Below are 115,343 nucleotides of genomic sequence, written 5' to 3'. Positions count from 1 at the left end.
AAGAAGATCATCGGTGCCTTCCTTCTGGTCACTCCGGAAGGAGGCGTCGACCGTGCGAAAGAAGAGTGGGCGACCGGCTTTCTGCCGCAGGAAGACATCACCCAACTGGTCGCGGGAATGACCGCACCACTCGACATGAAGCCAGCGACGAATCAGCCCGTTGCGATCCCCAGCGATACGGCCCTTGCTGCCCCAGGGGATGCTTTGGCCAAGAAGTGGAACGCCCGTATCGCTTCCGCCAAAGAAGCTTCGGACCATGTCGATATCGCCAAGCAACTGCTGGAAGCCGCCAAATCGCAGCCTGATGGTTCGCCAGGCCAGTTCGTGGCATTTCGCCTGGCGTTGGCCGAAGGCGCTCGCGGCGCCGACTTCGACCTTTGCAGTACGATCATCCAAGATTGGTCGGCCCGCTTTGCGATCAGTGCTGGCGAATGGCACTACAAAGCAATGCAGCTAGCAGGCAGTTCCACCGACGCCGCGAGCGTGCATGCTGCGATTACCCGCCACGCGATCTCACAGATCCCCGTGTTGCGGGCAGCCGGTGAAGACAACTTTGCCGATGCCATGCAGCGGGTTGCTCAGCAATCGGCGACCAAAGCGAACGATCAAGCGTTGATCGAAGCAGTTCAGCAGCTTTCGGGCAACTCCTGACCCCTCCCACGAACTATTTGCCTTCTATTCCGTGGAACTATTCGGGCTTGGTAGTTTAAAACGCGCAATGCGACACTTCCGATTATTCGCAACATCCGCTCAATCGGTAGGAAGCTAACTCCTTTCGTATTGCTGGACGATAACTCCTTTCATTAGGATGCGTCCCCAATCTGCATCTCATCTCTGGACATGGATCGGTATCAGAGAGTTTAAGCGCGGGAAGGAAGCCCCGAATGCCAGCAGCGAAGAAATTGACCTCCCAATTGGCGGTCTTGACCATCGGTCTAGGCTTGGTCGGGGCGTTATGGCTTGTTGGTGTCTCTCCCTCTCAGGTCGAAGCCGTTCCTCACACGATCTCGCAGCCTCACCCCTACGACCAGGATTGGCCTGACGTTTACATGATGATGACGCAGAAGTGCGTCGGCTGTCACCGTCCAGGGACCGATCGGGTTGATCTCACCAGTTACGATGCGCTGATCAATGGCAAGATTGGCGAAGATCGCTTGGTGGTGCCTGGCAGCCCGGAAGACTCGGCGCTGTTCTTATACGTTGAATGGGACGAGCACGCCGCAGTTGGCTCTGGCATTCCCCGCACTCCGGAGATGCCGACCGACAAAATGCAGTGGTTAACGCCGGGTCAGCAAGAATCGCTGAAACGCTGGATAGCCAACGGGGCACTCGAATACTGTCTGCCCGATCACTGCAACATCACACCGCTGACGGAGATGGAATTTCCTTCGGCCAAGCAATGCCAAGCGTGCCACCCCAATCAGTACGAAGAGTGGTCCCGTTCGATGCATGCGTACGCTCAGCACAGCCCGGCGTTCGAAGCGTTCAATCTGACCTTAATGGAACGAACCAGCGGTACGCAAGGTACCTTCTGCACTCGATGTCACACGCCGGTTGGGACCGCACTCGGTGAAAACGGGAACCTTCGCAACGTCCATCGATCGCGTATTTCGATGGAAGGAGTAACCTGTGTCGCTTGCCACCGTCGCAGTACGAAGCATTACAAGAACAGCGGGCGTCTTCCAGTTGAGCCGGGCAAGTTGGAAGACGTTTGTATGTACGGCCCGTTCGACAACGGAGTTGGTGGACCGGAAATCGGCGCGCACAACTCGGCCGAACTCCCATACATTAAGTCCTCGCAATTCTGCGGCGAATGTCACGACGTGATCAACCCACAAGGTGTTCGCCTGGAAGAGGCGTTCAGCGAATGGCAAAACAGCCCAGCCGCCAAGGAAGGGATCACGTGCCAGATGTGTCACATGGGCCCGGTCCAAGGACTTCCGTTTCAGGAATGCGATCGACCGCTGGGTCGCGCGGCGATCGTTCCCGGTGTTCCGGAAGAGAAGATCCCTTTGCGTCATCTCACCAACCACACGTTCGCGGGCCCCGATTACTCGATGCTGCCTGATACCGAGTTTCCCGAGAAGCTCGATTGGATGTACGAGAAAGACTATCGCGATTGGAATTCGCTCAGCAAATACGAGCAAGAGACACTCACCGAGCTACGCAAGAAGAATCGCTACAGCTTGAAGATCGCGGACGAGAAGCGTCTGGAAGTTCTCTCGCAAGCGGCCGAGGTGCACGTCACCGCACCACCTACTGCCCGACCAGGCCAGAAGGTCAATATCGATGTCACGGTCCGCAGCAAGTTGTCAGGGCACAGCTTCCCCACAGGCTTCACCGCGGAACGCCAGGCGTGGGTCTCAACAATCGTTCGCGACTGCAATGGCCACATTATCTTCGCCTCAGGCGACTTGGACAGCAACGGCGACCTGCGGGACGAACACAGTTATGCGGTAATGTCGAACAAGATTCAACGCGATCGCTATCTACTCAACTTCCAGAATAAGTTCATTGCGTTAACGTCCGAAGGGACGGAACGCTCGGTGATCTTGTCGGTGAATCGTCACTTGATGCCGATCAACATCTTGCGACCAGCCAACGGAATCTCGCAATCATACGGACGTCCTCCAACGTTTCGGCTTGCCAAGGGCAGCCTCGCACCACTCTCCCAACAAAGTCAAACCTATCCGGTTCATTTGCCCAACACACCTGGCACTTATCATGTCGAGGTCCGTCTTAACTTCCGTCATTTACCACCGACGCTGATGGACCATATCGGAGCACCTCACCTCAAACACCTATTGCAGGTGGTCGTTCTTCAAGAGTGGTGTGGAACGATCGAGGTCGCCCCATGATAACGTGCGACATTCGAACCTTCCTTCGCCGGCTCGGTCAATCGTGCTGCGTGGCGTGGCTGTATGCCTCGTCGGCTCAAGCCGAGGAGAACATCTTCGCGCCCCCTCCTCTGCCGCAGCAAACCAACCAGCCCACGCCTACCCAAACCGATCCCGAGCTTTATCGACTGCCGGCCCCTAAACCGGAAGTCATGCGACGAAAGCTTCCACGTTTGCCCAAGACGGATGATGCGTCAGCGGACATGATCCTGGCCAACGTCCCGCTCAAGAAAGAAGAGAAACCTTGGGACAACGAGCCGTTACCACCCCTTGATCAAGAACTGTGGCAGCATGGCGGGTCGTACTTATACTGCCCGGAAGGGGATCATCTCGGCTGGCCTGGCGAAGAACAACACACCGGGTACGAACTGCTGCGTCTGCCGGAAGATTACGTCGAGCCGGAACCGTTCACTCTCTTTTCCACCTTCCTCGGGGAAGAGCCGGTCAAGTCGCATCCGCTGCTGCATTGGTTCGGCCCTGGAGCTTATAACTGGGATCCTCGGTTTGTCGCGTACGGTTCGTATCAGGCCAGTGCGATTGCGTACAAGCAGAATCAAACACGCAGTGACGGGCTTGGTCACCAGCTGATCGTTGATCTTGATTTGCGTTTGACCGGGACCGAACGCTTCCACGTTCAATTCCGACCGCTGGGCGAGGGATCGACAGGCGGTTCCTACTATCGCTTTAACGACCCGGCCGGCTACATCGACAACAGCACCGGTGCACCGCAACGCTTTTGGTTTGAAGGGGAACTGCACAGCATCTTCTCAGGCTACGCCGATCCATTTGCGGTTCGCGATATCAACCTGGCCGTTGGTAAGTTTCCGTTCTTGTTGCAAAACCAACTGCTGATGAACGACGAAGTGCTCGGCCTCGCCCTGAGCAAGAATACGATCTTCGTCGGCAATACGAGCAATCTGAACGTGCAAGGCATCTACGCCCCAAGCGACGTCGATAACGTGGCCGACGCCAACTCGAGAATGTATGGCATTAGTGGGTTCCTCGACTACCAGCGGGTGTTCTACGAAACCTCGTACCTGTTCATCGAAACGCCTGACGCGCCAGGTCGCAATCAACATTTCTACGCGATCGCGCGGACAGCACTCTACGGCCAGCTGACCTGTACCGGCCGAGCCTTGTTCAAATTTGGTGACAACGCCGGCAGCGGCGGAGGCGAGTTGTACGTCCTAGAAACCAACTACACGCAGGTCTTTCCAACCCACCCACTAGGTATCGAGATGGGGGTTGGCTACTGCAATCTGTTCTACGCCACAGAAGGGTGGAACTCGGCAGCGGGTGGCGGGTTCAATCGCTTGCGTGCCGCGTTCGATGTCAATCCACTCGTCGGGATCTCGACCGGTATGACACTGGGCGAAAACTACGGTGTTTCGCTCGGTATGCAGTTCTTCCGTCATCACGAGGACGAATCGATCGCGCCCGAGTTTGCCTTCCAATCGCTTAACGGCGACGCCATCTACGGATTAGGCTTAAGGTACCAGCGCAAGACGGGCAAACGGACATTCTTCGAGGTCTTAGGCCTGGTCAACTTCTCGGAAAATGCGGCGCTCCGCCGCGATGGCGTGTTCATCTCAGAGACCATTCTGTTCTAAAGCTCGCTCTGTTCGCGAGTTAAAAAGGAATGGTAAATATTTAGCCGGAGCGTTCTGCTCCCCTATTCCATCGTTTACAATCGGGCCCAAGGTTCAGAACGCTCCCCCCGAAGAAGTTGAACGATGAAGATACGATCTACCTTGTTTGTGGCCCTGGTCGTGCTGACCACAACGGCCGCGTCGCTGCGTGCGGCAACCGTGGAAGAGCTCACCACCACGGTCAATGCGATTGGTTCGGACGGACGCGGATTCCCCGAGGCTGTCCAGGCGGTACAAGCGTTGAGTAAGCTTGACGCCAAGGCCATTCCTCAGATCTTGGCCTCATTCGACGATGAGAAGCCGATCGCCGCCAACTGGTTGCGGGGTGCCGTCGAATCGGTTGCCCAGAACGGTCGGGAAAGTGGTTCGCCTCTCCCCGACGAAACACTGGTCACGTTCATCGAAGACGACAACCAATCGAGCAAGGCCCGCACAGTAGCGTTTCATCTGCTGAAGAATCAAAACGAACCGGCCGCAAAAGAGTTAATCCCCAGCTTCGAGAACGACAGTTCGCTTGAACTTCGCTTGTTGGCTGTCGATCGCTTAATGAAACAAGCCAAGTCGGAAGCTGCCGATGAAAAGAAAGAGGAAGCGATCGCCACCTATCGACAAGCCCTCACCGCTACACGCAATGCCGCCCAGGCCAGCGAAATCGCGGATGCCTTGAAAGAGCTGGGCGAAGAGGTCGACACGACCGAGCATTTTGGCTTTGTCAAAGACTGGCACGTGATCGCCGCATTCGACTTCGCGAAGGGAAAAGGATTCGATACCGCCTACCCGCCGGAGACCGAGATCGACCTCGAAGGTAAGTACGCGGCCAAGCCAATCGAAGAGATCAAAGGCCCTGCCAAGTGGCAACCGTTGACCGTCGAAAAAGGCAAACGCCATGTCGATTTCAATCAAGCCTATTCCCCCGTTAAGGAAGTGGTGGGCTATGCGGTCACCACCTTGGAGAGTGAAAAGGCCCAAGATGTCGAACTGCGTTGGGGCTCGCCAAATGCGACTAAGGTTTGGCTTAACGGCGAGTTGGTCGCTTCCAACAAGGTGTACCACGCCGGCGATAACTTCGATCAATACATCGCCAAGGTGCAACTGCAGCCAGGTGAGAACACCATTCTGGTGAAGGTCGTACAAAACGAACAAACCCAATCGTGGACCAACGTCTGGCACTTTGACCTGCGTGTCTGCGATCACCTCGGAACTGCCATCCGCGAAGCCAAGCCGTAAGGAATCACCCATGCGTATTCTCCTGACTTTGATGTTCGTGTCGCTAATGGCCTTTCCCACACTGGCCGATTGGAACCAATTCCGCGGCAGCGAAGCGACCAGCACCAATCGCGCGTTGACCCTCCCTGAAAAATGGACTGCCGAAGGTGACAACATTGCCTGGGAGGTTGAACTCCCTGGCCGCGGTCCTTCCAGCCCGATTGTGGTGGGAGACAAGGTAATCTGTACGACCGCCAGTGGTGCGGACTCCGAGCAATTGCACGTGCTGTGTTATTCCACCGACGATGGCAAGCTGCTGTGGCGACGTAATTTCTGGGCGACCGGTCGAACATTCTGCCACTCGCAATCGACCCCAGCCGCACCAAGCCCAGTGAGCGACGGTAAGCATGTGTTCGCCTTCTTTGGCTCGAACGACTTGGCTTGCCTTGATTTGGATGGCAACCTGGTGTGGTATCGCGGGCTGGGTCACGAGCATCCGAAAGCAGGCAACGATGTAGGCATGGCGAGTTCGCCCCTGGTGGTCGATGGCACGGTTGTCGTTCAAATCGAAAACCAAGGCGATTCGTTCGCTGCCGGTATCAATGCCGAAAACGGCCAGACACGCTGGTTCCTCCCTCGTGAAGAAAAAGCGAACTGGGCCTCGCCCATCGCATTGAGTGCGAGCGACCCGGCCGAGGAAAGCGTTGTCTTGCTGCAAAGCAGTGGCGGGATCACCGCGGTGGAAGCCCAGAGCGGCGAGATCTTGTGGGAACTGGGAGGAGGCGCGTCGACCATCTCCTCGGCGGTTTCCAATGACGGCAAGACCTACGTCGCCTCGAACGGGCTGATCATGCTCGATCTGCAAAATCCACGTGTGAAGCCAGAGATCACGTGGGAGGTCAGCAAGCTCAATCCATCGTCGATGAGTCCCATCCTAAGCGACGGAAAGGTCTACATCATCAACGGAGCGGGCGTGCTGACCTGTGCCGACGCCTCGACTGGAGACATCGAGTGGCCTTTGCGACTGAAAGGCCCATTCTGGGCCTCGCCGGTAATTGCTGGCGAGAAGCTCTATGCGGCGAACTTCAACGGCACGGTCTTTGTCGTCGATATCTCCGGCAAGAAGGGGAAGATCGTCGAAGAGATCGAGATGGGCGAGAACATCCAAGCCACCCCTGCCCTGACCGCCGACGCGATGTATTTGAAGGGGGAACACCATCTGTGGAAAATCGCCGGGAAGAAGTAAACTAGGGGATTCAGCTCCTTCCCCTCTTTCCGCCTGGAAGGAGGGGCCCCGTCGTTTCCCCTTGTTCGCCGAAGTTGCATCGTGGTTTCTGAGATTGAGATTACCCCCTGTGGGCCGATTACCGGTTCGATTCGTCCTCCCGGTTCGAAAAGCCTGACCAACCGCGCGCTAATCATCGCTGCCCTGGCTGAAGGAACCTCAACGCTCACCGGGGCGCTCGAAAGCGAAGATACCGAAGTCATGATCGATAGCCTCCGCCGCATTGGCGTGAAAATCGATCACAATGCCGCACAGCACACGCTGACCGTGCAAGGTAACGGCGGTCGGTTCGCCGGCGAGAACATCGAGATGTTTATCGCCAACAGCGGGACCTCGATGCGGTTTCTCACGGCGCTGGCAACCCTGGGGAAGGGCAAGTTTCGACTCGATGGGATTGCCCGCATGCGCGAGCGACCGATTGGCGACCTGATCGAAGCCCTCAAACAGCTTGGTGCCGCGATTCGCACCGAGCAAGACAATGCCTGCCCACCGGTGCTGGTCAATGCCGAGGGGCTACCAGGGGGCAAAGCGAAGATTGCGGGCAACATTAGCAGCCAATATCTGAGCGGCCTATTGATGGCTGCCCCGTACGCTCAAGGTGAAGTGGAACTAGTGGTCGACGGCGAATTGGTGTCGCAGCCGTACGTACGGATGACAACGCAAATCATGCGTGACTTCGGGGCCACAATGGAAGAAAACGATTGCCATCGCTTCGTGATTCCCGGCCAGCAGAAGTACCAGGCCCGCCCCTATGCGATCGAGCCCGATGCTTCGGCGGCGAGTTATTTCTGGGGCGCGGCGGCCGTTTCTGGCGGCAAAGTAACCGTCGAGGGGCTTTCCAAGGATGCGTTACAAGGGGACGTCGGTTTTTGCGAAGCGCTCGCTCAGATGGGCTGCGAAGTCGATTACACGCCCAATTCGGTCACGGTCACTGGCAAGTCGCTCTCAGGGATCGAAATCGACATGGGCGAAATAAGCGATACCGTTCAAACATTAGCTGCGGTTGCGTTATTCGCCACCGGACCGACTAAGATCACTGGGGTCGCCCACAATCGCCACAAAGAAACCGACCGCATCGGCGACCTGGCGTGCGAACTACGTAAGCTCGGTGCAACCGTTGAAGAATTGCCCGACGGGATGATCATCACCCCAGGGACTCTTCAGCCGGCACGGATCGAGACCTACAACGATCACCGGATGGCGATGAGCTTGGCCCTGGTCGGTTTAAAACAGCCCGGCGTGGTGATCTTAAACCCCAGCTGCACGAGCAAGACGTATCCTCATTTCTTTGAGGACCTGGCCAAGATCTGTGGCACAGCCTAACGCGATCCATGCCAAACAGACCGGCAGCAGGTTAGATTCAACTTGCTGCCAAGAAACGATAAAAGGCCGCGTCATGCGGCCTTATCCTTGCTTGTGGTTTGCGCTTGCAAACCGAATCCTTTCCGCCTCTGAAAAGTCTCAGTTGGTACCAAATGTGGTAGGAAACTGAGTGTTTGTCAGGCCACGCCCTAAAAAGGCGTCGGCTTTGTGCAGTGCGTCGTCCACCGGGTTTGCGATCGGAGCTGGCAGGCTGGTGGGATCTTGGGAAATGAAGTTTGCGCCACAATGCTGGCATGAAACTTCCAACCCCAAGTATTCCACTTTGACCTGAAGCTTTCGACCACACGTAGGACAAGACTGCACGAAGTACGTGACTTTACACACGACGGTATCTCCTACTACCGTGATTGCCTGCCGGTTGTCATTGGGGGTGACAACCTCGAAAACGTTCTCGCAGTATAGAGAACGAGGCTCAGAAAGCAACAGAAAAATTGGGCTTAAAGTATATCACAACTTCTTAATGCCATCACTTAGGGAATCTTAAATGCAATTAATGAGATTCTACAACATCCACCGAACAGGTGGCCTATAAGCAAAAGGCCTGATATCTCGCGACTTATGAAGACCATGACCTGTGCGGTACCCCCATTTTGAACTAATCACCGCCAATCGATAGTTTGTGAGCTACCCTTATAAGAAGTGGGCAGCACGTAGATTTCGTATACCTTTGTCTTGCATGAAATGCGCGAAAGTGCGTTGGGGGAATCATGCGTCTGTTTCGTTTTCGGTCAGTCGCAGTCGTACTAAGTGTTGTCCTGGCGATGGTGCTCGGGCTGTCCACGCGACTAAACGCTGCGCCTCAACCGCCCACATTTGAAACGCTCGAAGACCTTATTCGTCAATTCTTCGCACGAACCGGCAACCCTCAAAAGCCGCGGCTGCTTACGCAAAGCCAGGTGCACGACTTACTGGAAGAGCTACGGGGGATGCATATCCAAATCCCGGGCCGCCATCAGATTGTGCGGAGCTTTCCCCACGACAAAGAATTCTTCAGTCGCTTTGTGCTCAGCGAGCTCAGCCACGAACCGGCGGAACGCTTTCCGAAAGATCCAACGTACCTGTTCCAACGCATTGATGCGATGTGTACGTCGCACAAGTCACTCCGGCACTTCATGCAGCTTGCCGGAGAAGGAAAAGCTTTTGAGCAACAGTGGATTGAGCAAGAGCGACTATTTCCACCGCTTGATAATTTGGTGACCGAGGACCTGCTTACCGAACATGGGCTTCTCAGCCCTGAACAAGCGGTCCCCCGTCGCCGCAATTACACGATCGATCATCTCTTGGAATTGTTACGCAGTTCCTACAATCCCGATCGTGTTACCACCAACAGCCCGAGCTCACTTAACGCGCTCGGCCGATAGAATCTCGATCGTCTCTTTTGGCTTGCCGTCGTTCGCGTCGACTTCTGTCATCGAAATCGAATCGACCACGTCCAGGCCCTCGACAACCTCGCCGAACACGCAATAGCCGTAGCTCGACGAATCGTCCGAACCGATATAGTCGAACGAGCTGTTGTCCGCGCAGTTAATAAAAAACTGGCAGGTCGAACTGTGGATGAAGTTCGGGTCGCGCGACATCGCGATCGTACCACGCTTGTTCTTCAGCCCATTGTTGGCCTCGTTCTGGATTTCAGCGCGGGTTGCTTTCGGGGTCATCGTCCCATCGAACAAACCGCCCAGGATCATCCCTTGCGGCTGGACGTAGTGAAAGATGGTTCCATCGTAATGGCCGGTAGCAACGTAGTTGGTCAGAAAGTTATCGACCGTGGCCGGAGCCTTCTTGGCGTCCAGCTTCAAGCGAATCGTTCCCTTGGATGTCGTCAGAATGACTTCCGGGAATTCTTCTCCACCGAATTCAGAGACGTTGTCTTCGGGACCGATGTCGGTGGAAACGGTGTGCGTTCCCCCTGCCCCATCGTCCGATCCACCGGTGCCAATGCTGGCCGCGGGGGGATTAGCGGAATCAGAACTGCCACAACCGGTGGCCAACATACTAAGACATAGGAAACCGATTGCGGTCATCCAGGTCGATGAATGCGGGAACATCATCAAGCACGCCTCCTTGCGTTACGCCTGAAGGATTAATTGAACGGGTCAGGTTCAGGGTCGGGAATTTGCCCGATATTGTCTGGATTTCGGGAAATGACGCAACAGGAGTTTTGCCAGCACCTGGGCGCTACGACGAAAGCCACCCCAGGTACCCTAAATAGTTATAGATCCATGGGTGAATCCAGGGATTCAAGGCGGAATAGCTCGCCGAGATCGCGGAAAACAAGAGCAGTAGGGCGAACACGCGTTGTCCCCACCACCAGCTTTTCCAACGATCGAGCACCGGGATCATGGCGGTTAACCACATCGGGATTAGCCAAAATGCCCAGCGGAATCCAGAAGTCATTCCCCCGTAATTCCGATCTTTCAGCGGCCGGAAGATATAAAACAGCACGCAGACCAGAGTCAGCAGCACGATAAATGCCGCCACCTGCCGAAATACGCCCTTCTCGCCCAGCCACATGCCCAGCCCCACGATCGAAAGGAACCAGACTGGTGTTAGCGATAAGATCCCATGATGGCCCAGGATCACGTGAAACGCATACCACGCGCGGGAAGTTTCCCCCTCGTCGACACCCTTCTTGACCCCTGGCTTCCAGTAGCTGGTGTCGTAGTCGTACCAGTTGTCCCAATCCCGCACTTCAATCGCGGAATCGGTTCGTTGAATCGCGTAACGGCGATCGATACCTTTGTCGAGCAGCACCCAGCGGTTGCCGGTCTCGCGCGTGATGATCTGCGCTTCGTCGCTCAACTCGACCTCTTGCTGGGCGAGTACATCACGCACTTCCGGCGGAAGTTTTCGCTGATCGAGCGGACCATGCAGCTTGCTTTCGACCGTTCCCAAGACTTCACCGTCACCACGATGGGCGTAGGGAGGCCGCCACGATTGATGGGCGATGTAGTTCGAGCCGATCGAGGCTACCAAGATCACGGCCGCCCCAGGAATGCCATACAGCAAGGTCGGTACCGGCTTCTTGATCAGCATCGCCAGCCCGAGCAAGGCGAAGAAACTGAATGCCGGCAGATCGTTCACCGCGGCACAGGCGGCAAAGAAGCCAGCCCCGAGCAAATACTTTGCCTCGCTGCGGTCGTCGCACCAGACTCGCAGACCGCAGTACAGCGCAATCGCCACGCTGGTGGCCGCCAACAGGTGATTGTTGATGGTCACGGCATAGGTGGTCAGAAATGTCCCGAAGCAAATAGTCGCCACAATTCCGACGCGGGCGAAATCGGACTTGGCGTAACGTTCGACGATCAAGATCGTGGGCCATAAAAGCCCTAGCAAAAGCAATCCGTTGGTCACGATGATGATGGCTCGACCGACATAAAATGGATGCTCGGCGATCTTCAAACCGATCGTGTTCTTGATTACCCAGTACTCCCCGGCGAGCACGACCGACATCAGAGGCGGTTTGCTGCTGTAGTAGTGGTACTTCCCATCCGGACCGAGGTGATAGACCTTGTCGATTGAATCCCAATAGTGATCCTCGATCACTTCGTCGATGGCGAACGTGTTGTGATCGACTAACGAGCGGACGGTTGCCCAGCGACTCCGATCGTTCGCGCTGAGAAACGGATGCCGACCATGATTGCCGGTGACGGCGAACGTTCGGCCAACACTGCCGCCAATACATACCGCGATCAAAAGCCAATAGATGGCCCAGCGATACTGGTCCGCCTCGGCCCAGGCATCTTTCTTGCGTGGAACTCTAGCTGGCTTCATCGGAGGCTCCCACGCGCTGCGAGACGAAATACGTCTTGGTTTGCGGCGCCATGGCCGAACGAATCATCTCGGCCAACAAGCCGACGGTTACAAACTGAGTACCCAGCAGTAACGAAACGATCGAGTAGTAGAAGATGGCGCGCTTGTGCAATTCAATCGGCTCCTCCGCTCCGAGCAGGCGATCGAGCACCCACCAACTGGAAAGCCCGAACAATCCCAGAAAACCGAGAGCGAAGAACAGCAGCCCGATCCCACCGAGCAAGTGTTGCGGCCGCTGTCCGTAACCGGTGATAAAGGCCACCGTGGTCAGGTCGAGAAAGCCTTTCAGGAAGCGGCGAACACCGTACTTCGAATGGCCGAACTGGCGAGCACGATGATTGATGACGATTTCACCCACTTTCCAACCATGAGCGGCAGCCAGCACGGGGACGAATCGATGCAGTTCGCCGTAAAGTCGCACTTCGTCAAAGATTTCCGCCCGGTAGCACTTCATACCGCAGTTATGATCGTGCAACTTGACGCCGGTTAGCTTACTGACCATCCAATTGAAAACGCGGGAAGGACCGACCTTGTGCCAAGGATCGTGTCGCACTTGCTTCCAACCGCTGATGACATCTTTGCCCGCCTCGAGCTGCTCGAGAAAACGAGGGATCTCTTGCGGATCGTCCTGCAGGTCGGCATCCATCGTGATGATGATGTCTCCCTTCGCCTCCTGAAACCCGGCATCCAGACCGGCCGCTTTACCGAAGTTGCGACGGAACTTGAAGCCACGCACCCGCGAGTCCTTCTCGGCCAGCTTGCCAATCACCTTCCACGAATCGTCTTTCGATCCGTCGTCGATGAACAAGATCTCGACATCATATCCGTTGGCATTGACCACTTCGCATATCTCAGCGTGCAGCTTGGTCAAGCTTTCGTCTTCGTTATAAACAGGGATTACCAGGGAGAGCTTCATGAGCGAGGGCTTCCAAGCATTTTCATTAGGCGGGATTTTGGGCGGGATCCTCTTCCGACGACGCGATCTCGGAAGAAGTATTGTCCGTGGTGGGAGCGGAGGCGGGAATTCCATATAGGATAATCGCCAGAGCCAATTCCGCCAAAAGCCACGATATACGCAATAGCACAGCCGAGACGACAGCCACCACCGGACCGAAGACGGGGGCCATCATTTCCATGATCACGAACTCGCGAATCCCCATCCCGCCAGGGATTGGCGTGATAAAACCAGCGACCATCGCCAGGCAAACTGTCGCCGCTAAGAGGGGAAACATCTGCATGAAGCTGGGCAAATGGGAGTCGGCGTCGGGGATACTGGCCATCACGGCAAATAAGCTGCTTCCTAGTAGGGTCCAGCCAAACAGATTCGCTCCCCACCCCCAGGCCATCACCGGGTAGTTGAGACCAGCCAGGTTGCGTTCGATCTCGGGATTGATCTTCGAGACCTTCAGCGTCAGCACAATCGTGCGAAACACCGGCGGTAACGTTACAAAGCTGGCGGCCAAGGCAATTCCGATCGCCAGCCACAAGAGAAGCTGTCGATCAGAAAACCACAGGGAAATCAGGATCGCGGCGTAGACTGCCCCGACCGAAACCATCGTCAACGTTTCCGCGAAGACCGCCGTGGCGACGACCGATCGTTTGAGATTTTCTCCCTGGACCAGGGAAGTCCGCAGCACCACGACCAGCGCCTTGCCTGGGACATACTTCCCGAGATGACCAATGAAGAACGCGCGGATCGCGCTGTAAGTGGTGGGCTTCTGATGCATCGCTCGCATCAAGCGAATCCAAAACAGGCTCATCGGAAACGAACCCAGCAGGTAAAGTAAGCCAGCGGCGAAGATCCAAGGCCAACGTAATTTCTGAAAAGAAAAATTTTGTTGCTGAACTTGATCGATCGCTTTATCGACATTGTGCCAAATCCCCCAAACCACCAAAGCAACGACAATCAGCTGAACCAACAGCATCACGCGCTTCTTCCACAGCTTCGCGCGAGGGACTTCTTGAGATTCTGGGATGTCTGGGTTTTCGGGGGAAGTCAACTTGGGGCTCGGCGGCACAAATCTTGGCTGTGGATAACTTGGCGATATAGTCTATCGCAAACCCCATGTGAACCCCAAGAGGCGTTCGTTCGTAGTGCTTTACCGACCTTGAGATAGGGAATTCTCCTCGCGGCTGTGCTTGCGGCAAGAATGCTTGCAAATGTCGCTTTCCCGTTTCCACGATAACAGTTAGGATTAGCGGCACAAGTTGCATGATGCACGTGCTGTGCGAGGAGTATGAGACTGTGTACGCCGCCTGCTTTTTAATTACATCCGCTGTTCTTGGGGTCGATCACGGCTACCAAGTGACCGAACAAGGACAGCTGGCCTATGTCGTCCAGATCGAACCGGAAGCGATCGAATCCCTGAAAGCAGGCGAGCCGTTTACGGTTGGACTGCCGCCCGGTGGCGAGCGCATCGAAGTGTTGCGCGTGCAGATCGGGAAGGACGAACTCTCGAAAGTCGTCCCGGCGTCCTACCAGAAGCCGGTCAAAGAGCTTGATCCGGAGATCAAACTTCTTCCCGCGAATAGCGCCATCTTAACCGCGCCGCCCGATCCCGACGCAATCGCAGATACGAAACCGTCGCTCGGCGAGGAAGTCGCCCAGTATCAACCGCGGTCGACGCGAGAACTTCCGTACGGAGCGACCTCTGGCTCGACAACCAGTGCCACAGGCAGCAAGCCTGCGGCAACCGGGACCAATTCCTCCAGCTATGCCGAAATTCCCGGGGCTGCGGCTCGTTACGGGGGAGGTACTTCGTCTAACTTCTCGGTGCCACCACCTCCCGGAAGTACCAGCAGCTACGGAGCCACCCAGACGAGCGCGACCGCGCCGGTCAACGGCACGTCCGCCACAGGCGGCACGCCGACAGGCACCGGCACATCGGCCGCGGGAAACAGTTCGAGCACCAGCCAGTTCAGTAATACAACCAATGGCGGCACCGGCACGCCAGCTGGCGATACCTCGACCAGTGGAAACCGGTTCTCCTCCTCCTGGAGCAACTCCCAATCGGCAACCGGGACTGGCACCCCAGCCAATGGAAATTCGTCGAATCCAGCCACCACCGGTAACGGCACGTCGACCGCCGGAAGCAATCAGTTCCGCTTCAATCAAAACGGCACCGCTGCGAACTCCAACACCGTTGAGCCATCGAACCCATCGACGGGTGGATGGCGAAATGAGGTTTCGACCGACCTCGGTGGGAATTCCAGCTACGGCAATAACACGGCACAAACGGGTGGCAATGCCCAGAACAATCAGCCCAGCAGCAACATGGCTCCACCACTGATGAACAGTGGCAGCAGCTACTCGGGCAACAATAATACCCAGCAGCCGTCCAACAATGCCCCGAACAATAGTGGCACCCCAAATAACAAAGGTACCAATGGCCAAAGTTCTTCATGGCTGACCGATACCTGGAATTACAACAACCCAGGCAACACGGCTCAGCAGCCTACCAATCAGAATCCCCCGCCGCAGAATAACCAGGGCCAGTACGCTCAGAATCCCAATCCGCCGAACTACGGTAACCAGCCGCAGCAGCCCAATTACAACAATGGTGGTTACAACAACGGCTACGTGAACAACGTTCCGTATCAGCAGCAACAACCACCGTACAACCAGGGCTACTACAACCAAAATGCTCAGGTCGGCTACAACCAGGCTCCACCTTACCTCAGCAATTCCCAGATCGAGTACGTCGCAGCCTTAGCTCGCCTCAATGGCACTCAGCCCAATTCGTCTCCTTCGGCCCCGCAAGGAAACAGCAGTTCGTCCAATAGCGATGAAGAGGATGACAAGGCAGCGAAGACACCCCCTGCCGAGACGGAAATCGTGCGTGAACCGCCCGATTGGTGGCAATTGCTGGCCGTTGGCTTCTTGATCTCGATCTGCCTGAACGGCTATATGTTCATGACATCACAAGACTTCCGCCGCAAGTATCAAGACTTACTGGAAGACGTTCGTGATCTGCGTACACTGTCGAACGACTAATGCAACACTGGCTTGCCTCTCCCTTGAAGGGAGAGAACGAGGGTGAGGGATTATTTGTGAGAATTCCCCTCACCCAATCAATTGACTTGAACGCCCCATGAGCGTTCACTTACTGCCACGTTGCTTAGCTAAGCGTTCCCCTTACCCTCTCCTCAAGGGGCGAGGGCATCCGAGGAAGCCGTTAGCCTAGAACGGTGCTTCCATGTTGTCCGCACTGTCGGTATCGGGTGCCGACTCGGTCGACTTCTTTTTGGCCGTCTTCTTGGTAGCGGCCTTTTTGGTCGACTTTTTCGCGGTCTTTTTGGTCGCCGCTTTCTTCGTGGTTTTCTTTTTGGTCGTCTTTTTCGCTGCCTTCTTGGGGGCTGCTTTTTTGGTGGTCTTCTTCTTGGCCTTCTTCTTTTTGGTACCACCCTTGGCCGCTCGTTCCGCGAGGAGCTGCAGCGCGACTTCCATCGTCACTTCGTCGGGGGAAGCCCCCTTGGGTAAGGAAGCGTTCGTTTCGCCATCGGTGACATACGGACCATACCGTCCGTCCATGATCTTGATGACTTCTTCGGTGACCGGCGACTTGTCGAGGGTCTTGAGCGGTTCCTTCGGAGCGCCGCGACGACCGCCAGCTTTCGGCTGAGCCAAGAGCTCGACCGACTTATTCAGATCGACATCAATTGGCGAGATGTCTGCCGGCAACGAACGGGTTTCGTCGTTCCACTTGATATACGGTCCGTAACGTCCGTTGTAGGCGACGATCGGCTTTTGATCGGTTGGATGCAAGCCAACTTCGCGTGGCAAAGAAAGGAGCTTAATCGCAGTTTCCAGATTCACGTCACCGACGCTCATCCCTTTCAGTAGCGAAGCATTCTTTGGCTTCTCTTCGTCATCGGTCGAGCCCATCTGCACGTATGGTCCGAAGCGACCATTCTTCAGATAGATCGGTTTGCCCGTTTCGGGGTGGGTTCCCATCGGCTCTTCCCCTTTCTCGGACTGCTCGAGGATTTCGAGTGCCTTGGCCAAGTCGATTTCATCGGGCGGGAGTTCGTCTTGGATCGAACCACGACGCTCGCCTTGTTCGACATATGGCCCATAGCGGCCGACACGTACAAAGACTTCTTCCTTGTGCTCCCCTTCTTCCGGAGCACCAAGCGGGATCGAGTTGACGGTACGGGCATCAACGTCTTTGATCCGCTCTTCAATGACTTGCTTCAGGCCGTGATTATCGACACCGAAGTAGAATTTGCTCAGGTAATCGGCGGCGTCGGCTTCACCACGGCTGATACTATCGAGATCGTCTTCCATTTTGGCAGTGAAGTCGAAGTCGATCAGTTTCGCCAGGTGAGCTTCCAACAACCCAACCACGGCGAACGAAGTCCACGTGGGAACGAGGGCGTTCCCCTTCTTGAAGACGTACTTACGCGCCAAGATCGTATCGATAATCGAGGCGTAAGTACTCGGACGACCAATCCCCATTTCTTCCAGCGTGCGGGTAAGCGATGCTTCGCTGAATCGAGCTGGCGGTTGGGTGGTGTGGCTCTTGGGGTCGAAGTCTTTGGCGTCGACCGCTTGTCCAATCGAAACGGTTGGTAACAGTGTTTCGCGGTCGGCCAGTTCCGCCTGGGGATCGTCGGAACCTTCGACGTAAGCTCGTAAGAAGCCTGGGAAATCGATCGTCTTACCACTGACGTAGAAGACGGCGTTGCCCCCGTTGATGTTGATCGAGATACGATGGCCGCGAGCATCTTCCATCTGGCAGGCAATCGTTCGCTTCCAGATCAGATCGAACAGCTTGAACTGCTCGGCGTTCATTTCATTCTTCAGCGATTCCGGCTTACGGAACTCGTTTCCGGCAGGTCGAATCGCTTCGTGAGCCTCCTGGGCGTTTTTCACCTTGGAAGCGTACGTGCGGGGCTTTTCAGGCAAGAATTCTTTGCCGTATTCGCTTTCGACCAGCTTACGCGAGGCGTCGATCGCCACTTGCGATAGGTTGGTCGAGTCGGTACGCATGTAAGTGATGTACCCGTTTTCATATAGGTATTGGGCCACCTGCATGGTCCGCCGAGCGGTGAAACCGAGCTTACGGTTGGCTTCCTGCTGGAGGGTACTGGTCGTGAACGGGGCAGCCGGCTTGGTGGTGTACGGCTTGTTCTCGAGATTACCGACCGAGAAATCAGCGTTCCGAATTCGCTCGAGCAGTTCGCCAGCGCCCGCTTCGTCCAGCAGTAAGAGGTTGTCTTTATTGACCTTACCAGTCGACGCATCGAAGTCGCGGCTGGAAGGAACTCGCTTACCGTCCGCTTCAACCAAGGTGGCCTGAAACACCTGGCCATCGGCTTCAAAGGAAGCGACCAAGTCCCAGTACGTAGCGGAGTGGAACGCCATTCGTTCCCGTTCGCGCTGTACGATCAAGCGAACCGCCACGCTCTGCACGCGGCCGGCGGACAGTTTCGGCTTAATCTTTCGCCACAGAAGCGGGGAGACCTCGTAACCGTACAGCCGATCGAGGATACGGCGGGTTTCCTGAGCGCGGACCAATCCGTCGTCGATGGTGCGGGGATTTTCGAGGGCCCCTTTGATCGCGTCTTCGGTGATTTCGTGGAACACCAGGCGATGGACCGGGACTTTCGGCTTTAAGATTTCTTGCAGGTGCCAACTGATCGCTTCCCCCTCGCGGTCTTCGTCCGTCGCGAGGTAAAGTTCGTCCGACTCCTTGAGCAGCTTTTTGAGTTTGGTGACCTGTTGCTTCTTGTCGGTCGGAATAATGTAGACCGGGTCGAACTTCTCGTTGACGTTGACACCCAGATAGGCCCAATCTTGGTCCTTATATTCTGCTGGGATCTCTTTGGCCCCTTGGGGCAAGTCGCGCACGTGGCCAATGGAGGCCTCGACTAAATAGTCTTTGCCGAGAAACTTCGAGATCGTCTTCGCCTTGGCCGGAGACTCGACAATGACTAGTGACTTCTTGTTGCTGCTCGATTCCGCCATGAATATTCCAATTCGCTGTCTGGTGCCAATCCGCCGATGTGCCGCGCGGCCGCGACGCTCTATCGTCGTCGAGCCTCTTTCTACCTGGAGGAGGGAACCACATGAGCTACCTGAGGTAATCGTGGTAACTTGTGGCCGATGCGTAGTTTTCTTATCCGCTTATTAGGTAGCCCGAATTTAATGAAGGGCCGTAAGCTTTCCACCAACTGAAAAATCGTTGCAGTCAGCGGCATTTTTTTCAAAACTTAGTCGGAGGGTCAAAAAATTGATGAAGCCTCCCACGCCTTCGCAAATTTTGCCGCAATCGGACCTAAAGGAAAGCCTCTGCTACGTTTGCGGGGCCTGATTGGGATTGTACAAACCACGATAGCCCCTACAATCGTTCGAATTGTGCATCCCCGCAAAGCATCAATAGTGCGACTTGATTCGGAATGTCAAGGGGGCGGGACATTTTAACACTCCATCGGCGGCCTCATTTTTTTCGCATTGGGCCGCTCCAATTATTCGACAGGCGACGATGGCCACTCCGTTTAAAGTCTTTCGTGATAATCAGAAAATCCTGATGGTTGTCTTTGGCGCCCTGCTGATGGTCGCCTTCATCATCTTGCCGCCTGTGCTGCAATTTGGTTTCACGAATCGTCAGGTCGAACTCGACAAGGGCGAAGTCGTCGTCACCGTCGGCAAGGAAGAACTTCGCGTCGACGACGTCCGTGAGTTATCAAACAAATATAATCTCGTGGCGCGGGTCATGACGGCGGCCATCCAGCAATGTGTTCAGCTGCAAGGTTCGCCCAATCCCCCTATGCCGCCAATTCCTGGTTTGCAGATTCAACCTCCAACCCAGCAAAGCCCAGGCGGTCCGGTTTATCAACCCGTGCCCGCTGAAGTTGCCGTCCGGTTCCATGCGTGGGCCAAGAAGGCGGACGACATGGGTTTGGTGATCGATGACGAAGCGGTCCGAGAATTCCTGAGCGAAACGGCCGGTGGTCGCCTTAGCGATTACGACTACAACGCCCTGCTGGGTTACGTGACCGGCGAGAACTCGCTGATCACTTACGACTATTTCTTCGAAATGGTCCGCGACGTTTTGAAAGCCCAGAAGATTCAAGCGCTGGTCATTCGTGACGGTCGCGTGGTTACGCCAAGTTCAGCCTGGGTTGCTTACCGCAACATGAACCGCACCATCTCGGTCGAGATGTTCCCGATTGCAGCGACCAACTTCACGAGCAAAGTGGGCGAGCCCAGCGACTCGCAAATCAAAGAACTGTTCGAGAAGTATCGCCACCAATCCCGTAACCCGATGGCCAACCAAATTGGTTTCCGCCAGTTGGACAAGATCGCCCTGGCCTACGTGAAGGGTGACATTGCCAACTTCGTAGACGCTGCCAAGTCGCAGATCACCGACGAACAGGTTGCTGCTTACTACGAAGAGAATAAAGACTCGTACCGTAAACCCACCCTTCCTTCCGCCGAACCAGAAAAGCCGGCCACCGAAGGGGAAGCGGCTCCGATGGAAACCACGGAAACCCCAGCCGAAGGCGAAAAGCCTGCCGCGGAAGGGGACAAGCCGATGGAAGAGGCGAAGCCTGAGCCGATGACCGAACCGATGGAAGAGCCCAAGACAGAAACGCCAGCGGAAGAAAAGCCGGCGACCGAGGAGCCTGCCAAGGAAGAACCAGCCCAGCCCGCCGACGAGCCAATGACCGAAGAACCAAAAACGGACGAAGCCGCGGGGGAAGAATCTGCTTCCGAAGAACCAAAAGCTGAGGACAGCTCGTTCAACCAGGCTTCGCCAAGTGGTGTCCAGCTGGTGAGCTACCTTCAAGACGAAGGTGCTGACCCAATGCCAGAACAGCCAGCCGAAGAAGTTGTGGAAGAAGAAGCGGTTGTCGTCGAAGATCCGATGGACGACAACGCTCCGGAAACCCAAACAAACGCACCGATGACCGGGACGGAAAGTCCCGCCGAAGGCACCCCAACCGAAGAAGGCCCGGTTGAATACAAGCCACTGGCCGAAGTCCAAGATCAAATCCGAACTCGGCTGGCTCAGCCAATCGCTCAGAAAGCAATGACGGATGCCTTATCCGAAATTCGCAGTGAACTGCAATTGCAGTACGAAAGCTATCGTTACTCGAAGTCGGACGAGAATTCCGACCCAACCCAATCACCATACGATTCCAATGCGTTGGAAACCATGGCAACCAAGTTGGGCCTGACCTTCGGTGCGATGCCACTGATGGACATCATCTCGGCCTCCGAGACCGAATTGGCTCGGGAAGCGATGCACATGGAAATCGTGCCTGACCCGGTTCGCTACCTGCGACAGGAGAATCGTTCGATGGTGGCGGAAGCATTCCAGTTTGGAACGCCGCTGTTCCAGTCTCGCCTGTTCCCAGGAGCACCACAGAGCCAGATGATGTTCCAGCGCGGTGAACCGGAAGTGCAGTACATCTATTGGAAGACCGAGCAGAAGGATGGCTTCGTTCCTACGCTGGACGACGTCCGCCCTGAAGTTGTTTCGACCTGGAAACAACTGGAAGCCCAGAAGCTGGCCAAGGCGGAAGCCGAAGAGGTCGCCGGTTTGGTCAAGTCGAAGGAAGGTTTGCTCGAAGCTGCCAAGACACACGACGCTGCCCCGCCAATCGTCGCCAATAACATCACCTACTTCAGCCAGCTTCCTGGTCAGCAAAGCTTGACCTTGGGAGACATCGCAGGTGTTCCTTCCGAGGAAATCTCGCAAGAGATGATGGAAGCGTTGTTCAGCACACCACTGAATGCTTCGACCGTGGCCCCTAACTTGAAGCAGACGGTTTACTACGTCGCTTTTGTCACCGGGGAAACCGAAACCAATGCCGAGCTTCGCCAGAATCTCTTGGCGGTGATCCAAGGCTCGCTGCCAGATAGCGTGCTCAACTACTCTTCGCAGGAAGAGAACATGGTGACCGGCGTGATCCTGCAAGATTACTTCGATCCTTCCCACATCGAGTGGAAGGTTGATCCGATGAACTTCGACGCCGAATCGTAGTCATCGTGGATGCTTCGAAAAGCAAAGGGCCGGCAAACATGCCGGCCCTTTTTCGTTTCTTGATTTCGCGTGCGCTTAGCGCTGAGGACGGAAGACTACCGTACCCAGGGGCGGCAGACGGAACTGGATCGAGTTCTCGCGACCATTCCAGGCAACCTGCTGCGAAGCGATTTCGTCGGTATTGATGACATCGCTGCCAGCGTAACGCGAGTTGTCCGAGTTGAAGACTTCGCGGTAGTTTCCGGCTGTCGGCACACCCATGCGGTAATTGTCACAAGCGTTGGGCGTGAAGTTGCAAGCCACCAGGACGAAGTCGTCTGGGTTCTTACCCTTACGGACATAGGTGATGACGCTGTTCTGCCAGTCGTTGCAGTCGATCCACTCGAAACCGTCGCCGGTGAAGTCGACTTCATGCAAAGCAGGTTCGTGGACCAGCATCGCATTGAGGTCGGAGATCAGTTTCTGCATCCCCTGGTGCGACTCCCATTCCAAGAGATCCCACTGCAGACCCGCTTCCAGGTTCCATTCGTTCCACTGGGCGATTTCGCCACCCATGAACAACAGCTTCTTACCTGGGTGCGTCCACATGTACGAGAACAACAATCGCAAGTTGGCGAATCGCTGCCACATGTCGCCTGGCATCTGATCCAAGAGCGATCCCTTGCCGTGCACCACTTCATCGTGCGAAAGCGGAAGCACGAAGTTTTCGGTGAACGCGTAGATCAGGCTGAAGGTCAGCTCGCCATGGTGATGTTGGCGATAGATCGGATCTTTCCGCATGTATCGCAGTGTGTCGTTCATCCAGCCCATGTTCCACTTCAGGCTGAAACCGAGACCACCATCGTAGGTCGGTCGCGAAACGCCGCCCCAAGCGGTCGATTCTTCCGCGATCGTGACGACACCCGGATGTTGCAGGTGCGACTGTTCGTTGAATTCCTTGAGGAACGAAATAGCCTCGAGATTTTCGCGACCACCGTATTGGTTCGGAATCCATTGATCATGTTCGCGGCTGTAGTCGAGATACAGCATCGAAGCGACCGCGTCGACACGTAGACCATCGATGTGGTACTTGTCGAACAGGAACAATGCGTTGGAAACCAGGAAGTTGCGAACTTCGTTACGACCGTAGTTGAAGATCAGCGTTCCCCAGTCTGGGTGTTCGCCCCGACGTGGGTCTTCGTGTTCGTACAAGGCGGTACCGTCGAAGCGACGAAGACCGTGGTCGTCTTTGGGGAAGTGAGCTGGCACCCAGTCGAGGATCACTGCCAAGTCGTTCTGATGGCAGTAATCGACGAAGTACATGAAATCTTCCGGAGTTCCGTAACGGCTGGTCGCGGCGTAGTAGCCCACCGTTTGATAGCCCCAGCTACCGGTGAACGGATGCTCGGAAATCGGCATCAATTCGATGTGGGTGTGGTTCTGCTGCTTGCAATATTTGACCAACTCGTGGGCCAGGTGGCGGTAGTTGAACCAGCCATGCTCTTCTTCGGCATTGCGTGCCCAGCTGCCCAGGTGGACTTCGTAAACCGACATCGGCTTGGACAGTTGATCTTCGTTGGCACGACGCTCCATCCACGCTTGGTCTTGCCACTGGTGAACACTGAGGTCCGCCACAACCGAGGCTGTGCGTGGTGGCATTTCGGCAGCGAAGCCGTAAGGATCGCACTTGTCGACAGCACGATCGGCCTGACGAACGCGATACTTGTACTTTTCGCCGACGGCCATATCCGGGATGAACAGTTCCCAGATACCGCTCGAGCCAACCTTGTTCATCTGGTGGCTACGAGCATCCCAGTCGTTAAAATCGCCGACGACCGATACCGAACGAGCATTAGGGGCCCAAACGGCGAAGTTGATGCCGGTGACACCATTCACGGTGCGGGGATGGGCACCCATCTTCTCGTAGGAAGTCCAGTGCTTTCCCTCACCCAGCAGATGCAGGTCAAAGCCGGTGAAGAACGAAGGAAACGCGTAGGGGTCATGCATAGTTTTCATCTGGCCGCTTCCAGAGTCGATTCGAAGTTGGTACTGGCCCTTTTCCGTTACCCCATCCATAGGACACGTCGCCTCGAACAAGCCAGCCGGATGGATCTTCTCCATCGGGGTGTTTTGTCCGTGTCCTGGATGAAACAACCAGGCCTGTTCTTTCCCGGGCAAGTAGGCTCGAACTGCCGCGGACTTCATTCCCGAGGCTTCCACTGGGTGTGGCCCCAGAAAGCGACTCGGATTGTCAGAACAACCGTCAATAATGTCGGTTATTTTACCCAAACTACCAATGGTATGCACGTCCTACTCCTTGCCAAGCCGTGGCTTGTATATCGATGTTGTGTGGGGGAGATTTTCTTGGAATTAATGGCAAAAACTTGCACCTAGGCACATGCTGCGAGGGGCCCCGCGGCCTCGGCCAATTCCACTTCACGTTGGGTTTCGTTTAAGGCATAGCGAATGTCATCTGCGATCGAAGGAGCAACAAATCCCTGCTCGCTTCGCACCGCATCCACCAAACCAGACTCGCTGTACTTGGCCGTGATGCGATGAAATTGCTGTGCCTGGGCGACCCGCGCCCATAAATCGTGGTTGCGAACCGCTACGCGTCGTCCGAGACGCTCCAACGCAAAGCCCTGATCCTCCCAGGCACAAAGCCCGTGTCGGACTCCATTCAAGATGTAGCGGGACGGTGTCAAAAGCAGCACGCGGCTTGGTTCTGGAATCGCTTCCAGGCCTCGCACCACGGCTAAAAGTGCCACACGATCACCGAAGTGGTTCGGTTCGAAGTCAGATTCAGCAATCTCGAACTGTCGGTCCGCTTTCCGCAGCACGAATTGCCATCGTCCACCTTCAATATCACTTCGAGATCCGGTAGCGAGGAGATAAAGGGGAGTACTCTCTCTCATCGGTTCTCTTCCGGGGGATGGAACAATCGTCACACTTGGGCGCCGTCGCACCAAAGTGCTAGCAAAACTGGGTCTTACGCCTTGCTTATCGGCAGCGACAACCTAGACACAACACTCTATCTAATCGTTTTCTCTTACCTTTTTTGTCTGTCTTTCGCTTATGAGCCCCACAAACCACTTAAATCAGCGGTTACGAAGGGTCGAAACCTACTTCAAGCATGTGCTAAAATCGTGCCCACCACCTCAAAACCGCTTGGTGGTCGATTGATTAGCCTGCGGGTACGTGCTTTGCAGACTATCTGGCCAGCAATCGACCAGAGCTTAATTCAGGGCGAGATCGCGCCCTACGCCTTCGCTAGAAAGGACCGGGCGCTATGCAAGATCAGGAAGTGTTTGAGTGGTTGCGATCAAAGATCGTGAAAGCTCGCCAGATTCGCCCCGAAGTTGTGCGCATGGACAGCTCGCTCTCGGAAGACTTGATTCCCGATTCATTCGAGATGATCGAGTTAGTCTGCGAGATCGAGAAACACTTCGGCTTTCGAATCGATTACGATGATTTCTCGGAGATGCAATCTGTCGGAGACGTCGTTGCATTCATCCAGCAAAATACCGCCAAGTAAGACAGCAAACGCCCGCGCAGGAGATTGACACCCATGGCAGCCAAGAAGATTTTGATGCTCGTCGGCGACTTCGTGGAAGATTACGAAGTGATGGTTCCCTTTCAAATGCTGTTGATGGTCGGCCACGAAGTATCTGCTGTCTGCCCTGACAAGAAGGCGGGCGACAAGGTCGCGACGGCGATTCACGACTTTGAAGGCCACCAAACATACAGCGAGAAGCCAGGTCATAACTTTCAGCTGAACGCCACGTTTGACGAGATCGACGCCACCACGTTTGACGCCTTGGTGATCCCTGGCGGCCGCGCCCCCGAGTACCTGCGTTTGAACGACAAGGTATTGGAAATCGTGCGGCACTTCGCCGAGGCCGACAAACCGATCGCCGCCATCTGTCACGGCCCCCAAATCCTGGCTGCCGCCGGCGTGTTGAAAGGTAAGACCGTTTGTCCTTACCCGGCCTGCGGTCCGGAAGTCGTGATCGGCGGAGGCGAAAGCATCCCACCAAGCGACACCTTCGACAACGCCCACGTCGACGGCAAACTAGTCACCGGCCCCGCCTGGCCCGCCCACCCAGCCTGGATCCGAGCATTCTTGGAAGTGCTGGGGACGAAGATTGAAGCGTAGTTTTGCAGCTCTTTACATCCACGATCTCATCATACATTCGTCCTGGACGTGTATGACTCCAGATGAATTCAGCCACTTGATCGCAAACGGCCAAGGAGCCGCTGAACTTCCCAAGTTCATTGCTGCGGGAGGTAACGTGAACTCTGTGGTTCCCAACGCGATCTGGCCCTGGCTTCACCTCGCGTGTGAGCATCAGAACATGGACGCGATCCGCGCGTTGGTCGCTGCAGGTGCAAACGTAGAGGCAAGAGACGAATTTCGGCAAACGGCAATGCATATCGCGGTCGACATTGACATCGATGCCGTTGTGCAAGCGGGCGATACGGTATCGGACATGCAGTTCGAGACGACACGCCTCCTACTCGAGCTTGGTGCCTGCCTGGATGTTCGTGACAACGCGAATCGCTCCCCACGCGACTTTGCTGCGGCATACGGACAAGAAGTCCTCGACCAATTCGATCGACGTACCCAACGATGAACGAAAGGATCCGGCGAAACAAAAGGTGGACGCATATAAGGTGTCCGAACCGAATGGCACCGTTTCCTAATCCGTTAAGAACTGTTACGGTTGAAAGTCCGCGAGCGGGCCATGGAAATCCTCGAGTTTTCTATAGAGCCTGTGCTGACACTTCTTCGTACGGAGAATTGCGATAGTGAAACACATCTTATTGGTCTGCGTCATTTCCACCATCCTACTTACGGCTACTTGCGATATTCAGCAGGTTTCAGCCCAGTCGCCACAGCACGCAAACCCGCGGGAAAAACAAGAGGATCTGGCAAAGAGGTATGGCAAGGCAATATTACTGACGAACCTCCAAGAGCAACGCAAGCTGCTTGCAGAACTCAAGAAGTCGATAGAAGAGAATGATGGACATGGTTATGTCTACTCGGCGCGGGAAGTTACCCTCGCGTTTGACGAGTTGGACAGAGTGCTTAATTCTTCCGACGAAGCGTATGCGCAGGCTAAGGAACAGCAACACGAGGAATCAACGGCAATTCAGTACCAACTGCATGGCGACCTGACCAGGGCGATCGCACACCACAAGACCGCTTTGGATATGTCATATGTGCTATATGGAAATAAGTCTTATCACTCATTGGCAATTCAAACCATAATGGCCAATGCGATATTCGACACGGGAAAAGATCTCGCATCCGGAATAGCCCTTCTTCAGAAAACACACGACGAGTTGAAATCCTTGCGAATGACAGATGGAGTTCTTTTCTGCCAAACCACCCACGGCTTGTTTGTTAGCTATTTGTCAACAAAAGACTATCCGAATGCATTTAAATATGGCATTCAGACAATCGAAGCTCACAAACGCCGCCAATCCACGGATACCGATGAGTACCTCCAATTAGTTGCCCTGCTTGCCAAAGAATTGAACAAGGCAGAGCAATTTAAAGATGCACTGACAATTACTCAATCCGTACTTGACGGAACACATCCCAAGGCTGGACTTGAAGCTCGATTTTCAGTGCTTATTTGCCGCGAGTACGCGACCGCCAAGGTTGGGCTCGGCGATTACACGAATGTTTCGAATACATACAGTCAGGCTATCGTCATCGCAAATCAGATTCCAGGTTATCCTGCTTCAATGCGTCTCGACTTACTCAAAGCATTTCTAAGCTTTGCAAAAAGTCGGGATGATCAAAGCCTCGTTCGCAACATCGAACAAATGATTGATAAAATAGAAAGCAGAACACAGCCTACTCGTAGCCGGTACTCCGATCCACCGCTCGTAGACGAAGGAGACTAGACGACGTCCACCTTAGAAAAAGAACGGGCATCGGGACTCATTTCCCCCTCGTCCTGTTCACGCGAAAAACCAGAAGAAATGGTGTCCGAACTCTTTCCCGTTCCCAACAGCCCGCCGCGTGATTCTGGACTCAAACCTCCGACCAAACGAAAGTCCGAGGAAGGCACAATTCGAGACGAACCACGCGGTCGATCCAAGAAAGCAAGCTTTTAAGCGAACAATGAGTGCGGACACCTCTTCTTGCCCTTTGTCGCGAAACAGCCGTGAGAGTCGGCGGAAATGAGCACCGATAGCACATGCGAAGTTCCGTTCTACTCCTCCATTACGGCGATTATCCATGTCGCCATACTGGTATGGGTGCTTGCGGATGCCCCCTTCTGCGATCTCCTGTTGTTTTCTCAGGCCTGCATCTTGGGAATGGCTGCAACACGGTCAAGGATGACAATAATACTGTATCTGATCATGACCATGACTGCTTATAGCATTTGGAGCAACGCACCAAAAGGCAGCGAACGCATGCTTGGATATAGTCTATCTGAGGGGGCGTGCATTGCGATGCTGTTTGCTACAACATGTGCCTTTCTAGCTAAGTTAGGTGTATGTCGTACATCATCTAATTCTGACGCGCGATTTTCTTTACATGATGCCGCATTGTGTGCTGTCTCTCTGTGTGTGTCGTGCGGTGCTGTTGCAAACCAGCTGCGAATCGACGCGGACCTTGGCATGGCAAGTCAAAGGGGACTTGGGGGCGTGTTGTTTTTTGGGGGCATTGGCATTACCAGTATCGGTGCTTACGTATTTAATGGGTTGTCACGTGGGACCAGGGACACAACCATACTTCTAATGCTATTGCCAGCGACCGGGATTCTGTGGATTTGCTTGTCCCAGCGAGTTGATTCGGATAACGGTCACCAAGAAATTGTTGGTATTATTATTTCGCAAGTAGCTTTTCTTGTGACAGTGCAGTGTCTGTTGAGTGCACCTTATTGGATACATCGCATGGCTTCCAAGGCAGGTGAGGCCGATATGTAGCACGGATGGCGGCATCACCGAGCAGCTTCTCGACGGTTCGTCGCTCGCCGAAGCGATCGAACTCGACTACATTCCGCACTATAAAAGGCTGCAATAAGCGGCCCAGCGGTTGCTTGCGTGCGAGGCGGTTCAGTCGCTATTGGACGAGACCGTGGCGACGCAGATGGGGCGACGTAAGCGAGTACCAGATGCGGCGATCGATTCGACCAGGCTCGAAGCAACATGTGCGAGCGGCTACTTCGTACGGCGGCGAAAAACGAAGGATAGCCCGTGGAAAACCGTTGTGTATCAACGTTTTCCCAAGCTCAGCCTGGTGAGCGATGTCGACAAGCACTTCATTCTCGCGATTTGCGTTGGCAACGGACCGCGGCCGGATGTGGACGAATTTCAAGGGCTGATCGATCAGGCAGCGAAACGTGTTCGGTTGCATCGTATCTTGGCCGACGCTGGCGAGGCAACTTCGTCCGAGGCAAAACGGACTCAAGCCGCCACAAAGAATTGCACCTGATGGTGCTGACTCACAATGTTATGATTCTTTGGTGGGCTTGAGTTTTCTACAGAGCCTCTCAGGACTCATTAATTCCATTCGTTCCCGCTTAACCTAGGCGAAAAACTCCGAGTACCGCCAAGACGATCGCTCCGAAGGCAATAAGGCCTGATGCTCTTGCGACATGGGATCCTTGATCGAGCCCGAAATAAGTTAACGCGTTTTTTCGTTGCAAATACAACAGAAACATAACGCTGAGAATCAAACCGAGGCCGTTTTGCAGGATGATCCCATCGGAATTGTGACCAACTGCGCCAAGTGTGAACGTGGTTGAAAACACCCAGACTAGCAGCGTCATGCTATTCGCGACGCCATACACGTAACGGATTGCTGCCAGCCACCATCCCCACTTCGTCCCCCGCCACAAACCAATCGCGGCCGCCATCCCGAGCAGCCCCAGGGCCAAGATCCCCCAAATAAGCCTCAAGGAAACCAGCAGGACGCCGGCACCTGAAACGAAAGGAATCGGACCGACAAAGAACATGAAGCCCGCCTCCAGCAAATAGATGATCCCGGAAAGCAGGCTGAGGATCGCCAGGATCGAAATCCCCAGCGGACGCTTGGCCGGAGCGGACAATGCTTGATCGGCATCTACCGTGGCGGTCGTCGCAACCGGCGACTCGAAAGGGTTTTCAGTCATAAACGGTCCTACGTCGTGAGTTGGGCTGGAAATCTTGGGCAATGGGTCGTCACTCCGTAACAAAGTAACCCGCCTCGATTCGACTTACCATGACTCTTGTTTCTCGCGCACTTCACCCTACCCAACCTTGGCCAAGCCTACTACGATAAACCATACCCCAGCACATTCCGCTTCCTTCGCTCGTTTCCTTTTTCGCAGGCCGGTTGGCTATGAATTCTTCATCGCAGCCGCAGCCATCACAGCCTGGCTCTTCGATGACGCCAGGCGAGGCGGCTTCGCGGCGGGGGGAATTCTTTATGGAACTGCAGCGGTTCGACGAGGCGCTGGTCGAGTTCCATCGGTGGGTCGCGGCAGAGCCTGAAAATCCATGGGCGCTCGCTCAACTTGGCTACTGTTATTCCCGCAAGTTCAAGTTTCGGGAAGCAATCGAGTACGCCCAGGCAGCGCTCGCGCGAAGCCCTGATTCGTTCTACATGCAGTTAAATCTAGGCCTTTGCTACTATAATACCGCCCAGCCCGAGAAGGCGATCGAGCCGCTCTTGGCCGCGTTGGCAATCGATCCAAACGACGCGCAGGTCCATTGCCTGCTGGGGCGTTGCTACTTCTCGACCGACCAATACGACACCGCGTTGCCATACGCCGAACGTGTCATTCAGATCGAGCCGCACGATCTCGACGCGTGGTACTTGAAAGGGCTCGTGCTGCTCGAAACCGATCAGATCGACGCTGCGTTGTCCGCGTTTCGAGAAGCGTTGCGGTGTGATCCGAACTACCCTGAAACGCACTATCAAATCGGTATCTGCTACCTGGTTCAGGGCAAACGCGAACAGGCCCGCCGTCAGTTCGAGGAAACGCTCCGATGGACTACAATCCAAGAACAGGGAATTGGGAACGAAGGGAACTTCACCACGTTGATCCGCAGAGGCACCAAGTTGACAACTCTCCTTTGAACCTTCGGGAACTAACGCCGGATTGGCACGCCGAAGTCGATCCATTTCGACGTGTTCCGGGAATAACGCCGAATAGAGGCATTCGATAATGGACTACGAATATCTACACGAAATCGAGTGCGTTGAACTTCGCAGTGTCGCTAAACGTCCAGTGACTGAGTTACTGCCAGAATTTCGGAGTCTCGGGTTCACTTTGCATGACGATGTCGTAAGCCTTGACCGAAAGGGGAAGATTCCGCCGTGGCAACACACATCAATCGTTGAAGTCGAGGTTCAATGCGAAGGAGATGAAGTATTTGGATTCGAGGAAGGTGAGTGGGATGTCCTCCAGCTAAAGTACCTCTTCGCTACGCTGCCGTTTGAACTGGCAGATAGGTTCATTGATGTTGTTTTCCAACTCGCAGGCAAGTTGGAAGCGTCCGTCACATACCGAGGAGTTGAAGTCGATGCCAGCGGATTGAAGGAACGCTTTGCTTTCATTTGCGATGAATTGCTTTCGGAAACAGGAGAAGATGCAGGATCAGAAGGACTAGCTATTCTCATTCACAGCACATATCCACGGTAATCGAATACTCTGTCTTTTGCTTCTGCATCACGATCTTCGCAGGCTGTGCCGGTTTGAAGGGTTGCAGCTTGGCCGGTTGAGCAGGCTTCCACGGCTTGCTGTGTTGTCTCTTGTCGGGCGGCACGCCTGACGGCGGCGGCTTGGGCTTTTTGCTCAAGCTCTTGTTGACCGCTGAATCCCGTGGCAACGACCCCCAAAGGAGACGTAACGGTCATTACCGGAATGGTGAAGGAGGGCGACGATCTTATCTTGAGAGGAATGCATATCGATGGTCCAGGAGCAGGTTCACTTGGACCGAGTACGCTTCGAGAATTGGCAAAAGACTTGGGACGACAGCAGAGTGCTAAGAGAGTCATTATTCACGGAGGGACTCGCACAACCGCAGCGAATCCCGGGCATGTCCCACGCCCGATCACCATCACAGTAGATTGAGGAGAAACCATGACAACAGTAAGAGTCACGAGTTGGCAAGAAGGGTTCAACAAAGTAGCTTTCAATCGCCTTTTGAGAGACACGACAGGTTGCGGTCTGAGCGACGCTAAGCACGCTGTTGACCGATTGCTAAACGGAGAGCCAATCTCTATCGACGTCGAGCATGCCATTAAATTCTGTAAAGATGCTGAGGCTCTTGGAGCATCGTGTTCTCTGGATGAACAGCCACCCGTTACGCCTTGATGAATGCTGGGCAGGACTTGATCATCAGGCCATCGTTTTCGCCTTGAGCGTCTTCACTGGCGATGCGGTGGGCCTGGGCTTCTCGCTCTTTGCTTTGGGCTGATCCGACGGTTTAATGTTGCTCATGCCCGGCTGTGCCAGCTTGTCATTGCCCAGCCAAAGCCCTTCCTGTTGCTGTCCCTCAGCCTCTGGCCGTAATGAAGTAATCACCCATCGGTTCTTTCGACCGGACAAGAAGTAGGAGCGGATATGGTGACCACATTTATACAGGACAATCTAGGCTTCGAAGCCAACTATGCCATTTGTAAAACATCGGCACAGCAATCGAGTGCTTTCCAACGATACATTTTTGACTGGCAAAGATCAGAGGCAAGATCGGGCGAACTACAGTTCGAGACACACTCTGGCGAGCCTCTTGCTCTTGAAGTCTATCCGGCAGTAGGCGAGCCGTGGGTTGGCATTTTTCGCAGCGGAGCTGGCGGATTAACTGGTGTCTTCGGCACCCCTTCGCCCGATATTGTCTGTGTCGTTAGCAACGGTCAGGGTTACTGGGTCCCAGTTTCCGCACAGGGCCAATTCGTGGAAATCCAAAGCTCTCCATTGCTGCAAGTCTTCGCCATCCCGAGTTGCAAACTGATCTGCTTCGTTGACTTCACGGAAATAGAAGCGTACGGCCTCGAAGGCCAACTCTGGATAACTGAGCGTTTATCATGGGATGGTTTGGAAATAATCGAAGCCACAGAAAGAGGCATTCGTGGGCGGGCGTGGGATTCACCAGCAAACAAGCATGTTGAGTTTGTGGTTGATCCGCATGACGGCACACATGTCGGCGGCTCAAGCCCTGAGTCCTACATGGGCAAATCGCAAACCTGACAATCAATCATTCAACTCCTTCTTGACGCTAGGTCTTCACTTCAATGCCCTGCCTTCGGCTTCTGCATCACGATCTTCGCAGGCTGTGCTGGGTTGAATGGTTGCAGCTTGGCCGGTTGAGCAGGCTTCCACGGCTTGCAGTGTTGTCTTTTGTCGGGTGGCACGCCTAACGGTGGCGACTTGGGTTTCTTGCTCAAGCTCTTATTCACCGCTGAATCTCTCGGCAACGGATTCGCAGGCGACATGCCCTTGAGCCTGCCGTCAGCGTTGAGCAACAAGCCTTCCTGTTGCTGCCGTTCTCTCAGCCATTCGTGAAACGTCTTCATGCTGTGAAGCAAAGGTGTCCGGACTCTTAACCGCTCCCAACAACCCGCCGCCTGATCCTGGATTCACCGCTCCGACTACTCGAAAGTCAGAGGAAGGCAAATTCCAAGACCAACAATGTTTCCTGACACCATTTCCTAATCTCCAGTGCCTTCGAAATTGACTCAGGGTGGGATTTGAATTTTCGATGGTCGCCATGTGTCGGAACGGATACAATCTTACACTTCGTCTGGCAACTTTTCATTCAGGTAGGCGATCATGGATAACATGACTTGTTATCGGAATACGGACCTCGACTTGGTTTCCCGAGATGACTTGAGCGATCTCGCAGTGGCCCTCGAAAAAGGTGGGATCTCTCCTCTTCATGTCACGCCAAGCCCCAATGGGTTTTGGTATGCGACGTTCGAGACAGACAAACAGTATACGGAACCCAATCCGAATATCTTGCAGATGCTCGATGTGATTAATTCGCTTACCGAGTCGGTGCAATCTCTTTGGGCAACGTGTATAAAACGAGAATTCAACATCGGCTACGATTGTGGAACGGATCCGTGGGCATTCAACCAAGGACTTTCAACCGAATTACTAAGACGGCTTGCGGAGGTTGGGGCTTCCATTCGCATCACCCTTTATCCCTATCGCTCAGAAAGTGTCCCTGAAGAATTAACGTAGCAAAGCGTTCAAGTGTTTCGCGAACTGGCCATCGCCTTTCATAGGCAAGGGCTCTTTCAAGTCTGAAGAAGCAAACGTGTCCGGACTCTTAACCGCTCCCAACAACCCGCCGCCTGATCCTGGATTCACCGCTCCGACTACTCGAAAGTCAGAGGAAGGCAAATTCCAAGACGAACAATGTTTCCTGACACCATTTCCTAAGTCATAAGCCAGGCACCAATTTGTCTTCGCTGGGTTACGATGACGCTAACCCAGCGTACCGCGCTGATGATCTTTAGGCTCAGAATCGGTCTTAGTAGCTAGCGTTACAAGTCTTCGCGACTCAAAACTTCGCCGCCGTTGCGAGTTGCGGCCGATCGATAGGCGCTCAAGTCAACCGTGTCCGTGACCCGCGAAACCGAGCCGTCCATGAACGCCGCGTTCACCACGCCTGGGTGATAACTTCGAGCGGTGACGGCCGCCAGGGTTGGCGAACTACTAGTAGCTCGGTGCTCTCGATTGTTGGTGAAGTCGGCCGGAGTTGGGCTACCAGCACCAATGTTGAAATCGGTATTAGGCGGGAAAAACGCGGTAAAGCCAGTCTGATGCGTCTTACCGTCAACCCACTCGGTGTGCCCAGAGTTACGCGTCGAAGTGGTCACGTTCGATTCGATGTACGAAGCCACATTCGGAAACGAATTGATCTCGGAAGCCCCGTAGGGTCCGTTGTCCCGATCGTAGTGGGTATAGGCTTTCACTTCCGAAAAGCCAATCGTGTTGCTCGTTCCGTCGGTCATGTCGGCCATACGCATGTACTTGCCAGGCACGAAGGCACCTTCACCCCCACTAGAACCATTATAGACGTACCAAACGCCCATATTGATGGCGTAGTTCAGAGGATAGTTCTCAGGACGGCCCGAGCCATCGACACGCTGCTGATCCTTAACCTCCGACGGGCAAAGCAGGGCATCAATCCGCAAAGCAGGCAGTGGAACGCCGTTGATTAGCGTCTCATGCGTACCACCGTAGTGGTATTCGTGATAGTCGACACTGTAGTCAATTTCGGTTTCGATGGCCTTTTGCTCCAAAAATGGAAGCAGGCGAGCCTGGGCCGACCACTGGTTTTCTCCAGTGCCCTGGAAACTGGTCGGAAACTTGCGGAACGTATCGTGATAGTTATGCGTGGCAAGAATCCACTGCTTGAGCTGATTGGTGCACTGCATGCGTCGTGCAGCTTCGCGAGCCTGCTGAACGGCGGGCAATAGCAAGGCAATCAGAACTCCGATAATGGCAATCACCACCAACAATTCAACGAGGGTAAAACCTTTTCTCTTCATCCGGCGGGGGGCCTTCTCTATAAGGGATCATGGAGAGTTGAGAACTCGATAGGCCAACAAAGCAGGCCTTGATGATACAAAGTCTCAGTCCACTTTCCAGGCCCCATGGGGAATTCATTCTCGAATCACTCTGAAACTATTACCGGCGGCCTTTACCGGCGACTAGCAGGACCTAAACTCCTGGCTGGCCCCTATAAGCACTAGGAATGGGACATTAAGCAAGGAATCTCGTGTGGAGGAGGCAAACGTGTGCGGACTGTTAACCGTTCGCAACAGCCCGCCGTCAGATCTTGGACTTAACCCTCCGACCAAGCGAAAGGCCGGGTAAGGCAATTTTTAAGACGAACCATGCACCCTGACATCATTTTCCAATCCATGGAAATCCTGTAGTTTTCAACAGGGCCAGATGTGACTAGGTTGATCGAAACAGGCAGAATGCCGCTGACAAATAGTATATTGTGACGTTTAAACGCGTTCCATCATGATGAAAAATCATGATGGCCGTGGCGGCCTCCGTTAATCTTTGTGTCGTACACGGACCGCCGGAGCGATCAGTGGCGATCATCGTTTCTTTATATTCACGGGGTTCTTCGTGTTGCGATTTGCAAGCGTGCTGTTAGTCGTGATGAGTGTCTTCCTGGACTGCCTGCTAACATCGCATACGGAAGGCGCTGTCACCGAATATACAGATGTCGTCTTTGCGAAAGTGGGTGGGCATTCACTGATGTTGGATATCTTCCTTCCGGAATCTACATCAAACACAGACGGTCTCACCAAGAAGCCGCAACTGTTGATGTGGATTCACGGGGGTGGATGGCGTAGCGGGTCACGGAAACGCGTGCCGCTAAAGACACTTACGGAACATGGATACGCGGTGGCGAGCATCAGCTACCGACTGACCGACGTGGACGTGTTTCCGGCTCAGATTCATGATTGCAAAGCGGCTGTCCGATGGCTGCGGGCCAATGCGGATCGATATGGATACGACGCAACTAAGATTTTCGTCGGTGGCAGTTCAGCAGGCGGTCATCTCGCGCTACTGTTAGGAGTTTCCGCTGGTGTCGATGATCTGGAAGGAAAAGTGGGTGGAAATCTCGACCAATCTTCTGCGGTGCAGGCTGTCGTTGACTTCTTTGGTCCGTCCGATTTTGAACTGCGAGGAAAGACACAGCCGGAAATCGCTTACTCCGAAAAAGCTGGAAGCTTTGCTTTGTTGGGCGGCCTGAAAAGCGGAAAGATCACACCTGAGGCCGAACGATTCGCAAGCCCTGCAACCTATGTGACCAAGAATGCTCCGCCGCTGTTAATCTTTCATGGCTCGAACGACAAGCGAGTGCTTATCGACCAGAGCAAACGCATGGAGACGCTCTATAATCAGTTGGGTCTGAGTGGCCGACTGGTGATTGTGCAAGACGCCGGACACGGAGGACCGAAGTTCTTTACGCCCGAGAGGATTAAAGTTGTACTTGACTTTTTTGATCGTCAGCTCCAACGATGATTGTCTTGCGTCGCTCGCCCCCTCTTAGATCGGAGCTTCAATTCCGGGGAAACAAAGGTCGATGGAAGCAGCGATTGCCTGGGTAAAACGCTGCCCAACGGCCGAGGACTCCGAAATCGAGATTCGCCCGCTGTTCATGTATTCCGAGGAAGAGGTCGAGCAGATCATGTCCAACGGTTGACCGGCAAGAGCAACGGCGAACTCGATCTGCGTGACTTGGGTGTGGTATCATCTGGGCGTAACAGCCTGTTGATTTTCTGCTTCGTTAGCGAGTAATTGAGATTGGGGCGAGGGCAAGGCGTGAGTCCGCAGGCATATCCACTAGATAGGTCGAGGAATTCACAACGCCGCAATCGCCCCAATCTCAATGGCGTAGCCGATCTGAGAAATTCAACAGACTGTTAACCCGTTGGCCACTTGGAGTGAGGCATGTAGGCATCGATGAGTCCGCTATCAAACGACCGAAATGGACTGCCAGAGAATCGTGACTTGCTTCGGGATCTCGAGTGGCTGGCCGAGTCGCGTGAAGTGGATGATTCCTGGCCCGGACCTGGGCCGATGCTAGTGAACCTCAACGTTTGGATGGAACAGCTTGCTTCCGTCGGGCCGTGGTATCTCGTTGCCGCGACCTATGCAGCCGCGCAACAGGCTCGCCAACACTGGGATGCCTGGCTTCGAGAGTCGCCGGAAATGGCCCTCGAATCGCTCGTTGACTCGCAACCACCTACGCAGCAATTAGAAGCGGTTGCCAAGTGGATAGCGGCTCCGTCTGATCAACATAAGCAACAGGCCCTTGATACCATCGATCTCACGAAGCAGTTACATTGGTTTCACGAAGAATACGGTGATGTATGGTTTGATGAGCCTGGCATGTGGGCCGCTGAGTCGAGTGAATTTTGCGTGCTGTCCCTTACGGGTGATCCCTATTCCCCTATTTCAACATCGACGCTCGCGACAATTTCCTTCGCTTGTGCGATTAACTCGTTTCGACGGACGATCAAGGATGATGTCCGCCAGCCGATCTCCTTGATTCTCGCAGCAGTCGGCCAACAGTTTGAACATTCGCCTAGATAAGCGAGAGGGCTCGATGGATTGGTACGAAATCACCGACAACTATCACGGATGGGCGATCGGTTCTCGAGATGACCTGTTGGCGTTACCAAGGAAGATCGAACAGTCACGAGGATTGTGAGAACCCAATGTTCCCGAAATCTTCCTCAGGAATCGAAGGGTGACGAAAACGATGGACACACGGCGATGAGCGACTCGGAATCCTCAGTAGAAACAGAAAGGGCTTCGCGATTACGCATAGGGATGGTGATCGCCACGATTGTGGTTGTGGTCGTCGAGTGGCTTCTGTTGGAACTGGTGCGAATCCCTTATAGCCCTCCGCGTGACATGCTTACGTTACTTGGGCAAGAGAAGTACGCCGTCTTTGGATTTATGTTCTTCCTCTTCGCGATGTGGTTGACATTCGTGATTCTGGTTTGGCCCTTGGCGTTTGTGACTCGACGAAATTCGATATCCTTCGTAGCGCTGTTGGCGGGTTTGGCAGTCTTGCTCGGAACGATCGTCGCATTTCCGCTTTGGACCGTCACGCCATGGAATCTCATTCTGCATTGAGACCGATCATGACCGTTTCTTACTTTCCGTAGCCAACAGCATGATTGACTCACTTCCGAAAAAGTATCAGCGCGATATCGAGGTCCTCGTAGACAGTTACGGTGCGGGCCAATCGCTTCACGACTATTTCTCGGCCAAACAGGAGATGTACTTCCCAGAACTACTTGGCGTCCACCGAATGCGAGATGTTGATTGGACCGAAGATCAGCACATCGCGCATGCGACTCAGAGCCTCATGCGTGGTTATCCGTTGCTTGAACGTGGTTACGGAAAACGCATTCTCGACGACAATCCAGAAGAACTCGCACGTTCAGCAAGCACGTTTGGTCGACTCAGCTATTGGTGGGGAACACGCGACGAATGTGATGACTTTCTTAGCGGTGCGAATGACATGTTACGCATCCTCGCATCGGGTGACATTCCCCTTTTTCAACATTACACGTCTGTCACGCCAGCTCACGCCCAACGTGGGCCACGGGCAGAGAGACTGTTACATGCCGGGATCACTGCCGTCATCAGCCGCGATCGTGAACGGCTTGCTGCGGCGATTGCTGAGTACGCGTCCTGGAGCAAACCGAAGAAGCATATCGTATGTCTGTATGCCACGCTGCAGGGAATATACGATGCCGATCCGACGCAAGTTGCGAAAGGACTCAATTCCTTCATCGACACTAGTCGTAAGATCTCGCAGCTTTACGATCTATTCAAATATATCTGCCTGGAACCACATGGCCTCTATGAGTTGTGCCGCTGGTATGCCCCGGAACTAGTCGCAGAGTTCGATCCCAATCGCGGCCTGCCATGGGACAAGGGACTTTACCAGTGGGTTCGCAGCAATGAAGGTAACCAACCGTTCTACGATGTCACTTCACTTTCGCCCACACTGCAAGAATGGTTAGAGAACATTCCGTTCCGCGACGAACTGCAACATCACTGGGTATAACTTTGACGATAATCGATTCCATAGCGTCAGCGATTGCCAACTTCGGCATCGTCTGACTTAATTCTGCTTCGCTCGCATTTCGTCTCGAAAGCTCGATTCCTCGGATGGGTATGGTACCATAGGAACCACACTCCTCGGTTCTTTGATCTTCATCTCTCCGAACGCTAACCTCGATGTCCAAATCCACAAACGTCAGCCATTGGATCGATTTGGTGAAGGCCGGGGATTCAGCGGCGGCGAACCAGATTTGGCGGTTGTATTTCGATCGGCTTGTGCGGGCCGTTCGTGGACGGTTGGTTGGGCAGAACCGGGCCGTTTCGGATGAAGAAGATATCGTGCTGAGCGTTTTCGATAGCTTCTATAACGCGGCTGAGAACGGGAATTTTCCCGATCTCGCGGACCGGGACGATCTGTGGAGGCTGCTGTTGCGAATGTCGGCCCGCAAGGTGATCGATAAGCGGCGGCATGATGCTCGGCAGCGGCGTGGGGGCAAGGTCATGCTCCATTCTTTGGACCAAGCGGCCGAGGATGGCAGCATCATCGAAGCGATCGGTGACGAGCCATCCCCCGAAATGGTGCTGATGATGCAGGAATCGGTAGAGCAATTTTTTTCTCATTTAGGTGTCGGGCAGCTCCGAGATTTGGCGGGTGCCAAGTTAGAAGGGTATTCCAACGCTGAGTTAGCCCGGCGATTTGGTTGCTCGGAGCGGACGATCGAGCGTCGTTTGCACCTGATTCGAGAAAAATGCCAGCAGGAATTAGTCGAACCCCATGAACATCCGCCAGAAGAAACTACCGATCGCCGTCCTGGAACACATTGACGATCTCTGCGCCGACTTTGAACGGCGTTGGCAAGCCAATGAAGAACCGACCATCGAATCGGTTCTGACGGACAATCTTTCCGCGATCGAACGAGACGTCCTGCTGGCCGAACTGATCGTGCTCGATGTCGATTATCGGCGGCGACGAGGGGAAGCGCCGATTGCGCAGCAGTATCTCGATCGCTTCCCCGAGAGCTCATCGGTTATTCGGGACGCCCTGAGCGAAGGCGTTTCGGCAACGGGCGGTTTTCAACCTCCAACCGTAGGACGACTGGCCGAGTTGTTCCCTGCCCTCGAGATCATGGAACTGATCGGGGCTGGCGGAATGGGCGCCGTTTACAAAGCTCGTCAGCCAGGGCTGGACCGCGTGGTCGCCTTGAAGATCTTACCAGAAGAACTGGGGCATGATGTTAAGTTCGCGCTGCGATTTACTCGAGAAGCACGAACGCTGGCTCGGCTTAGCCACCCAAACATTGTTTCGGTATTTGAGTTCGGCAATGTCGAGAATACCTATTACTTTCTAATGGAATACGTCGACGGGTCGACGCTTCGCGAAGTGGTGAAAGCAGGTCAATTGGCGCCAGCCCATGCGTTGGCGATCGTTCCCCATCTGTGCGACGCCCTGCAGTACGCGCACGACAAAGGAGTAATCCATCGCGACGTCAAGCCAGAAAACATCTTGCTGGCGATGGACGGCACCGTGAAGATCGCCGACTTTGGGCTCTCGCGTATTCTGGGCAGCGAGAGCCAGCCCGACATGCTCACGGGGACGCACCAAGTGATGGGTACGCCGCGTTACATGGCCCCAGAACACTTGGAAGGATCGCGGAATATTGACCATCGGGCCGACATCTATTCGCTGGGTGTCGTCTTCTACGAAATGCTGACCGGGGAACTCCCGATCGGGCGTTTCGCGGCTCCTTCGCAAAAAGTCGCCATTGATGTGCGACTGGATGAAGTGGTTCTACGAACGTTGGAAAAAGAACCGCAGCGTCGCTATCAACACGCCAGCCAGATTAAATCAGACGTGCAATCGATCACATCGACATCTCGTGCCACGATGGCAGAAACGGTGGCCAGAGATGTCGCGTCTTCAAGTCAGCAGTCATCCGTCAGCATGGCCGAACAGGAGTTAGCCGGCCGCTTGCTGCTGACACGTCGTCAATTGATGGAGCGCGTCGAGAATTCGCTGCGGCCACTGTTTCGCGGACAAATTGTGCAACTACTCGTCGGCATCGCACTCGTTGTACTCGGAGCGTTCTGCTGGACACAAAATACCTATGTTCCTCATCGCTTGGCATGCGGCTTGATTCTGCATGTGTACGGCGTATTGGTGATCGCCCAATCAGCGATGGTTTGCACCCGCATCCGTCGCATCGATTACTCGAAATCAGTCGTTGACATCCGTCGTAAGCTCGACAATCTGCAGGCGCGTTACCTCAATGCCGCCACGATTATTGGCTTCGTGTGGTGGCTGATGTGGATTCCGGTCGCTGTCGCTCTCGGTTTCGACATCGTGCTGCATCCGCAAGCACTTTATCTTTCCCTTGCCGTTGGCGGGTTGGGATTTCTGATCTCGGCCGGACTGTTCTGGTATGTGGTACGAACCGGCAACCCGAACTCCAATTCGTGGCGAAGAAAGCTCTCTGGTGGCAGCATCAACAACGCCTATCTTGCCTTGGAAGAAATCGAACAGGCTCAGATTCGTTGACGTTGTTGCGTGAGCAACCAATGATTTTAGGCCCGATCATGGCTCGATTGTTTGAATCAGGTGATAATCCGAACAGACAATCGATTCAGCGAAACGTGGAAAGCCTATCATGCGGGCCATCTTGAGTGATATTCATGGCAACCTCGAAGCTTTAGAAGCGGTTCTCGCCGACATGGCTTCTTTCGGCGTCCGGGAGGTGTTTTGCCTTGGTGATCTAGTTGGCTATGGGACCGATCCAATTGCTTGTGTCGAGCACGCAATGGCATGGCCGGTTGTGTTGCTCGGCAACTTCGATCTGGCCGCAATGCAAAGCGACGACCTTGAAGGCTGGACCGCTCACGCCGCCAAACGTTCGATCTTCAACTTTCGCCAACGGCTACTGAAAACGGGTAAGGAGGCAACGGTTGGTGCATTTCTTCGTGATCTCCCCTACAAGCATGTCGATGGCCAAGCATTGTACCTACATGGCAGCCCGCGTGATCCGGTGAATGAGTATCTGTTTCCTGAAGACATCTACAATCCTCGCAAGTTGGATGCTGTCGCGCAGGGATTCGAAAGGCTCTGCTTTTGCGGCCACACCCACGTGCCAGGCATTTTTTATCCCCACGACGAGCAGGAATGGGCTTTCCTTTCTCCGGAACAGTGTGATTACCAGTATCAGCTTGGCCCTGGCAAGACAATCTGCAACGTAGGGTCGGTCGGTCAGCCTCGCGATGGCGATCGGCGTCCGTCTTACGTGTTGTTGGAAGAAGACACGATTATCTTTAGCCGTGTCGATTACGATATTGAGAAATCGATTCAAAAGATAAACGACGACGATGACGACCCCGATGGACTCTCAGGAGCACGCTTAAGAGACGGTCGTTAGTTAGGAGAACGGAAGAAATACTTTGCCGACCCTCAAAGGAATCTAAACCGCTTCGCGGAGAGGCACCGTTTGATGAGAAGCAACTTCCATCTGCGTAAGTAGCCCGCGCCAGTTGGCGGGGTTGCCAGGCGTAATCCGTCCGAGCACCCGGGCGGCGGTTGCCCCCGTTAAATCGGGCAGGTTGCCACTTACCTGATCGACATGCATCGCGGCAAAGATGGCGGCAATCGAGGCTCCGGTCGCGCCGGAGATCCACCCACGGGAGACTTCCGTCGAGAGCGGTATGCCAGCGAACTTCTCCGAGAGTCGTTTGACGAGTGCCTCGCGACGGGCTCCGCGTCCTAAGATAACGATCTCCGCGAACTCAGGCGTCGTAGGAAAGTGTTCCAAGATCTGGCCATGGATAAGTTCGGCCCAGTATACTTCCATCGCTTGATTGAGCGTTACGCTCGAGGCGAGCAATTCCGGCAATTGGTTGGTGATCGACTCGATCAGGCGATTCATTTGATCGGCAGAGTCGGTCGAAACTTCGCTCGCTTTTTCCTCCTCCATGATCCGAGTTAAGGAGGCGCCCAACGATTGAGTTTGGTCGTACTTATTATCGCACAACTCTTGTAGCTTCTGCAGCAGAGCGAAGCCAGGGCCGATGTTGCGATAAGCCAGCGCCGGAACGTGCCGGTTCTTACGTCGCGCGGGCAGGTAAAACAGTTCAATCGCTTGATCAAGGCGAACGACCACCGTCGGACGAGCACTGTACGAATCAACTGCTTTGGTCAGCAGTAACCACATCGGCAACACGTCGATTCCGCGGGCCGTACCACCTTTGACAACGTCGCGTTGCTCGAAGTGATCGATAACCGTCACGCCGGTTGCTTCCGCCAAGATAGCTGGGTCGCCAATGGTGAGCGAGGCGCCCGTTTGTTTCCAGTATTCGCGCCCCACGACCGGGCCGCGCTGTCCGATGGCCGAGACCTTTTCCGCCGAGACACCGCACGAGTTGAGCAGCCGCTCGACGTTCACAACTTGTAGTTCCGCCACTAAACGCGAGGCCATGCCGGGAAGCTGAGAGCCGGCCGCGAGCCCTGCCCCGCCCTGCTCGAGGAGCGCGCGAACATCAGGAGGCGTGCGAACATTCAATTGTTGAATCAGTTCAAAGCCTGCATTCAGGCCGCGCCCGTCGACTTTCAAGATTGCCCCGCTGGTAAAGCGCAGACAAGGAGTCATCGCGGTGCCAACGAAATAGCGCCGCGCGTGATCCGCAAAACTCGAAAATCCGAGCGTATTAGGAGGCATGCAAGCCCCGAACGGTTAGAAGGGAAGTTTCCTCGAAGAATAAAAAGAGAGGGAAGCAGGAACCAATGGCCTGCGGTTCCTGCTTTCCCCTGGCTGATCGTGCGATCTGCTCCCTTGCACTAGGCAGCAGCAACGCCGACGTTGTTGGTTTTACCCGTGACAACGCCTTCGACGAACTCTTCAAAAATCCGCTGATCCAACGCCGAAGCCGACTCGGCTTCCGGATGGAATTGCGTACCGATGGCGAACCAATCATCGTGGGCCGATTCGATTGCTTCGATCACACCGTCTGGACTACGTGCCGAGACCATGAAACCTGGGGCCAATTCGTCGATCGCCATGTGATGGCTGCTGTTCACGCGAACTTCGCCATCGCCGAAGATTTTTTCCATCAGGGTGCCAGGAACCACTTCCAGTCCATGGCGGTGATGCTTGTCGATCGTGTCGTGATGCGGCAACGCACCCGGCAGGTCTTCCGGAATATGCATGAACAGATTGCCACCCATGGCAACGTTGATCAATTGCATACCGACACCAATACCGAATACCGGCAAACGCATCTGCGCGATCATTTTCATCATTGAACGGTCTGCTTCTTCTCGACGCGGTTCCATCATTCGAATGGAAGCGTGACGCATGAAGCCATCCCGATTAGGATCCAAATCCGGGCCACCGATCAACACCACCCCGTCCAGCCGCTGCAAAACAGCTTGCTGATCTTCGGCGTTGCCAACAGGAGGAAGGACCACAGGAATCCCACCCGCACGAATCACTGCATCGAAGTAACCGGCGGAAATGAAGGAGAATGCAGGCCGATCATGGGTTGCATTCCGAAAGTTAGCATTCAAACCAATAACAGGTTTTGAAAACATCTGGGGACTCCTCGGGCGCGTCATGCACCAATAAAGGAAAATCTTCCCAAGACCCAATAGATCGCCCGCTTTCGGCTTGGCCCAAAAAAGAGAATTTGCGATAGTCTGCCTGGCAAATGGCAAAGTTCGTCCAAAACTTTTACCGGTGGTATGCCGATACCTCTATGCAGTTAGTCCGACAACATAGCAGTATCGCACCAAGCGAATCGCAGATACCCGTCCTGGGTTTGGCTGAAGCGATGACCTCCCTATCATGAGCCTTGATCAGATCGCAACGTTCCGTCGCGTTCCCAGATCAATCACAAGATGTGGAGAAGTCTACTGATCCGTTAAAGCTTGCCAAGCATTTTCTATATCTTGTGCCGCTAGCAAGACGCTGTCGCCAAATCTTCCAGCTAGCGACGCCGTCATTTCTGATTTGCCATCGGTGGGGCATCGTCGAATTCAAATTCGATGTTGGTTTCGTAAGTGGCTTAAAGCCGGTATGATTAACCCTTTAAGCACGCGAGTTCTTGGTCATTTGAGTCGGCATGAAATATCAGAACGTTTGCATCGAAGGGTTGGGCTACTGTCTGCCTGACGAGATTGTCACCTCGACCGAAATCGAACAGCGGCTAGAGCCCCTCTACAAACGGCTAAGGTTGCCTGAGGGGCGATTAGAGTTGATGACGGGAATTGCCCAGCGTCGCTTCTTCCCAGAAGCAGTTCAGCCAGGGGATGTCAGCATCCACTCGGCCCGCAATGCAATGGCCGCCACGGGAATCGATCCGGCCGACATCGGCGCACTGATCCACGGCTCGGTCTGCCGCGACTTCCTCGAGCCCGCCACCGCCTGCCGCGTGCATCATGCCCTGGGTCTGCCACAAGACTGCGTGGTGTACGACGTCTCGAATGCTTGCCTTGGTATTCTCAATGGCGCGATTCAAATCGCCAACATGATCGAGCTCGGCCAGATTAAAGCAGGTATCGTCGTCGGCACCGAAAGTGGGCGTCATCTGGTCGACAACACGATTGCCACGCTCAACGAAAGTAGCAACCTCAGCCGCAACGACATCAAGCTGGCGGTCGCGTCGCTAACCATCGGCTCAGCCAGTTGCGCGATGATTCTGTGCGACAAGGAACTGAGCCGCACTGGCAATCAGCTCATTGGTGCTGGGGTTCGTGCTCATACCCAGCACCACGACCTTTGCCACAGCATTGCCGGAAAGAACGAAACGGGCGTCGGCAATCCGCTGATGCAAACCGATTCCGAAAAGCTGATGGCCGAAGGTATCGCCACCGGGGCCGCCACCTTCCAAGACTTCCTCGGTGCAACCGGCTGGAGCCCTGATCAGATCGATCGCACCATCTGTCATCAGGTTGGCCAAACGCATCGCCGTTTGGTGCTGGAAAAGTTGGGCCTGTCGATCGATAACGACTTCGCGACCGTGCAGTGGTTAGGCAACACCGGCGCCGCCGCGCTGCCGACTACGCTGGCTCTGGCCGCGCAAACGCAGTTCCTCGAAGCAGGCCAGAACGTGGCGCTGCTCGGGATTGGCTCTGGCATTAACTGCGTGATGCTGGGTGCCCAGTGGCAAACGACCTTAGTCAGCGGAACTGGCGAAATGCCGGAAGGCATGGAAAAAAGCGGCGCATTGGCAGGTACCTAAAGCCTGTCTCACGGCAGGCCATCTTCCACGATTGTTTCTTCGGTGACCTGACGAACCTGGTCATCGCGATCCGTGATGCGGGTTTTCTTCCACCCGCCTTGGGCAAACCAAGCCGCGGCCACCACGGCCATCAGCCCATGCATCACGGGGAACGACCACCAGATGCCATTCGCCTCCAACGGCGTGTGCTTCGATAAGATGTACGCCACAGGGAATTGCAGCATCCACTGCGAGACCAAGGCAATCACCATCGAAATCAGGAAATTGCCTGAAGCACGGAAGGTTGCGATCATGCAAAGCTGAATTCCCAGTCCCCCCCAGGCCAGGCTCATCACGCGAATGAACTCGGCTCCATGATCGATCACGGCTTGATCGTCTGGTACGAAGAAGCCCACGATGTTCGGTGCGAAGGCAAACGCCACGATGCCGACGGTCGTTAAAATTCCAAATCCCCAACACGCACCAAGGATCGCGACCTTCGACGCTCGGGCCGTGTTGCCTGCTCCGATGTTCTGGCCAACTAAAGTCGAGACGGCCATCGAAAGCCCCATCGCTGGGATCATCACGAACTGCAACACATTCGCCCCGACTCCGTACGAGGCAATCGTTACGGTACCGAAGCTGGCAACTAGAAACGAAAGCACGATCAGTCCAAGCGCCCGGGTCGATAGCTCGACCGAACCAGGCGCACCAAGCAGGAAAGCCCGCTTGATATACGGAAAGTCAGGTCGGAAGTCGGCCAATCGCAATTGAATCCCGTGTCGCCCCAAGAGGAACACGATCATCCCGACCATCGCGGCAATCCCTTGCGTGGTCAATGTTGCCAAAGCTGCACCACGAACTCCTTGTTCCGGGATCGGCCCCCAGCCAAAAATGAACATGGGATCGAGCACGATATTCAAGAGCACCGTTCCCAGCACAATCAGCAGCGGGATCGTGGTCTGACCGATCCCGCGCATCAAAGCCTGAAACATGGCGAATAGAAACACAAAGATAATGCCGACAAACGAGACCCGCATGAAAGCCAGCCCGTCACGGTATACATCGGCTTCGACCCCCATCCAATGCAGCAAGTAGGGGGCAAGCATGTAGCCGGTCGTTCCCAAAATGACCGACGTAATGAACACCATCAGCATCGTTTGGGCCGCCACATGATTGACCATATCTTGCCGGCCGGCGCCCATGTACTGAGCCGATAGCGTCGCGCCAGCAATCCCCAGCCCAGACCCGAGCGCGATCACCAAAAACGTTACCGGAAAGCTGACCGAAACAGCCGCCACAGCGGAAGCCCCCAATCGCCCAACCCAAAAAGCATCGGTCAACTGGTAGCCCGTTTGCAGCACATTGGCGAGAATAATCGGAACCGCCAAGCGAAAGAGAGCCACACCGATCGGCCCCTCGAGAAAAAGTTTTTGGCGGTCACGTTGCATGGGAGGTGGCTGACAGGCAATGGTTGTTTAAGACACTCCCATTATTGGTGCTCTGCCAGGCAGGTCTAGGCCAGCCAAAATTGAAAACTTCTTGTAGAATTGTTTTCCGCTTTCGGAAATCGCTGCGACCTTACGGGTCAACCGGTCATCTAAATTACCTGCGCGGCGTAGCAGTCTTGGCAGCTTGAAGGAGAAATCACGATGGATGTGCGATCGTTCTGGGACGAGCGATTTGGCCAATCGGAGTACATTTACGGTACCGAGCCCAATTCGTTTCTCAAGGCCTCCGAATTTCAATTGCCACCATCGGGCCGCGTACTTTGCCTGTGCGAAGGGGAGGGCCGCAACGCAGTTTTTCTCGCCCGTCAGGGACACCAAGTCACCGGCGTGGATGTCTCGGCCGAAGGGAAGAAGAAAGCGGAGCGATTGGCTGAACAAAACGATGTATCCATCGATTACGTCTTATCCGACTTGTGCCAGTTCGACTTCGGTGACGCCAAGTGGGACGCGATCGTCTCGATCTCGGCCCATCTCCCATCCGCCGTGCGGGCTGATGTTTATCCAAAGGTCTTCACGTCGTTAAAACCAGGCGGCGTGTTTCTGCTGGAATCCTACCATCCTCGGCAACTCGAATACGGAACAGGAGGGCCGAAGGATGTCGACATGCTCCTGACACTCAAGCTTCTTCGCGCTCATTTCCCAAATCTCGAAGTCCAGCATGAAGTCGAACTCGAACGCGAAGTCACCGAAGGGACGTACCATACCGGCAACGCCTTCGTCACGCAGTTCATCGGCCGCAAAGGTTCTAACTAATTGCCGCGATTAATTACCCTGTAAGATTTGTGGCCCGTAGTCGTAATGCGTTGCCAATAACGCTGACCGAGCTGAAGCTCATTGCGGCAGCGGCGAACATTGGATTTAACAAGGCGTTCATCCCGAAAATGGGAACCAGAATCCCGGCCGCAATCGGCACACCAATTCCGTTGTAGACCAGCGCGAAGAACAAGTTCTGCTTGATGTTTCGCATCACGCGATGGCTTAAACGGAATGCTTTCACCACGCCGTTCAGATCGCCACCCATCAAGGTAATCGCGGCACTCTCGATCGCTACGTCGGTACCGGTACCCATGGCAATTCCGACATCGGCGGCCGCGAGTGCGGGGGCATCGTTAATACCGTCACCCGCCATGGCGACCTTGGCGCCTTCGTCTCGCAGTTTCTGGATACGGTCGTGCTTGTCTTGCGGTGAGAGATCGGCCTGGTAGTCGTCGATGTTTAGTTTTTTGGCGATCGCCTCGGCAACCTTAGGGTTATCGCCGGTCATCATGATCACGCGAATCCCCATTTCATGCAGGGCTTGAATCGCACCTTGCGTTGACGACTTAAGGGGGTCGCTGACCACGAGCGAACCGGCGTACGTTCCATCGACTGCCAAGTAGACGGTTGTTCCTTCAGGTGAGCCTTCGGCATTGAATTCGACGCCATGCTCCTTGAGCAAGGAAGGCTTACCACAAACAATCTTCTTGCCATCGACCGTCGCTTGAACGCCTTGCCCGGTGGTGGAATCGAAATCGGTGGCTTCCGGAATCGCCATCTCCCGATCCTTTGCTCCGTTGACAATCGATCGCCCGATGGGATGTTCGCTGTTCTGCTCGACAGCGGCGGCGTATTTCAACAGGTCCTCTTCGCTGAACTCGTTCGCCGGTTGAAGCTGGGTGAGCTTCGGCTTGCCTTCGGTCAGCGTCCCTGTTTTGTCGACCACCACGGTATCGACCTGTTGCAACGTTTCCAAGCCGGCCGCTTCCTTGACAAGCACCCCAGCTTTGGCACCGCGACCAACGCCAACCATAATCGACATCGGCGTTGCCAGCCCTAACGCACAAGGACAGGCAACAATCAACACAGCCACTGCGTTGAGAAGTGCGTACGCCAAGCGGGGTTCAGCCGGCGACCAAATCGACCAAATGATGAATGTCAGCACGGCGATTCCAACGATGGCCGGCACAAAGTAGCCAGAGACCGTATCGGCCAATCGCTGAATCGGAGCCCGACTTCGTTGGGCCTGACCGACCATCTGCACGATCTGCGACAACACGGAGTCCTCTCCGACGTTGGTCGCTTTGATCCGCAGCGTACCACTTTGATTGACCGTTCCACCGATCACCGTATCCCCTTCTTTCTTCGCGATCGGGTTTGCTTCGCCTGTGATCATCGACTCGTCGACCGACGAGCTACCTGAGATCACTTCCCCATCGACCGGAATCTTATCGCCAGGAATGACCTTTAATTCTTGCCCGGCCGAGACTTCGCTTAGCGGGACTTCCCGTTCCTCGCCGTTTTCAACCAGCCGAGCTGTTGGTGGCGCGAGGTTGATCAGCTCTCGAATTGCACTGCCGGTTTTCTTGCGGGCTCGTAGTTCAATCACTTGGCCCAACAACACAAGGGCCACGATCATTGCGGCGGCCTCAAAATAGACAGGCACTTCGCCACCATGGCGGAAATGCTCGGGGATCGCACTAGGTACCAGGGTTGCTAACAAACTATAAAGGTATGCGGCAGCCACGCCGATCGAAATCAGCGTGAACATGTTCAGGTTCATCGTCATGATCGACTTCACGCCGCGGACGAAGAAGGGCCAGCCACACCACACGACCACAGGTGTCGATAAGACCAGCTGAATCCATCGGGCAACTTCGGGCGGGATGCCGGTCGGGATACCGACCATCGGTAACATGGCTAGTGCGAACACGGGCAATGTGAGCGCCGCCGCGACCCAGAAGCGAACTGTCATCCAAAACAATTCAGGATCGTGTTCTTCTTCGTCGGTCGTAATGGTTTCCGGTTCAAGATCCATCCCACATTTCGGGCAGCTACCAGGATGGTCTTGCCGTACTTCTGGATGCATCGGACAGGTGTAAATCGTTTTGGTTTGGCGTCCAGCGGGTTGGTTCCGTTCGAGTGCCATACCACACTTCGGGCAATCGCCTGGCGTTTCGCTTTCCACGCCTTCGCACATAGGGCAAATATATTTGGCGGTCGACTGACTGTTCTTCTTTCCGCCGTGCGTGTGGCCAGCGTGATCGTGATGATCGCCGTGACAGCAGCTCTTCTTTTCAGGTGCTTCGCCAAGGGTAACGAGTTGCTGTGGGGCGTCCTGTGTATCGCCACCAGCCTCGAATTTGTGCAGACAATGCTCGCAGCAAAAGTAGAATGTTTGCCCTTCACGAGTTGATCGCCAACGAGTCGACTCGTCTACATTCATTCCACAGATTGGATCAATGGCCATTATCTACTATCTCCCTTAACGGGGGTGCAGCTGTCGTCGGTTTGCCCTTAAACAAATGGCAAGCCGATGCACTTTAAATCTGCAAATCGTATTCCAGTCAATATTTAGTTTCGATGCCGGTAAGCGGCAAAAGGATTCACAAAGCAAGTAATTCTTCCCTGGCGTCACCTTGCGCAATTTAGCCAGTGATCTGGCCTTCTTTTCGCAACAATAGGAACCATCGTCCTCCTGACATTGATTTTGTTTCCACCGCTACTTTTTCTTTGCCTCGCGCTTTTGCGATTTGCTATGCTTGCGAGAAGAGGGGCCATGTGGAGCAGCTTGGGAGGAACATGTTTTGTCAGGTCAGCAGTTTCAGACGATGACTGCTTTCCGGTGACTTCCTTTCTCGTCTTATCGTCACCCGTTCAATGCTTCGCAAAAGCTTGACGTGGGTGGTGTGGAGGAACGTGACCCATGTTGAAGCGTTTTGGATTTTTTGAAGAGAGCAGTCCGAGTTCGGCTCTTCAAGACTTGCGGGAACTCCAGATGATGGGACCGCTGGATGAAGAGGAACTCGTCCTTCAGTACCTTAGCGAAGGTACCATGCTATTTGAAGCAGGCGGGTCGGCCTTCGATCGACTGCAAGGCGGATCGATCCCCATAGGACCGCCAGATGTCTACAGCGACGGCGAATGGTGCTGGTCGAAGGATGTCTTGTATTACATTCGTCACTATCACATCGCCGTCGAATCGCAGTTCTTCGACTGGATGATTCGCAATAACTGGAAATGTCCCAAGATCGTCAGTGCTGAGGCACTCGTGCAATCAAACTGGCTGACTTAGAGGGGCCGTTTGACTAACGCGGATTCGATCGAATCCGAAACGTCAGCCGTAGTAAGTCGCATCCGGCTTGAATGCAATCAAGCGTCCCCAATTTTGAGCCGGCAACATCGGTCCATTTCTGCAAAGGCACTTCGACGATCTGTTCGCGTCGAGGCGCCTTTTCTTCTTCCTGCGACAATCGTAGGAAGCGGTCGATCAGCTCAACGTCAAACACCCAGCGACTGGAAAATGGCTTATCAAACGCCTGGTTGAGAGAGGGCGTAACACGAAACAGCTTCGCACCGCACTGTGTATCGTAGACCGGCAAACCAATCGCCGCGGAAGCCAGCGTGGCGAAAATGCGGCCCATATAGTGACGCAAAAGCCGGCGAGAAATGTCTCTGCCAAGCAATTGCACGCGTGATCCGATCACCATCTCGACGTCCGGATGCTCTTGCATCAGATCGAGAAATCGGGGGACCTCGTCGAGCGGTGTCGAAAGGTCGGCGTCCCAGAAGCCAACGAACGCCGGCTGGCGGGCGATCGCTTCCAACAGCCCGCGACGGATTGCCTCGGCCTTGCCGCGATTTCGATCGAGCATCACCACGTCGAAACTTTCGGGGGCGGAGTGCTTCAGGGCTTCCAAGAGCGACTGGGTTCCATCGTGACTGCCGTCGTTGACGAACAGGAAATTCACGTGTGGATAGGCATGACGGAACGTTTCAAACGCCCCCGTCGGCAGGCGTTTTTCTTCGTTATAACAAGGAACAACGAGAACGCAGTTAGGGGAAACACTCGAGTTGCCGGACACCGGTTCCATGGCGTTTGTTTAATCTCCCAAGTATTGCTTAGCGATCGGATCGTAATGATCACGGCTGACGTCCGCGCCGCGGGTACGAACTTCGATATCACCTTCCAAACGTGTTAGCACGGCCAGCAAGCTGACGCCACGCGGGTAGCCCCCTGCCCCGCCCCGCTTCAAGCTGCCGACGATTCGATGCGACTCGCCAGCGAACCAATGCCGCAGGGCCGCATTGATAGGGGAAGGTGGCAGCGAGAGATCCGTCCCTCCGTGCCCAGCACTATGCCGCCGTTTTCGAGTGAGGGAACGAACCATCTTGATCGGACCATACAACCGCGAATTGAAATGCGAAAGCAAGCGGCACTCGACCGGTAACCCATCCCAAACTTGAGTCAGCCGCTTAGGCGAGTAGCGACGATAATGGCCTAACGCTTGATCATGGGGACTCCACAAATCAAGCCCGGCAGGGACCGTCACCACAAAGTGGGTGCCGGGCGAAAGATGACTCGCAAGTTGCGAGAAGACTTGAAGGTCATCCGGAACGTGCTCCAACACATCGAGCAGCGTGACCAAACGTACCGACTGACAGGTTGCGGTATCTAAGTCCCCAATCGTTCCGCATTCAAAGCGAACGCCAGGGAATCGTTTGCGAGCCAGATCGATCGCATAACGGGAGACATCGATACCAGTCGTGGGGAATCGCTCGGCAAACCAAGCCGCGTTGGCTCCAGTACCGCAACCAACGTCCAGCAAGGGAGTACCTGGCGAGGCGAGTTCTAGAAGCACCTTCCGCAGGATTTGCCTTCGTGCGACGAACCACCAGTGCGTTTGCTCGTGGGCAGCGTGGGTTTCAAACTGCGCGGCATCCATTCCCTGGGCGTATTCGGCCTCAGACGATTCGACTTGCTGGGGAGAATCAGACAGCGGAAACACTCCTGATGACAATCAATTCGAGGGGGCCACAGCGAAAAGTACTTCTGTGCTGATAGGACTTCCATCGGCGGTTTCGACAGTCATGAACCAAAGTTTAGCGTCTTCTGGCGGTTTAGGGGCGAGGACGTAGCCATCGTGAATGGTTGCTTCACGCGTTTCCCATTCATGCTGATTGACGGGCTGCGCGTCGCTGCTCCAATGAATTTCGGCTTTAGAAATCTTGGCATCGGCAAAATTGAGACGAACCGACTGTCCTTCTACCTTAGGCAAGCCGATCTCGGGTAGGGCTTCTGTTTGCCGCAAATGCTGGTCTATGAATCGTGCGATTACCGGCGACGCCCATCCAGCAGGATGACTGTGGGGCATTTTCACGGTCACGGCCAACTGCTTGTCGGTTTGATCGGGAATGGCCTGATAGCTCTTCATGTAGCTATCAAGGGGATAAGCGAAATCGTTGGTGCCGTTGACCATCAAGATTGGCATCTCGACCGCTGGCAGATACTGGGAAGGCTCCCACCAGGTGGTCCAGCGCTCGCGTTGCTCGGGTGTCATGGCATTGAACTGATTCAACCAGGCACTGTTATCAAGCAGATAACCACAGCCGTACACCGGAACCGCTGCATCGAAACGGGTATCGACCCCGGAGACAATGCAAGTTAAGTAGCCGCCCCAACTGATTCCGGTGACCGCGCTTCGCTGCTTGTCAACTTCCGGAAAACTAAGAACGAGCGAATGCGCCAAGATGGCATTGGCGACCGCATGGAATTGCCATTGGTCGGTGGCTGCTTGGTCGATGGCCAGGAACTTCTCTTTGCCAGATTGATCGGGACCGCCCTTAGGCAAACGAGTGCGATTCTTTTGATCGTGCGGATTCTGGCCTTCGTTGGGTCGACTGCCGGCAAGGTCCATGGCAATTGCGGCATATCCCCGCTTGGCCCATAACTCCGCCCATTCACGGAAGGCGGTTCCCCCGCCACCATGAATCAGCACGACCACTGGCAGATCTTTATCAAGGGACTCGTCTCCCATTACGCTTCCAGGTGTCGCATAATATGCGAAGACACTCGTAGCGTTTCCTTGATATTTCTCGCCAGTGTAGGTCAACGATCGAACTGGCGAAGTCTGATCGATCCACTCGAACTTCGGTGCAACCGACAACTTCGCTAGATCCCATGGCTGAGTTTTCGGAAGATTGCGTGAAGGTTGGATTACGTCTTGGGCCAAGACCGATGACGAAAGAAGAATTAGGCAACCGAAGACGAGTCGCATCGATCGAGTAAGATATCGCATAAGCGTTGCGGTCGAACCGAGAAGGTGTGGCAGGGTAGTGAAGCGGAGAGATGCATCCTATCTTAACACTCGCTCGTAGCGGGAACGAGGGTCTGCTAAGCGGAGTCGCAGTAGGACAAGTTAGCTGTCAGTCACGACTGGTCGCAAATCTTAATGCGAATTCAGATTCCCTTACACCTGCTCACATAATAGGCAATTGCCGGTCGCTTCGACTTTGACAAATTCGAGTTTAAAAAGCTGTAAGTATTTCAGAGAATGGAATTTATGCGTTTAGCGAGGCGCTGTAAATATTGTGCTTGGCACGCCAAATGCAATGACATCTGTGTTAGATCAGGGAGGCCTCAGGCAACCTTTCATCTCGCTTCGCCACAGCGAGAACTCCTCCCAGGCGGATTAATCTGGCCCCACTAGATTTCTCATTAGGAGAAGAATGACGTGCAAGGGCAAACACAGTCTCAAGAGTACACCTCTGAGCCAAATTTGATTGCGGACTACGATGTCGGTGAGTTCTACGACGAGATGTTCTCTCCCGGCGGCTCTCCCCGCATCAACTGCCAGCTACTTTACAAACATATCCAAGAGCTTACTTCTAACGACCTTCGTAAGCGTAAGACGGCTGCCGAACGTTCGATGATCCGCCTCGGGATCACGTTTAACGTGTACGGCGAGCAGGAAGGTACCGAGCGGATTATTCCGTTCGACATCCTGCCCCGCATTATTCAGGGGGAACAATGGTCGTGGATTTCTAAAGGTCTAAAGCAGCGTATTGTCGCGCTAAACATGTTTATCGACGACATCTATCATGATCAGAAGATCTTGAAGGATGGTGTCATCCCGGAACATGTCGTCCGCTCGGCAAGTTCATTCCGGCCGCAGTGCGTTGGCCTGAATCCGCCACACGGCATCTGGTGTCATATCACCGGGACCGACCTCGTTCGCGACGGAGATGGCCAGTTTTACGTACTGGAAGACAATCTCCGCTGCCCATCGGGCGTCTCCTACGTGCTGCAAAATCGCCAGTTGATGAAGCAGACGTTCCCAGGCCTGTTCGAGGCCCAGTTCGTACGTCCTGTGGACGATTACTGCAGCCAATTGCTGGACGCCCTGAATTACCTGGCTCCAGAACATATCGAAAAACCACAAGTCGCGGTTCTTTCGCCAGGCATTTATAACTCGGCTTACTTCGAGCATTCGTTCCTTGCCCAGCAAATGGGGGTCGAACTGGTCGAAGGGCGGGATTTAGTTGTGCGCGATCGACGGGTTTATGCCCGCACGACGAAAGGTCTTCGTAGCGTCGACGTCATTTATCGTCGAATCGACGACGACTTCATCGATCCGCAGGCATTCCGCAAGGATTCGATGTTGGGTGTTCCTGGCATTATGGATGCCTACCGAGCCGGCAATATCGCCCTCGCGAATGCCCCAGGTACGGGAATTGCCGACGACAAGGTGATTTATGCCTACGTCCCGGACATGATCAAATACTACCTGAGCGAAGACGCCATCTTGCCTAATGTGCCCACCTACGTTTGCTGGGACGACAAGCAGCGAGATCACGTGATCAAGAATATCGCCGACATGGTTGTAAAACCGGCTAATGAATCAGGCGGTTACGGCATGCTGATTGGGCCACGTGCCAGTAAGGAAGAACATGCCAAGTTTGTCGAATTGATCAAGGCAAATCCGCGAAACTACATTGCTCAGCCGACTTTGTCTCTTTCGCGAGCGCCGGTGATCATCGATGATCATTTGGAGGGGAGACATGTCGACCTGCGACCGTTTATCATCTATGGACGAGACATCTACGTTTTGCCTGGCGGACTGACGCGAGTGGCCCTGCGCAAGGGTTCGCTGGTCGTCAACTCGTCCCAGGGGGGCGGAAGCAAAGACACCTGGGTCGTGTAGGAGAGAAAGGTTCTTCATGTTAAGTCGCGTCGCCGACTCGATCTATTGGACCAGCCGATACATCGAACGGGCAGAAGCTGTCGCCCGATTTATCGCCGTCAACTTGAACATCAGTATGGATTTGTCCACTGCCGGAAATCAGCAGTGGGGCCCGTTGGTCACGACCACCGGGGATAACGAGATGTTCTCGGAGACATACGGGGAAGCTACCAAACGGAATGTCATCGAGTTTCTCACGTTTGATCGTAAGAATCCGAACTCGATTCTCACCTGTTTGATCAACGCCCGTGAAAATGCGCGGAGTATTCGTGAACGTATTTCCGCAGAGATGTGGGAACACATCAATCGTTTTTATCTCATGGTCAAGGATGAAGGGGATGCCGAGGGCATCCTCGACGACCTGCACGACTTCTACGACGCCGTCCGCAATTCAGGTCAACAGTTCGTCGGGGTGACCGACGCGACGATGACCCACGGCGAAGGCTGGCACTTCTGTCAGTTGGGCCGATTCCTGGAACGGGCCGACAAGATGTCGCGAATCCTCGACGTGAAGTACTACATCCTGCTGCCCAGTCCGCAGCATGTGGGTAGCCCTTTCGACGATTTACAGTGGGCCGCCCTGCTCCGCTCGGCGAGTGCCTATGAAATGTACCGTCAACGCTTCGGGCGGATCGCACCGCAGAATGTGGTCGACTTCCTGATGCTCGATAAAGAATTCCCGCGAGCCGTGCTTCACTGCTTGACGCGTGCTAACGAATCTTTGCATGCGATCACCGGCAGCGACATTGAAGGGTTTACCAACCTGCCTGAGCAGCGTTTGGGACAGCTTCGTGCCGAGTTCGCATTCACCAGTGCGACCGATATCATCGGCCGTGGTTTGCACGAGTTTATCGACGACTTCCAGACTCGGCTAAATTCGGTCGGTGAATCGATCGGGACAACGTTCTTTAGCTTACAACCGGTTTAACGAGTACCTCGTTATCGTAGGCTTTTCCAGTCGCCCATTGAAAACCGTCAACCCATTTCTTGGACTGGTTGATGGTTCGCGTTTGACACGAAGATTTGCATGAGCTCGCGTTCAGCCTTGTCGCTGCTGCGAAGCCTGGCTCGATGGTCCCGCTGGCGGTCCGTTTACTCCGCTCGCGTCAAGTGGCATCACGTCGACACCGACTCGCATCGTCCGCGTTCCGCCTCCCATGACGACTCCCTGAATTGGCGAGACGTCTTCGAAGTCGCGACCGTGTGCCAAGGTGATGTGGTCCGTACTAGCGACGACGTTATTCGTCGGGTCGAAGTCGATCCAACCTAGTTCTGTGCCGCAAAAGACTGAGAACCAAGCGTGGGAAGCATCCGCCCCGACCAGGCGTGGCTTGCCCGGAGGTGGCGAGGTTCGCAGATAGCCGCTTACGTAGCGTGCCGGCAAACCGAGAACGCGCAGCGTGCCAATGCCTACATGGGCGAAGTCTTGACAGACGCCGTGACGTTGGCGAACGACTTCTTCCAGCGGCGTTTGAATGCTGGTGACCGTCGAATCGTATTTGTATTCTTTGTAGATCCGCGTCGTCAGCTCCGTGACAGCCTCGACGATTGGACGTCCCTTGGTAAATGCCGTTTTGCCATATTCAGCCAAAATCGGCAGCATTCCGATGTGACGCGAAGGAAACAGAAACTGACGTACTTCTAGCGGGAAGTCATCCGACCGGCCTGCGGTCACAATCTGTTCCCAAGCAGGCGATGTCGATGGAATCACGGCCGGCTTTACCGTTACACGGCTAGTCGACGTGATTGTCATCCCTTCGTGCGGCTCGCTTAACGCGAAGTAGTGCACCTGGTTACCGAAATAGTCCGTTCGCGAGACGATCGAACGTGGCTTCGGCTCGACCAGCAGGGCGAAATCTTCCACGCTCTGGCGAAGCATCGTCGGGACGCGCAGATGCAACAGATTATGGGCCACCGAAGCAGGTTCGGAATAGGTATAGGCCGTCTTGTGCTGGACTTGATAACGCACGCTTCTGACAGTCTGAAAAGCTTAGGGGCGAATCTCGACGAGGTGAGATTGGGGCATCGAGTGAACCAAATATCTCTGCGTCACAACATCCGACAATTTCGGCAGCAGCGATTCGATTTCCTGCAGCAGTAAGTGTAGCGATTCGCCCGCGACGAGGGCATCAGGGGCACGCACCCGGGTGACATCAAACATGCGAACTTCGTGCAGCATCGACATAGCGAGTCGCTGCTCGACCGTATATCCGGCGTGCTTTCCGACGCTTGGCAGGCCGTTAACGTGATCTAACAGCTGAGCCAATTGACGGGCGATCGAACGTGGGTTCGTTTCGTCGGTGACCAGCAGATCGAGTACGGCGCCGAGGTGCATCTCTTCCAGATATCGCGATCGGTAGGTGATCAAACTGTCCGAGATTTCCAGCAGTGCTTCCAAGATCGAGGATAAATCGCCCGCGGGAAGTACCAGGCAGTTTCGCATTAGACGCGAACTTTGCGTGGCCCGCTCCATACGGCGTCCCATGTCTAGGAAGTGATATACCTGAGTACGGGTGATACTTTCGGAAATGATACCGCTGAACGCCGCCAAGTCGAGGACCAGATCGTCGAGCAATGCCAAGCAGTCGGACAAATCCCAATAGCCGGTCGTTGGTGCCTGGAATCCTTGATCGACGCGGTGCAGAATTCGCCAACTATCGGCCGAGACACGATCGCGACTTCGCGAAGTGAGACGGAATATCTGCGTTACAATCGAACGCAAGCTCATCGAGTTTTGTTCGTCGAAGATATTCGCGGCCAGATTACGTTCGATCGGCGGCAGTTGCTTTCGCATTTCCGTGACGCCATAACCTGTTTCGATCATCCCCATCTCGGCCATCGTCCGGAGCAGGATGAGCACTTCTGGCATCTCGTCAATTTGTTCTTCGCTCGTCAAACGCGAGATCGTGGTTCTCAAAACACGTGCAGTGACATCGGCTCGTTCCAAATTTCGGCCGAGCCAGAACAAGTTTTCTGCAATGCGGCTAGGAAGTTCGCCGCCGGTTCGCTTGAGCTCGACGCCATGCTCGGGTTGTTTCAGCAGGGTAACACGCGCAATCGGCGATGATGATAGGACCCAGGCATCCTTACTACGTTCGCCCACTTGCAGCGAAGCTTCGAGCGGCTGAAGCTCGCCGGTGAGACGAACCAACCCGCCCGGCATGATCTCGAACTCGCTTTGTCCCATGACCCCGAATGCTCGCATTGCGATGTGGGCCGGTCGGAGCGACTTCCGCTCGTACACGGGGCTCGTGGAACGAGCGACCTGTTCTTGCGCGACGAACATGGCCGGATCGGCCTGGATCATGCGGATCAGCTTTTCTTTCTTCTCTTCGCTGGTCACCCGATAAACGGGCGTCCGCGTGCCTCGTTGGCGATAGGCTGGCTTGATGACCAGGTTGTCGATGTTATCGAGCACATATCCGAGCGCATCGCGATCGCCACATCGCCAGGTTGCCACGCCCGGCAAGATCAATTGCTCGCCGAGCAAGTGCTGACAAAGCTGCGGCATGAAGGTCATGAAAATGGGCGATTCGACAATGCCAGATCCCAGCGGATTAAGCACGACGACATTCTTCATCCGGCATACTTGGAGTAGCTCGGCAATACCGCCCGTGCATTGGCTAATCTCGAGCGGATCGCACTGATCGCTGTTGGGTCGACGGAGAATAACATCGACCGGCAGGAGGCCGCCCAGCGTTTTGAGCATCACGCGATTACCGCGGACGGCCAAATCGCCCGGCTCGACCAAGGTGTAACCGAGGTAACGCGCGAGGTAGGCGTCTTCAAAGTAGTTCGAGCTTTCCGAACCGTTACTCAGAATGACCACACGTGGATTGGTCACTCGCGAGCAAGACCGTAGCACGGCTTCCTTGACCATCATGAAGTAGCCAGCCAACCGCTGGACGTTCTCGCGATGGAACAAGCTGGGCGTCATTCTGGATTGAATGATCCGATTTTCAAGCGCAAAGCCACTACCGGAGGGAGACTCGCTACGATCTCCTTGCACCCACCAGCTTCCATCCGGCGACCGTGAAAGGTCGGCAGCATAGAAATAGAGGTAGTTGCCGCTCGGTGGATTTTGGCCATGGAAGCAGCGGTAGTAGCCTGGATGACGGAAGAGGACTTCCGCTGGCAGCACACCACTGCGAACGAGATCTTGAGGGCCATACAGGTCCTGAAGCACCATCTGCAGCAAACGGCCCCGCTGCTTCAAGCCTTGAACGACCTGGCTCCACTCGTCAGCCGGAAACAACACTGGCAGCGGATCGAGTTCCCACGGTCGGGCACGGCGATCTTGTTCTGGACTACCAATCCCAGCCCCGGCGTACGCCAGACCGGTCCGGTCAAGGACCTTCTGCATCTGGTTCCAACGTCGCTGGAATTCAGCGGCACCAATTTCCCGCATCCCTTTGACATAACTTTGCCAGTGAGGACGAATTTGCGTACCGTCATGAAACTCGTCGTACACATCGCCCAGCGGCTTGTACGGCGCGAAAAGATCGGTCGGAGCATCGTTTTGTGCGGGAATTCTGGTCACCAAGTCCTCGGATATATCCAATCATGAGGTGCCGCGCTGCCCGGCGCGGGGGATTACAGATGCTTGGTTTTACCCCTTCTCATATCAAGCGTGAAGGGGAATTCGCTCGAGGACTCTTCCGGTGGCAGTGGCACGTAACCAGGCGTATGGCCCATTTTCTCGAACCGCGTACCGCGTCGGGATTCGGCCTCGAAGGCATTCACAGGGAACACCTCTGGATTATTTCCGCCAGGGTGCCCAACGTGGTAGCGGCATCCCGCCAAATTTCGTTCAAACCAGGCATCGTACAGGTCGAAAGTTAACGGTTCGTCTACCGGTATCGTTGGGTGTAGGCAACTTGGGGGCTGCCATGCGCGATACCGTACCCCCGCAACGTATTCCTGTTCGGTACCCGTTGGGTGGAGTGGAATGCGTCTTCCGTTGCAAGTCATGAAGTGCCGACCTGGGATCGCACCGCGAATTTTGACCTGCAGACGCTCCAACGACGAATCGACGTAGCGCGCCGTGAAACCTTGGCCTGACTCTTCCCCCAACACGTACCAAGGTTCGATTGCTTTTCGCAGTTCGACCTGGACACCACGATGTGAGAACTCCCCGATTTTAGGGAATTTGAACTCGAAGTGAGGTAGGAACCAGTAGGGTTCGACCCGGAAGCCTGCTTCCTGGGTCTCTTCAATCACGTCCTCGAAGTCTTGGTAGTTGAAGTGAGGCAGCATGAATCGATCGTGCAGACTCGTATCCCAGTCGACCAGTGGTGCCTTGTATGGCGTTTCGGCAAACCGAGCCATCAATGCGCGAAGTAGTAGCTGCTGCGTAAGGCTCATACGAGCGTGCGGCGGCATCTCGAACGCGCGGAATTCCAGCAAACCGCGCCGTCCAGACGAGCTATCGGGCGAGAACAGCTTATCAATACAGAACTCGGCTCGGTGGGTGTTCCCGGTGATGTCGACCAACAGATTGCGGAAGACACGGTCGACCAGCCACGGCGAGAACTGCCCCTTATCGGGAATCTGTTCAAAGGCAATCTTCAATTCGTAGATCGCATCACGACGACCTTCGTCGACGCGTGGGGCCTGGCTGGTGGGGCCGATGAAGTTGCCGCTGAACAAGTACGACAACGATGGATGATTGTGCCAATAGCCGATCAAGCTGCGCAGGATATCTGGCCGCTTGAGGAACGGACTTTCTGCTGGGGTCGGACCACCCAACACCACGTGGTTACCACCACCCGTTCCGGTGTGAGTTCCGTCGCGATTGAACTTCTCCGTTCCGAGCCGCGTGTGGTGCGCGTCCTCGTAGACGCCGGTCGTGATGTCGACCAGTTCCTGCCAGTTATTGGCGGGATGGACATTGACTTCAATCACGCCTGGGTCGGGCGTCACACTCAAGTGCTGGATGCGATCGTCGTGCGGAGGCAAGTAGCCTTCGATGATGACCGGGGTGTTCATCGAAGCAGCCGTCGCTTCGATCGCGGTTAGCAGTTCCAGGTAACCGTCGATTCGGTCGACCGGCGGCATAAAGACATGCAGACAGCCATTACGAGGTTCGACACACATAGCGGTGCGAATCACAGGATTAAGTGGATTGACGCCGCCAGCTCCGCTCCAATCGCCAGGCGAGAAGAACTCGTCCGATTCCAAGCTTTGCCCGCTCATCCCTTGTGGACGAGCCGCAGTTCGGTAGTCGTCTCCTCCGGTCGTTTTAATCGACCAAGGCTTGCCAGAATCACCACCGACCATGGCCGGTGAGCGTCGGGCCATGAACTCGGCGTACGACGGCAGAGGAGCTGCTTCGGCCATCGGATCAAGCGGGAACAGTGCCGCCGCTTGGCCTTCCGTTTCGTACAACAGCGACTTCAGCGGCAAGCGAAGCCCCATCGGCGAGTCGCCGGGGATGAGGAACAATTCGTCGCTACGAACGGCCCATTCGCCACTTTCCCAACAAGGCTGAGGTGTCCACCACAGATACCGCAGTGGCAACACGCAGCCGACGGGCGATGTCAGACCTTGCTCGAAGATCTTTGCAATCCGGGAACGTTCTTCTTCGTCCTCGAGCTTTGAGTCATGAATATCGACATTCGCGGGCAGACGGCGTTCCATCCAGGTATAGTAGAATGCGTCTTCGTAGCCAAAGTTGACGTGGGCAGGTTCCACGCTCAATTGTTCGGCCAACCGTCGCGTGAACTGCATGGCCGTATCGCTATCGTGACCATAGTTCATGCCATCTTCGGCCAACAGAGCGGGATCTTGCCAGATACGTTCGCCGTCTTGCCGCCAATAGCAACGGAACGCCCAACGCGGCAGTGATTCGCCAGGGTACCATTTCCCTTGTCCGTAATGGAGAAATCCCCCTTCGCCGAAGCGTTTATACAAACGCTTCATAAGCTTGTCTGCCAAGCCGCGTTTGGTAGGACCGACAGCGGCCGTGTTCCACTCGTCCCCTTCCATGTCGTCGATGGAGACAAACGTGGGCTCGCCACCCATCGTCATCTTGATGCCGACTTTCGCGAGATGCTCATCCACTTCGTGACCGAGTGATTGGATATTGTTCCATTCTTCGTCGGTGTACGGCTTGGTAACACGTGGGTCTTCATGGAAGCGAGTAATCTTCATGTCGAAGTCGAAAGTGACTTCGCATTCTTCCAGCCCGCCAGAGATAGGTGCAGCCGTTATGGGCGACGGAGTGCACGCCAGTGGAATGTGCCCTTCTCCTGCCATCAAACCGGAGGTTGGGTCAAGCCCCACCCAGCCGGCCCCAGGCAAGAAGACTTCAGCCCATGCGTGCAAATCGGTGAAGTCTTGTTCGGGCCCCGACGGACCATCAAGCGACTTGATGTCAGGCGTCAGCTGACAGATGTAGCCCGAAGCGAACCGTGCAGCCAGGCCGAAGTGACGCAACATCTGCACCAGCAGCCAAGCCGAGTCGCGACACGAACCTAAACGGCGTTCCAACGTTTGCTCAGGAGTTTGCACGCCTGGTTCAAGTCGAACAGTGTAATTGATGTCTTGCTGCAACCGTCGATTGATGTCGACCAGAAAGTCGACCGTTCGTCGCGGCGTGATGTCGACGCCTGTGAGATACTCGGTAAGAAGTGGACCTTGGGGCTCGAGCTTCAAAAATGGAGCCAGATCGGTCTTCAACGCGTCGTCGTACGTGAACGGAAAATCTTCCGCGGTCGGTTCAAGGAAGAAGTCGAACGGATTGATCACGGTCATTTCCGCGACCAAATCGACCTCGACCGTAAAGTGATCGACCTTCTCAGGGAACACGACCCGCGCGGCAAAATTGCCGTGAGGATCTTGCTGCCAATTCATGAAGTGCGGCTTTGGATTGATCCTCAGCGAGTAACTATGAATCGGGGTCCGACAGTGTGGAGCCGGTCGTAAACGGATCGTCTGAGCGCCGAGCGCAATCTTGCGATCGTAATGATAGGTAGTGGAATGATGCAGAGCCGTCAGGATCGCCATGGAAGCCTCTAAGGAAGTCGAATCGCGGGAGAGAAAAGCCGGGGTGCGTCGGGCCTACCGAACTCTCGCAATCGACGGGGGGGTGTTTTACTTGCGTTAGCGCCGGCAATTTGGCCACAATCGGCACGATCCACCCCACTGGGATGCAAATCATGCGCCAATAGCCTAGCGATGCCAGAAACCTAACACTTAGATCGTGTTTTGCTGTGAAGTGCCAAAATTTTGAGCAACTGTGGCCCGAATCTGGGCCACTCAAAGATAATCGGATCTTAGATCCGTTCCAGCCACAATAGTCCGTAAGGCTGCATAATCAGATCATCATGCGTAGCGATTTCGGTCTCTGTAATCAGATCTTGGAAGAAGCGACCGAGTCCGCCGGTTCGGATGTTGTTGGCAGGCACCCGCTGCTCTTCTTCGGTGAAGTTAGCCAGGATCAGTGTTCGGCTCCCTTCGTGATGGCGAACAAAGCCCAAGACGTGGGGATTATCGACAGGAACGAGGTCCATCTGCTGCCCCGATAGTGAGGGCAAGTTCTTCCGAAGCGAGATCAATCGCTGGATCGATTTGAAGATCTTGCCGCGAATCGAACCGTTCTGTTCGTCGACGTTTTGTTTGAAGTCTTGGAGATATTCCCATTTCATTTTGGGGCGATGAATCCACCGAGTATCGCCCGCTTTTGCCGGATCTTTCACGAAATCATAATCATTCAGCATCCCCCATTCCTCGCCGAGATAGAGCAAAGGAATGCCACCGATGCTGAGTGTGATTCCATACAACAAGCACATTCGCCGTACCGACATGTCGATCAGTTTCGGATCGTGAAACTCGATCGCTTGTTCAAGCCCTGCCAGCGACGCCAACGTCCCAGAAATTCGCATATCGCCCGTTGCCGGATTGTGCTGAAATGGCACACCACGCGCGAACGAACCAGGAAATTGGCCTGTGTAAAAGTTGTTCAAGAATTGTCGATGATCGTAACCGCTGATCCCGAGTTGCGCGGCATCTTCATCGTCGAATGTCCAGCCGATGTCGTCGTGACAACGAAGGTAATTGACCCACGAAGTCCCAACTGGCAAGCGATGACGATGACTTAGCGATTTTTTCAAAAGCCGTGTGCTGCGGGTCGCGAGCGACTCCCACAATAGTGCCATGAGGGTCGGGTTGTACGAGATTTGACACTCGTCCTCGTCGATGTACTTCACCACCTCGTCGGGATGCACGATTGCTTCCGATTTGAAGACCAATCCCGGAGCAGCAATCCCTGCCAGACAATTGAAGGCTTGAATCAGCAAATGCGCTTCGGGCAGATTCTCGCAATTGGTCCCAATCCGCTTCCAGATGAACGCGACCGCGTCGAGCCGTAAGATGTCGACGCCGGTGTTCGCGATGAACAACATCTCTTCAAGCATTGCTCGAAAGACGGCGGGATTGTGATAATTCAAATCCCATTGGAAGCTATTGAAGGTGGTCCAAACCCACTTCTGCATCCCGTCGTGCCAAGTGAAATTCCCGCGACGCACGGTCGGAAAGATCTCTCGCAGGGTTCGCTCGTACTGGTCCGGAACGGTGCGATCGGGGAAACAGTAATAGAACTGTTGATACTCGACATCGCCGGCTTGGGCATGCTGGGCCCAGTAGTGATCGTCCGATGTATGGTTAAAAACGAAATCGAGCACCAGGGAGATTCCCGCGGCGCGGAATTCGTCGGCCAGTTCACGCAGATCGTCAATCGTTCCCAGACGCGGATCAACGCTGCGGTAGTTGCTAATCGCATAACCACCATCGTTGTCGCCAGGTCGAACCGCGAACAGGGGCATTAGATGGACGTAGGTCAGTCCGAGATCGGTGAAGTACGGAATGCACTCGCGTAGCTTATTGAGATTCTCTGAGAAGAGATCAACGTACAGCGCACCACCGACCATCTGTTCCGATTGGAACCAAGTTGGGTCGTTCAGACGATGGTCGTCTTGGGCACGTAACTCATCGCTACGTTGCTGCCACCCGCGCGCCGCAGTATTGATGATTTCTTCCAAGTGATAAAAGAAATCGTAACGACTGCTGTACAACGTGTAGAGCAAGCGAAATAACCGCGGCCACTCGGCCACTAATCGCTGCGTAAAATCACGTGCTAAGCCGGCCGAGACCTCATCCTCCGACCAAATTGCCTCTAATCGTGGCAAGATTCGCTTGAGCGAGATCTCTGCCTCGACGTGCAATTGTTCGGGTTGTCCATTCCTACTCGTGCCGATCATTGGGTATCGTGATGTTTTCTAAGAACTGGTAGTAGTTAATTCCCTCCAGGATACCTCGCGCATGATGCCCTTCTGCGAAATAGATACGGGGCCAATCGCGGAGTCTCTCGAGCTCAGGACTGTAATTCCCTACAACCACTCCAAGTGTGCGCCCTTTCAACATACCCTCATCATTGCCGCTGTCGCCTGCGACGAGTACTTTTTCCGGGGAAAAACCCCATTTATAAAGCACGTGCCGCACTGCCACTCCCGGGCCGCCTCGATTCGGGATGATGTCTAAATACATGCCCCGCGAGAAAACCACGCGAGCCCGAATGCCTGCTTCTCGCAGCATTCGCTTGATTTTAGGAATACTCGGCGCCACGCTCGTATCGACATCGAAGCTGATTTTGAACTCGGATTGTTGATGATCTTTTTGCACAAAGATTCCATCAACACCCTCGAATAGTTTCCGAATTTCCTTCGGAGTCCAGTGCAAACCGATCTGTTTGCGCCAACTTCGATCGTTGGTCAAATTTTCTCCATAATAGAGTTCTGTTCCCACGCCGGCGCAGATCAAGTCGGGCCGGGGGAGCTTCATCTCTTCGATCAGTTCCATCGCACTATCGAGTCGTCGGCCGGTCGAAATCCCGAAGCCGATGTACTCGTGTTCCTTGACGGTTTCCAGCAATTCCTGGAGCGCGGCATCGTCGCCAGTCAGCGTATTATCAAGATCGGTGATGATCAGCCGATCGAAGTTCGGCATCCTTCGAACCTTGGCATTTCTAGCTAAGACCGGCTCGGCCGAGTGATCCAGGATATCGTTGACATCGCGCCAATAACGCTTGGCATGGTTGGCCCACGAATAATGCTTCTTGGCGCCAGCGGCCCCCTTCTCCGACCAATCATCCCATTGTTTTGGTTCGGTCAGCATCCGGAGTAACGACTTTTCGATCGCCTCGGGATCAAGCGGATCGACGAGCAAACCGTTTTGACAGTTGGCAATGATGTCGCGTGGACCACCGTCGTTGGTGGCGACAATCGGCAAACCCGTCGCGGCAGCTTCGAGCAGCGTCAGCCCAAACGGTTCGGTCAATGCTGGGTTCACGAAGACACCGCGCCGCTGCTTACCCCAACGATAAATATCGGGGACATCGCTTGGCGTGTGCATTTTCGGATAGGCAACCGAACCGTACAGATCGTAGTCGTCGATCTTGCCGAGGATCTGTTCAACAATCCGCCGTTGAGCCGATGCCAGATCCTTCAAGCGTTCGCGTGTTCCCATCACCAATACTAAATTGGACAACTCACGCAGGCGTTCGCTTTCACCGAACACACGGACCAGCATCTCGAGGTTCTTACGTTCGTCCGGGCGCGCCATCGCAATCAAGGGTGGCTTACTCGGATCGCGAAGAAAACGTTCGATGCCGGGACCAATCGGGTACTCCGTCTCTTGCGATTCAGGTGCGGAGAAGGAATTTAGATTTACGCCCGGCGGGATGACTTCCATTCGTCCAGGTACGTAATTCTCGTAAATCTCGTACTGTTGCTCGACTTCCTGACTGGTACTGGCAACCACCATAGAAGCCGTCTCCAACGCGACTTCTTCCGCCTCGATCCGCTGCGAAAGCTTATAGCGTCGTTCGAGGTCTTCGAGAGATTTCCCCTTGTCGAGCAAGCGTTGCTGTTTCACACGCCCCAGCGAGTGGCCGGTGAAAACAAAGGGAATGTGTAAAAGGCGGGCCAATTGGGCGCCAGCCAATCCAGCGTCGGCGTAATGACCGTGGATAAGGTCAGGCAAGCCTGCCCGGCGATAGTACGCGAGAGCCTGGTCGACAAAGAATTCGATGTAAGGCCAAAGCGATTCCTTGCGGATATACCGCTTCGGGCCGAAGGGAATACGAACGATCTTTGCGTTTTCACAAATTGGTTCCTCGACGAGTCCGTATTCTGATGAGACACGGTCATCGATAATCTGCCGCGTGAGGAGTTCGACCTCGGTCACGCCTGGTTGTTGTGCTAACTCTTCGGCCAATTCGAGAACGTATTTAACCTGGCCGCCGGTGTCGGCGTCCCGACCTAGCTCGGGATCTTTCGCGCGGATTAATCCGTGTAAGCTGATCAGTGCGATCTTCATGGAGAGTTGATTTTTCAAAGGTTGTTGGTGTTGGACCCGTGCGTCAAAACGTTTTCTTACGGGAGCACGTTTTCATAGAACGACTTGTCACGACAGGTCGCTCCATTATTCTGACACACTTTCCCGGCAAATCGGGACGCCGCCTCGCCAACCTGTCGCAGAGGGCGTCCCGCAATCAGTCCTGCAAGAAGAACTGAGGCAAAAGCATCACCCGCTCCGACCGTGTCGACGAGAGGATCGGGTTTAGTTACAGCAATTTCGATGCCAGCACCGTCCTCTGTGGCCAGATAGGCGCCTTTAGAGCCAGAGGTGATGCAGAAATTGGCGACTTTATGAACATTACGGAATTTTTCGACGGCCTTTTGAACATTTTCACGAGTCTCGCACGATATTCCCGTGAGTTTCTGAAGTTCTTCGTGGTTCAATTTCAACCAATCGGCTCCATCCACTAACGTTGGCACCCAAGACTCTTCAAACCATGGTGGCCGAAGATTCAGGTCGACGAACCTTGGTAGTTGGCTCTCGTTGATCACCCGGCGGATCGTTTCTGCGGTCTGCGGGCTGCGATAAGCCAAACTTCCGTAGTAGAGATACGAGTACGAATCGTAATTGTCGATCGAGGGAGGTTGAACGAAGTCCCAAGCGCGATCCTGAAGAATGTCGTACTTCGGCTCGCCGTTGTCGATGGTCACTTTGACCGCCCCGGTCGGCTTCTCGTCGCACGTCTGTATTTGATCTTGCCGCATACCCCAATCGGACATCGCCGATAACACGGTCTTCCCCTCGGCATCATCGCCGATCGCGGAAACCATGGTCGGTTCAAAACCCAGGCCTTGGAGATTCCAAGCAACATTGAAAGGAGCCCCGCCAAGGACTTGCTTTCCATCTGGAAAACAGTCGAAAAGGACTTCACCGAGAATCAACGGTGAACGATTTGGTTTGTCGTGCGACACGAATATTCGCTATCTTGATAGACTGAATTGTTGAGTAATTGAGAAGCATTGTTTTAGCACTCTTGCGTGCAAACTACAAATCGACAGAGGTCTTTCCCGGTGAATAAGGTTCTGGCAACCGACTTGGACGGTACGTTAATCCCGCTTGATAATCAGCCTGAGAACGCGCGTGACTTGTCACTGCTAGGAGAGCAGCTACGTTCCAATCAAGTCACGCTCACATTCGTTACCGGAAGGCATTTGGCATCGGTTGAAGACGCAATCAAACAGCATTCGCTGCCGACACCGGACTGGGTGATCTGTGATGTAGGAACGTCGATCTATCATCACGAACAAGGCGATTTTCATCTGGCCAACCCGTATGTCCAACATCTGCAATCGATTGTTGGTGAGTACTCGACTAAGGCCGTACGCGAAAAGTTTTCGACGTGGAATCAGTTGCGTCCCCAGGAAGAAGAGAAACAAGGAACGTTCAAACTCAGCTTCTACTGCGATGCCAAAGAAGTTGAAACTTTGGTTGCTAACATTCGTAGTACGCTCGGCGAACACGATATTCCCTACAACGTGATTGGCAGCGTCGATCCGTTTAATGGGGATGGTCTGATTGATTTGCTGCCGGCGAATGTTTCTAAAGCCCATGCGCTACAATGGTGGACGCGGCACACCGGCATGGCGAACGAAGAAGCCGTGTTTGCCGGCGACTCAGGCAACGATTTGGCCGCGATGACCGCTGGCTATCGAACGATTGTCGTGGGGAACGCAGATCGGGCCTTGGCGAACACTGTTCGAGCCCACTTTGAGGAGTGCCAGCAGCTCGAACGACTGTATCTGGCTGAGAAAACCGCTACCAGTGGCGTACTTGCTGGCTGCCAGCACTTTGGACTGCTTTAGTTTTGCTAGCAAAACGTCCAACTGACGTTGCGTTGCCAGCACCGGAGTTCTATAAGTTGCATCGCGAAAGAACGCCGCTTCGATCTCTCCCCCCACGATTGCCTGGTGAACGCGCCGAGCCCGACAACACGCCTCCCCTTACATCGCTGGTCATGCCGACTCTTGTTGGTAACGGGGATGTTATGGCTGATCAGTAATGCCATCGGATGTAAAGCGATTGTTGCCACCAACAATCGCACTTGGGCTCCTGACCAGTCGAAGTTACCGATCAGCGAAATCAGTGGCGACAACATCACGATTCATAACGTGCGTAACTGCCGTTACGCGACGTCGGACGAATACGTCGTGCAGTACTACGACAAGGATGTTCGGTTAAGCGATGTCCAGTCGGTCGACTTCATTGTGGTGCCGTTTAAAGATTCGCCCAGCATAGCGCACACGATGCTTAGCTTCGGCATGAAGAATGGGGATTATCTGGTTTCCTCGGTCGAGATTCGAAAAGAAGCCCACGAAGAATACTCGCCCTGGAAAGGGTTTTTCAACCAATACGAGCTGATGTATGTGATCGGAGATGAACGCGACATCATCAGTCTGAGCTCGAACTACTACAAGAGCGACGTCTATCTCTACCGTACAATTGCGCAACCGGAACAAGCTCAGGCTTTGTTCCTCGACGTCGTCAAACGAGCCAACGAACTAGCTGCACATCCCGAGTTCTATAACACGTTGACCAACAACTGCACGACGAACATTGTCTCGCATGTGAATAAGATCGCGCCAAAGAGTATTCCTTACGACATGCGAATTTTGCTGCCAGGTTACAGCGATGAGTACGCATACTCCCTAGGTTTGCTCGACAACCGGGTGCCCTTCGAGCAGCTCCATCGAGAATCAAAGATCAATAACTTGGCCGAGCGTTATCGAGACGATTCCGACTTCTCGCAATTGATCCGTCGATAACGGCGAACAACGCTGAAAAGTGGGCTGCCGATAGGGCATTTCCACCTCTACTACGCTAGCACTTGCACTTCTTTTTTTCGTGCGGTTTTTCGCACCTCTTCACAAATCCTGATCAATCGACATTGCTCTATCCGAAATTCGAATAAAAGATACACCCGACTCAACCACGTACGATGCCCCTTACACGATGGAACGTTTAGGGAGAACGATATGAGTGGTGTTACTTTTTCGGTAGCTGCTTTGTGGATGGTACTGGGGGCTTCCCCCAACGCACCGGTGGTCGAAGACCAAGTCGACCTGATCGAGGTGAACCATTACTACGATTCACAAGGCCGTCTGATCTTCGACCAGATCATTTTCTATGAATGGTCGCAATGCGATGCCCGGTTCCACGTAACCGCCTGGCGTCTCTTGAAGAGTTCCTGGCAAGTTCCCCGCAAGCGTTGGAGCGACGGGGCTTACACCACCACTTGGCGTGACGGTGACGTCATGCGAAGCGTGGTCGGCCGGAACATGCGAGAGACCTGGACGCAATACGACCCGGAACTGGTCGAACGGGACTTCCTGCCGCGTGAAAACCGGCGTGGCTTGTCTCCGAAGATGGACGCCCTGGCAAAGGCCGAGAACTAACGCGACGATTCCAACCTGGCTATCCAAGCCAAACGAGCACCTCGTTCTCTTCGCACAATGCGAATAAACGCTTGGACCGGGCGAGGACCTTTCTCACCTGCTCAACAAGAAACGCTCTTGTTGACCACGGCAACGGTCCAGACCTCGATTCTGATTCTCCACAGCGGCCGGTCTCTTCTTCACCACCGCCCACCCTGGTTGCGTCTGACCATCGAGGCGGTTGTAATGAACACGAATCCCAGTCGTCGCATTGGGATTCTTTCGGTTCCCTCCCCTAGATGAGCAGCACGGCCATGGCCTCACGAAAAATTGTTGTCACCGGCGTGACCAAAGGACTCGGGCGAGCCATGGTCGACGGCTTCATCGACGCGGGTCATCAAGTTGCCGGCTGTGGCCGATCGGCCGACAAGATCGACGGCTTGGCGGAACAGTACGGTAGCCCACATCGTTTTGATGTGGTCGATGTGACCAACGACAAAGATGTTGAACGCTGGGGGAACGATGTCACTGCGTCGTTCGGCGTACCCGATCTTCTCATCAATAACGCCGCGATCATCAACGAGAACAATCCTGTCTGGCAGGTACCTACCAACGAGTTCTCGCACATCGTCGATATCAACATCAAAGGGGTCTTCCACGTTCTTAAGGCTTTCGTGCCTGCAATGATTGAGCAGAAGTCGGGCGTCATTATCAATATCAGCTCTGGTTGGGGCCGTACCACTTCTCCAGAAGTCGGGCCTTACTGCGCGACCAAATATGCGATTGAAGGTTTGACGAAGTCGCTCGCTCAGGAACTGCCCGAGGGGATGGCGGCCATTCCGCTTGGTCCAGGGATGATCCACACCGAAATGCTGGAGAAGTGTTTCTCCGATGGAGCATCGAGTGCCCCAAGCCCGCAGCAGTGGGCTGAGTACGCCGTCCCTTTCATTTTGTCGTTAGGGGCAGACGAGAGCGGGCAATCGATCAGCATCGTGAAGTAGAGCCGTATGCCTAAGGGAATCGATCACCCCGCGGCCTGGCCCGCGGAAGAACTGCTAAAACGCTGCGAAACGAAGCGATTGCGTCGCGGCGGCCCTGGCGGCCAACATCGCAACAAGGTCGAGACGGCGGTCGTGATCCGAGATACGGTCAGCGGCAAGAGTGCCGAGGCAAATGAAAAACGCTCGCAAGAGGCCAATCGCCAAGTCGCGTTGTTTCGGCTGCGCGTGGTGCTGGCAACGGAATTGTCAACTGACATAGAACTGTCCACATTACCGAGCGAACTCTGGCGTTCTCGACTGCGTAGTGGAAAGCTCTTGGTTAACCCCAATCATGACGATTTCCCCTCGTTACTAGCAGAAGCGATCTCCGGATTGCACGCTTCCGGATGGGACGCAGCCGCTACAGCTGAGCAATTGCAGTGCTCGACCAGCCAATTGGTGAAGTTTTTGAAGAATGAGCCAGCAGCGTTCACGTTATTAAATCGACATCGCACGGAAGCGGGCCTCAAACCCCTGAAGTGAGGGAAAGGTTCCCTTGACACGCCCGGTCACGAGACCAACGATGGGTTGTTGGGAATAACCTAGATTTGGAGCATCAACCCATGCATGGCATGATTCGACGGACCGTCTTCTTCGCGTTATTGGGCCTGTTCGCGTTCACCACGCCGCGTGCTCAAGCACAAGATGTGAACGCCATCGCTGGCGAGCCGTTTGGTGTAGCGCGCATGGTGATCCCGTTCTCACGTGCTGATTTTGGCGATCCGATCGACAGCCGTGGGTTTTCGATTTCCGATACCGAGGGACGCATCTTCTACCCGGTGTTCAAGCCGCGGCGTACGTTACCGCTGCTTCAATCGCTAATTGGTGCCGACACGGTCACTCCGCCGCAAGACCTGGAAATCTATTTCTTGTTTCGCGGAAGTGCCCCTATGCAAGTCACCGTCGAAACTCCTACACCGCATACGTTTACTGTCACGCCGCGACAACGGCGAAGCGGCCCCCACAACAACCTTACCCGGCAATGGTGGCGCAGCTTCAACGATGTAGCGCGGGAACAATCCGGTGCCAACTCGCATCCACCGGTACTCGAAACGTATCTTACGATGATGCTCTCCGAGCGACTCGGTTTACCGTTGCCGCCGTTGACCGAGAAAGACATGGCGGATCGCTCGGCGCTTGATCCGAATCAATCATTGATGCTGCTTCTGGGAACCGAGAAGGTTCACGAAGCGATGCTTAAGTCCGTGATGAACAACGAGATGCCGCGTCAACAGGAACTCGGTCCCGTCGTTCCTCCCATTCAATTCGCACCGTTGGCCGTGCCGCAGCCAGCAGCTGATGTGGTCATCGAACCGATGGCGAATTACGTTCCGCGAGAATGTTTCTACGTGCGGTTCGGTTCGCTGAACAACTACCTTTGGCTGAACAAGCTCATGGAACGCAACGGTGGTGATCTGTCACGCATGATCAGCAGCCGCCGAGTTGCTTTCCATATCAACGAAGTGGTCCAGCGACAACTGGCGCTAAAGCAATCTGCCTTGGCTGAGATCTTTGGCGAGCAGGTGGTGCAAGATGTTGCCTTGATTGGTCGCGATACCTATATGCGAGAAGGCGCCGCGATGGGCATGCTCTTCCATGCCAAGCAAAGTGCCCTGCTGGTAAACGACATCAAGAAGAATCGCCAAGAGGCGTTACGAGAATTCAAGGAGCAAGGCGCGAAGTTGGAAACCATCCAACTAGCCGGGCAGGATGTTTCGTTTCTGTCGACCCCGGATAACACGCTTCGTTCGTTCTACGTCGCCCGTGGAGACTTCCATTTGGTGACGACCTCGCGCTGGATCGCCGAGCAATTTATTCTGCTCGAACAAACCGGCAATGACTTGGCGAACTCGCGTGAATTTCAATACGCCCGGCAGTTGATGCCTGTCAGCCGCAACGATACCGTCTTCGCATACCTGTCTTCCGACTTCTTTCGAGGTTTGTACTCGCCACAGTATCGGGTCGAGCTTCGTCGTCGTTTACGAAGCTTGATCGAGATGGAATTGCAGCAGATGGCGACCGCTGCGGCCACTAACGAGGGCTACCAGGATCTGTCCGTCGACGGACTGATGGCTGCCGGTTTTCTGCCGGCTAATTTCGGTGCGCGTGCCGACGGGAGCGAAACTATCATCACAGGCGACTCGCTGGGTGATTCGCTCCGGGGGAGTCGCGGACATTTTGTGCCGATTCCAGATATGGATATCCGGGGAATGTCGCCGCAAGAGACAGCCGACTTTAACCGGTTGCGACAGTTTCATATGACCGAGTGGCGACAGATGAACCCGATCTTGCTCGGCATGAATCGGTTTAAACTGAACGACGAAGGACTCGAGCGGTTAGCGATTGATGCCCGTGTATCTCCCTTCGAGCGTTCAAATTTCAGCCAGTTCCTTTCCGTTCTGGGACCGCCGATACCGACTCACATCGCCACCAGCCCACAAGACGTGGTAGCATTTCAAGCCGTGCTCAACGGTCAGCTTAGTGGAGGGCTGACGCACTACGCAGTGGCCGTGCAGGACCTCCCTTTCCCCTTGAACGAATTCACCAACAAGGGACTCTTAAGCACGCTGCGGATGATTCAATCGACGCCCGGCTATTTAACCGCATGGCCCAAACCCGGTCTGATCGATAATCTGCCAATCATCGGACCTGCAGCGAGGCCTGACATTAACGGCTACAACGAGCTTCCGTTCGGATTGTGGCGTCGTGAATGGAACGGATTCTCAACCCTTTCGTTCTATCCCGAGATCCTCTCAAACGTAACGCCCAACTTGGCGATCGTGGAAGACAAGTATCCAGCCCAAGCTCGGATTCACGTCGGCGATATCTCCAACGCTCAGATTACTCCTCTCGCTAATGGCCTAGCCCAAGCGATGGCGAAGAAAGGAAGCCTGGCCAATGCCGCGTTTTTCAACGAAGTGCATAATCAGTTCGGCGTCCCGAAAGAGCAAGCCAAGGGCTTCGCCGACCAACTCCTGCATCTCGAATTCATTGATCCATTGGGTGGACAATTTATTTTGAAAGAGGAACAGAACATCGGTGCTCATTGGGTTTCAACGGCTTGGAATGAACAAGGGGCAGATTATCAAGCGAACGTGATGACTTGGTTCCGTGGCCTTGATGCTCGCCTGAATGTCGACGAGCATCTGATCGAGATGCATGCTCAGCTCGACATGCAGAATGAAAAGCCAGCCCCCGGGCTGAAGATGCCAAGCTTCAATCTGTTCGACCTGGGGGGCGCGTTCGGTGGTTCCAAAAAGGAAGCCGCTCAAGAGGACGAACCGCAGACCCCGCCAGCCGAAGAGCTTCCGAAACCGAAGCCGGCCGGCCGTCAGTTTTAAGTTTTTTCTCGCTCAACAAGAAAGCCTGGCAGGCAAGCGAACTAGCTAACCTGCCTCGAACGATTGCGGGTCCATTTCTTCGATCTTGTTCCACATATCGCGGAGCTCAACCCGGAATCCACCAGAGAGGATCGGAAAGCGACACCAAGTTTTCGGATCAAGATTCTCGTCATCTAGATGGAAGCCAGGGGCGTAACGTTCCCGTTTCCATTGATTTCGGCTCCATAGTTGGAAAAACCGTTCGATGTACGCGCCCAGTTCGCGGGGCGAGTGTCCGGGGTAACGTTGCCGCAGATGCATCAGCACCTCAACCGCAATCTGCTTATCACGAATCGCTAAACGTTCGATCATGTCGAGCATTGTGTACGGCATCAAATCGGCCTCGTCCGTTTGACCTTGCTCAGCCGGGCGAAGCTCAGCTGTTGGCTGCTGTTGATTAATCACGCTCAACACCGATAAACACCCGATTCCGCGTGGCCCTTCGTTTTCCATCCAGACAAGCCATTCGCGGAGAAAAGCCTTATCGATTCCGGATATCGGGCACAGCCCGCCGCTGGTATCGCCATCCATCGTGGCATAGCCGACGGCCGCCTCGCTACGGTTACTGGTCGAAAGCAGCAAAGCCCCCTTCAAGTTAGCCACCAACCAAATACTGGGTGAACGCGTTCGAGCTTGTATGTTCTGAAGTGCGATGTCGTCGTCATCCCAAGTCAGCGGGCGTCCCATGATCTGCTCGCCCAACTTCGTGTAGCCTTGAACTAAGTCGTCGACGTCGACGCTATGAAAGTCGGCACCTACCGTTTCCGCAACTTGCTTCGCCGCGTTGTAGGTGATTTCGCCACTGTTGCGAGTTGCCTGATACACGCACGTCAGAAGCTTGGTGTTCACGTCACTTGGATTTGCTAAGCCGTCGAGACCATCAATGTATGACAGACGCTTTGCAATTTGATGAATCCCGATATCCTGCATCGCGAACTGAACCATGTAAGCGCACAACGTCGTCACCGCGGCCGAATCGGCACCGCCCGACATCGAGACGACAAACCCGCGTGAGCGACTCTTTCGCAGGTAGTCGAACAGTCCAAGTGAGACCGCCCGCGTGAACTCTTCTTCTTTCAGATGCTCCGACTCTTCCCAACTTGCCGGCACCAAATTCGGCACATCGGGCTCGCAGTGGGGCAGCGAGAAGTCCGCGTTGACGACCTGGTCTTTTGCGGCATCAAAATTCAGCACAAATGCATCGCTCTTAGCGCGGTTCATTCGGTTGACATCAATATCGACGACGGCAGTGGTGACTACGCAGTTTTGAAAGCTAAACCGCGGGGCCTCAGTTAGTAAGTGGCCAGCTGAAGCGACCATCGCTCCACCATCGTAAATGGCCCTTCCCGCCTCGTTGCCGAGCAGATTGGCATAAACGTATGCGGCATGAAAAGCTCGGGAGCCCTCCAGCACGAAGCGTCGCCGGACTTCCTGCTTATGGAAAGCAAAGTGGCTGGCGCTGGGATTGAGGATAAGGTCGACGCCGAGTTCAGCCAATTGGCTCCCAGGTCGGCTAGCAACCCAGGCATCTTCGCAAATTTCCAGGCCGAGCATTGTGCCACCGAAATCGAAGACGAGATCTCCCAGTGGTATCTTCTGGTCGCCTTCTTCATAGAAAGATCGTTTCCCTTCCGGCCAAGGCTTAAACCAGCGTGGTTCGTAGTGAATGCCGTCCCCAGCCAGGTTACGTTTCGGGACTAGTCCCAGCAGCTTTCCATTCGCAGCGATCGCCGCGACGTTGAATACCAAGCCGCGATACGAAATGGGAAGCCCGAAACAGGCGACCAGGCCCGTGGTGGCAGGGACTAACTCCTGCAGCTTGTTCCAAGCCATGCGCCGCATGCCCGCCGAAAGAAAGGCATCCTCGCAGCCGTATCCGGTAATGCAAAGCTCTGGCAGACAAATAACCGATGCCCCAGCATCGCGAGCCTTTTCCAGGGCCTCCAGGATATTGCGTGTATTCCCCTCCCAATCCATTGGTGTTTGATTGAGAACCGCGGCGGCAACTTTCACATTCAGCACGATGTTGATTCCCCGATGTTTTGTGATCCAACCACCAAGCTACCTCATCCAACGAAGCGGGTCTATCGGATGCCTGGGGGACACATTTCGCAGACGTTAGGATCGCCCATATTCAATCGTCTTCTGGCTTCGCTCTCCCATCTTCATTTGAACAGTCCTTAAAGGAGAGTAATGCGTGCCTGCTACGTTTTCTATGGTTTCTTTACTGCCTTCGAAACTCCAAAGAACTTTATTTCGTCTCGAAATTAACGCTTCAGCGAACGATTCACGCGATAACAATGGCCACCTTTCGTGCATGGAACGATAGCTCGAACAACTTTTTCAATTTTGCTTTCAATAGTTCCGTCGAGCTGGCGAAAACCACTTCAGGCAATTTGCTTGCAAACCGTTCAGCGACGGAGACAATGGTGACATGATTCAACGCTTTTCTCTCACCAAAATATTCGTCTTCACCGCCCTGGTAGCTTTGAGCTGCCTGGTCGTCCGCCAAGCATTCATGGGGGCCGACTGGGCGAAAGGGCTTTCTTTTGTCTTTGCGGCGGCGATCCTTTGGTGCGCTATTCATTTTGTGCTGGGACTACTGGGCTACTTTGCCATGAAACTGCGAGAACTTCTGGTCCCGCCGAAAGCACAATCGCCGTTTGCCACCGATACGCCGGCACCGCAGATTATCCCCCCAAAGAATATCGAACGCGACTGACCATCGATTTCACCAGCCAGCCGGAAATGATGTTTATCATGCCGTTTCGTCGAACTCGTTCGCCGCTGTTCTCCCTGATTCTTTGGGGAGCCTGTCTTACCGCTTGGTTGGTCTTCGGCAACTCGCCAGCATCGGCCGAAACGGGCAATTTTCATCAACTTCCGATGGCTCCTGACAAGCCCGATCATGGGTTGATCTTATCGATTGACTCGCGTTGGATCGATGGAAGCGGCTATCGTCCGATTCGGGTCACGGTCGGAACGGCCAACGGACGCCCAGCTCCTGCCGATCGCCGAGTGAAAGTCACGCTGCAACCATCGGAGTACAACATGTCGGCCGCCCTACCGGCCGTCACCAAAGAGATTGAGCTCCCCCAAGGAAAAGCCATCGCCACCGAAATCATTCTCGTCCCGCAACAAACCATATGGTACGGCATGAGTGTCGGTGTGACGGAAGATGGTCGAAAGCTCAGCGAGCTTTCTAATCCGCATCTAACGTCCTTCATGAGTTCTTACAATTACACGATGACCGAGGCCTATCCAGCCACCATCGTGTTTCATCGTAATGCTCCGGATCGGTCGCAACGCTCAAGCTGGGTTTTGGATCAGGCCAATAAGCTTGACTCCGGTGAAGAAGTGGTAGCGTTTCCCGACCTACGGATTCTATTTAACGAACAGGCTTTGCCAGGGTCGACCCCCTTGAAGTCGCATTTCACAGGTTCCCCCTACCAGGCCATTTCCGCGCTAAGTTACCTGACCCGGTCGGACGTCCTGCCGCTGAGCGAAATCCCCGACGACTGGCTTGGGCTATCGTCAGCGGACCTGCTGGTTTTCGAGCTCGAAGATCTTCAATCGCTCCAGAACACCGCCCCAAAGAAACTGATCGCAGTACGCGACTGGGTCCTAGCCGGGGGAAATCTGCTTGTCTGGAATGCTGGTGATGAAGGGCCTCGCAAGATCGATCCATTATTCAGCAAGGCCAAGCGAGCAGGCGAAAACGCCTGGGAAGAATACACAATCGATGCGTATCAAACGCATGACCTTGGTGTTTTGCGTACGCTTCGACATCCCCGTAGTTCCTATGGAATTAATGCCGCGACCGACTATTCTGCGCTGGCCATCCAAGATGGCAAGCTAGTCGAGACCGGTAACCGCAATAACGGCAATGCCCCCACCGCTGAAAAACCACTCAACTTCGTTGCCCGTGAGCTTGGTTATGGAAAAGTACTACTGGTAAAGGAAGATCCGTTCCCCGGTAATGTGACGACGTGGGAGCGTATGTTCGGCGCATTTGGAGGAGGCCGCCTGGCCTGGTTCGAGCGGCACGGCATGTCGCGTGTGCGTGAGAATCTCGGCTTCTGGGATTTTCTGGTTCCGGGAGTCGGCGTGGCTCCGGTCACCACCTTTGAGGTCCTCATCACATTGTTTGTGATCGTCATTGGCCCGGTGAACTATTTCGTTCTCCGGGCAATGAGCCGCTTAAATCTGCTGATTATCACCGTTCCTGCCGGGGCGTTCCTCATCACTGCTTTGCTCATGCTCTATGCCGTTCTCTCGGATGGATTTAGCACGCAAACGCGTATCCGCTCGGTGACGCGACTCGACCAACAATCGGGACTCGGCTCATCCTGGAGTCGCCAAGCATACTATTCAGGGCTGGCCAGTTCGTCTGGTCTTTCATTTCCGACGGACACAGCGATCTACGAGTACGAACAATTCCCCACCACCGAGAATTTCGGTCAAAAGAAAATTGCCTGGGACAAACAGCAAGTCCTCTCAGGAGGCTACTTCCGTTCCCGCGTCACCCAACAGTTTCTCGTCGTTCGCCCCTACGAGACGGAGCGACACCTGGAAATCGATACCAGCGGCGATGGGATCAGCGTGACCAATAAGCTAGGCACCAAAATCGAGGCGCTGCTTGTCGTTGACGACGCAGGGAAACCGCATTTCACCTCCAACTTGAATGCCGATGCTTCCTCAAAGTTACAGCTTGATCATCCTGATGCAGCGAATCGAATTCGTGCCATGATCAACGAAGCAGGACTAGGCGTACCGGTTGGCTTTGACCGACACATGTATCGTCGCATGAATCAGCGACGCTACTATGCTCGCTACATTAACATGCCAGAACAGCATCAAGCCGACCCCAACTTCTCGCACGCCCTGATGGAACGGCAACTACAAGATCAGTTGGTTAAAGCGTTTCAAGCGTTCGGACCTCGCAGCTATGTCGCCATCGTCGAACGCTTTCCAGAAACACCGATCGGCATCGACGCTCCGCTTGGCGAAAAGAGTCTCGAAGTCATTCAAGCAACTTGGTAACTCTCGCATGATTGCAACGCGCACTCCTGTCATCGAACTTCGACGACTCCACCGATTCTTCGGCAAGACGAAAGCCGTCAATGACGTCTCGTTCGAGGTTTACCAAGGACAAGTCTATGGTTACATCGGCCCCAACGGCGCCGGCAAAACGACCAGCATGCGCATTCTCGCGACGTTGGATTTGCCAACTGCGGGCGACGCATTGATCGATGGGTATTCAGTGATCAACGATCCTGATCGCGTACGTCGTCGACTAGGTTTCATGCCCGACGCATTTGGCGTTTACCCAAACGTGAATTGCCGCGAGTATCTCGACTTCTTTGCCCGTTCGTATGGTTTACGAGGGCGCGAACGCCGATTGGCGATGGATAAAACGATGGAGTTCACTGGACTCGACGTTCTCGCCGAGAAGCCAATCAGCGGACTCTCGAAAGGGATGAAGCAGCGATTGTGCCTTGGCCGGTCGATGATTCACGATCCGGCAGTGTTGATTCTCGACGAACCAGCCGCGGGACTCGATCCGCGAGCTCGGATTGAATTGCGAGAAATGATTGCTCGACTCGCTAAGAATGGGAAAACGATCCTGGTCAGCTCGCACATTTTGACGGAGCTGGCCGAAATGTGCGATGTCGTTGGTATCATCGAGCAAGGTCAACTTCTCGCGACTGGCAGCGTGGCCGATATCCAGCGTGGCCAACTCACCAAGAGCCGCGTTCGCGTCCGAGTTTTAGAGAACACCCAAGGTCTTGCCGACTGGCTGGCGGCCAAAGAAGGTTATGACGAAATCGTGATTGATGGCGAACTGCTTCACTTCTCCCACATCGGCGAACGTGCGGAAGAGGCACTTCTGCTGAAAGAGATGATCGAGACCGGTTTTCGTGTCGCTGAGTTTGGGGCACGGCACTCGACCCTGGAAGATGTCTTCCTCAACGTGACGAAAGGCCGAGTGCAATGACAACGGTCGAACTCAACAACGAACAAGCCGCCACCGAGCCTGCAAAATCGAATCAAGGGTGGTGGCAAACGATCGACGGCCATCTGGAAGCATGGGGTGAGTACCTGAACCCCATTCTGGTCAAGGAAACTCGCCAGGCGCTAAAGAGTCGTCAGTTCGCCGTAACGTTCGGCTTAGTGCTGATCACCAGTTGGATTTGGTCGGTGATGGCGATCTATCTTCGCTATCCTGGGATTTTGTATTCTCCGGATGGACCGTTTCTGCTAGTCGGTTATCTCGATATTTTGCTGTTCCCGCTCGTCGTGATCATCCCCTTCTCAGCGTTTCGTTCCCTTGCCTCCGAGCGAGAAGATGGAACGTTTGAACTGCTCTCCATTTCGACGCTGACACCACGGCAGATCATCAATGGAAAGCTGGTCAGTTCGATCTTGCAGATGCTGGTCTACCTTTCGGCACTGGCCCCCTGTATCGGCTTCACCTACCTGCTGCGTGGGATCGATATCATTACGCTGGCATACGTCATCACCGTGGCATTTCTCGCCTCGATCCTTCTCTCCGCTGTCGGGCTCGTACTGGCATGCGTTACCCAACAGCGGCACTGGCAGTCTGCTTTGTCCGTGATTGTGATCTTGCTGTTCATCTTCCTGTTTGGGATTGGCGTGACGATTAGCTATGGCGCGATTTACGAAGACACAGGCTGGCGAATGTACGATCAGCAAGAATTCTGGATCGTTACGTTTGCCTTACTAACTGTTTACGGGAGCTACCTGCATCTGATCATTGAGGTCGCCGCAGCTCAGATTACATTTGAAAGCGAGAATCGCTCGGCTGGGATTCGTATCGCCATGTTGATTCAGCATTTCCTAGCCGTTGGCTGGTTGGGATACGTCGCAATTCAAATCCCTCGAGAAGAAGAATTCCTCCAGATCCTGCCGACGATCTTGTGTTTGCACTGGTTCATCATGGGCTCGTTCATCAACGGCGAATCTCCGGTATTGTCTCCCCGAGTGAAACGGACGATTCCCAGTTATCTTACCGATCGCCTGTGGCGTAACTGGCGGATTCCCGGTCCGGATCGTGGTTACATCTTCGTCTTAACCGGGCTCTTGAGCGGCGTCCTCGCGACTGCCTTTCTCGCGTGGTGCAATACGTTCACAAGCCTAAGTACTTCCGAAGCGACACGCTGTATCACCTACAGCTTCGGCCTGTTGGCTTATACCGTGTTCTTCTTAAGCGCTGGCCGACTCCTGCTGCGGACGATGAACTTGATTTTCCGGGCGGACATCTTCGTGTCCGTAATCACGCACGTATTGATGTTGATGGCAGCGATTATGGTGCCGCTCGGATTTCAGGTGCTGTTTAATCGGACGATGGATTCTTCGTTCAATCATTGGACCAACCCATTTTGGTTCTTCATTAAGGCGATGAGCAATCGCAATTTCGTCGAGTCGCCCGAGGTCGTTGTCTTTCTGATGTTCCTTGGCATGATGGCAACTGGCTTGATGCTATTGAATATCATGCTGGGGGCCGCGGAACTCGTACCGAGTCGCGCCAAAAGTGGACGCGAGGAAGAAGAATCGCCGGTCGATCTCCCCCCGGAGGTCGAGGACCCGCTACTCTCGTAAGCGAGGTGATTGGGATGTAACGAATATAGCGTTCGTTCCATTTCTACCGATGCGGTATGCGGCGGTCCTCTCGCTACATAGGCCCCTTGCTTGACGCGTTGACCTACCTTTTAGCAGCCCTTCCTTTCCTTGCTGCGAATCTTGAAGTTCGACCATGGTCCTCCGTATTACCGTCTTCCGAAACGCACTTAGCCTTCTGGCCTCTGGTCTTTCAGCGACAGGCTGCGGAATTGCCCCGATTTCATCGCCTATCGCGACAGAACAGGCCACCGCTCCGGTTCAACAGCCACCCGAATTGGCAGAAAGCGAAGATTCGCCGATTGTTGCCGTCTCCGAGGCGACCTCTCACAAGGTGACACAGCCAGTCACTAGGATGACGGAGAAAGTTGCGGAGAAGCGAAATCCTTTTCAACCGCCGTCCGTGACAGTGCGAACCGTGACACAGCGTCATATCGAGAAGTCTGATCTTCGTCTTCTCGGAATTGCGAAACGACAAAACGACCGATTCGTCATCCTCGAGAAAGCTGGAAAGCTGCACAAAGCTTCCGTCGGCGACTTCGTGCTCGACTGGGAAGTGACACACGTCGAAGAAGAACAAGCCACCCTCCGACGTGGCCTGGAAGAAATCAAGCTCAGCATCGACTAGCAAGTCGCTTGTTGCTATCGCACGATTGGCAATCGCTGTGGCAGGTGCGATTCACGCAGTAGGGGTCCGTTCTCCGGCGGCAGCACTTCTTCGTACATCATTGGCCCTTGTTGCGGCCCATGAATTGGTGGCCCATTCTCGACGGGCGGTGCTTGCAGGTTGCGTCGCGGATCAGGACCAAACGACGTCGCACGTACGCCCGGCGGTGGCGGCGACATCTTGGGCCACGGGTACTTCGAGGCGAATGGAATAGCATCGAGCTTCGCCGTCGACTCTTCGTACGCGTCGGTATGCCGACAATCCATCGCCATCGTGGGACAAGGCAAGATCTCGGTCTTGAGGAACACCACCAATTCGCTTTCACGAACTTGGGTTCGACGATATCGGAACAACTTTCCGACGTACTTCAAATCTTTCAGGTAAGGGATACCGTTGTCATTGCTGATGTCGATACGCTGTCGCAAACCACCAATCACCAAGATCTGACCATCGGCGACGCGAACCGTTGTGCTCGTTTCGCGGCGGTCGATGATTGGCTGTGGGTTCGCCCCGTCACTGTAGCCGGTCAAGCGGCTGAAGCTGGGGACGACATCCATTTCGATCGTTCCATCCGCAGCAATTCGTGGTGTGACAGTCAACATCACGCCCGCTTCGCGGAAAGCAGTTGTTCCGATATTTCCACCACCCGATGTCTGCGTCAGTTGCTGGTAAGGAATTTCCGTGACGATTTCGATCGATGCTTTTTCACGATTGACAACCACGACGTTCGGGTCGGCCAACAGACGGGAATCGTCCATTTCGCGAACCAGGTCGACAATCGCCCGCAGATCGAAGCTGCCGCTGAGCGTTTGGAAGGTCATCACCCCAGTAGGATCTCCGGCCGCGGTCGGAATTGCCAGTGCGGACTCAATGCCAAAGATGTTTTGCGAGACACCATCGGCGTTGGTGCGTCCCTTGAAGGCCTGACTCCAGTTCACACCGAGGCTTTCCAGGTCGTCCAAGTCGATGTCGTAGATCAGCGCCGTGATCCGAACTTGCGGCTTGGGTACGTCAAGTCGCTGAAGCATACTCTCGATCATACGGAGGTTATCAGGTCGATCGATCACAATCACCTGATTTTCCGATTCCACCACGGCAGCACGCCCATCGGAACTGATCAGCGACTGAATTGCCTCCAGTAGGCTCTTAGCGTCGATATACTCAGGTCGGTAGTTCAAGACGTCGGTGACGACACGGTTACCGGGAGCTGCGCCCGAATTGGCGGCGACCTGATCGATTTGGTTTGCGGCTTCGCGAATCGACGCGAGGTGGCTCGGATAATCGACAACGGCTAGGCTGTTTGCCGAAGCGATTGCTTGAATCGAACCCCCTTTCGATTTCAGAGAATCTAGCGCCGGGATGATCTCGGCCGCGTTCGCATGTCGCAAAGCGATCGTATCGGATCGGAACATCGGATTCGACGTCCCCAATTCTGCTAGCGGTACAATCACGAGGCTATCGCCAACCGGTCGATAGCCGTATCCATTCACCAGTAGGATGGAATCGAGAATGTCATACAGCGGAGCATCCCGAAAAGTACCGTTGATTTGACCTTCGATGCGGCCTCCCAGGACGACGTTGATGCTCCAGATCTCGCCAATGGTATAAAGGGCTTGCTGAAGCGACGTATCACGAAGCGTGAGATCACCGCGCTGTTTCAGGGCGGCTTCGATGCGTGGGCTGATTCCTTCAGCCGAGCAATAAGGCGTTAGGAAGGAGACAGCATAGATCACTGCCAGGCACATGACGCCGCGCAGCAGCCCGGCCGAACCGAGCAGATCTCGTTTCGCTGGGGAACCTAAGGCGACTGTTTGGGCGTCCTGGCCGTTTGGCATTCCGTTTCTTTCACCTAGTTCTGGCAGTAACTTTCAAACCCTTTGCCGAGTGAAAGCTACGATACTGGCGATATTTCCTTCGTTGCGCGTCGAATCCCGAATAGTTGCAAGGCAAGCTCTAATTGAAGCTGTTCTCCCCGCACGTCGAGCGTCCGGAGATTGAGCTGTTGAATGCTCATTTGAACATCCAACGACTCGAAGCTCTGCATAAACTGCTGGATCTCGTCGAGCGAACCACTCAACGTTAACCGCAATTCACGGACCTCCAATTCATAGTCGGTCTTCTTTCCCCGCTGGGCGGTCGAAACCGTCGTGATCGGATGATCGAACTTATGCCATTGCCGTACTCGCACGTTGCCTAAGTCCACTTTTCGTAAATGACAATGGGCATCGCGGGCCAACTGAACAATCGACTCGCGAAGTGCATGAGCAGCATCCTCGTCAATTGTTCGTCGTTGATGGGTCTCAAGCTCCTGCTGAATTTCCGCATACTTCGATCGAAGTTTCGGAAACCAATCCTGATCGCGTCCTCCCTGTTCCAACGAGAGTGCGACATCCTCCGATCGTTCTCGTAGTACGGAATATTCTTCGGCGGCCGGAATAAGTGTCACAAGCGCTACGAGAAAAGTTACGATTATGCCGACCATCGCCGCGGCGGGATGCCACAAAAGACGGATCATTGCTGATTTATATGCTTCCATCTTCTTGATCCTGTAATGCTTCCTGATCGTCAAAGTCACAGTAAATGGTGAACTTTACCCCTGGTCCAGAGGGCGTTGTCGTCGGGATCACTCCTTCCACGCTAGCTCTGGTGACAAAGGGAAGTTGCCGAATTCGCTGGACGTAATCGAATACGCTTGCCTCGGCAAGCGAAGCCCCTTCTACCGTCATGTCGCCACGTGAATCTAGCGCCATGCTGGTCAGCCAAGTATCTTCTGGCACGTCCCTTCCAAGCTGTCGTAACCAAGCCCCCATGGGCGGACGCGGAATCTGGTCGCTGATCTGTTTCTGAACGTTTAACAACTCGCGGCCGCGGGTCAGCTTGCCTTGGATTTCGAGGGCTTCACGATGGACCGGTTCAAACTGTGCTGCCTCGGCAACTCGCTGATCTAATTCCCAGCGCTGTTCCAGCAAATACGACCAGACCATCGCAGCGACCAATAACACCGCCGCAAGCGGGGTGAATAGTCGCAAGATGCGAGGGACAATCGGATCGTCGGCATCCGCGTGTAAGCGTTCCAATAGGTTGGGTCCCGGAGTCGCGTGCTCGCGAATCGCCAACAAACCGACACCGGCTGCGGGGTAATAAGGTTGTGGCAAGTTGTCTGGCATAAGGGAAGGCGCATCGCTGGAGGATGCTACTTTCAAAACCCTAACCGGCATCGTCAGCTTACTGGCAAGTTGCTCGTAGATGGGCCCCAAACGCTGCTGATCCCCTGACAGGTAAACCGATGCAATCGAGGCCTGCATCACGCGGGCATGGCGACGACAGTAACGTTGCAGACGCTCTAAGTGGTGAACCAATGCGTCGACCACGTCTTCCTGCTTAGCAACACCCGCTGGACGATAATCAAGATATAAGCGTCCTTGGTAGGAAATCGCGATCTCAACACCCGTTTGACCAGGGCACATCAACAATACAGGTGCTTCGCGATCGACTTCCATCGCGCCCATCAAACGGCAGAGCGAAATCACCGACGGCTCGATGGAAATGACCGAAAGGCCAACCGACTTTGATATTTCGAGAATCGCCTCGATCGTCTGGCGATGCACCACCGAGACAGTCGCATGCTGGTGACGTGGATCTTGCTGAATGATATTACCAGCGACGACCTTCGGGCCATGCCCGAGTGAGAGATACAAATTACTACGCGATTCGATTTCTCGAATTTCATGGAGCACGTTCTCGTTGGTATCACTGACAACCCGCGTCACACAGAATTCACCAGAGAGCGTGATGTAGGTCGCTTCGACGTTACGTGGCAACTTCTGCAGCAAACGTCGGAAGGCATCCTTTAACCCAATGGCGCCTTCAGTCGAACTGATTTTCAAATTGCCGGATTGCCAGGTTTCTTCCAACGATTGGAATTCAACTACCCGACCTTGCTCGTGTCGAAAGAGGATCGCGCGCACCAGCGTATGACCGATCTGAAGTGTCAGAATCGGCCGGTTGCTGTTGGTCTTGTTGTTCCGTTTTCCTACCATGATTCCGTCTAGCCGCTGGTACTAATCACACATTCCAATCGACGCGTTACGCTGCCTGCATCTCCTTTCGAGGTAACAAGCACCTTTCCAGGGTCACCGTCCACGGCGGTTACCGTGTAGCGATTGCCACTGCCTGGGGGCAATTCGATATTGCTGAGCGTTCCTCGCCATGTTGCGTCTTCTTCCAACATGGCGGCGGCGTGATGCACCCCGGCACCTGCCAAGTACTGAGCATGATCGTAATCTGCTGTATTTCGATAAGCAGCGAACTGCGTCGTCAATCCGTTACCAATACCGACCAACAGCATTGAAGTTAAGACGATTACGATCAAAACCAACAACAGCGCAAAGCCCTGCCGCGGTCCCGTGCGATGTCTGGTTGTGTGTTTGTTGATCATGGCTGAGTCTTATATAAACGCTCGAATCCACACTTTGGTGGTCAACGATCGGGCACTAACGGATCGGCTCGATAGCGTGTAGGTGATCGTAACCTGGACGCATTGCACATCCTCAGGGACCGTCGTCACCGTAACGCCATCTCGTTCATATCCCACGAAGGTCATTCCCGTGATGTTGTTGCCTAGTAGTTGGTCCGCAGTCGTTATGCCGTACATCACGTTCGTTCCGCTATGATCCCATACGACGGAATCACCGCTCGGCATGCGTGCGGTCAACGAGCCGGAGTTATCGGTACCGGCGCTTATCGCCGTAACTTCTTCGCACTGTCGCAACTCGCGAACCAAGTGCCGCAACACGCCAGCCGCCGCTTCGTTTTGTAGGTTATCGCTCCGGTAGTCGAGCCACGTGTCGTAATTCACACGAAGCAGCACGGAAACTGCAGTTACCATCGAGACGAGCAACGTCACCGATAACAGCAGCTCCAATAGGCTAAAACCATTTCGTGTTGTATATGCTTTACGTACCATCTTGGTAAATCGACATGCTCGCGACTTTGGTCGCGTAAGTCACCTTTCGTTCGGACGCATCCAGTGCGGCATCGCCATCTTCGTCGCTCCAAACGGTGACCTGAACCACCATTAATCGTCCATCAATTCCGCCATCACCCGCTGCGGTTGAGCGCGATGCTTGGTATCGCATCCCGGTCAGCCCTGGTTCCGTGAACGTGCCACTTTGCGAACCGGTGACGAAATCATTGGCCGCAATCGACAGTTGTTCTTCCAGCTTGCTCACGGCCATCAAGTTCATCTGATTCCAAGTTTCCAATTCATACCCGGAATGAATCGCGGAGCTCATGAACTTCATGGCCGGAATGATCGCCAGCCCCAACAGCAAAGTGGCAATCACCACTTCGAGCAAGGAGTACGCTTTCTGGGATGACACAATCATGACTCACTTCCGGGGAACTCTCTCCTTCGTGGAAAGAGGTAATACCTAGCGCGCGACGTGCGCAAAAGGACTCCTAAAAATAGGTCACCCGATACGACCGTCAATCGAAGCGAGTCGATGCGAGAAGAAATCCGCGGGAACTACAGTTCTTCGAGCAGCCCCCAGCCGGTGGCGGCCACAACGGTAATCCGATGTGTGCGGTCTGGACCTGTGAACGTGAGAACCGGTGCGACAGTTGCCAGCCCTTGAAAGTCGAAAGTCGCATCCCCGCCGGTCTGAGTCACCGAGGTCTCTGGGGTAAAATCGTACGGTCCTTCGACAATCGTGGTGACGGTTCCGATGCGTTCGACTTGAAAACCGCTGATCACGCCGCTCGTACTTAGCAACCGTACGCGGTGGTTATCGCCGGTCGAGATGGCAGATGCTCTGGCTTGTCGTAGTGCCATTAGAATGCGAAAAGAGTCGGTACCATTCGCCAAGTTGCCTTGGATACCAGGGGACAGACGGGCCGCACCGACGGCTGCCAAGATTCCCAGCAGGACGACCACTGCGAGGAGCTCGAGCAGGCTGAAACCTTGTTTAGGAAACGGAAACGACCGCGGCACGAACGGTGCGCGGTCGCATTTGTATCTTGATGGCAAGATCATTGAACTTAATTCGCGACAACGCGATGCGTAGTCCCGTCGACGGAGTAGGTCAACGTGTTGTCGGTTGGGACAGCGGGAACGCCATCTGGCAGGTAATCGGTTCCCAAGTCGGTCAACGCCGAGGGCCAAGACCCCGTAGTGACGAAGTAGCGTTCCACCGCCGAATTCAAAGTGGCAATATTGTGTTCGTGAACGCGCTGCTTGGCTAGGGTGCTCGAGGTGCTCACACGGGGAACGACGATTGCGGCAATGATCCCGAGGATCACCACCACTGCCAAGAGTTCCAGGAGCGAGAAACCACGACGTTGTCGATTCACCTTGGCTTGATACATTTTCTTCACTGCTATGCTACGAGTTTCTTAATAAGGTGTTTCTCGGATTAACAGCCCCAAGTTCGTCGAATTCGTGCGAGTTGTTTCTAACTCGTAATTCGACCACACAACTGTAGGTTGCGTTCTTAGCGCTTATCTTTCCACTAAATCCAACATTCCAAACATTGGCATGTATATTGCCAATAAGATCCCTCCGACCATGAAGGCCATCAGAATCGTTGTGATTGGTTCAACCACGCGTACGAAGTTATCGGTCTTGCGTTCGATATCTTTCTTCAGGTGATCCCGAATTTGGCGACTGGTTGTGCCTAGGTTTCCGGTTTGTTCCCCAACAATGACCAGTTGGCTCACTACAGGGGGAAATAGCTCATGATGGCGATCCATTTCATGGCTTAACCGCTCTCCGCGGCGAACCGCACGTCCGAGCGAACCAATTGCTTGATCGACGGCCAGGTTACTGACCGTTCCTTGGCTCTGAGCAAGTGCATCGGCCACGTGAAAACCACTTTCGAGCATCGTGCCGAGCGTATCCATAAACTGCAGCATCGAGATATCAACCAGCCATGGACCGATTAGGGGTAATCGCAACAGTCGCCGGTCCATCGCGATTGCGAGACTGCGCTGCTTTCGGATATGACGGATCGCGAGTCCAAGTCCTAATATCGCCAGTAAGATGATCCAACCGTAAGCGTTCAAAAACGCCCCGGTATTAACCAAGACTTGCGTCGGTAAGGGAAGCGGGATTTTTGATTTGCGGTACGTCTCTTCGAAGACGGGCAGAATGAACATCATCATGAAGACGCAGACGCCACTACCGGCGATCGTGACAATTGCTGGGTAGCTAAGCTTCTTGATAATCTTTCCGCGAAGTTCGTTGTCGTTCTCGAATTTGTCGGCGATTCGTCGTAACACTTGAGGAACGTTGCCTGAGCGTTCACCCACACGAATCTGCTGAATCAAGACTTCGTCGAACGTTCCGTCCTGGCTGATCAGGGCTTTTGAGAAGCTATCTCCACGCTCGATTGCGGCATGTAAGCCAAGCAGGAGACCACGGCACGATCGCATCGATGTTTCGTTGGCGATTGTCACAATCGCCTTCGGGAGGGTAACGCCGTTTTCCAGAAGGGTCGCCAGATTCGAGAAGATCTCTCCTAATCGACGAGGCGACACACCGTTCTTCCGACCACCGGGCGTCAACTGAATGGAATGCAACCAGCGGAACACCCCTCCGATGTCCATTCGTTTCGACGTACTGCTTGCGGTTGTGGCTCTCATGATCGCTGCTTAGCTCATCGTCTTGAAATAGGCTTCTTCAAGCGTCGTGCGTCCCGCGACGGCCATCTTCACGCCGGCAGTCAATAGATCGGTCATTCCTTCCTCGATCGCCAATTCGCGCAGCTTCGAGTGCGGCATTCCTTGGTCAATTGCTTCCGACATCTTGGCCGTATTGCTCATGATCTCAAACACCGGCACGCGTCCTTGATAGCCACTGCCCAGGCACTTGTTACAACCACGACCATGATAGAACGTGGCTTCCACAGGAATCTTGCAGCGTCGCGCAAGTGTCTCCAGCATCGCCTGATTCGGCTGGGCGGGCTCTTTGCAGAAAGGACAAATCGTTCGTAATAAGCGTTGGGCAACGCTTCCCAATAACGAACCACCAATCCGAAAGTGATCGATCCCTAAGTCATTCAAACGAGCAACCGAGCCGACCGCATCGTTGGTATGGAGCGTGCTGATCAGCAAGTGACCGGTAAGTGCAGCTTGAACTGCGGTCGTGGCCGTCTCGTGGTCGCGAATTTCACCCACCATGATCACGTCTGGATCTTGCCGCATGATGTACTTCAACGCGTTCGCAAACCCGAGACCGAATTCATTGTCGGAGTGAACTTGCGTGATACCTGGCAAACGGTATTCGACTGGATCTTCCACGGTGACGATATTGCGATGAACTTGGTTCAACTGGGATAACATTGCGTACAGCGTGGTCGATTTACCTGAGCCAGTGGGCCCTGTCACCACCAGCATGCCGTGTGGCTTATCGATCAATTCCTGCAGACGGACTCGATCGACATCGCTAAAGCCAAGCTGATCCATTCGGAACACCTTCGAGCTTTCGTCGATCAATCGCATCACCACTTTCTCGCCCAGCACGGTCGGAATCGTGCTGACACGGAAGTTCACATGCTTGCCACCGTCGTCGATGCTGATGTGACCGTCCTGAGGACGTCGCGTTTCTGTGGTGTCCATGTCTCCCATCACTTTGATACGGGCGATCACCGCCTCTTCAATGTGATTGGGAATGGTCATGACCTGCTGGAGCTGGCCGTCGACGCGATACCGAACTCGCATTTCTGGCTTGTGTGGCTCCAAGTGAATATCACTGGAATCGGAATTGATCGCCCCTGAAAGCAAAGACTTCACCAATCGCACAACGGGCGCGGATTCTTCCTCGTTGAGGGCCGCGATCTGCTCGGCCCCTTCGTCGTGATCTTCCTGCTTGGCGAGTTCTTGCAGTTTCATATCGACAATCGTCTGTCGAGCGACAATTTTGTCGTCAAACCCACGATCAAGCGTTTCACCAATTTCGCTGTTGAATGCCACGATCGGATCGACCGGATAGCCGGTGATCAGCTCTGCTTCGGAAATTGCCTCGATATCGTCCGGCGCGGCCATAGCTAGGACCAAACGACGATTCTTAAGCGCGACAGGAACCGTGTATCGCGTTCGCGAGAATTCCTCAGGCAGCAGTCGCACCAACTGCGGATTCACGGCGTCGGGAACGAGCGTTTCGAACGGCACTTCGAATTGTTCGGACAAGGCCGAGCCAACTTGTTCACGCGTTACCCAACCACGACGTAACAGAATGGCACCCAGCATACCCTTGTCAGAACCCTGACTGCGCAGAGCGGTTTCCAACTGCTCTTGGGTAAGCTGTCCGCGTGCTACCAGAATGTCGCCCAGACGTCCTGCCATGGTGTGTCTCTATTTCGCTTCGTATCTAAGTGACCGATTCCGGGGATAGGAGCTGGGCAATCTTGTGTTCCAGCATGGCTGGATCGTAAGGAGTCACGAGGTAATCCTTGGCCCCAGCCTTGAAGGCCTTTTGCACCACATCGAGATTCGGGTCGGTGGAGAACACCATAATGGGTGTCTCGTGCGTCGATTCGCCGATCTGCAATTGGTTGATCAGCTCAAGGCCCTTCATGCCAGCGAGTTCCAGATCGACAATCACCAAATCAACACGTTGCTCTTCGCACGTGCGTAGCGCCGCGTCTGAGTTCTCGACGATCTGCACGTCGAAGCCCAACAGCTCCAAACGAAACGCGGTAATATCGGCCATCAGCGGGTCATCTTCGACCAGCAGAATGAAATGTTTGCTCTCGCGCATGGCAGCTAAACCTTGAACATCATGTCTTCGATGTCGACATTCGACGCTCAAACTTAGCTTTCGCATTAACGCAAGCAAGTCCGATGGCAAATCAGAGTCACTCAATGCCCTACGATCGCCAATATCGGTATTACCAGAACGAACCCTCTTCCGCTTCCCGCAATTCAATAACGGGAAATGCGTCCGATTTTGTCGGACCGAGGCGATAGAACACGACCGCGCGAAGCTTCACTTCTGCGGTCGCTAGCTAATAGAGGTGGAAGCGAAAGCTTAGCGAGCTTCCGTCACCTTTCGTACCGCGATCTCAACTAGCTCAGGCGAGGGGCGTAGTGCGATCAATGGATAGTTTTTCAAGAAGTAAGGCTCACGCGCTACTTCCACCAACTGGGCACGTACCGATTCGGGAAGCTCTTCCAGCTTTTCTGGCGTGGTGAGCACAATGGTGTTCACCCCCTGTGAGAACTCTCGCTCTAAGTCTTCTGCTGCGTCTGGAACGAACTTCACTGGCTGCCGAGCATAGTAAACCCAGCTTGCTTCGCTTACGCCGTAAGAGCACAGGGATGCCTCCGGCGCAGCCTGATCGATCTTGGCCAGCAATCGACCAATCGCTTGATGATCGGAAACACGCTGGGCTACGAGCCCGAACAGGCCGACGACAAACAAGGTTGCCATCACGGCAAAAGCGGTGAATGCTTTCGGCATGTCCGACTGACGTCTCCACCACCAAGCCAGGATTCCACCAACGACGAGCACAACACCAACGATCGGTACCAAGTACTCGCCAGGCAGGTAAATCCGCGCTGCGACCGCTAGTCCAATCGTCATCATCACGCCGACGAGAGTCGTCAACCCAAACGTCAGGTCGTACCATCGAGGCGAAATCTCAATTTGCCGGGAAGTGATTCGCGTCACGAAGCAGCCCAACAGCAAGGCCAACCCCGGATAGAGTGGGGTGACGTAGCTAGGCAACTTCGTCTGAGCAACCGAGAAGGCGGCCAACCATACACCGACCCAGCACGAGCAGAAGATCAAAGCGGCACGTGTTTTCGATTCGACTCGCAGTTGCCGAGCCAGATCGAGCAGCATCGGCGAAAAGAAAACCGACCAGGGGAAGAAGCCAACGCAGATCGCCAGTAAGTAGTAAACCGGTGGACCGGAATGCCCTTCAAACGCGGTCACCGCACGATTCAAATTGTGTTCGAGGAAAAAACCTTCAATCCAGCGAAAGTCGCGAGCAGCGACCCACAGGTACCATGGTAGCGCGACGCACAAACAAGCAGTCACGGCGATGATGGGTCGCATGAACCACACGGTTTTCAGGAAGTGCAGCGGGAAGAAAGGGCGCGTCAAAGAAAGTAACCACTGCCACCACGTGTTCGCAGGTTCGGCGGTCGGCAAACGCATGATCAACAAAAACATGCCGATGATGGCGGTGGGCAGGACCAAGCCGACCGGGCCTTTCGAAAGCACCGCCAAGCCTAACACACCATACAGCAATGCGATCTGCCACCACTGTGCTGGATAGTAAGTAGTCCCTTGGGAGTCCGCATCTTTATCTTCCCGAAAGCTGAAGCAGACAAACACCCACATTCCAAGTGCAACAAAAAAGATCAACGGTGCATCGGGGGTCGCAGCACGGGCAGCCACGGTGAACATCAATGTCGTCGCGAGACAAATACCAGCCCACAGACCAGTGCTACGATCGAATAGACGCCGCCCCATGTCGTATGTCAACAAGACGGTCAGTGTGCCGAGCACCGCCGAGAAAAACCGAGCACTAAATTCGTTGATGCCGAACACCGAATAGGCCGTGATCATCAACCAGTACAACAACGCGGGCTTGTGCGTACGGAGTTCGTCATTGAAACGTGGCACCACCCAGTCGTGTGCCTCGATCATTTCAATCGCGCATCCAGCATTGCGTGGCTCGTCTCGGTCCCAGAGCTTGGGCCCGCCGAGGTTCGTAAAGAAGACGATCACGCTGAGGCCGATCAACAGCCCCAGATTTCCTTTTGCCGAGGACATGGCAGCATTCCTTTGCTTGCATGCAGTTCTGGCCAGCAGTCTACCCCAATTACCAGCTCTCGGCCAATGGCACTTCCCTCGACGATTCTGCCATTGGTCATTTCCCAGGAAGCCGCTAAGTTGACGATAGCACCCTTTACTTGAACAAGCGGCTTGAAATTCCTCGTGTCCACTCAGTACGCCGAACCCGAGATGCAGCATCGTTCTCTCGAAGAGTCGTGTAGCAATCCGTCTCCCCCCTGCCCTGCGACCCTGCCGCAAGACAAGCAATTTGATGGGCGTTACTTTTTGATTCTCTCAGTAATTTTGGCCATTTGTGGCGGCCTATCGCTTTTCCTAGACAGTGCGATCAGCGGACAATTGGCCGAACCACCGCACGAGTTCCGTTACATTGGCGGCGATCTGAAAAAGCTAATCTCGCTAAGCGAAGTGTTCGGGCACGGCACCGGCGTGGCGATGGTCGTATTAGCCGTGTTTGCGCTCGATCTACAGAACCGCTGGAAAGTTGGGCTGCTGATTGCGACCGCCTTCGGGGCTGGGCTTATGGCTAATGTCGCCAAGTTCATGGGGGTTGCCCGTCAGCGTCCGCATGCGTTTGACTTTTCGCAACCGATCTGGGATAGCTTCTATCAAACGTTTCCGTTCCTGCATTGGTTTTCGCAGGAGGAGTTACGTCAGGCGGCCTATCAAAGCTTCCCCTCTGGCCATTCCGCCACAGCTGCGGGACTGTGTGTTGGGTTGTGTTATCTTTATCCGCATGCTCGATGGTACTTCCTACTTGTTGCTGGGCTGGCGTGTTTCCAGCGTGTGGCGTTTCGGATGCACTTCACTAGCGATGCGTTCCTCGGCGCAGCGCTGGGGATGGCGACGGCGACACTCCTGCTGATGTACGGTCGGGTACCCGAGATGATTGCCTGGGCGGAACGTAAAATTAGAGGAAGTGCGACAACTGAGTAGGCCTGTTTCGCTGATCTAGAACAAATGTTTGGCAAGACGGAAAACATTTGTCACACTCCACAGGATGTTCAATCTGAAATCCTGAAAGGAGCGTGGGATGACCTCCGTCGTATGTTTACTCGCTGTTCTCTCGGCACCACCAACGCCTAGTTTAGTCGATGAGGTAAAAGTTGCCGCGACCGAATCACCTGAGCAACCACCACTCAAGCCGTTCGAAATTCGGCGTGCTTTGCACGCAGCACTTAAAGACGAAGCCACGAGCGAAACGTTCAATAAGCGTTACGATGCCACCGAGCGGCTATGTGCTTTATTCTATGAAATGATGCTGAACGACGACTTCCCTGAACTCGACCGCCAAAAATGGCGTGCCCGACTTGTCTCGCGGTTGCGGTCAGTGCGCGATGACGTTGAGAAGAATCTTCCTCCGGAGACAACGAGCTACGACCGCACCGAGGAAACATCATCGTCCATCAGCCAGGCACGTGGTGGAGGTGCCATCGATCAACGGGGTGCCGACGAGCTGATCGATCTGATTACGACGACCATCGCCCCGGAAACATGGGAAGTGCACGGCGGGAACGGCAGCATCTTCTATTACAGCAACCTCCGCGTTCTCGTGATTCGCCAAACCGAAGAGGTGCACGAAAAGATCGGTGGTATCAATCGCGGTCTTCGCGCCGGGCCATAATTTGGTTCAACGAACAAAAAAGGCCCGCTGATTTCAGCGGGCCTTACGTAATCTACGATCAACCGATCATCGATTACTTGATGTCGAGTAATTCGATGTCGAAGATCAGCACAGCATTCGGCGGAATGCTGCGATTGCCTTGTGGGCCGTAAGCCAAGTCAGAAGGAATGTACAATTTCCACTTGCCACCAACCTTCATCAGTTGCAGCGCCTCGGTCCAGCCCGAGATCACGCCGTTGACGGGGAATTCAGCTGGCTCGCCACGCTTGTACGAACTATCGAATTCGGTGCCATCAACCAAGACACCCTTGTAGTGGCAGACAACCGTGTCGGTTGGCTTTGGCGTCGCGCCAGTACCTGGCTTGATGACTTCGTATTGAAGACCGCTCTTAGTGGTTTTGATACCTTCCTTCTTGGCGTTTTCAGCCAGGAATTCTTGGCCTGCCTTGGCAGCGTCCGCAGCCTTCTTCTGCATGTGAGCTTGAACCAGAGCTTGGAACTGCTGCAAAGCAGCTGCGGTTTGCTCTTCGCTCAGCTTCGAATCTTGGCCGGACATACCGTCACGGAAACCCGCGACGAGCGCGTCGATATCAAACGGAACGTTGGGATTGGCGACTTCGTTCGCAATATTGCGACCGATTGCGTAAGAGGCTTTTTGCTCTGGTGATTCCAATTTAATCTCCTGGGCATAGGCCGCCTGGGCGACCAGCACCATCGCAATGGCGCATAGTGAACGGATCATGAAATTCCTTTCGGGCATAAGGTGGGATCCCGGGATGGGTTCGGTCCCTTGAACCATTTGAAGGGTACCGGCATCAATTATCAGGGTTTTCCCCGGCCGGGAAAAGAGAGGGGTACGGCAAAAATCGCTAGTTAATCGAACGCAACCACTGCGAAGCAGCCCGTTCCGCAGCCGATCGATTAGGCACAATGATCATATCGACCTGTGCTTGTCTTTGCTGAGCAGCATCCAGCTTACGGATTTGTTCTTGTTGCCATTTGTTGGCCAACTGGTGACTGTGAAACACGTTGGCCGTACCGAAAATACGGTTGTTGATGTTGATTTTGACCGTTGCGACGTAGTGTTGAAACTCTTTCAGCGGATGATCGTATGGCTGCTGCTTGAGATGCTGAATCATCTCGCGTTCGAGTCCAGCCGAGTCAGCTCCGAAAAACTCTTGAAAAAGCTCGCGATTACTCGTCACTTTTCCTTCGTCGTCAGTGGCTAAGGCCCCTTCCAACGGACGGGTCTCGCTGACGCGTTTCATGAACTTATCGAAGTCCAACTTATGCCGGCTGGCCAGAAAATGGGTTAGCGCCCATGCAGAAGCGTATCCGGTCGATGTCAATCGTTGGGCTCCGACGGTATCATCGATCATCTTGCCATCGGCCTGAGTTGCATCCCGCGCCTTGAGGTAAGACTCGAGCTCGAACATTCGCATGTCGTTGATATCCCCAGCGCCTTTCCAGCGATTCCGCTTTCCGAAGTCGGTCGGAGCGTAGTATTCGGCGATACCCTCTGAAATCCACATCGGCCATCGGGAAAGTCGTTGTTGCACACCAATGTTGTGCAAAATCTGATGTGCCCCTTCGTGCGAAATCGTTGAGATTGCCTGGCGGTAGTAGAGTTCCCACTTAAAGGGCGTTTCCGTCGGCTTCTCGTACATGACGACATGGTTTTCCAATGTGTCATAAAACGCGACCACACCATCAGGCAATTGAGCGAATTTCTTATATTCGGCTTCTGTGGCAAACATGATCACCACTAGCGGAACCTCGGGATCGTGAACGTCAATCTTCTGTCGCTTCGCGTGGGCGGAAACACCTGGCAACATCGACTCCATGATCCGCATCGTCCCTTGAGCGAACTCGTTGGAGGTGTTGTAAACGAAAATGAAGTGACGCGAAGCGAAGGTTCGGAAACCTGGGTGCTCGGCTTTTAGTTTCTTTTCGAGATCTTTTCGATCCATTCCCTCGAATGGCTTTTCAGTCTTCTTGACCTCGGAAAGCTTCTTGGTGATTAACTTTCCATCGGGGCGTTCCACAACCAAACTATTGCCGATTGCAACGTGGATCTTACCGATTTCGGTCTCCCCATCGTCGTTGCGGTACTCGACATTCCCCTTCACGTCGTAAAGGACAAGCCCCGGCGATATATCGAGGCCGAACGCGCGTGGATCAGGCACTTTGACCCGAGTTGCCTGGGCCGAAAGCGTCGATGCAGAAATCGTGAGAATCAAAATCGCCAGGACTCCCCCACCACGAGGGGCTCTACGCTGTCGATACCGCATGGGCACGTTCCGTCAGAAAATCGAATTACCAGAAGAGAACACTCCCCCCATATAGGCCAATCGTGCGATGGGCAGGGGTTCGCTACCACCTATTGTCGCGAAGGATGCACCTCCAGCAAGCATTTTTCTTAGTACCATCCTTTGACCGCGCGGAAAATGAAAAAGTTTCCCGATTTCTGACACTTAGGGCGATTAGTGGGGTTTAGATTACAGTGAGTACCCTAAGGATAGGATCGCGCAAGCTCGTGCGTTTCGCACCGCTCTGATCCCCTTGTACAAGATGTTAACACTATACCCTACAGTAACTTATGCACGCCATGCTCATCTATTCTCTTCGCGGCAAGCTGGGTTTCGTCATCGCCACTATGCTCGCGGCATTGGTAACGATCGCACCCTTGAGCACGCTTCAGGCAGCAGACCCAACCTACGTGGGGGCACTCGCAACGGCTTTAGAGGAAGAGATCGCCACACAATTGCAGATCGGCGAGGAAACCTACATGAAGCTGCGCGTGCTAGCGTACGAACGCGAAAAGAAAGCGGTCAACTTGGCGATGGAGCTCAAAGGGGCTTCTCCAGCGGAACAGCGAGCGAAGCTCGCTCCATTTGTTGCTGAGTCCGAAAAACTAGCGATGGAGTTGCTAACCGAAGAGCAGCAAAAGATGCTGCAGAAGATCCAACTCCAGAAGAAAGGCTTGGCCGCGATTTTGGATCCAGCGGTTGCCGGCTCGTTAAATTTGGCCGAATGGCAGAAGAAGCAAATCGAAGACCGGCTTGCAACGGCCCAACGTCCGGGAGCTGGCACACGCGAAATGGCAGAGTACGAACGATTCGCTAACAAACTTTTGAGCGATTCGCAGCGGGCCAAGTGGGAAGAACTCGCCGGCATCACAGAAACGGCCACACCGATTCCTGCCGATCAGGTTGTTCCCCCCAGTGAAGAAGAAGCTGTCGAACTAACTGCCGCTGCTACGAAATCGGCCGGTGAAGCAGGTCCAATGCGGTTCAGCTTTCGTTACCAACCATGGGCCGACGTGCTCGACTGGTTCGCCGAAAACGCGGGACTCTCGCTGGAGATGAACTCTCCACCTCCGGGCACTTTCAACTACGTCGACGGTAAAGAGTACACGCCTGCGGAAGCTTTGGACGTGCTGAACAGCATCCTCCTGACCAAGGGGTACACACTGGTTCGCCGCGAAAAAATGCTGATTGTCGTCAACTTGGAAGACGGAATTCCACCAAACTTGGTGACGACGGTCGCCATGGACGATCTCGACAACCGCGGTGAATACGAGTTGGTGAGTGTTCTCTTTGACCTGAAGAAGATGAAAGCGGAAGAAGCGGAAGCCGAGATCAGCAAACTGATCGGACCACAAGGCTCTGTTGTCGCACTCACCCAATCGCAACAGGTTTTCGTGACCGAGACGGGTGGTCGTTTGCGTACGATCCGCGACATGATCCAAGCGGTCGAAAACCCCTTCGGTAGCGATGTGACGGTTGTCGATACGCAGAACTTGATGGCCGAAGAAATCTTGACCGTCGTGCGTCAATTGCTTGGCTTCGCCGAGGGTAGCAACACGGCCGAAGATGGCTCGCTTCGCATTGCCAGCGATACGTTGGGCACCAAGATCTTCCTGACTGGCAAGAAAACGGCAGTCGAGAAGGCCGAAAAGCTGATCAAACAGGTCGATGTCCCTGGCGGTTTTGGCACTTCACCTGCCGATCAATTGCAGTTGGAAGCCTATCCACTAGGTAGCCTCGATCCAGAAACAACGTTGCAAGTAATGCAGACCTTGTTGGCCGGGAACCCAGATGTCCGCGTGACGACCGACACCAACACCGGGAATATCATCATTTTAGGTCGGGCCAGCCAACACGCGACCGTAAAGGCCACCCTCGCACAGCTTCAGCGTGACTCGAAACAATTCGACGTTATCCAACTGCAAACCGTTGACCCTCAAATGGCGGTCCTTTCGATTAACAAGCTGTTTGGTGGATCAGGCGAAAAGCCGAACCCCAATGCCCCGATCATCGATGCCGATCCGCTGACGGCTCAGCTGTTGGTTCGCGGCACCGCAGAACAAGTGCGTCAGATTCACGATCTGCTGGAAAAGATGGGCGAAGATCCTGACGCAGCCCTGGCAATGCAGGCTGAACGTGGCAATATCCGCTCCATCCCGCTTACGGGAACGGCCGCAGAACGTTTGATGAACGAATTGGAAATGTTGTGGCCCACGGTAAGCACCAGCCGCATTCGTGTCGTTCGTCCCGCAAATGCTCCGTCCGTTCGTGGCTTGAACGCACCACCGCAAGTCGACAATCCAAACACAACCACCAAGCCGGCGTATGACGAAGCCAAAATGCCTCGTCCGCCGATCGACACCGAAGCTCGTCGTGCTATTAACGGTTTGTTCCATTTTGTAGATTTCGATCAAGATGGTGACTCAGACGAAGCAGGCCCCTCGTCTCGTAGTTCCTCGAAACCAGCCGCTCCGATGATTATCAACGCGGAAGGCCCTGAACTGACCGATGCTCCGAGCCCTTCCGACCTGCCGCTACCTTCAGCCAATCAGCCTGCCGGCTCGATGAGTGGCAGCGGTAAGCCTGGCGATATCGTGGTGATGATGGGCCCACGCGGTTTGATCATCGCCTCGGAAGACCAAGAGGCGCTAAACAAATTGGAAGCACTCATCGAGACGCTCAGCAATCGTTATTCGTCGTCGTCCGATTACACCGTTTACTACCTGAAGTATCTCAAAGCTGACGTCGGAGCTGCGATGCTCCAAAGCGTGCTCACTGGCGTTGTCCCTAGCGATGACGGCGGCGGGTCGCTGATGGGAGATATCGCTTCCGAAATGCTCGGTGGTGGCGGCGGCTTGATGGGTTCACTGATGGGCCTTGGCGGTTCCAGCACGTCCACCTCGCTCAGCGGAGGGTCGCTCAGCATCATCCCCGACATGCGGCTCAATGCGTTGTACGTCCAAGCAAGCGTCGAAGACCTCGACAAGATCGATCAACTGCTGAAGGTGATGGACCAACCACACAGTCCCGAAAGTGTGGAAACCAAGCGACAACCACGCATGATCCCAGTTCTATACACCAGTGCCCAAGAGATCGCCGGTATCGTGCAGCAGGTTTACGCTGATCGCATCGCCGCGAGTGGCGGTGGCGGCGGACAGCAGCAACGACAACCATCGCCAGAAGACTTCATCCGTGCCCTGCGTGGCGGCGGCCGAGGTGGTCGTGATGGTGGCGGCGGTGGTGGTGCCCAAAGCGAGCCTGAGAAGATGACCATTGGTGTTGATACCCGCAGCAACTCGCTCGTTGTCTCCGCTCCGGATCCACTCTTTGAGGAAGTGAAGACTCTGGTCGAGCAACTCGATATGGCTGGCGACGACACCAACCAAACCATGCAAGCCGTGCGAATCCGTAGCTCGAATCCAGAAACGCTACAAAAGGCCTTAGCCACGATCACTGGCCAACCGGTCACCTCGAGCTCTAGCACCAATAACAATAGCAGCAGCACCAGCAACAATTCGTCGAATACCACACCCACGCCAAATGCTCCGAACCCTGACGAAATGCGTCAGCGAATGGAAATGTTCCAGCGAATTCGTCAGCAGATGCAAGGTGGCGGAGGTCGTGGCGGCGATACTGGGGGCCGCGGCGGCTTTGGCGGTGGCGCACCCAGTGGACGTGGTGGCAGTGGCGGCCGAGGCGGATTTAGTGGTGGCGGTGGTCGTGGTGGCCGCTAATCCAACGATTGCCTAGATGTTCTATGTTCGTGGCAAGACTCTTATGATTTGCCACGAACCGACTGCAATACTTATTCAGTAAGTTCGTTGTCAGGAAGTGGTCCGCTTCTTACTCATGTGGAGCATCCTTTTCATCTCTTTGCTTTTTTGCAACTTTAATCTTTGAACTAAGCGACTAAGTTGTAACTCTGTACTAATCCGCTCAATTCGTCTGTCATGCCATTCCTGTCATGAATTTAGGTTCGGTAAAACTCCCAATATGGTTAACCGTTTGTTTTCGATGTGTTATCGCGGAACGGCGTAGCCACAGGATGGCCTTAACTGTTCATTCCGCAAGCAAACGAATCGCAACCCATCCATGGCATCTCTGTTGGAGACCGTTCGCCAAGCCGTCCATTTCGACTGGGATCCGATCGGAATCTCGGAGCACTGTCCGGAACCTGGAGAGTACGACGCTTATGTCCCTGGACTATGCGAGTTGCTGCATCGTCAGGCCTCAGAAGTGGAGCTGTTTCGCTATTTATGGATCGTAGAAACCAAGTCGATCGGCTTGCAGGGCAACCAGGAAAGAACCACACGTTTTGCCCATTGGCTGCACGGACTCGACCTGGATGAACTAACGTAAAGGCGGGCTTCAATCCTAGATCGTTCACGGTGACAGTTTGTCTGCAAGCGAATCAATCGGGTAGACGGATTAGACTGAGCGAGATTGACCTAGCCCGAGAGAAGCCTCACAACCCAACAAAAAATCGCCGGTGATCTCAAAGATCACCGGCGAATTGATAATTCAGAACTTTACGTCAGGCCGTTCAACGGACGACTATCTGCCCTCTACGGCCAAGCATTCCTTGGCGGTGATGATACCGTCTCCGTTCAGGTCATACTCCGCGAATTCAGCGGCTTTGGTTTGGCTCCATGACGTGCTGTATTCGTACATCATGATTTGGCCATCTTCATCCAGATCGCTGCGAGTAAACCAGCTAGGAAGCCCATCTGGCAGCCGTTCGGTCGCCGTGAGGAAGCGATACGTGCTTGGCTTAGCACCTTCATCTGAAGACGAGGATCGATCCCCGCCCCGAGATGAACGATCACCCCGATCACCCCCGCGACCACCGAAACCACGTTGGGCGAAGCCTTTCATGCGTTCGACCATCTCGTCCACGCTGATCTTCTTGTCGTTGTTCTTGTCGTAGTCGAGGATATTACCGCCCCGCACTTTCTCGAGTTCGTCTCCGTCGACGAAGCCGTTTCCATTTTCGTCGTATTGACGCATCTGCATTTCAGCTATGGACTTATAACGATCTTCGTCGTTGCCACCGTCGCCACCGCCGAAGAAACCACCTCGGCCACCAAAGCCGCCACGACCGCCACCAGGAGGGCCACCGCCTGGTCCACCAAAACCTCCTGGAGGGCCCCCGCCGAAGCCTCCACGGCCACTAAACCCGCCACGACCCCGATCGTCGCTGCTTCCACGGTCACCACCACGGTCGCTACCTCGGTCACCAAAACGACTACTGCGATCTTCTCCACGGGAACTGCTCGAACGGGAATCTTGCTGCGATGAAGAGCTACTGCCCCCCCTCGTACTAGCGGTTCGAGCACTCAATTCGTCCATTGAAAGACGACCATCTTTGTCTTTATCGAAGCTAGTTGGATCTCCGCCGAACCAGCGAACATCCTGCCATTCGGTGCCGTCGAGATAGTAGTTTTTATTCTTATCGTATCGCTGTAGCATGCTCATCGTACTGTCGACGACGCTCTTGCCGTACTTCTCTTCCAAAGCTTTAGTCGAAAGGGGCGGAGCGGCATCAAACCCAACCGCCATAGCGACTTCCGACGATTCGCCAAACGTCATAGCGGCCGATTCAATGCCCTTTTCTCGTGCTTCGCGTGCCTTTTGAATCGCATCGCCGGCGGCATCAATCTTGATACTGCTGTTGTTTTCCATCCCGGTGCCAGCCAACATCCGTTTGACGAACTCGCCACCGCGCCCTTCCAGCTCGTCCCCCTCTAACTGGCCGTTTCCGTTGCGATCCATGCGTTTCAGCATGTCGACTGGATTGAACTGAGGGAAACCTCCTCGGCCACGATCGTCACCACCGCGGCTACGGTCATCCCCACCTCGACCTCGGTCACTGCCGCGATCGCCACCTCGGTCCCCGCCCCAGCGGGAACTTCGATCGTCACCTCCGCGTCCACGATCGCCCCGGTCGCCACCACGATCTCCGCCGCGGTCACCTCCGGGGGGACCTCCACGAAAACCTCCTGGAGGTCCTTGCGCACTCGCAGAATCTGCGAGAATTCCGCCGAGCGAAATCAGCACCATGGCCATTCCCATGCGTAGCGATAATCCGACGTTCATCAATTGGCACCCAATATGTGGCTGGACAGAAAAGGATCACAGTAAATTTAGCTTTATTACCACGCAACCAGATCGTTAAACCCCGATCTCCTTAGGTCGGTTGTGCCCTTATTGCCCAATTCTGAAGAAAATTTGGGATTATCGGCATCGATCCGAAAATTTCGCCGGAACCTTGTTCTCTGGAAATGGTTGACCCTATCTGAACGTTGACTCCCCTCCTCCGCATCTCGTTGCGAAACAGGACCGCGAGTCCGCAAATACATTTCTTCCGCCCCGCTCCCGGGCGGTGCCCCTCACTTTTCAATAAAGGTGCGTCGATGAAATTGCTGGTTGCTTTGGTTTGTGCGGTGGCTCTGGCCTTCGCATCGAGTTCCGTCATGGCTCAAGGACCTGGCGGTGGTGGATTCCGTGGCGGCCCAGGTGGTGGTGCCCCAGGCGGTTTTGGCGGCGGATTCGGCGGTGGTGATCTATTCTCCCTGCTGAGCAACGAATCGGTCCAGAAGGAAATCGAACTGGTTCCTTCGCAAGACGAAGACATCCAAGATCTGAACGCCAAAATGCGTGACGATATGCGTGGGATGTTCGGCAATTTGCGTGGCGCCAGCGAAGAGGAACGCCAAGAGGCATTCGACAAACTGCGTACCGCTCGTGAAGACGCCGAAAAGAGTCTCGCGAAGATCCTGATGCCAAATCAACTGGAACGCTTGAAGCAGATCCAGGTTCAACAGCAAGCGCGCGGTCGTGGTGGCCTATCATTCACCAGCGGAGAAATCGCGGATGAACTCGGCCTGACCGAAGCTCAACTGGAAGAACTTCGCAATAAAGCGGAAGAACTGCAAACCGAAATGCAGGCCAAAGTCGCTGAGCTTCGCAAAGAAGCGGACGAAGAATTGGTCAAGATGCTGACCCCAGAACAGCAAGCGAAGTGGAAGAAGATGGTCGGCGAACCATTTGAAATGGTCATCGAACGCGGCGGCCCAGGCGGCTTCCAGGGTGGACAACGTGGCCAAGGTGGTCCTGGCGGCCAACGAGGTCAGCGTGGCCAACGCGGACAACGCGGTGGCAACGACGGCGACATCTAAGTCGCTACCTCCCAGGTACTTGCACTCGGGAACCGAATCATTCGTTAACCCCTCGCTGGTCTGCCCGGCGAGGGGTTAAGCGTTATGATCGGGACCTGGAAGTTCCGATTTGGAAATTAGCGAAACAAATACCCGTTGCAAAACGTTTAATACTTAGCAAGCTAAAACCAATCCCGTCGGATTTGCCAATCACACAAACACCCCATCGTAGGGGCATAGAAGTTTAACGATTTGGTATAGATTGTTAGTCCCTCCACACCTCTCCCCCAAGTAGTGACAATTCTTCATGGTCGATGCCGGTGAAATTCTGCTGAGCTGCGGACTCTTAACGCCTGAACAGGCTGACATCGTCCGCAGCGAACAGGAATCGAGTGCGGACTTTATTCCCAAAGCAGTGGAACTCTCCTTCGTGGAAGAAGACGAAGCGCTAAAGGCCCTCGGCCAAGCGGTTGGGCTCGACTTTATCGATCTGACGCATACCGAGATCGACACGGCGCTGATCCGCAGCATTCCGCAGCGTTTGATCTATCGCCAGTCGCTCCTACCTGTTCGACGCGAGAACGGCAGCATCGTTGTCGCTACGAGCGATCCTTTCGACCTTTATCCACTGGACGAAGTTGCGGCAGCCACCGGCTTGAGTGTGCAGCCGGTGCTGGCCGGCCGAACCGAGATCGCCAAGCTGATCAAAGCCAACCTCGGTGTTGGTGGCGAGACGGTTGAAGGGATGTTGGCGCGTAAAGAGGAGGAAGATGCCGGTGTCGAGTTACTGCAAGACCTCGACGACGATGGGGGCGAACTGGCCGAGATCGAACAGGAAGCTTCGGTCATCCGCCTGGTGAACGAAATTCTCCTGGAAGCGATTGAGACGCGAACGAGCGACGTTCACATTGAAACCCAATCGAACAACAGCGTCGTGATTCGTTACCGTATCGACGGTATGCTCCACTCGCAGCCGGTTCCACCGGAAATCAATTATTTCCAAGCGGCAATCATCAGCCGTCTGAAGATCATGTCGCGGCTGAACATCGCCGAAAAGCGATTGCCGCAAGACGGTCGTATGAAGTTGAAAGTTCGCGGTCGCGAGATCGACGTGCGTGTGTCGGTGATCCCGATGATCCACGGCGAGAGTATCGTGATGCGTATTCTCGACAAGGGAAATCTCTCGTTCGACCTGCAAAAGCTGGGGATGGATGCTGACGTTTATTCCCAATTTCAAAAGATCATTCGCCAGCCGCACGGGATCATCCTGGTTACCGGGCCCACCGGTTCTGGTAAGACGACCACCCTGTACAGTTCGCTGCTGGAAATCCGAGACGAAGCTACCAAGATCATCACCACGGAAGACCCAGTCGAATACCAGTTGGATGGGATCAACCAGATCCAAGTCCACTCGAAGATTGGTCTGACGTTCAGTGCTTCACTTCGCAGTATTTTGCGTCATGACCCGGACGTTGTCCTCGTCGGTGAAATTCGTGACTTGGAAACCGCTGAGAATGCAATTCAGGCCTCGCTCACGGGTCACTTGGTGTTCAGCACGCTGCACACCAACGATGCCGCTGGATCGTTTGCTCGTATGACCGACATGGGGGTCGAGCCGTTCCTCATTGCATCGACGGTAGAAGGGGTGATGGCGCAACGTCTCGTGCGACGCCTCTGCCCGGAATGCAAGACACCGCATGAAGTTCATCGTGCCGACCTACCGGACGACTTCCCGTGGGACGAATTGATGAGTCAAGACGAGACCCGAATGTTCCATCCCGTCGGTTGCCGCAAATGCCGTGGCGTTGGTTATACCGGTCGAATGGGTATCTACGAGCTGCTGACCACGACCGAAAACGTCCGTCAGATGATTCACGACAACGTCAGCAGTTGGGAGATCAAACAAGCCGCCATGAAAGAAGGCATGTCGACCCTTCGGCAATATGGCTGGCGCAAGGCGATCACCGGTCATACGTCGGTCGAAGAAATCTTGCGCGTCACCAAGAGCGATGCCTCACGCAGTCTGAAATAATCGAAATAACGTTTTTCATTCACCCCAAGTCATTCCAAACAAATGCCTGACTTCGCTTACGTTGCCCGAAATCTGCAGGGACAAAAGGTCGCCGGCAAACTGACTGCGCAGACCGAGGGGGACGTATTGAATTCGCTCATGGCGAAGTCGTTGTTCCCGATCGAAGTTAAGCAAGAGAAAAAAGGGGGACGCTTTCAGTTTGGTGGCAAGAAAGTCAGCCCCCAACTCGCAGCCAACTTCTATTCCCAACTTGCCTCGCTGGTTCGTAGTGGCGTGCCGTTGATGCGTTCGTTGAACGTGCTTTACGAACAAGCCTCGAACGAAGCCCTTAAGGGTGTGCTCGAAGACATTCGTGCACGCGTGGAAGAAGGGGAAGCGCTCGATGTGGCGATGGCCCGGCACCCTCGCGCGTTCAACGACATGGCCGTCAACATGGTCAAAGCGGGCGCGGAAGGCGGCTTCCTGGAAGACGCCCTGGAGCGTGTGGCCGCGTTTACCGAAGAGCAGGAAGACCTCAAAGGGCGGACCGTCAGTGCGTTGGCCTACCCAATCTTCCTAGCCGTGGTTGGTAGCGGGATCTTGACCTTCCTGCTGGTGTTCTTCGTACCACGCTTCGAGGAAATGTTTGCGCGTCTTCGAGAAAGAGGGCAACTTCCCCCAATTACGGACTGGTTGCTCTGGTTTAGCGGAACCTTGAACAGCTATGGGTTGTTTATAGCTATAGGGGTTGTCGGTCTATTCTTCTATCTGCGAACGCAGTTGAATACCGAAACCGGCAAGCGACGTTTTGATTACTTCAAGATCAAAGTACCGTTATTTGGCGGCATCATGTTGGACTTGGCCGTTGCCAGGTTCTGTCGCGTTCTGGGGACAATGCTTAAAAACGGTGTGCCGATTTTGCGAGCATTGGAAATCAGTCGCGAAGCCGCCGGTAACCGAATTTTAGCGACCGCCATCGAAGACGCCTCCGAGAACATCTCTTCAGGTGAATCGTTGGCCGCACCGCTGAGCAGTTCTGGTTATTTTCCGAAGACGGTGGTCGAAATGATCAGTGTCGCGGAAGAATCAAACTCGCTTGATCGCGTGCTGATCGAAATAGCGGACAGTCTCGAGCGAAGAACTTCTCGCCGACTTGATTTGGCGGTCCGTTTTTTAGAACCGATGATGCTGCTGGCCATGGCTGGCGTTGTGCTGGTGGTCGTGATCGCGCTACTGCTGCCAGTGTTCCGCATGAGCGGGGCGTTGTAAACCAATTACAAAATCGAAACACACCCACAATTGTCTTAAGGAGTATTTATTTCATGTCTCGTAATCGACGACATCGCCGTCCCGCCGCGGGTTTCACGCTGATCGAAGTTCTGTTGGTGCTGGTCATTCTGGTGATCCTCGGTTCTTTGGCTGGCGTTTCCATCTTCAGCGCTCAGAAGCAGGCTTCGGTGAATGCCGCCAAGACCCAGGTCGGTTTGATCGACAACGCATTGAAGATGTACCAGTTGAACATGAACAAGCCCCCTGCTTCGCTGGACAACCTGATCAACCAACCTTCGGACGACAAAAACGGCAAGTGGCAAGGTCCTTACTGGGAAGACCCCACGATGCCAATCGATCCATGGGATAACGAATACCAATACGAAGTTACCGGCGCGACCTACAAAGTCTGGTCGATGGGTCCTGATGGTGCCAGCGGTACCGATGACGACATTTCGGGCTAGTTATTATCAATCGTGAATTCGTGGGTGCCATGCCCACTCCCACGTCAGCCTATTGGATTCAATGCCATAGCTTGCGTCGGAAGTGGGCATGGCACCCCGCTTCGTAATTTGACAGGATCTTCGCTTGATTCTCCTTCCCGTTCAATCCGAATCTAAACGGACGCTTCGACCATCGGTCCAGCGCGAGCGCGAAGGGTTTACCCTGTTGGAAATCCTGTTGGTTCTGGTGATCCTGGCGGCGATGATCAGCTTGGGGTTACCCGCAATCTTTAGTTCGCTGAAAGGACATCGTCTGAAAGTTTCGGCCGAGCAAATCCAAACAGAGTTCATGCGGGCCCGAGTCGACGCTATGGAATCTGGCCGGATTCGCATGTTCCGCTTTCAGCCCGAGACAGGCAACTTCGCCGTCGCTCCCTTCATCCGCAGCAGTGACGAGTTGGAAAACAACCTCGCGGGTACCAGCCAGGGTGTTGGCATCTCCAATCTGGTGCTTGAGTCGGCCGAGCAAGAGAAGGTCAACGACACGCTGGAAGAAGGAATCGTTTTCGTTTCGAACAATGTCGAAATCGATATGCGAAGCTACGAACTTGCCCAAGAGCAAGGTGGCGATCTCGAAATCTCCGGCTGGTCGTCTCCGGTGTTGTTCTATCCTGATGGAACGACGTCGGATGCTGTGATCTACCTGCGGAGCGAGAGCGGCACGATCCTCACGGTTAAGCTGCGTGGCCTGACCGGCATCGCGCGCATCGTCGAACCAGAACTCACCGACGCAGGAGAGTAACGATGAGATCGCGCCTCCAGATAACCAAACGTTCCGCCTTCTCGTTGATTGAAGTCATGTTGGCATTGGCCATCTTGGCGATGTCGTTGGCGATGCTTGGTCAGCTGGTGGGACTTGGATTTCAAAGCGCCAGGCAATCACAAGGGCTCAGCGAAGCTCAGATGCTCGCGGAAACGGTCATGGAAGCGATCTCGCTGGGTCTCATCCAGCCCGATCCCGTCACCGACATGAACATCAGCATGATGACTGACTTGAATACTTTCTCGGTCGAGCAAGATACCGAGTGGGTGTATAGCATCAACTGGGAACCAGCCCCGGTCGATGGACTGATCATGATGATGGTCCAAGTACGTCGCTCGGGAGCACAGACCGCCGCTCAGAGCGATACCTTTGAAATCGTGCGTTGGATGCGAGACCCTGCATTGGCATTGGAAGAAATTCCCGAAACAAGCGATGGTGCTCCTACCGAGTCAACCACGGGGAGCACGTTCTAATGCGAATGCCTACTTCCGACTCACGCTCTGGTTTCACTCTCCTGGAAGTCATGCTGGCTTCGGCACTTTCGATCGTTGTCATGATGGCGGTCGGTGGTGCGATTCGTTTTTTCCTGATTCAGGTCGACACCAGTAAAGACGCGATCGAACAGGCGCAACTCGCTCGCGCGGTCATGCGGACCATCGAGAATGATCTGCGGAGCGCCATCTGGAAACATGAAATCGATTTCTCTTCGGTCGAAGACTTGGCCGCCAGTACGGTAGCAAGTGGCTCGGCCGATCTCGCTTCCGCGGCCTCGGCAGCAGGAATCGATCCGACCATGGCCTCCGACGCGTTGGCTGGTTCGTCTACGGAAGACATCGCGGCATCCACCGTCCTGCCGACCACGATCGGGCTGTACGGCAACGCCATGGAATTGCAATTTGATATCAGTCGCGTGCCACGCATCGACGAGTACGACCCGCAATACAGTAGCATTTTGAGTCGCGAACTGGGAGATATTCCGAGCGATATCAAGACGGTTACCTATTTCTTGCTGCAACCAGGCGTTTCGTCTCTGGGGCATGGTGTGGTTGGTGATGCAGGGATTACCGAAGAACAGTTTGGTTTGGTTCGCCGCGAACTGGATCGCGCTGTGACGCAGTACGCCATGAACAACGGTCAGTCGACCAACTTGGACGCCTCCGCGGAGATTTTGGCACCCGAAGTTTCGATGTTGGCTTTCCGCTATTTCGACGGAATTGGCTGGCTCGAAGAGTGGAACTCGGAAGAAATGGGCGGGCTACCGATGGCGGTCGATGTGATGATTGCAGTTCGCGATCACCAAGCGACGCAGGCCATGTTAGCCGGTGATTACAGCCTCGCCGTCACGGACGAAGATGGCAATCCCACCGGCAAGGTCTTCCGTCGCTTGATTCGCATTCCGATCGCGAAACCGTACGAAGAGGAAGAGGAAACGACCGATACGCTGTCGTCTGACGGAGATTTGCCGTTATGACCCATCGTCATCCTTCCCAGTTAAACCGACACGTACGCCGTAAACGCGGTGCCATCTTGTTTGTGGTGCTGGTCGTCGTCGTCATGATCACGCTGTCGGCGTTCGCGTTCACCGAGCTCATGTTCATCGAGAACAAGGCCGCGCATCTTACGGGTCGCCAGATCCAAGCACGCAATGTCGCGGAGAGCGGCGTGGCGATGTTGTCGGTCTTCCTGGAGCAAGAGCAGGAGTTGATCGAAGAGCAAGGAGGAATCTACGACAACCCGGATCTCATGCGGGGAATATTGGTTCATCCAGACCCCGATGCCGAATCGCGCGGGCGTTTTTCGATCCTTGCTCCTGCGTTGAATGCGGATGGTTCGATCGAAGGAATTCGGTTCGGGCTGGAAGACGAGTCCGCACGCGTTAATCTGAACGCTTTGCTCATGATGGAACA

94 protein-coding genes (2 of these 94 running past the window's edge) are annotated in these 115,343 nt (G+C 54.5%); 53 read left to right on the top strand and 41 right to left on the bottom strand.

Annotated features, from left to right (window positions below):
- The 7 genes from C5Y83_RS24125 to C5Y83_RS24090 all read left to right on the top strand — a co-directional run.
- Positions 1 to 651 carry the final stretch of a hypothetical protein gene (locus C5Y83_RS24125; protein ID WP_105332359.1) on the top strand. The gene continues 1,827 nt to the left of window position 1, outside the view, so the window shows 651 of its 2,478 coding nt (coding positions 1,828-2,478); the start codon falls outside the window, past its left edge; the stop codon is at positions 649 to 651.
- A 233-nt stretch (positions 652 to 884) separates the two neighbouring features.
- Positions 885 to 2,858, top strand: a complete 1,974-nt coding sequence (locus C5Y83_RS24120; RefSeq protein WP_105332358.1) for a multiheme c-type cytochrome — start codon at positions 885 to 887, stop codon at positions 2,856 to 2,858.
- Complete coding sequence (locus C5Y83_RS24115; protein ID WP_105332357.1) at positions 2,855 to 4,507, top strand: hypothetical protein; 1,653 nt, start codon at positions 2,855 to 2,857, stop codon at positions 4,505 to 4,507. The genes C5Y83_RS24120 and C5Y83_RS24115 overlap by 4 nt, the downstream gene beginning before the upstream one ends.
- Before the next feature lie 123 nt (positions 4,508 to 4,630).
- Positions 4,631 to 5,773, top strand: a complete 1,143-nt coding sequence (locus C5Y83_RS24110; RefSeq protein ID WP_105332356.1) for a hypothetical protein — start codon at positions 4,631 to 4,633, stop codon at positions 5,771 to 5,773.
- Positions 5,774 to 5,783: 10 nt separating this feature from the next.
- Positions 5,784 to 6,998, top strand: coding sequence for a PQQ-binding-like beta-propeller repeat protein (locus C5Y83_RS24105; RefSeq protein ID WP_105332355.1), 1,215 nt, complete (start codon positions 5,784 to 5,786; stop codon positions 6,996 to 6,998).
- 81 nt (positions 6,999 to 7,079) lie between these two features.
- On the top strand, positions 7,080 to 8,360 hold the full coding sequence (aroA, locus tag C5Y83_RS24100; protein ID WP_105332354.1) for a 3-phosphoshikimate 1-carboxyvinyltransferase: 1,281 nt from the start codon (positions 7,080 to 7,082) through the stop codon (positions 8,358 to 8,360).
- Positions 8,361 to 9,127: 767 nt separating this feature from the next.
- Positions 9,128 to 9,781 carry a hypothetical protein gene (locus C5Y83_RS24090; protein WP_105332352.1) on the top strand — a complete coding sequence of 218 codons (654 nt, stop codon included), beginning with the start codon at positions 9,128 to 9,130 and terminating at the stop codon, positions 9,779 to 9,781.
- Here the strand turns inward: C5Y83_RS24090 and C5Y83_RS24085 are convergent.
- The 4 genes from C5Y83_RS24085 to C5Y83_RS24070 form a co-directional block, all read right to left on the bottom strand.
- Positions 9,758 to 10,468: a peptidylprolyl isomerase gene (locus C5Y83_RS24085; protein WP_199195121.1), complete on the bottom strand. Its 711-nt coding sequence runs from the start codon at positions 10,466 to 10,468 to the stop codon at positions 9,758 to 9,760. The two genes, C5Y83_RS24090 and C5Y83_RS24085, sit on opposite strands and share 24 nt — an antisense overlap.
- Before the next feature lie 127 nt (positions 10,469 to 10,595).
- A complete protein-coding gene (locus C5Y83_RS24080) occupies positions 10,596 to 12,191 on the bottom strand; it encodes a hypothetical protein (RefSeq protein ID WP_105332351.1) in 1,596 nt (531 codons plus the stop codon).
- Positions 12,178 to 13,146, bottom strand: a complete 969-nt coding sequence (locus C5Y83_RS24075) for a glycosyltransferase family 2 protein (protein WP_105332350.1) — start codon at positions 13,144 to 13,146, stop codon at positions 12,178 to 12,180. Before C5Y83_RS24075 ends, C5Y83_RS24080 begins: the two co-directional genes overlap by 14 nt.
- Before the next feature lie 25 nt (positions 13,147 to 13,171).
- Entirely contained in the window at positions 13,172 to 14,230 is a 1,059-nt protein-coding gene (locus tag C5Y83_RS24070) for a YbhN family protein (RefSeq protein ID WP_146117908.1), read from the bottom strand.
- Positions 14,231 to 14,475: 245 nt separating this feature from the next.
- Here C5Y83_RS24070 and C5Y83_RS24065 point away from each other — a divergent pair, with 245 nt between their 5' ends.
- Entirely contained in the window at positions 14,476 to 16,224 is a 1,749-nt protein-coding gene (locus C5Y83_RS24065; RefSeq protein WP_105332348.1) for a hypothetical protein, read from the top strand.
- 186 nt (positions 16,225 to 16,410) lie between these two features.
- Here the strand turns inward: C5Y83_RS24065 and topA are convergent, their stop codons facing one another.
- A complete protein-coding gene (topA, locus tag C5Y83_RS24060) occupies positions 16,411 to 19,200 on the bottom strand; it encodes a type I DNA topoisomerase (RefSeq protein ID WP_105332347.1) in 2,790 nt (929 codons plus the stop codon).
- Positions 19,201 to 19,717: 517 nt separating this feature from the next.
- Between topA and C5Y83_RS24055 the strand changes: the two genes are divergently transcribed.
- Complete coding sequence (locus tag C5Y83_RS24055) at positions 19,718 to 22,225, top strand: hypothetical protein (RefSeq protein WP_105332346.1); 2,508 nt, start codon at positions 19,718 to 19,720, stop codon at positions 22,223 to 22,225.
- Positions 22,226 to 22,300: 75 nt separating this feature from the next.
- On the opposite strand, the gene glgB is transcribed toward C5Y83_RS24055, so the two are convergent.
- Both glgB and C5Y83_RS24045 read right to left on the bottom strand, forming a co-directional pair.
- Complete coding sequence (gene glgB, locus C5Y83_RS24050; RefSeq protein ID WP_105332345.1) at positions 22,301 to 24,511, bottom strand: 1,4-alpha-glucan branching protein GlgB; 2,211 nt, start codon at positions 24,509 to 24,511, stop codon at positions 22,301 to 22,303.
- Between the two features lie 83 nt (positions 24,512 to 24,594).
- Positions 24,595 to 25,119, bottom strand: a complete 525-nt coding sequence (locus C5Y83_RS24045) for a hypothetical protein (protein WP_105332344.1) — start codon at positions 25,117 to 25,119, stop codon at positions 24,595 to 24,597.
- A 374-nt stretch (positions 25,120 to 25,493) separates the two neighbouring features.
- Between C5Y83_RS24045 and C5Y83_RS24040 the strand changes: the two genes are divergently transcribed.
- From C5Y83_RS24040 to C5Y83_RS24015, 5 genes are all read left to right on the top strand, one after another.
- Positions 25,494 to 25,739: an acyl carrier protein gene (locus C5Y83_RS24040; protein WP_105332343.1), complete on the top strand. Its 246-nt coding sequence runs from the start codon at positions 25,494 to 25,496 to the stop codon at positions 25,737 to 25,739.
- Between the two features lie 33 nt (positions 25,740 to 25,772).
- Entirely contained in the window at positions 25,773 to 26,360 is a 588-nt protein-coding gene (locus C5Y83_RS24035; protein ID WP_105332342.1) for a DJ-1/PfpI family protein, read from the top strand.
- 52 nt (positions 26,361 to 26,412) lie between these two features.
- On the top strand, positions 26,413 to 26,838 hold the full coding sequence (locus C5Y83_RS24030; RefSeq protein ID WP_105332341.1) for an ankyrin repeat domain-containing protein: 426 nt from the start codon (positions 26,413 to 26,415) through the stop codon (positions 26,836 to 26,838).
- A 175-nt stretch (positions 26,839 to 27,013) separates the two neighbouring features.
- On the top strand, positions 27,014 to 28,120 hold the full coding sequence (locus C5Y83_RS24025; protein WP_105332340.1) for a hypothetical protein: 1,107 nt from the start codon (positions 27,014 to 27,016) through the stop codon (positions 28,118 to 28,120).
- Between the two features lie 1,183 nt (positions 28,121 to 29,303).
- Positions 29,304 to 29,660 (top strand): hypothetical protein, encoded by a 357-nt coding sequence (locus tag C5Y83_RS24015; RefSeq protein ID WP_146117906.1) that lies wholly within the window; start codon positions 29,304 to 29,306, stop codon positions 29,658 to 29,660.
- 88 nt (positions 29,661 to 29,748) lie between these two features.
- On the opposite strand, the gene C5Y83_RS24010 is transcribed toward C5Y83_RS24015, so the two are convergent.
- Complete coding sequence (locus C5Y83_RS24010; RefSeq protein ID WP_105332337.1) at positions 29,749 to 30,339, bottom strand: hypothetical protein; 591 nt, start codon at positions 30,337 to 30,339, stop codon at positions 29,749 to 29,751.
- A gap of 209 nt (positions 30,340 to 30,548) precedes the next feature.
- Here C5Y83_RS24010 and C5Y83_RS24005 point away from each other — a divergent pair, with 209 nt between their 5' ends.
- Positions 30,549 to 31,289, top strand: coding sequence for a tetratricopeptide repeat protein (locus C5Y83_RS24005; RefSeq protein WP_105332336.1), 741 nt, complete (start codon positions 30,549 to 30,551; stop codon positions 31,287 to 31,289).
- 88 nt (positions 31,290 to 31,377) lie between these two features.
- A complete protein-coding gene (locus C5Y83_RS24000) occupies positions 31,378 to 31,854 on the top strand; it encodes a hypothetical protein (RefSeq protein ID WP_105332335.1) in 477 nt (158 codons plus the stop codon).
- Here the strand turns inward: C5Y83_RS24000 and C5Y83_RS23995 are convergent.
- Together C5Y83_RS23995 and C5Y83_RS23990 are read right to left on the bottom strand one after the other, a co-directional pair.
- Entirely contained in the window at positions 31,833 to 32,069 is a 237-nt protein-coding gene (locus tag C5Y83_RS23995; RefSeq protein ID WP_105332334.1) for a hypothetical protein, read from the bottom strand. The genes C5Y83_RS24000 and C5Y83_RS23995 overlap by 22 nt on opposite strands.
- A 484-nt stretch (positions 32,070 to 32,553) precedes the next feature.
- Positions 32,554 to 32,739 (bottom strand): hypothetical protein, encoded by a 186-nt coding sequence (locus tag C5Y83_RS23990; protein ID WP_105332333.1) that lies wholly within the window; start codon positions 32,737 to 32,739, stop codon positions 32,554 to 32,556.
- Between the two features lie 39 nt (positions 32,740 to 32,778).
- Between C5Y83_RS23990 and C5Y83_RS23985 the strand changes: the two genes are divergently transcribed.
- Complete coding sequence (locus C5Y83_RS23985) at positions 32,779 to 33,402, top strand: hypothetical protein (RefSeq protein ID WP_105332332.1); 624 nt, start codon at positions 32,779 to 32,781, stop codon at positions 33,400 to 33,402.
- Positions 33,403 to 33,443: 41 nt separating this feature from the next.
- On the opposite strand, the gene C5Y83_RS23980 is transcribed toward C5Y83_RS23985, so the two are convergent.
- Positions 33,444 to 33,728 (bottom strand): hypothetical protein, encoded by a 285-nt coding sequence (locus C5Y83_RS23980; RefSeq protein ID WP_105332331.1) that lies wholly within the window; start codon positions 33,726 to 33,728, stop codon positions 33,444 to 33,446.
- A gap of 256 nt (positions 33,729 to 33,984) precedes the next feature.
- Here C5Y83_RS23980 and C5Y83_RS23975 point away from each other — a divergent pair, with 256 nt between their 5' ends.
- Entirely contained in the window at positions 33,985 to 34,398 is a 414-nt protein-coding gene (locus tag C5Y83_RS23975; RefSeq protein WP_146117905.1) for a hypothetical protein, read from the top strand.
- 305 nt (positions 34,399 to 34,703) lie between these two features.
- Here C5Y83_RS23975 and C5Y83_RS23970 read toward each other — a convergent pair whose 3' ends face one another.
- Positions 34,704 to 35,714, bottom strand: a complete 1,011-nt coding sequence (locus C5Y83_RS23970; RefSeq protein ID WP_105332329.1) for a DUF1559 domain-containing protein — start codon at positions 35,712 to 35,714, stop codon at positions 34,704 to 34,706.
- Positions 35,715 to 36,306: 592 nt separating this feature from the next.
- Here C5Y83_RS23970 and C5Y83_RS23965 point away from each other — a divergent pair.
- The 7 genes from C5Y83_RS23965 to C5Y83_RS23935 all read left to right on the top strand — a co-directional run bounded on the left by C5Y83_RS23965 (position 36,307) and on the right by C5Y83_RS23935 (position 43,178).
- On the top strand, positions 36,307 to 37,212 hold the full coding sequence (locus C5Y83_RS23965; protein WP_233207344.1) for an alpha/beta hydrolase: 906 nt from the start codon (positions 36,307 to 36,309) through the stop codon (positions 37,210 to 37,212).
- 441 nt (positions 37,213 to 37,653) lie between these two features.
- Entirely contained in the window at positions 37,654 to 38,286 is a 633-nt protein-coding gene (locus C5Y83_RS23960) for a hypothetical protein (protein ID WP_105332328.1), read from the top strand.
- A gap of 183 nt (positions 38,287 to 38,469) precedes the next feature.
- A complete protein-coding gene (locus tag C5Y83_RS23955) occupies positions 38,470 to 38,835 on the top strand; it encodes a hypothetical protein (RefSeq protein WP_146117904.1) in 366 nt (121 codons plus the stop codon).
- A 40-nt stretch (positions 38,836 to 38,875) separates the two neighbouring features.
- The gene (locus C5Y83_RS23950; RefSeq protein ID WP_105332326.1) at positions 38,876 to 39,778 is read left to right on the top strand and encodes a hypothetical protein; all 903 of its coding nucleotides are present in this window, start codon (positions 38,876 to 38,878) and stop codon (positions 39,776 to 39,778) included.
- Positions 39,779 to 39,951: 173 nt separating this feature from the next.
- On the top strand, positions 39,952 to 40,599 hold the full coding sequence (locus tag C5Y83_RS23945; protein WP_105332325.1) for an ECF-type sigma factor: 648 nt from the start codon (positions 39,952 to 39,954) through the stop codon (positions 40,597 to 40,599).
- The gene (locus C5Y83_RS23940) at positions 40,550 to 42,310 is read left to right on the top strand and encodes a serine/threonine-protein kinase (RefSeq protein WP_233207343.1); all 1,761 of its coding nucleotides are present in this window, start codon (positions 40,550 to 40,552) and stop codon (positions 42,308 to 42,310) included. The genes C5Y83_RS23945 and C5Y83_RS23940 overlap by 50 nt, the downstream gene beginning before the upstream one ends.
- 109 nt (positions 42,311 to 42,419) lie before the next feature.
- Positions 42,420 to 43,178 (top strand): metallophosphoesterase family protein, encoded by a 759-nt coding sequence (locus tag C5Y83_RS23935; protein ID WP_105332324.1) that lies wholly within the window; start codon positions 42,420 to 42,422, stop codon positions 43,176 to 43,178.
- 42 nt (positions 43,179 to 43,220) lie between these two features.
- On the opposite strand, the gene C5Y83_RS23930 is transcribed toward C5Y83_RS23935, so the two are convergent.
- Together C5Y83_RS23930 and C5Y83_RS23925 are read right to left on the bottom strand one after the other, a co-directional pair.
- The gene (locus C5Y83_RS23930; protein ID WP_158262498.1) at positions 43,221 to 44,402 is read right to left on the bottom strand and encodes an anhydro-N-acetylmuramic acid kinase; all 1,182 of its coding nucleotides are present in this window, start codon (positions 44,400 to 44,402) and stop codon (positions 43,221 to 43,223) included.
- Between the two features lie 188 nt (positions 44,403 to 44,590).
- The gene (locus tag C5Y83_RS23925) at positions 44,591 to 45,343 is read right to left on the bottom strand and encodes a gamma-glutamyl-gamma-aminobutyrate hydrolase family protein (RefSeq protein ID WP_105332322.1); all 753 of its coding nucleotides are present in this window, start codon (positions 45,341 to 45,343) and stop codon (positions 44,591 to 44,593) included.
- A gap of 530 nt (positions 45,344 to 45,873) precedes the next feature.
- Here C5Y83_RS23925 and C5Y83_RS23920 point away from each other — a divergent pair.
- Complete coding sequence (locus C5Y83_RS23920) at positions 45,874 to 46,992, top strand: 3-oxoacyl-ACP synthase III (RefSeq protein WP_105332321.1); 1,119 nt, start codon at positions 45,874 to 45,876, stop codon at positions 46,990 to 46,992.
- 8 nt (positions 46,993 to 47,000) lie between these two features.
- Here C5Y83_RS23920 and C5Y83_RS23915 read toward each other — a convergent pair whose 3' ends face one another.
- Positions 47,001 to 48,422 (bottom strand): MATE family efflux transporter, encoded by a 1,422-nt coding sequence (locus C5Y83_RS23915; protein ID WP_105332320.1) that lies wholly within the window; start codon positions 48,420 to 48,422, stop codon positions 47,001 to 47,003.
- Positions 48,423 to 48,623: 201 nt separating this feature from the next.
- Here C5Y83_RS23915 and C5Y83_RS23910 point away from each other — a divergent pair, with 201 nt between their 5' ends.
- Positions 48,624 to 49,235 carry a class I SAM-dependent methyltransferase gene (locus C5Y83_RS23910; protein ID WP_105332319.1) on the top strand — a complete coding sequence of 204 codons (612 nt, stop codon included), beginning with the start codon at positions 48,624 to 48,626 and terminating at the stop codon, positions 49,233 to 49,235.
- 13 nt (positions 49,236 to 49,248) lie between these two features.
- Here the strand turns inward: C5Y83_RS23910 and C5Y83_RS23905 are convergent, their stop codons facing one another.
- Positions 49,249 to 51,708, bottom strand: coding sequence for a heavy metal translocating P-type ATPase (locus C5Y83_RS23905; RefSeq protein ID WP_105332318.1), 2,460 nt, complete (start codon positions 51,706 to 51,708; stop codon positions 49,249 to 49,251).
- Positions 51,709 to 52,164: 456 nt separating this feature from the next.
- On the opposite strand from C5Y83_RS23905, the gene C5Y83_RS23900 reads away from it, so the two are divergent.
- Positions 52,165 to 52,533 carry a hypothetical protein gene (locus C5Y83_RS23900; protein ID WP_105332317.1) on the top strand — a complete coding sequence of 123 codons (369 nt, stop codon included), beginning with the start codon at positions 52,165 to 52,167 and terminating at the stop codon, positions 52,531 to 52,533.
- Between the two features lie 13 nt (positions 52,534 to 52,546).
- Here C5Y83_RS23900 and C5Y83_RS23895 read toward each other — a convergent pair whose 3' ends face one another.
- Genes C5Y83_RS23895 through C5Y83_RS23885 form a run of 3 tightly spaced genes read right to left on the bottom strand, consistent with a single transcriptional unit; the run spans position 52,547 to position 55,405 of the window.
- Entirely contained in the window at positions 52,547 to 53,332 is a 786-nt protein-coding gene (locus C5Y83_RS23895) for a glycosyltransferase (protein WP_105332316.1), read from the bottom strand.
- Between the two features lie 9 nt (positions 53,333 to 53,341).
- On the bottom strand, positions 53,342 to 54,247 hold the full coding sequence (locus tag C5Y83_RS23890; RefSeq protein ID WP_105332315.1) for a class I SAM-dependent methyltransferase: 906 nt from the start codon (positions 54,245 to 54,247) through the stop codon (positions 53,342 to 53,344).
- Between the two features lie 12 nt (positions 54,248 to 54,259).
- Positions 54,260 to 55,405, bottom strand: coding sequence for an alpha/beta hydrolase family protein (locus tag C5Y83_RS23885; protein ID WP_199195119.1), 1,146 nt, complete (start codon positions 55,403 to 55,405; stop codon positions 54,260 to 54,262).
- Positions 55,406 to 56,056: 651 nt separating this feature from the next.
- Between C5Y83_RS23885 and C5Y83_RS23880 the strand changes: the two genes are divergently transcribed.
- Complete coding sequence (locus tag C5Y83_RS23880) at positions 56,057 to 57,442, top strand: circularly permuted type 2 ATP-grasp protein (RefSeq protein WP_105332443.1); 1,386 nt, start codon at positions 56,057 to 56,059, stop codon at positions 57,440 to 57,442.
- A gap of 16 nt (positions 57,443 to 57,458) precedes the next feature.
- Complete coding sequence (locus C5Y83_RS23875) at positions 57,459 to 58,409, top strand: alpha-E domain-containing protein (protein ID WP_105332313.1); 951 nt, start codon at positions 57,459 to 57,461, stop codon at positions 58,407 to 58,409.
- A 111-nt stretch (positions 58,410 to 58,520) separates the two neighbouring features.
- Here C5Y83_RS23875 and C5Y83_RS23870 read toward each other — a convergent pair whose 3' ends face one another.
- The 6 genes from C5Y83_RS23870 to C5Y83_RS23845 form a co-directional block, all read right to left on the bottom strand.
- Positions 58,521 to 59,450, bottom strand: a complete 930-nt coding sequence (locus C5Y83_RS23870) for a transglutaminase N-terminal domain-containing protein (protein WP_105332312.1) — start codon at positions 59,448 to 59,450, stop codon at positions 58,521 to 58,523.
- A gap of 21 nt (positions 59,451 to 59,471) precedes the next feature.
- Positions 59,472 to 62,021 carry a circularly permuted type 2 ATP-grasp protein gene (locus tag C5Y83_RS23865; RefSeq protein ID WP_105332311.1) on the bottom strand — a complete coding sequence of 850 codons (2,550 nt, stop codon included), beginning with the start codon at positions 62,019 to 62,021 and terminating at the stop codon, positions 59,472 to 59,474.
- A gap of 53 nt (positions 62,022 to 62,074) precedes the next feature.
- A complete protein-coding gene (locus C5Y83_RS23860) occupies positions 62,075 to 65,488 on the bottom strand; it encodes a DUF2126 domain-containing protein (protein WP_105332310.1) in 3,414 nt (1,137 codons plus the stop codon).
- 269 nt (positions 65,489 to 65,757) lie between these two features.
- On the bottom strand, positions 65,758 to 67,740 hold the full coding sequence (locus C5Y83_RS23855; RefSeq protein WP_105332309.1) for an alpha-amylase family glycosyl hydrolase: 1,983 nt from the start codon (positions 67,738 to 67,740) through the stop codon (positions 65,758 to 65,760).
- Positions 67,724 to 69,856 (bottom strand): HAD-IIB family hydrolase, encoded by a 2,133-nt coding sequence (locus C5Y83_RS23850; RefSeq protein WP_105332308.1) that lies wholly within the window; start codon positions 69,854 to 69,856, stop codon positions 67,724 to 67,726. Before C5Y83_RS23850 ends, C5Y83_RS23855 begins: the two co-directional genes overlap by 17 nt.
- Before the next feature lie 56 nt (positions 69,857 to 69,912).
- Entirely contained in the window at positions 69,913 to 70,809 is an 897-nt protein-coding gene (locus C5Y83_RS23845; RefSeq protein ID WP_158262497.1) for a PfkB family carbohydrate kinase, read from the bottom strand.
- A gap of 99 nt (positions 70,810 to 70,908) precedes the next feature.
- On the opposite strand from C5Y83_RS23845, the gene C5Y83_RS23840 reads away from it, so the two are divergent.
- The 6 genes from C5Y83_RS23840 to C5Y83_RS23815 all read left to right on the top strand — a co-directional run bounded on the left by C5Y83_RS23840 (position 70,909) and on the right by C5Y83_RS23815 (position 77,650).
- A complete protein-coding gene (locus tag C5Y83_RS23840; protein ID WP_158262496.1) occupies positions 70,909 to 71,700 on the top strand; it encodes an HAD-IIB family hydrolase in 792 nt (263 codons plus the stop codon).
- Positions 71,701 to 71,805: 105 nt separating this feature from the next.
- The gene (locus C5Y83_RS23835; RefSeq protein ID WP_233207342.1) at positions 71,806 to 72,660 is read left to right on the top strand and encodes a DUF4105 domain-containing protein; all 855 of its coding nucleotides are present in this window, start codon (positions 71,806 to 71,808) and stop codon (positions 72,658 to 72,660) included.
- A 210-nt stretch (positions 72,661 to 72,870) separates the two neighbouring features.
- Positions 72,871 to 73,290, top strand: coding sequence for a hypothetical protein (locus tag C5Y83_RS23830; protein ID WP_105332304.1), 420 nt, complete (start codon positions 72,871 to 72,873; stop codon positions 73,288 to 73,290).
- Positions 73,291 to 73,583: 293 nt separating this feature from the next.
- Positions 73,584 to 74,270, top strand: coding sequence for an SDR family oxidoreductase (locus C5Y83_RS23825; protein ID WP_105332442.1), 687 nt, complete (start codon positions 73,584 to 73,586; stop codon positions 74,268 to 74,270).
- Positions 74,271 to 74,276: 6 nt separating this feature from the next.
- Entirely contained in the window at positions 74,277 to 74,792 is a 516-nt protein-coding gene (locus C5Y83_RS23820) for a peptide chain release factor family protein (RefSeq protein WP_105332303.1), read from the top strand.
- A gap of 80 nt (positions 74,793 to 74,872) precedes the next feature.
- A complete protein-coding gene (locus tag C5Y83_RS23815; protein ID WP_105332302.1) occupies positions 74,873 to 77,650 on the top strand; it encodes a hypothetical protein in 2,778 nt (925 codons plus the stop codon).
- A gap of 45 nt (positions 77,651 to 77,695) precedes the next feature.
- Here C5Y83_RS23815 and nadE read toward each other — a convergent pair whose 3' ends face one another.
- A complete protein-coding gene (gene nadE, locus C5Y83_RS23810; RefSeq protein WP_105332301.1) occupies positions 77,696 to 79,711 on the bottom strand; it encodes an NAD(+) synthase in 2,016 nt (671 codons plus the stop codon).
- 412 nt (positions 79,712 to 80,123) lie between these two features.
- Here nadE and C5Y83_RS23805 point away from each other — a divergent pair, with 412 nt between their 5' ends.
- The 5 genes from C5Y83_RS23805 to C5Y83_RS23785 all read left to right on the top strand — a co-directional run bounded on the left by C5Y83_RS23805 (position 80,124) and on the right by C5Y83_RS23785 (position 85,958).
- The gene (locus C5Y83_RS23805) at positions 80,124 to 80,411 is read left to right on the top strand and encodes a hypothetical protein (RefSeq protein WP_105332300.1); all 288 of its coding nucleotides are present in this window, start codon (positions 80,124 to 80,126) and stop codon (positions 80,409 to 80,411) included.
- Between the two features lie 38 nt (positions 80,412 to 80,449).
- A complete protein-coding gene (locus C5Y83_RS23800; RefSeq protein WP_105332299.1) occupies positions 80,450 to 82,732 on the top strand; it encodes a hypothetical protein in 2,283 nt (760 codons plus the stop codon).
- Between the two features lie 7 nt (positions 82,733 to 82,739).
- Positions 82,740 to 83,687, top strand: coding sequence for an ATP-binding cassette domain-containing protein (locus C5Y83_RS23795; RefSeq protein WP_105332298.1), 948 nt, complete (start codon positions 82,740 to 82,742; stop codon positions 83,685 to 83,687).
- Positions 83,684 to 85,312 (top strand): ABC transporter permease, encoded by a 1,629-nt coding sequence (locus C5Y83_RS23790; RefSeq protein WP_105332297.1) that lies wholly within the window; start codon positions 83,684 to 83,686, stop codon positions 85,310 to 85,312. The genes C5Y83_RS23795 and C5Y83_RS23790 overlap by 4 nt, the downstream gene beginning before the upstream one ends.
- A gap of 154 nt (positions 85,313 to 85,466) precedes the next feature.
- A complete protein-coding gene (locus tag C5Y83_RS23785) occupies positions 85,467 to 85,958 on the top strand; it encodes a hypothetical protein (protein WP_105332296.1) in 492 nt (163 codons plus the stop codon).
- A 14-nt stretch (positions 85,959 to 85,972) separates the two neighbouring features.
- Here the strand turns inward: C5Y83_RS23785 and C5Y83_RS23780 are convergent, their stop codons facing one another.
- The 12 genes from C5Y83_RS23780 to C5Y83_RS23725 form a co-directional block, all read right to left on the bottom strand.
- Positions 85,973 to 87,832: a secretin N-terminal domain-containing protein gene (locus C5Y83_RS23780; protein WP_105332295.1), complete on the bottom strand. Its 1,860-nt coding sequence runs from the start codon at positions 87,830 to 87,832 to the stop codon at positions 85,973 to 85,975.
- Positions 87,833 to 87,888: 56 nt separating this feature from the next.
- Positions 87,889 to 88,533: a hypothetical protein gene (locus C5Y83_RS23775; RefSeq protein WP_105332294.1), complete on the bottom strand. Its 645-nt coding sequence runs from the start codon at positions 88,531 to 88,533 to the stop codon at positions 87,889 to 87,891.
- Positions 88,520 to 90,037, bottom strand: a complete 1,518-nt coding sequence (locus C5Y83_RS23770; protein WP_105332293.1) for a PilN domain-containing protein — start codon at positions 90,035 to 90,037, stop codon at positions 88,520 to 88,522. The genes C5Y83_RS23775 and C5Y83_RS23770 overlap by 14 nt, the downstream gene beginning before the upstream one ends.
- Positions 90,038 to 90,045: 8 nt before the next feature.
- Positions 90,046 to 90,435, bottom strand: a complete 390-nt coding sequence (locus C5Y83_RS23765) for a hypothetical protein (protein WP_105332292.1) — start codon at positions 90,433 to 90,435, stop codon at positions 90,046 to 90,048.
- A 9-nt stretch (positions 90,436 to 90,444) separates the two neighbouring features.
- The gene (locus C5Y83_RS23760) at positions 90,445 to 90,963 is read right to left on the bottom strand and encodes a hypothetical protein (protein ID WP_146117903.1); all 519 of its coding nucleotides are present in this window, start codon (positions 90,961 to 90,963) and stop codon (positions 90,445 to 90,447) included.
- The gene (locus C5Y83_RS23755; protein ID WP_105332290.1) at positions 90,953 to 91,384 is read right to left on the bottom strand and encodes a hypothetical protein; all 432 of its coding nucleotides are present in this window, start codon (positions 91,382 to 91,384) and stop codon (positions 90,953 to 90,955) included. The genes C5Y83_RS23760 and C5Y83_RS23755 overlap by 11 nt, the downstream gene beginning before the upstream one ends.
- A 140-nt stretch (positions 91,385 to 91,524) precedes the next feature.
- Positions 91,525 to 91,989: a prepilin-type N-terminal cleavage/methylation domain-containing protein gene (locus tag C5Y83_RS23750; protein WP_158262495.1), complete on the bottom strand. Its 465-nt coding sequence runs from the start codon at positions 91,987 to 91,989 to the stop codon at positions 91,525 to 91,527.
- A gap of 47 nt (positions 91,990 to 92,036) precedes the next feature.
- On the bottom strand, positions 92,037 to 92,363 hold the full coding sequence (locus C5Y83_RS23745) for a competence type IV pilus major pilin ComGC (protein ID WP_105332288.1): 327 nt from the start codon (positions 92,361 to 92,363) through the stop codon (positions 92,037 to 92,039).
- Positions 92,364 to 92,495: 132 nt separating this feature from the next.
- Positions 92,496 to 93,638, bottom strand: coding sequence for a type II secretion system F family protein (locus C5Y83_RS23740; RefSeq protein ID WP_105332287.1), 1,143 nt, complete (start codon positions 93,636 to 93,638; stop codon positions 92,496 to 92,498).
- Positions 93,639 to 93,647: 9 nt separating this feature from the next.
- On the bottom strand, positions 93,648 to 95,339 hold the full coding sequence (locus tag C5Y83_RS23735; RefSeq protein ID WP_105332286.1) for a GspE/PulE family protein: 1,692 nt from the start codon (positions 95,337 to 95,339) through the stop codon (positions 93,648 to 93,650).
- Between the two features lie 25 nt (positions 95,340 to 95,364).
- A complete protein-coding gene (locus C5Y83_RS23730) occupies positions 95,365 to 95,754 on the bottom strand; it encodes a response regulator (protein ID WP_158262494.1) in 390 nt (129 codons plus the stop codon).
- Between the two features lie 270 nt (positions 95,755 to 96,024).
- On the bottom strand, positions 96,025 to 97,779 hold the full coding sequence (locus C5Y83_RS23725; protein WP_158262493.1) for an ArnT family glycosyltransferase: 1,755 nt from the start codon (positions 97,777 to 97,779) through the stop codon (positions 96,025 to 96,027).
- 165 nt (positions 97,780 to 97,944) lie between these two features.
- Between C5Y83_RS23725 and C5Y83_RS23720 the strand changes: the two genes are divergently transcribed.
- Together C5Y83_RS23720 and C5Y83_RS23715 are read left to right on the top strand one after the other, a co-directional pair.
- Positions 97,945 to 98,736: a phosphatase PAP2 family protein gene (locus tag C5Y83_RS23720; RefSeq protein WP_158262492.1), complete on the top strand. Its 792-nt coding sequence runs from the start codon at positions 97,945 to 97,947 to the stop codon at positions 98,734 to 98,736.
- Positions 98,737 to 98,833: 97 nt separating this feature from the next.
- Complete coding sequence (locus tag C5Y83_RS23715; protein WP_105332282.1) at positions 98,834 to 99,424, top strand: hypothetical protein; 591 nt, start codon at positions 98,834 to 98,836, stop codon at positions 99,422 to 99,424.
- Between the two features lie 73 nt (positions 99,425 to 99,497).
- Here C5Y83_RS23715 and C5Y83_RS23710 read toward each other — a convergent pair whose 3' ends face one another.
- The gene (locus C5Y83_RS23710; RefSeq protein ID WP_105332281.1) at positions 99,498 to 100,166 is read right to left on the bottom strand and encodes an FKBP-type peptidyl-prolyl cis-trans isomerase; all 669 of its coding nucleotides are present in this window, start codon (positions 100,164 to 100,166) and stop codon (positions 99,498 to 99,500) included.
- Positions 100,167 to 100,293: 127 nt separating this feature from the next.
- On the bottom strand, positions 100,294 to 101,715 hold the full coding sequence (locus tag C5Y83_RS23705) for a DUF1570 domain-containing protein (RefSeq protein ID WP_105332280.1): 1,422 nt from the start codon (positions 101,713 to 101,715) through the stop codon (positions 100,294 to 100,296).
- Between the two features lie 308 nt (positions 101,716 to 102,023).
- On the opposite strand from C5Y83_RS23705, the gene C5Y83_RS23700 reads away from it, so the two are divergent.
- Entirely contained in the window at positions 102,024 to 105,467 is a 3,444-nt protein-coding gene (locus C5Y83_RS23700; RefSeq protein ID WP_105332279.1) for a secretin N-terminal domain-containing protein, read from the top strand.
- A gap of 358 nt (positions 105,468 to 105,825) precedes the next feature.
- Complete coding sequence (locus C5Y83_RS23695) at positions 105,826 to 106,092, top strand: hypothetical protein (protein WP_105332278.1); 267 nt, start codon at positions 105,826 to 105,828, stop codon at positions 106,090 to 106,092.
- A gap of 195 nt (positions 106,093 to 106,287) precedes the next feature.
- Here the strand turns inward: C5Y83_RS23695 and C5Y83_RS23690 are convergent, their stop codons facing one another.
- Positions 106,288 to 107,829 carry a hypothetical protein gene (locus tag C5Y83_RS23690; RefSeq protein WP_146117900.1) on the bottom strand — a complete coding sequence of 514 codons (1,542 nt, stop codon included), beginning with the start codon at positions 107,827 to 107,829 and terminating at the stop codon, positions 106,288 to 106,290.
- A gap of 317 nt (positions 107,830 to 108,146) precedes the next feature.
- Here C5Y83_RS23690 and C5Y83_RS23670 point away from each other — a divergent pair, with 317 nt between their 5' ends.
- From C5Y83_RS23670 to C5Y83_RS23635, 8 genes are all read left to right on the top strand, one after another.
- Complete coding sequence (locus C5Y83_RS23670) at positions 108,147 to 108,911, top strand: hypothetical protein (RefSeq protein ID WP_158262491.1); 765 nt, start codon at positions 108,147 to 108,149, stop codon at positions 108,909 to 108,911.
- A 286-nt stretch (positions 108,912 to 109,197) separates the two neighbouring features.
- Positions 109,198 to 110,922 carry a GspE/PulE family protein gene (locus C5Y83_RS23665; protein ID WP_105332273.1) on the top strand — a complete coding sequence of 575 codons (1,725 nt, stop codon included), beginning with the start codon at positions 109,198 to 109,200 and terminating at the stop codon, positions 110,920 to 110,922.
- A 42-nt stretch (positions 110,923 to 110,964) separates the two neighbouring features.
- On the top strand, positions 110,965 to 112,170 hold the full coding sequence (locus C5Y83_RS23660) for a type II secretion system F family protein (protein WP_105332272.1): 1,206 nt from the start codon (positions 110,965 to 110,967) through the stop codon (positions 112,168 to 112,170).
- Between the two features lie 53 nt (positions 112,171 to 112,223).
- On the top strand, positions 112,224 to 112,634 hold the full coding sequence (gene gspG, locus C5Y83_RS23655) for a type II secretion system major pseudopilin GspG (protein ID WP_105332271.1): 411 nt from the start codon (positions 112,224 to 112,226) through the stop codon (positions 112,632 to 112,634).
- Positions 112,635 to 112,758: 124 nt separating this feature from the next.
- The gene (locus C5Y83_RS23650; protein WP_105332270.1) at positions 112,759 to 113,415 is read left to right on the top strand and encodes a prepilin-type N-terminal cleavage/methylation domain-containing protein; all 657 of its coding nucleotides are present in this window, start codon (positions 112,759 to 112,761) and stop codon (positions 113,413 to 113,415) included.
- A gap of 2 nt (positions 113,416 to 113,417) precedes the next feature.
- Positions 113,418 to 113,909, top strand: coding sequence for a prepilin-type N-terminal cleavage/methylation domain-containing protein (locus tag C5Y83_RS23645; RefSeq protein ID WP_105332269.1), 492 nt, complete (start codon positions 113,418 to 113,420; stop codon positions 113,907 to 113,909).
- Positions 113,909 to 114,907: a prepilin-type N-terminal cleavage/methylation domain-containing protein gene (locus tag C5Y83_RS23640; RefSeq protein ID WP_105332268.1), complete on the top strand. Its 999-nt coding sequence runs from the start codon at positions 113,909 to 113,911 to the stop codon at positions 114,905 to 114,907. The genes C5Y83_RS23645 and C5Y83_RS23640 overlap by 1 nt, the downstream gene beginning before the upstream one ends.
- Positions 114,904 to 115,343, top strand: partial view of a type II secretion system protein GspK gene (locus C5Y83_RS23635; protein ID WP_105332267.1) — the beginning only. It continues 1,147 nt past the right edge of the window; the window shows 440 of its 1,587 coding nt (coding positions 1-440); it begins with the start codon at positions 114,904 to 114,906; its stop codon lies off the right edge, out of view. The genes C5Y83_RS23640 and C5Y83_RS23635 overlap by 4 nt, the downstream gene beginning before the upstream one ends.

The organism is Blastopirellula marina (assembly GCF_002967765.1).
In the GTDB taxonomy this organism is placed as follows: domain Bacteria; phylum Planctomycetota; class Planctomycetia; order Pirellulales; family Pirellulaceae; genus Bremerella; species Bremerella marina_A.
This window is presented reverse-complemented; position numbering and strand designations above follow the sequence as displayed.

Bases quoted from the DNA above. Each gene is read 5' to 3' on its own strand.
- C5Y83_RS24120 (WP_105332358.1), top strand. From the start codon at position 885: ATGCCAGCAGCGAAGAAATTGACCTCCCAATTGGCGGTCTTGACCATC.
- C5Y83_RS24115 (WP_105332357.1), top strand. From the start codon at position 2,855: ATGATAACGTGCGACATTCGAACCTTCCTTCGCCGGCTCGGTCAATCG.
- C5Y83_RS24110 (WP_105332356.1), top strand. From the start codon at position 4,631: ATGAAGATACGATCTACCTTGTTTGTGGCCCTGGTCGTGCTGACCACA.
- C5Y83_RS24105 (WP_105332355.1), top strand. From the start codon at position 5,784: ATGCGTATTCTCCTGACTTTGATGTTCGTGTCGCTAATGGCCTTTCCC.
- C5Y83_RS24090 (WP_105332352.1), top strand. From the start codon at position 9,128: ATGCGTCTGTTTCGTTTTCGGTCAGTCGCAGTCGTACTAAGTGTTGTC.
- C5Y83_RS24085 (WP_199195121.1), bottom strand. From the start codon at position 10,468: ATGATGTTCCCGCATTCATCGACCTGGATGACCGCAATCGGTTTCCTA.
- C5Y83_RS24080 (WP_105332351.1), bottom strand. From the start codon at position 12,191: ATGAAGCCAGCTAGAGTTCCACGCAAGAAAGATGCCTGGGCCGAGGCG.
- C5Y83_RS24075 (WP_105332350.1), bottom strand. From the start codon at position 13,146: ATGAAGCTCTCCCTGGTAATCCCTGTTTATAACGAAGACGAAAGCTTG.
- topA (WP_105332347.1), bottom strand. From the start codon at position 19,200: ATGGCGGAATCGAGCAGCAACAAGAAGTCACTAGTCATTGTCGAGTCT.
- C5Y83_RS24055 (WP_105332346.1), top strand. From the start codon at position 19,718: ATGGCCACTCCGTTTAAAGTCTTTCGTGATAATCAGAAAATCCTGATG.
- C5Y83_RS24045 (WP_105332344.1), bottom strand. From the start codon at position 25,119: ATGAGAGAGAGTACTCCCCTTTATCTCCTCGCTACCGGATCTCGAAGT.
- C5Y83_RS24040 (WP_105332343.1), top strand. From the start codon at position 25,494: ATGCAAGATCAGGAAGTGTTTGAGTGGTTGCGATCAAAGATCGTGAAA.
- C5Y83_RS24035 (WP_105332342.1), top strand. From the start codon at position 25,773: ATGGCAGCCAAGAAGATTTTGATGCTCGTCGGCGACTTCGTGGAAGAT.
- C5Y83_RS24030 (WP_105332341.1), top strand. From the start codon at position 26,413: ATGACTCCAGATGAATTCAGCCACTTGATCGCAAACGGCCAAGGAGCC.
- C5Y83_RS24010 (WP_105332337.1), bottom strand. From the start codon at position 30,339: ATGACTGAAAACCCTTTCGAGTCGCCGGTTGCGACGACCGCCACGGTA.
- C5Y83_RS24005 (WP_105332336.1), top strand. From the start codon at position 30,549: ATGAATTCTTCATCGCAGCCGCAGCCATCACAGCCTGGCTCTTCGATG.
- C5Y83_RS24000 (WP_105332335.1), top strand. From the start codon at position 31,378: ATGGACTACGAATATCTACACGAAATCGAGTGCGTTGAACTTCGCAGT.
- C5Y83_RS23995 (WP_105332334.1), bottom strand. From the start codon at position 32,069: ATGACCGTTACGTCTCCTTTGGGGGTCGTTGCCACGGGATTCAGCGGT.
- C5Y83_RS23985 (WP_105332332.1), top strand. From the start codon at position 32,779: ATGGTGACCACATTTATACAGGACAATCTAGGCTTCGAAGCCAACTAT.
- C5Y83_RS23980 (WP_105332331.1), bottom strand. From the start codon at position 33,728: ATGAAGACGTTTCACGAATGGCTGAGAGAACGGCAGCAACAGGAAGGC.
- C5Y83_RS23975 (WP_146117905.1), top strand. From the start codon at position 33,985: ATGGATAACATGACTTGTTATCGGAATACGGACCTCGACTTGGTTTCC.
- C5Y83_RS23970 (WP_105332329.1), bottom strand. From the start codon at position 35,714: ATGAAGAGAAAAGGTTTTACCCTCGTTGAATTGTTGGTGGTGATTGCC.
- C5Y83_RS23960 (WP_105332328.1), top strand. From the start codon at position 37,654: ATGAGTCCGCTATCAAACGACCGAAATGGACTGCCAGAGAATCGTGAC.
- C5Y83_RS23955 (WP_146117904.1), top strand. From the start codon at position 38,470: ATGAGCGACTCGGAATCCTCAGTAGAAACAGAAAGGGCTTCGCGATTA.
- C5Y83_RS23950 (WP_105332326.1), top strand. From the start codon at position 38,876: ATGATTGACTCACTTCCGAAAAAGTATCAGCGCGATATCGAGGTCCTC.
- C5Y83_RS23945 (WP_105332325.1), top strand. From the start codon at position 39,952: ATGTCCAAATCCACAAACGTCAGCCATTGGATCGATTTGGTGAAGGCC.
- C5Y83_RS23940 (WP_233207343.1), top strand. From the start codon at position 40,550: ATGAACATCCGCCAGAAGAAACTACCGATCGCCGTCCTGGAACACATT.
- C5Y83_RS23935 (WP_105332324.1), top strand. From the start codon at position 42,420: ATGCGGGCCATCTTGAGTGATATTCATGGCAACCTCGAAGCTTTAGAA.
- C5Y83_RS23930 (WP_158262498.1), bottom strand. From the start codon at position 44,402: ATGACTCCTTGTCTGCGCTTTACCAGCGGGGCAATCTTGAAAGTCGAC.
- C5Y83_RS23925 (WP_105332322.1), bottom strand. From the start codon at position 45,343: ATGTTTTCAAAACCTGTTATTGGTTTGAATGCTAACTTTCGGAATGCA.
- C5Y83_RS23920 (WP_105332321.1), top strand. From the start codon at position 45,874: ATGAAATATCAGAACGTTTGCATCGAAGGGTTGGGCTACTGTCTGCCT.
- C5Y83_RS23915 (WP_105332320.1), bottom strand. From the start codon at position 48,422: ATGCAACGTGACCGCCAAAAACTTTTTCTCGAGGGGCCGATCGGTGTG.
- C5Y83_RS23910 (WP_105332319.1), top strand. From the start codon at position 48,624: ATGGATGTGCGATCGTTCTGGGACGAGCGATTTGGCCAATCGGAGTAC.
- C5Y83_RS23905 (WP_105332318.1), bottom strand. From the start codon at position 51,708: ATGGCCATTGATCCAATCTGTGGAATGAATGTAGACGAGTCGACTCGT.
- C5Y83_RS23900 (WP_105332317.1), top strand. From the start codon at position 52,165: ATGTTGAAGCGTTTTGGATTTTTTGAAGAGAGCAGTCCGAGTTCGGCT.
- C5Y83_RS23895 (WP_105332316.1), bottom strand. From the start codon at position 53,332: ATGGAACCGGTGTCCGGCAACTCGAGTGTTTCCCCTAACTGCGTTCTC.
- C5Y83_RS23880 (WP_105332443.1), top strand. From the start codon at position 56,057: ATGTTCTCTCCCGGCGGCTCTCCCCGCATCAACTGCCAGCTACTTTAC.
- C5Y83_RS23875 (WP_105332313.1), top strand. From the start codon at position 57,459: ATGTTAAGTCGCGTCGCCGACTCGATCTATTGGACCAGCCGATACATC.
- C5Y83_RS23860 (WP_105332310.1), bottom strand. From the start codon at position 65,488: ATGGCGATCCTGACGGCTCTGCATCATTCCACTACCTATCATTACGAT.
- C5Y83_RS23855 (WP_105332309.1), bottom strand. From the start codon at position 67,740: ATGATCGGCACGAGTAGGAATGGACAACCCGAACAATTGCACGTCGAG.
- C5Y83_RS23850 (WP_105332308.1), bottom strand. From the start codon at position 69,856: ATGAAGATCGCACTGATCAGCTTACACGGATTAATCCGCGCGAAAGAT.
- C5Y83_RS23830 (WP_105332304.1), top strand. From the start codon at position 72,871: ATGAGTGGTGTTACTTTTTCGGTAGCTGCTTTGTGGATGGTACTGGGG.
- C5Y83_RS23825 (WP_105332442.1), top strand. From the start codon at position 73,584: ATGGCCTCACGAAAAATTGTTGTCACCGGCGTGACCAAAGGACTCGGG.
- C5Y83_RS23820 (WP_105332303.1), top strand. From the start codon at position 74,277: ATGCCTAAGGGAATCGATCACCCCGCGGCCTGGCCCGCGGAAGAACTG.
- C5Y83_RS23815 (WP_105332302.1), top strand. From the start codon at position 74,873: ATGCATGGCATGATTCGACGGACCGTCTTCTTCGCGTTATTGGGCCTG.
- C5Y83_RS23805 (WP_105332300.1), top strand. From the start codon at position 80,124: ATGATTCAACGCTTTTCTCTCACCAAAATATTCGTCTTCACCGCCCTG.
- C5Y83_RS23800 (WP_105332299.1), top strand. From the start codon at position 80,450: ATGCCGTTTCGTCGAACTCGTTCGCCGCTGTTCTCCCTGATTCTTTGG.
- C5Y83_RS23795 (WP_105332298.1), top strand. From the start codon at position 82,740: ATGATTGCAACGCGCACTCCTGTCATCGAACTTCGACGACTCCACCGA.
- C5Y83_RS23790 (WP_105332297.1), top strand. From the start codon at position 83,684: ATGACAACGGTCGAACTCAACAACGAACAAGCCGCCACCGAGCCTGCA.
- C5Y83_RS23785 (WP_105332296.1), top strand. From the start codon at position 85,467: ATGGTCCTCCGTATTACCGTCTTCCGAAACGCACTTAGCCTTCTGGCC.
- C5Y83_RS23780 (WP_105332295.1), bottom strand. From the start codon at position 87,832: ATGCCAAACGGCCAGGACGCCCAAACAGTCGCCTTAGGTTCCCCAGCG.
- C5Y83_RS23775 (WP_105332294.1), bottom strand. From the start codon at position 88,533: ATGGAAGCATATAAATCAGCAATGATCCGTCTTTTGTGGCATCCCGCC.
- C5Y83_RS23770 (WP_105332293.1), bottom strand. From the start codon at position 90,037: ATGGTAGGAAAACGGAACAACAAGACCAACAGCAACCGGCCGATTCTG.
- C5Y83_RS23765 (WP_105332292.1), bottom strand. From the start codon at position 90,435: ATGATCAACAAACACACAACCAGACATCGCACGGGACCGCGGCAGGGC.
- C5Y83_RS23760 (WP_146117903.1), bottom strand. From the start codon at position 90,963: ATGGTACGTAAAGCATATACAACACGAAATGGTTTTAGCCTATTGGAG.
- C5Y83_RS23755 (WP_105332290.1), bottom strand. From the start codon at position 91,384: ATGATTGTGTCATCCCAGAAAGCGTACTCCTTGCTCGAAGTGGTGATT.
- C5Y83_RS23745 (WP_105332288.1), bottom strand. From the start codon at position 92,363: ATGTATCAAGCCAAGGTGAATCGACAACGTCGTGGTTTCTCGCTCCTG.
- C5Y83_RS23740 (WP_105332287.1), bottom strand. From the start codon at position 93,638: ATGAGAGCCACAACCGCAAGCAGTACGTCGAAACGAATGGACATCGGA.
- C5Y83_RS23735 (WP_105332286.1), bottom strand. From the start codon at position 95,339: ATGGCAGGACGTCTGGGCGACATTCTGGTAGCACGCGGACAGCTTACC.
- C5Y83_RS23730 (WP_158262494.1), bottom strand. From the start codon at position 95,754: ATGCGCGAGAGCAAACATTTCATTCTGCTGGTCGAAGATGACCCGCTG.
- C5Y83_RS23725 (WP_158262493.1), bottom strand. From the start codon at position 97,779: ATGTCCTCGGCAAAAGGAAATCTGGGGCTGTTGATCGGCCTCAGCGTG.
- C5Y83_RS23715 (WP_105332282.1), top strand. From the start codon at position 98,834: ATGACCTCCGTCGTATGTTTACTCGCTGTTCTCTCGGCACCACCAACG.
- C5Y83_RS23710 (WP_105332281.1), bottom strand. From the start codon at position 100,166: ATGATCCGTTCACTATGCGCCATTGCGATGGTGCTGGTCGCCCAGGCG.
- C5Y83_RS23705 (WP_105332280.1), bottom strand. From the start codon at position 101,715: ATGCGGTATCGACAGCGTAGAGCCCCTCGTGGTGGGGGAGTCCTGGCG.
- C5Y83_RS23700 (WP_105332279.1), top strand. From the start codon at position 102,024: ATGCACGCCATGCTCATCTATTCTCTTCGCGGCAAGCTGGGTTTCGTC.
- C5Y83_RS23695 (WP_105332278.1), top strand. From the start codon at position 105,826: ATGGCATCTCTGTTGGAGACCGTTCGCCAAGCCGTCCATTTCGACTGG.
- C5Y83_RS23690 (WP_146117900.1), bottom strand. From the start codon at position 107,829: ATGAACGTCGGATTATCGCTACGCATGGGAATGGCCATGGTGCTGATT.
- C5Y83_RS23670 (WP_158262491.1), top strand. From the start codon at position 108,147: ATGAAATTGCTGGTTGCTTTGGTTTGTGCGGTGGCTCTGGCCTTCGCA.
- C5Y83_RS23665 (WP_105332273.1), top strand. From the start codon at position 109,198: ATGGTCGATGCCGGTGAAATTCTGCTGAGCTGCGGACTCTTAACGCCT.
- C5Y83_RS23660 (WP_105332272.1), top strand. From the start codon at position 110,965: ATGCCTGACTTCGCTTACGTTGCCCGAAATCTGCAGGGACAAAAGGTC.
- gspG (WP_105332271.1), top strand. From the start codon at position 112,224: ATGTCTCGTAATCGACGACATCGCCGTCCCGCCGCGGGTTTCACGCTG.
- C5Y83_RS23645 (WP_105332269.1), top strand. From the start codon at position 113,418: ATGAGATCGCGCCTCCAGATAACCAAACGTTCCGCCTTCTCGTTGATT.
- C5Y83_RS23640 (WP_105332268.1), top strand. From the start codon at position 113,909: ATGCGAATGCCTACTTCCGACTCACGCTCTGGTTTCACTCTCCTGGAA.